At 45.3% G+C, this 115343-nt stretch carries 112 protein-coding genes and 1 pseudogene (2 of these 113 only partly in view); 42 read left to right on the top strand and 71 right to left on the bottom strand.

Annotated features, from left to right (window positions below; all coding sequences use genetic code 11):
- Window positions 1–114 carry the 3' end of a Rho-binding antiterminator gene (locus ITG12_RS25400; RefSeq protein WP_038880258.1) on the top strand. 132 nt of this gene lie to the left of the window's left edge, so only the last 114 of its 246 coding nucleotides appear in the window; its start codon lies off the left edge, out of view; its stop codon occupies window positions 112–114.
- Window positions 115–200: 86 nt separating this feature from the next.
- On the opposite strand, the gene ITG12_RS25395 is transcribed toward ITG12_RS25400, so the two are convergent.
- From ITG12_RS25395 to ompW, 5 genes are all read right to left on the bottom strand, one after another.
- On the bottom strand, window positions 201–1688 hold the full coding sequence (locus ITG12_RS25395) for an MDR family MFS transporter (RefSeq protein ID WP_038869705.1): 1488 nt from the start codon (window positions 1686–1688) through the stop codon (window positions 201–203).
- The gene (locus tag ITG12_RS25390) at window positions 1685–2710 is read right to left on the bottom strand and encodes an HlyD family secretion protein (protein ID WP_038869708.1); all 1026 of its coding nucleotides are present in this window, start codon (window positions 2708–2710) and stop codon (window positions 1685–1687) included. Before ITG12_RS25390 ends, ITG12_RS25395 begins: the two co-directional genes overlap by 4 nt.
- 304 nt (window positions 2711–3014) lie before the next feature.
- Complete coding sequence (locus ITG12_RS25385) at window positions 3015–5615, bottom strand: TRAP transporter permease (protein ID WP_248874426.1); 2601 nt, start codon at window positions 5613–5615, stop codon at window positions 3015–3017.
- Window positions 5616–5692: 77 nt separating this feature from the next.
- A complete protein-coding gene (locus ITG12_RS25380; RefSeq protein ID WP_020195112.1) occupies window positions 5693–6664 on the bottom strand; it encodes a TAXI family TRAP transporter solute-binding subunit in 972 nt (323 codons plus the stop codon).
- 430 nt (window positions 6665–7094) lie between these two features.
- On the bottom strand, window positions 7095–7739 hold the full coding sequence (ompW, locus tag ITG12_RS25375; RefSeq protein ID WP_005434835.1) for an outer membrane protein OmpW: 645 nt from the start codon (window positions 7737–7739) through the stop codon (window positions 7095–7097).
- Between the two features lie 507 nt (window positions 7740–8246).
- On the opposite strand from ompW, the gene ITG12_RS25370 reads away from it, so the two are divergent.
- Window positions 8247–8897 carry a Qnr family pentapeptide repeat protein gene (locus tag ITG12_RS25370; RefSeq protein WP_038869711.1) on the top strand — a complete coding sequence of 217 codons (651 nt, stop codon included), beginning with the start codon at window positions 8247–8249 and terminating at the stop codon, window positions 8895–8897.
- A gap of 11 nt (window positions 8898–8908) precedes the next feature.
- Window positions 8909–9220 carry a cupin domain-containing protein gene (locus ITG12_RS25365; protein WP_186176706.1) on the top strand — a complete coding sequence of 104 codons (312 nt, stop codon included), beginning with the start codon at window positions 8909–8911 and terminating at the stop codon, window positions 9218–9220.
- 111 nt (window positions 9221–9331) lie between these two features.
- On the opposite strand, the gene ITG12_RS25360 is transcribed toward ITG12_RS25365, so the two are convergent.
- Both ITG12_RS25360 and ITG12_RS25355 read right to left on the bottom strand, forming a co-directional pair.
- Window positions 9332–9562: a hypothetical protein gene (locus ITG12_RS25360; protein WP_038869716.1), complete on the bottom strand. Its 231-nt coding sequence runs from the start codon at window positions 9560–9562 to the stop codon at window positions 9332–9334.
- 5 nt (window positions 9563–9567) lie between these two features.
- Window positions 9568–10962, bottom strand: a complete 1395-nt coding sequence (locus ITG12_RS25355; RefSeq protein ID WP_248874424.1) for an MATE family efflux transporter — start codon at window positions 10960–10962, stop codon at window positions 9568–9570.
- A gap of 108 nt (window positions 10963–11070) precedes the next feature.
- Here ITG12_RS25355 and ITG12_RS25350 point away from each other — a divergent pair, with 108 nt between their 5' ends.
- A complete protein-coding gene (locus tag ITG12_RS25350) occupies window positions 11071–11961 on the top strand; it encodes a LysR family transcriptional regulator (protein WP_038869717.1) in 891 nt (296 codons plus the stop codon).
- Window positions 11962–12129: 168 nt separating this feature from the next.
- Here ITG12_RS25350 and ITG12_RS25345 read toward each other — a convergent pair whose 3' ends face one another.
- Entirely contained in the window at window positions 12130–12876 is a 747-nt protein-coding gene (locus ITG12_RS25345; RefSeq protein WP_038880240.1) for a hypothetical protein, read from the bottom strand.
- 187 nt (window positions 12877–13063) lie between these two features.
- Here ITG12_RS25345 and ITG12_RS25340 point away from each other — a divergent pair, with 187 nt between their 5' ends.
- Complete coding sequence (locus ITG12_RS25340) at window positions 13064–13393, top strand: multidrug efflux SMR transporter (RefSeq protein ID WP_005434828.1); 330 nt, start codon at window positions 13064–13066, stop codon at window positions 13391–13393.
- A gap of 16 nt (window positions 13394–13409) precedes the next feature.
- On the top strand, window positions 13410–14039 hold the full coding sequence (locus tag ITG12_RS25335; RefSeq protein ID WP_038880237.1) for an HAD family hydrolase: 630 nt from the start codon (window positions 13410–13412) through the stop codon (window positions 14037–14039).
- 55 nt (window positions 14040–14094) lie between these two features.
- On the opposite strand, the gene ITG12_RS25330 is transcribed toward ITG12_RS25335, so the two are convergent.
- Together ITG12_RS25330 and ITG12_RS25325 are read right to left on the bottom strand one after the other, a co-directional pair.
- Window positions 14095–15273 (bottom strand): lytic polysaccharide monooxygenase, encoded by a 1179-nt coding sequence (locus ITG12_RS25330; protein ID WP_038869723.1) that lies wholly within the window; start codon window positions 15271–15273, stop codon window positions 14095–14097.
- A 215-nt stretch (window positions 15274–15488) separates the two neighbouring features.
- Window positions 15489–15929: an Lrp/AsnC family transcriptional regulator gene (locus ITG12_RS25325; RefSeq protein ID WP_050568861.1), complete on the bottom strand. Its 441-nt coding sequence runs from the start codon at window positions 15927–15929 to the stop codon at window positions 15489–15491.
- A 149-nt stretch (window positions 15930–16078) separates the two neighbouring features.
- Here ITG12_RS25325 and ITG12_RS25320 point away from each other — a divergent pair, with 149 nt between their 5' ends.
- The 5 genes from ITG12_RS25320 (at window position 16079) to ITG12_RS25300 (ending at window position 22038) form a co-directional block, all read left to right on the top strand.
- Window positions 16079–16663 carry a LysE family translocator gene (locus ITG12_RS25320; RefSeq protein ID WP_038880231.1) on the top strand — a complete coding sequence of 195 codons (585 nt, stop codon included), beginning with the start codon at window positions 16079–16081 and terminating at the stop codon, window positions 16661–16663.
- Between the two features lie 281 nt (window positions 16664–16944).
- On the top strand, window positions 16945–18867 hold the full coding sequence (locus ITG12_RS25315; RefSeq protein WP_038880228.1) for a S9 family peptidase: 1923 nt from the start codon (window positions 16945–16947) through the stop codon (window positions 18865–18867).
- Window positions 18868–19100: 233 nt separating this feature from the next.
- Complete coding sequence (locus tag ITG12_RS25310; RefSeq protein WP_038880225.1) at window positions 19101–19874, top strand: siderophore-interacting protein; 774 nt, start codon at window positions 19101–19103, stop codon at window positions 19872–19874.
- 218 nt (window positions 19875–20092) lie between these two features.
- Entirely contained in the window at window positions 20093–20959 is an 867-nt protein-coding gene (locus tag ITG12_RS25305) for a LysR family transcriptional regulator (RefSeq protein ID WP_050568857.1), read from the top strand.
- A 242-nt stretch (window positions 20960–21201) separates the two neighbouring features.
- Window positions 21202–22038, top strand: a complete 837-nt coding sequence (locus ITG12_RS25300; RefSeq protein WP_038880222.1) for a hypothetical protein — start codon at window positions 21202–21204, stop codon at window positions 22036–22038.
- Between the two features lie 67 nt (window positions 22039–22105).
- Here ITG12_RS25300 and ITG12_RS25295 read toward each other — a convergent pair whose 3' ends face one another.
- The 4 genes from ITG12_RS25295 to ITG12_RS25280 form a co-directional block, all read right to left on the bottom strand.
- Window positions 22106–22975, bottom strand: a complete 870-nt coding sequence (locus ITG12_RS25295) for a LysR family transcriptional regulator (protein ID WP_038869734.1) — start codon at window positions 22973–22975, stop codon at window positions 22106–22108.
- A gap of 69 nt (window positions 22976–23044) precedes the next feature.
- On the bottom strand, window positions 23045–23557 hold the full coding sequence (locus ITG12_RS25290; RefSeq protein WP_104046535.1) for a GNAT family N-acetyltransferase: 513 nt from the start codon (window positions 23555–23557) through the stop codon (window positions 23045–23047).
- A gap of 122 nt (window positions 23558–23679) precedes the next feature.
- Entirely contained in the window at window positions 23680–25836 is a 2157-nt protein-coding gene (locus ITG12_RS25285; RefSeq protein WP_248874422.1) for a metallophosphoesterase, read from the bottom strand.
- Between the two features lie 240 nt (window positions 25837–26076).
- The gene (locus tag ITG12_RS25280) at window positions 26077–26883 is read right to left on the bottom strand and encodes an arylamine N-acetyltransferase (RefSeq protein ID WP_248874420.1); all 807 of its coding nucleotides are present in this window, start codon (window positions 26881–26883) and stop codon (window positions 26077–26079) included.
- A 287-nt stretch (window positions 26884–27170) separates the two neighbouring features.
- Here ITG12_RS25280 and ITG12_RS25275 point away from each other — a divergent pair, with 287 nt between their 5' ends.
- The 3 genes from ITG12_RS25275 to ITG12_RS25265 all read left to right on the top strand — a co-directional run bounded on the left by ITG12_RS25275 (window position 27171) and on the right by ITG12_RS25265 (window position 30732).
- The gene (locus ITG12_RS25275; protein ID WP_005428461.1) at window positions 27171–28319 is read left to right on the top strand and encodes an S-(hydroxymethyl)glutathione dehydrogenase/class III alcohol dehydrogenase; all 1149 of its coding nucleotides are present in this window, start codon (window positions 27171–27173) and stop codon (window positions 28317–28319) included.
- A gap of 186 nt (window positions 28320–28505) precedes the next feature.
- Window positions 28506–29345 carry an S-formylglutathione hydrolase gene (gene fghA, locus ITG12_RS25270; RefSeq protein WP_038880216.1) on the top strand — a complete coding sequence of 280 codons (840 nt, stop codon included), beginning with the start codon at window positions 28506–28508 and terminating at the stop codon, window positions 29343–29345.
- A gap of 196 nt (window positions 29346–29541) precedes the next feature.
- Window positions 29542–30732: a BamA/TamA family outer membrane protein gene (locus tag ITG12_RS25265; RefSeq protein ID WP_045422025.1), complete on the top strand. Its 1191-nt coding sequence runs from the start codon at window positions 29542–29544 to the stop codon at window positions 30730–30732.
- Window positions 30733–30751: 19 nt separating this feature from the next.
- On the opposite strand, the gene ITG12_RS25260 is transcribed toward ITG12_RS25265, so the two are convergent.
- Window positions 30752–31123: a DUF805 domain-containing protein gene (locus tag ITG12_RS25260; RefSeq protein ID WP_038869746.1), complete on the bottom strand. Its 372-nt coding sequence runs from the start codon at window positions 31121–31123 to the stop codon at window positions 30752–30754.
- Between the two features lie 275 nt (window positions 31124–31398).
- Here ITG12_RS25260 and ITG12_RS25255 point away from each other — a divergent pair, with 275 nt between their 5' ends.
- From ITG12_RS25255 to ITG12_RS25245, 3 genes are read left to right on the top strand one after another with little or no spacing between them, the layout of a single operon-like run.
- Window positions 31399–31860 (top strand): oxidoreductase, encoded by a 462-nt coding sequence (locus ITG12_RS25255; RefSeq protein ID WP_104026216.1) that lies wholly within the window; start codon window positions 31399–31401, stop codon window positions 31858–31860.
- 2 nt (window positions 31861–31862) lie between these two features.
- Window positions 31863–32954 (top strand): GGDEF domain-containing protein, encoded by a 1092-nt coding sequence (locus ITG12_RS25250; RefSeq protein ID WP_038869750.1) that lies wholly within the window; start codon window positions 31863–31865, stop codon window positions 32952–32954.
- Window positions 32955–32964: 10 nt separating this feature from the next.
- Window positions 32965–33369 (top strand): hypothetical protein, encoded by a 405-nt coding sequence (locus ITG12_RS25245; protein ID WP_038880213.1) that lies wholly within the window; start codon window positions 32965–32967, stop codon window positions 33367–33369.
- Window positions 33370–33483: 114 nt separating this feature from the next.
- On the opposite strand, the gene ITG12_RS25240 is transcribed toward ITG12_RS25245, so the two are convergent.
- The 3 genes from ITG12_RS25240 to yidD form a co-directional block, all read right to left on the bottom strand.
- Window positions 33484–34281, bottom strand: coding sequence for a Cof-type HAD-IIB family hydrolase (locus tag ITG12_RS25240; RefSeq protein ID WP_038880211.1), 798 nt, complete (start codon window positions 34279–34281; stop codon window positions 33484–33486).
- Window positions 34282–34430: 149 nt separating this feature from the next.
- Complete coding sequence (locus ITG12_RS25235) at window positions 34431–35405, bottom strand: DUF3137 domain-containing protein (protein WP_038880209.1); 975 nt, start codon at window positions 35403–35405, stop codon at window positions 34431–34433.
- Window positions 35406–35436: 31 nt separating this feature from the next.
- Window positions 35437–35787 carry a membrane protein insertion efficiency factor YidD gene (yidD, locus tag ITG12_RS25230; RefSeq protein WP_081635002.1) on the bottom strand — a complete coding sequence of 117 codons (351 nt, stop codon included), beginning with the start codon at window positions 35785–35787 and terminating at the stop codon, window positions 35437–35439.
- Between the two features lie 246 nt (window positions 35788–36033).
- Between yidD and ITG12_RS25225 the strand changes: the two genes are divergently transcribed.
- Window positions 36034–37713 (top strand): RluA family pseudouridine synthase, encoded by a 1680-nt coding sequence (locus ITG12_RS25225; RefSeq protein ID WP_038880204.1) that lies wholly within the window; start codon window positions 36034–36036, stop codon window positions 37711–37713.
- 78 nt (window positions 37714–37791) lie between these two features.
- On the opposite strand, the gene ITG12_RS25220 is transcribed toward ITG12_RS25225, so the two are convergent.
- From ITG12_RS25220 to ITG12_RS25180, 9 genes are all read right to left on the bottom strand, one after another.
- Window positions 37792–39132, bottom strand: coding sequence for an MATE family efflux transporter (locus ITG12_RS25220; protein WP_038880201.1), 1341 nt, complete (start codon window positions 39130–39132; stop codon window positions 37792–37794).
- A gap of 209 nt (window positions 39133–39341) precedes the next feature.
- Window positions 39342–40364, bottom strand: a complete 1023-nt coding sequence (locus ITG12_RS25215; RefSeq protein ID WP_038869764.1) for a substrate-binding domain-containing protein — start codon at window positions 40362–40364, stop codon at window positions 39342–39344.
- A 134-nt stretch (window positions 40365–40498) separates the two neighbouring features.
- Window positions 40499–41593 (bottom strand): sn-glycerol-3-phosphate ABC transporter ATP-binding protein UgpC, encoded by a 1095-nt coding sequence (gene ugpC, locus ITG12_RS25210; protein ID WP_038880199.1) that lies wholly within the window; start codon window positions 41591–41593, stop codon window positions 40499–40501.
- Window positions 41593–42942 (bottom strand): GH1 family beta-glucosidase, encoded by a 1350-nt coding sequence (locus ITG12_RS25205; RefSeq protein WP_038880196.1) that lies wholly within the window; start codon window positions 42940–42942, stop codon window positions 41593–41595. Before ITG12_RS25205 ends, ugpC begins: the two co-directional genes overlap by 1 nt.
- 23 nt (window positions 42943–42965) lie before the next feature.
- Window positions 42966–43850: a carbohydrate ABC transporter permease gene (locus ITG12_RS25200; RefSeq protein ID WP_038880193.1), complete on the bottom strand. Its 885-nt coding sequence runs from the start codon at window positions 43848–43850 to the stop codon at window positions 42966–42968.
- Window position 43851: 1 nt separating this feature from the next.
- Window positions 43852–44841, bottom strand: a complete 990-nt coding sequence (locus ITG12_RS25195) for a sugar ABC transporter permease (protein WP_038880192.1) — start codon at window positions 44839–44841, stop codon at window positions 43852–43854.
- Between the two features lie 60 nt (window positions 44842–44901).
- Window positions 44902–46149 (bottom strand): extracellular solute-binding protein, encoded by a 1248-nt coding sequence (locus tag ITG12_RS25190; RefSeq protein WP_038880189.1) that lies wholly within the window; start codon window positions 46147–46149, stop codon window positions 44902–44904.
- Between the two features lie 22 nt (window positions 46150–46171).
- Window positions 46172–47176 carry a LacI family DNA-binding transcriptional regulator gene (locus tag ITG12_RS25185; RefSeq protein ID WP_038880186.1) on the bottom strand — a complete coding sequence of 335 codons (1005 nt, stop codon included), beginning with the start codon at window positions 47174–47176 and terminating at the stop codon, window positions 46172–46174.
- 416 nt (window positions 47177–47592) lie between these two features.
- Window positions 47593–48924 carry a carbohydrate porin gene (locus tag ITG12_RS25180; protein WP_038880184.1) on the bottom strand — a complete coding sequence of 444 codons (1332 nt, stop codon included), beginning with the start codon at window positions 48922–48924 and terminating at the stop codon, window positions 47593–47595.
- A gap of 447 nt (window positions 48925–49371) precedes the next feature.
- Between ITG12_RS25180 and ITG12_RS25175 the strand changes: the two genes are divergently transcribed.
- A complete protein-coding gene (locus ITG12_RS25175) occupies window positions 49372–50556 on the top strand; it encodes a GGDEF domain-containing protein (protein WP_038869777.1) in 1185 nt (394 codons plus the stop codon).
- A gap of 20 nt (window positions 50557–50576) precedes the next feature.
- Here the strand turns inward: ITG12_RS25175 and ITG12_RS25170 are convergent, their stop codons facing one another.
- Window positions 50577–50858, bottom strand: coding sequence for a hypothetical protein (locus ITG12_RS25170; RefSeq protein WP_038880181.1), 282 nt, complete (start codon window positions 50856–50858; stop codon window positions 50577–50579).
- 163 nt (window positions 50859–51021) lie between these two features.
- Entirely contained in the window at window positions 51022–51306 is a 285-nt protein-coding gene (locus ITG12_RS25165; RefSeq protein ID WP_005448986.1) for a pyrimidine/purine nucleoside phosphorylase, read from the bottom strand.
- A gap of 221 nt (window positions 51307–51527) precedes the next feature.
- On the opposite strand from ITG12_RS25165, the gene ITG12_RS25160 reads away from it, so the two are divergent.
- Complete coding sequence (locus ITG12_RS25160) at window positions 51528–52031, top strand: DUF2850 domain-containing protein (RefSeq protein ID WP_038880178.1); 504 nt, start codon at window positions 51528–51530, stop codon at window positions 52029–52031.
- Window positions 52032–52425: 394 nt separating this feature from the next.
- Complete coding sequence (locus ITG12_RS25155; RefSeq protein WP_038880175.1) at window positions 52426–54966, top strand: glycosyl hydrolase family 18 protein; 2541 nt, start codon at window positions 52426–52428, stop codon at window positions 54964–54966.
- Between the two features lie 113 nt (window positions 54967–55079).
- On the opposite strand, the gene ITG12_RS25150 is transcribed toward ITG12_RS25155, so the two are convergent.
- Entirely contained in the window at window positions 55080–55934 is an 855-nt protein-coding gene (locus ITG12_RS25150; protein ID WP_038869784.1) for an alpha/beta hydrolase, read from the bottom strand.
- 122 nt (window positions 55935–56056) lie between these two features.
- The gene (locus tag ITG12_RS25145) at window positions 56057–56647 is read right to left on the bottom strand and encodes a TetR/AcrR family transcriptional regulator (protein ID WP_038880323.1); all 591 of its coding nucleotides are present in this window, start codon (window positions 56645–56647) and stop codon (window positions 56057–56059) included.
- Window positions 56648–56900: 253 nt separating this feature from the next.
- Here ITG12_RS25145 and ITG12_RS25140 point away from each other — a divergent pair, with 253 nt between their 5' ends.
- Together ITG12_RS25140 and nhaD are read left to right on the top strand one after the other, a co-directional pair.
- A complete protein-coding gene (locus ITG12_RS25140) occupies window positions 56901–57926 on the top strand; it encodes an acyltransferase family protein (RefSeq protein ID WP_038880172.1) in 1026 nt (341 codons plus the stop codon).
- 420 nt (window positions 57927–58346) lie between these two features.
- The gene (nhaD, locus tag ITG12_RS25135) at window positions 58347–59777 is read left to right on the top strand and encodes a sodium:proton antiporter NhaD (RefSeq protein WP_038869787.1); all 1431 of its coding nucleotides are present in this window, start codon (window positions 58347–58349) and stop codon (window positions 59775–59777) included.
- 26 nt (window positions 59778–59803) lie between these two features.
- Here nhaD and ITG12_RS25130 read toward each other — a convergent pair whose 3' ends face one another.
- The gene (locus tag ITG12_RS25130) at window positions 59804–60199 is read right to left on the bottom strand and encodes a GFA family protein (protein WP_038880166.1); all 396 of its coding nucleotides are present in this window, start codon (window positions 60197–60199) and stop codon (window positions 59804–59806) included.
- Window positions 60200–60417: 218 nt separating this feature from the next.
- Here ITG12_RS25130 and ITG12_RS25125 point away from each other — a divergent pair, with 218 nt between their 5' ends.
- Window positions 60418–61026 carry a YitT family protein gene (locus tag ITG12_RS25125; RefSeq protein WP_038880163.1) on the top strand — a complete coding sequence of 203 codons (609 nt, stop codon included), beginning with the start codon at window positions 60418–60420 and terminating at the stop codon, window positions 61024–61026.
- Between the two features lie 72 nt (window positions 61027–61098).
- Here ITG12_RS25125 and ITG12_RS25120 read toward each other — a convergent pair whose 3' ends face one another.
- Window positions 61099–61920 carry a hypothetical protein gene (locus ITG12_RS25120; protein ID WP_038880160.1) on the bottom strand — a complete coding sequence of 274 codons (822 nt, stop codon included), beginning with the start codon at window positions 61918–61920 and terminating at the stop codon, window positions 61099–61101.
- 140 nt (window positions 61921–62060) lie between these two features.
- Between ITG12_RS25120 and ITG12_RS25115 the strand changes: the two are divergent.
- Window positions 62061–63298: pseudogene (locus ITG12_RS25115) on the top strand (IS256-like element ISVa19 family transposase).
- Between the two features lie 105 nt (window positions 63299–63403).
- Here the strand turns inward: ITG12_RS25115 and ITG12_RS25110 are convergent.
- Window positions 63404–63886 carry a methylated-DNA--[protein]-cysteine S-methyltransferase gene (locus ITG12_RS25110; protein ID WP_005434707.1) on the bottom strand — a complete coding sequence of 161 codons (483 nt, stop codon included), beginning with the start codon at window positions 63884–63886 and terminating at the stop codon, window positions 63404–63406.
- Complete coding sequence (locus ITG12_RS25105; protein ID WP_038880157.1) at window positions 63883–65250, bottom strand: AlkA N-terminal domain-containing protein; 1368 nt, start codon at window positions 65248–65250, stop codon at window positions 63883–63885. The genes ITG12_RS25110 and ITG12_RS25105 overlap by 4 nt, the downstream gene beginning before the upstream one ends.
- Before the next feature lie 204 nt (window positions 65251–65454).
- On the opposite strand from ITG12_RS25105, the gene ITG12_RS25100 reads away from it, so the two are divergent.
- Together ITG12_RS25100 and ITG12_RS25095 are read left to right on the top strand one after the other, a co-directional pair.
- Entirely contained in the window at window positions 65455–65658 is a 204-nt protein-coding gene (locus tag ITG12_RS25100; protein ID WP_038869796.1) for a hypothetical protein, read from the top strand.
- Between the two features lie 348 nt (window positions 65659–66006).
- On the top strand, window positions 66007–66450 hold the full coding sequence (locus ITG12_RS25095; protein WP_248874418.1) for a DoxX family protein: 444 nt from the start codon (window positions 66007–66009) through the stop codon (window positions 66448–66450).
- Window positions 66451–66610: 160 nt separating this feature from the next.
- On the opposite strand, the gene ITG12_RS25090 is transcribed toward ITG12_RS25095, so the two are convergent.
- Window positions 66611–67504, bottom strand: coding sequence for a LysR family transcriptional regulator (locus ITG12_RS25090; protein WP_038869799.1), 894 nt, complete (start codon window positions 67502–67504; stop codon window positions 66611–66613).
- Between the two features lie 148 nt (window positions 67505–67652).
- On the opposite strand from ITG12_RS25090, the gene ITG12_RS25085 reads away from it, so the two are divergent.
- Window positions 67653–68006: a DUF413 domain-containing protein gene (locus tag ITG12_RS25085; protein WP_038869800.1), complete on the top strand. Its 354-nt coding sequence runs from the start codon at window positions 67653–67655 to the stop codon at window positions 68004–68006.
- Between the two features lie 143 nt (window positions 68007–68149).
- On the opposite strand, the gene ITG12_RS25080 is transcribed toward ITG12_RS25085, so the two are convergent.
- Window positions 68150–68401 carry a DUF3081 domain-containing protein gene (locus ITG12_RS25080; protein ID WP_038880154.1) on the bottom strand — a complete coding sequence of 84 codons (252 nt, stop codon included), beginning with the start codon at window positions 68399–68401 and terminating at the stop codon, window positions 68150–68152.
- A gap of 374 nt (window positions 68402–68775) precedes the next feature.
- Between ITG12_RS25080 and nagB the strand changes: the two genes are divergently transcribed.
- Complete coding sequence (gene nagB, locus ITG12_RS25075) at window positions 68776–69576, top strand: glucosamine-6-phosphate deaminase (RefSeq protein WP_038869802.1); 801 nt, start codon at window positions 68776–68778, stop codon at window positions 69574–69576.
- Window positions 69577–69702: 126 nt separating this feature from the next.
- On the opposite strand, the gene ITG12_RS25070 is transcribed toward nagB, so the two are convergent.
- The 8 genes from ITG12_RS25070 to ITG12_RS25035 all read right to left on the bottom strand — a co-directional run bounded on the left by ITG12_RS25070 (window position 69703) and on the right by ITG12_RS25035 (window position 76762).
- Window positions 69703–70569, bottom strand: a complete 867-nt coding sequence (locus tag ITG12_RS25070) for a glycerol kinase (RefSeq protein ID WP_038880151.1) — start codon at window positions 70567–70569, stop codon at window positions 69703–69705.
- A gap of 151 nt (window positions 70570–70720) precedes the next feature.
- Window positions 70721–71149 (bottom strand): hypothetical protein, encoded by a 429-nt coding sequence (locus ITG12_RS25065; protein ID WP_038880148.1) that lies wholly within the window; start codon window positions 71147–71149, stop codon window positions 70721–70723.
- Window positions 71150–71332: 183 nt separating this feature from the next.
- Window positions 71333–72214, bottom strand: coding sequence for an L-ribulose-5-phosphate 3-epimerase (locus ITG12_RS25060; protein WP_038880145.1), 882 nt, complete (start codon window positions 72212–72214; stop codon window positions 71333–71335).
- An 8-nt stretch (window positions 72215–72222) separates the two neighbouring features.
- A complete protein-coding gene (locus tag ITG12_RS25055) occupies window positions 72223–72870 on the bottom strand; it encodes a 3-keto-L-gulonate-6-phosphate decarboxylase UlaD (protein ID WP_038880142.1) in 648 nt (215 codons plus the stop codon).
- 5 nt (window positions 72871–72875) lie between these two features.
- The gene (locus ITG12_RS25050; protein WP_038880139.1) at window positions 72876–73697 is read right to left on the bottom strand and encodes a Cof-type HAD-IIB family hydrolase; all 822 of its coding nucleotides are present in this window, start codon (window positions 73695–73697) and stop codon (window positions 72876–72878) included.
- Between the two features lie 4 nt (window positions 73698–73701).
- Window positions 73702–74394: an L-ribulose-5-phosphate 4-epimerase gene (locus tag ITG12_RS25045; RefSeq protein ID WP_009696581.1), complete on the bottom strand. Its 693-nt coding sequence runs from the start codon at window positions 74392–74394 to the stop codon at window positions 73702–73704.
- A 9-nt stretch (window positions 74395–74403) separates the two neighbouring features.
- Window positions 74404–74880 carry a PTS sugar transporter subunit IIA gene (locus ITG12_RS25040; RefSeq protein ID WP_009696580.1) on the bottom strand — a complete coding sequence of 159 codons (477 nt, stop codon included), beginning with the start codon at window positions 74878–74880 and terminating at the stop codon, window positions 74404–74406.
- Between the two features lie 121 nt (window positions 74881–75001).
- The gene (locus tag ITG12_RS25035; RefSeq protein WP_005434683.1) at window positions 75002–76762 is read right to left on the bottom strand and encodes a PTS ascorbate-specific subunit IIBC; all 1761 of its coding nucleotides are present in this window, start codon (window positions 76760–76762) and stop codon (window positions 75002–75004) included.
- Between the two features lie 386 nt (window positions 76763–77148).
- On the opposite strand from ITG12_RS25035, the gene ulaR reads away from it, so the two are divergent.
- Both ulaR and ulaG read left to right on the top strand, forming a co-directional pair.
- Window positions 77149–77904, top strand: coding sequence for an HTH-type transcriptional regulator UlaR (gene ulaR / locus ITG12_RS25030; protein ID WP_038880136.1), 756 nt, complete (start codon window positions 77149–77151; stop codon window positions 77902–77904).
- A 124-nt stretch (window positions 77905–78028) separates the two neighbouring features.
- On the top strand, window positions 78029–79096 hold the full coding sequence (gene ulaG, locus ITG12_RS25025; RefSeq protein WP_005448892.1) for an L-ascorbate 6-phosphate lactonase: 1068 nt from the start codon (window positions 78029–78031) through the stop codon (window positions 79094–79096).
- A 564-nt stretch (window positions 79097–79660) separates the two neighbouring features.
- On the opposite strand, the gene ITG12_RS25020 is transcribed toward ulaG, so the two are convergent.
- Window positions 79661–80365 carry a carbonic anhydrase family protein gene (locus ITG12_RS25020; protein ID WP_038869811.1) on the bottom strand — a complete coding sequence of 235 codons (705 nt, stop codon included), beginning with the start codon at window positions 80363–80365 and terminating at the stop codon, window positions 79661–79663.
- A 359-nt stretch (window positions 80366–80724) separates the two neighbouring features.
- Here ITG12_RS25020 and ITG12_RS25015 point away from each other — a divergent pair, with 359 nt between their 5' ends.
- Entirely contained in the window at window positions 80725–80931 is a 207-nt protein-coding gene (locus tag ITG12_RS25015; RefSeq protein WP_038869812.1) for a hypothetical protein, read from the top strand.
- Window positions 80932–81231: 300 nt separating this feature from the next.
- On the opposite strand, the gene ureG (ITG12_RS25010) is transcribed toward ITG12_RS25015, so the two are convergent.
- On the bottom strand, window positions 81232–81855 hold the full coding sequence (ureG, locus tag ITG12_RS25010) for an urease accessory protein UreG (protein ID WP_038869813.1): 624 nt from the start codon (window positions 81853–81855) through the stop codon (window positions 81232–81234).
- Window positions 81856–82631: 776 nt separating this feature from the next.
- On the opposite strand from ureG (ITG12_RS25010), the gene ITG12_RS25005 reads away from it, so the two are divergent.
- Both ITG12_RS25005 and rnk read left to right on the top strand, forming a co-directional pair.
- A complete protein-coding gene (locus tag ITG12_RS25005; protein ID WP_248874416.1) occupies window positions 82632–83477 on the top strand; it encodes a helix-turn-helix domain-containing protein in 846 nt (281 codons plus the stop codon).
- Between the two features lie 214 nt (window positions 83478–83691).
- The gene (rnk, locus tag ITG12_RS25000; protein WP_248874414.1) at window positions 83692–84084 is read left to right on the top strand and encodes a nucleoside diphosphate kinase regulator; all 393 of its coding nucleotides are present in this window, start codon (window positions 83692–83694) and stop codon (window positions 84082–84084) included.
- 69 nt (window positions 84085–84153) lie between these two features.
- On the opposite strand, the gene ITG12_RS24995 is transcribed toward rnk, so the two are convergent.
- Window positions 84154–85419 carry a Rid family hydrolase gene (locus tag ITG12_RS24995; protein WP_248874412.1) on the bottom strand — a complete coding sequence of 422 codons (1266 nt, stop codon included), beginning with the start codon at window positions 85417–85419 and terminating at the stop codon, window positions 84154–84156.
- 116 nt (window positions 85420–85535) lie between these two features.
- Window positions 85536–85718 carry a hypothetical protein gene (locus ITG12_RS24990; RefSeq protein WP_038869821.1) on the bottom strand — a complete coding sequence of 61 codons (183 nt, stop codon included), beginning with the start codon at window positions 85716–85718 and terminating at the stop codon, window positions 85536–85538.
- A gap of 1166 nt (window positions 85719–86884) precedes the next feature.
- On the opposite strand from ITG12_RS24990, the gene ITG12_RS24985 reads away from it, so the two are divergent.
- A complete protein-coding gene (locus tag ITG12_RS24985; RefSeq protein WP_038869823.1) occupies window positions 86885–87112 on the top strand; it encodes a PAS factor family protein in 228 nt (75 codons plus the stop codon).
- A gap of 121 nt (window positions 87113–87233) precedes the next feature.
- On the opposite strand, the gene ITG12_RS24980 is transcribed toward ITG12_RS24985, so the two are convergent.
- From ITG12_RS24980 to ITG12_RS24970, 3 genes are read right to left on the bottom strand one after another with little or no spacing between them, the layout of a single operon-like run.
- Window positions 87234–88238 (bottom strand): iron ABC transporter permease, encoded by a 1005-nt coding sequence (locus tag ITG12_RS24980; protein WP_026000287.1) that lies wholly within the window; start codon window positions 88236–88238, stop codon window positions 87234–87236.
- Window positions 88231–89220, bottom strand: a complete 990-nt coding sequence (locus ITG12_RS24975) for an ABC transporter substrate-binding protein (RefSeq protein WP_248874410.1) — start codon at window positions 89218–89220, stop codon at window positions 88231–88233. The genes ITG12_RS24980 and ITG12_RS24975 overlap by 8 nt, the downstream gene beginning before the upstream one ends.
- A gap of 9 nt (window positions 89221–89229) precedes the next feature.
- Window positions 89230–89991, bottom strand: coding sequence for an ABC transporter ATP-binding protein (locus ITG12_RS24970; protein ID WP_038869828.1), 762 nt, complete (start codon window positions 89989–89991; stop codon window positions 89230–89232).
- A 273-nt stretch (window positions 89992–90264) separates the two neighbouring features.
- Between ITG12_RS24970 and ITG12_RS24965 the strand changes: the two genes are divergently transcribed.
- Window positions 90265–91041 (top strand): helix-turn-helix domain-containing protein, encoded by a 777-nt coding sequence (locus tag ITG12_RS24965; RefSeq protein ID WP_231570846.1) that lies wholly within the window; start codon window positions 90265–90267, stop codon window positions 91039–91041.
- 113 nt (window positions 91042–91154) lie between these two features.
- Here ITG12_RS24965 and ITG12_RS24960 read toward each other — a convergent pair whose 3' ends face one another.
- From ITG12_RS24960 to ITG12_RS24905, 12 genes are all read right to left on the bottom strand, one after another.
- Window positions 91155–92207 (bottom strand): DMT family transporter, encoded by a 1053-nt coding sequence (locus tag ITG12_RS24960; protein ID WP_038869830.1) that lies wholly within the window; start codon window positions 92205–92207, stop codon window positions 91155–91157.
- Window positions 92208–92405: 198 nt separating this feature from the next.
- The gene (ureG, locus tag ITG12_RS24955) at window positions 92406–93020 is read right to left on the bottom strand and encodes an urease accessory protein UreG (protein ID WP_038869832.1); all 615 of its coding nucleotides are present in this window, start codon (window positions 93018–93020) and stop codon (window positions 92406–92408) included.
- Between the two features lie 30 nt (window positions 93021–93050).
- The gene (locus tag ITG12_RS24950) at window positions 93051–93797 is read right to left on the bottom strand and encodes an urease accessory UreF family protein (protein WP_240538037.1); all 747 of its coding nucleotides are present in this window, start codon (window positions 93795–93797) and stop codon (window positions 93051–93053) included.
- On the bottom strand, window positions 93748–94257 hold the full coding sequence (ureE, locus tag ITG12_RS24945; protein ID WP_009696562.1) for an urease accessory protein UreE: 510 nt from the start codon (window positions 94255–94257) through the stop codon (window positions 93748–93750). The genes ITG12_RS24950 and ureE overlap by 50 nt, the downstream gene beginning before the upstream one ends.
- Window positions 94258–94276: 19 nt before the next feature.
- Window positions 94277–95980 carry an urease subunit alpha gene (ureC, locus tag ITG12_RS24940; RefSeq protein WP_010453624.1) on the bottom strand — a complete coding sequence of 568 codons (1704 nt, stop codon included), beginning with the start codon at window positions 95978–95980 and terminating at the stop codon, window positions 94277–94279.
- A gap of 11 nt (window positions 95981–95991) precedes the next feature.
- Window positions 95992–96312, bottom strand: a complete 321-nt coding sequence (locus ITG12_RS24935) for an urease subunit beta (RefSeq protein ID WP_009696560.1) — start codon at window positions 96310–96312, stop codon at window positions 95992–95994.
- 10 nt (window positions 96313–96322) lie between these two features.
- Window positions 96323–96625 carry an urease subunit gamma gene (ureA, locus tag ITG12_RS24930; RefSeq protein ID WP_009696559.1) on the bottom strand — a complete coding sequence of 101 codons (303 nt, stop codon included), beginning with the start codon at window positions 96623–96625 and terminating at the stop codon, window positions 96323–96325.
- A gap of 77 nt (window positions 96626–96702) precedes the next feature.
- A complete protein-coding gene (locus ITG12_RS24925; RefSeq protein ID WP_248874408.1) occupies window positions 96703–97611 on the bottom strand; it encodes an urease accessory protein UreD in 909 nt (302 codons plus the stop codon).
- 459 nt (window positions 97612–98070) lie between these two features.
- On the bottom strand, window positions 98071–98904 hold the full coding sequence (locus ITG12_RS24920) for an AraC family transcriptional regulator (RefSeq protein WP_248874407.1): 834 nt from the start codon (window positions 98902–98904) through the stop codon (window positions 98071–98073).
- 219 nt (window positions 98905–99123) lie between these two features.
- Window positions 99124–100224, bottom strand: a complete 1101-nt coding sequence (locus ITG12_RS24915; RefSeq protein ID WP_231570848.1) for a hypothetical protein — start codon at window positions 100222–100224, stop codon at window positions 99124–99126.
- 72 nt (window positions 100225–100296) lie between these two features.
- Window positions 100297–101742, bottom strand: coding sequence for a TrkH family potassium uptake protein (locus ITG12_RS24910; protein ID WP_017189782.1), 1446 nt, complete (start codon window positions 101740–101742; stop codon window positions 100297–100299).
- Window positions 101743–102346: 604 nt separating this feature from the next.
- Entirely contained in the window at window positions 102347–103156 is an 810-nt protein-coding gene (locus tag ITG12_RS24905; RefSeq protein ID WP_038880097.1) for an AraC family transcriptional regulator, read from the bottom strand.
- Window positions 103157–103699: 543 nt separating this feature from the next.
- Here ITG12_RS24905 and ITG12_RS24900 point away from each other — a divergent pair.
- Window positions 103700–104476: a hypothetical protein gene (locus ITG12_RS24900; RefSeq protein WP_038880092.1), complete on the top strand. Its 777-nt coding sequence runs from the start codon at window positions 103700–103702 to the stop codon at window positions 104474–104476.
- A 51-nt stretch (window positions 104477–104527) separates the two neighbouring features.
- Here ITG12_RS24900 and ITG12_RS24895 read toward each other — a convergent pair whose 3' ends face one another.
- Both ITG12_RS24895 and gltS (ITG12_RS24890) read right to left on the bottom strand, forming a co-directional pair.
- The gene (locus ITG12_RS24895) at window positions 104528–105283 is read right to left on the bottom strand and encodes a hypothetical protein (RefSeq protein ID WP_038880089.1); all 756 of its coding nucleotides are present in this window, start codon (window positions 105281–105283) and stop codon (window positions 104528–104530) included.
- A gap of 244 nt (window positions 105284–105527) precedes the next feature.
- The gene (gene gltS, locus ITG12_RS24890; RefSeq protein ID WP_005428834.1) at window positions 105528–106754 is read right to left on the bottom strand and encodes a sodium/glutamate symporter; all 1227 of its coding nucleotides are present in this window, start codon (window positions 106752–106754) and stop codon (window positions 105528–105530) included.
- A 447-nt stretch (window positions 106755–107201) separates the two neighbouring features.
- Between gltS (ITG12_RS24890) and ITG12_RS24885 the strand changes: the two genes are divergently transcribed.
- The 3 genes from ITG12_RS24885 to ITG12_RS24875 are packed head-to-tail and all read left to right on the top strand — an operon-like array spanning window position 107202 to window position 109257.
- Window positions 107202–107573 (top strand): GntR family transcriptional regulator, encoded by a 372-nt coding sequence (locus tag ITG12_RS24885; protein ID WP_248874405.1) that lies wholly within the window; start codon window positions 107202–107204, stop codon window positions 107571–107573.
- Window positions 107570–108430, top strand: a complete 861-nt coding sequence (locus tag ITG12_RS24880; protein ID WP_038880086.1) for an ABC transporter ATP-binding protein — start codon at window positions 107570–107572, stop codon at window positions 108428–108430. The genes ITG12_RS24885 and ITG12_RS24880 overlap by 4 nt, the downstream gene beginning before the upstream one ends.
- Window positions 108427–109257 carry a membrane protein gene (locus tag ITG12_RS24875; RefSeq protein ID WP_038880083.1) on the top strand — a complete coding sequence of 277 codons (831 nt, stop codon included), beginning with the start codon at window positions 108427–108429 and terminating at the stop codon, window positions 109255–109257. The genes ITG12_RS24880 and ITG12_RS24875 overlap by 4 nt, the downstream gene beginning before the upstream one ends.
- Window positions 109258–109353: 96 nt before the next feature.
- Here ITG12_RS24875 and ITG12_RS24870 read toward each other — a convergent pair whose 3' ends face one another.
- Both ITG12_RS24870 and ITG12_RS24865 read right to left on the bottom strand, forming a co-directional pair.
- Window positions 109354–110715, bottom strand: coding sequence for a tetratricopeptide repeat protein (locus tag ITG12_RS24870; RefSeq protein ID WP_038880080.1), 1362 nt, complete (start codon window positions 110713–110715; stop codon window positions 109354–109356).
- A gap of 75 nt (window positions 110716–110790) precedes the next feature.
- Window positions 110791–111360: a TetR/AcrR family transcriptional regulator gene (locus ITG12_RS24865; RefSeq protein ID WP_010644408.1), complete on the bottom strand. Its 570-nt coding sequence runs from the start codon at window positions 111358–111360 to the stop codon at window positions 110791–110793.
- Window positions 111361–111495: 135 nt separating this feature from the next.
- Here ITG12_RS24865 and ITG12_RS24860 point away from each other — a divergent pair, with 135 nt between their 5' ends.
- Together ITG12_RS24860 and ITG12_RS24855 are read left to right on the top strand one after the other, a co-directional pair.
- Window positions 111496–112593 (top strand): FAD-dependent oxidoreductase, encoded by a 1098-nt coding sequence (locus ITG12_RS24860; protein WP_038880077.1) that lies wholly within the window; start codon window positions 111496–111498, stop codon window positions 112591–112593.
- A gap of 195 nt (window positions 112594–112788) precedes the next feature.
- Window positions 112789–113316: an RNA methyltransferase gene (locus ITG12_RS24855; protein ID WP_038880074.1), complete on the top strand. Its 528-nt coding sequence runs from the start codon at window positions 112789–112791 to the stop codon at window positions 113314–113316.
- A 95-nt stretch (window positions 113317–113411) separates the two neighbouring features.
- Here ITG12_RS24855 and ITG12_RS24850 read toward each other — a convergent pair whose 3' ends face one another.
- The 3 genes from ITG12_RS24850 to gltS (ITG12_RS24840) form a co-directional block, all read right to left on the bottom strand.
- Window positions 113412–113957 (bottom strand): OsmC family protein, encoded by a 546-nt coding sequence (locus ITG12_RS24850; RefSeq protein ID WP_248874403.1) that lies wholly within the window; start codon window positions 113955–113957, stop codon window positions 113412–113414.
- A 101-nt stretch (window positions 113958–114058) separates the two neighbouring features.
- Complete coding sequence (locus ITG12_RS24845; protein ID WP_095760348.1) at window positions 114059–114829, bottom strand: SDR family oxidoreductase; 771 nt, start codon at window positions 114827–114829, stop codon at window positions 114059–114061.
- A gap of 285 nt (window positions 114830–115114) precedes the next feature.
- Window positions 115115–115343 carry the 3' end of a sodium/glutamate symporter gene (gene gltS / locus ITG12_RS24840; RefSeq protein WP_038869865.1) on the bottom strand. 1007 nt of this gene lie beyond the right edge of the window, so only the last 229 of its 1236 coding nucleotides appear in the window; the start codon falls outside the window, past its right edge; it ends in the stop codon at window positions 115115–115117.

The raw sequence follows: 115343 nt of genomic DNA, 5'->3' as shown, positions 1-115343 counted from the left end.
GAGTGCTTATTTTTGGATATCGATGGTGAGCACATTTCGTTCCCAACCGAACAATTGATTGCGATGAGAGCACTCAAAGACAATCCGCATTTCAGTGAAGTGACCTTCGGTTAATTGCTCGAAAACCGATAGAAAAGTCAGACATAAAAAAGCGCCCTTAACTGGCTGAGTTAAGGGCGCTTTTGTTTAGCTTTAGAGGTTTACCTTGAGCGGATAAATATCAGCATCGGCATCATGATAACGAACATCACCCCGACCAATTGGAAGGTGTGCACAAAGGCCACCATTTGCGATTGCTGATGGAGCATGTTCTGATATTGCTCCAGTGCCGCAGGATCAGTAATCGATAATCCCTGCTTCGCAGCCCAGTCATGCAGCACTGGGTTATAAGGGTTAAAGCCTTCTCCCAAAGCGTGCCATTGCTGTTGGCTGTCGCGGTATTGGTATGTAGTCGCAATCGAGATACCAAACGAACTACCAATGGTGCGGAACAGGTTAAAAATACTCGCCCCTGCCACCGACTGCTCTTTTGGCAATGTCATGTACGCCAGTGTCGATAAGGTCGAGAAGGTCAAACCTAAGCCCATACCTTGAATCATACTTGGCATCACGATCCAGAAAGTATCGATTTCCATGGAGTACAAGGTCATGAGGTAACTACCAATACCGATACAGGTTAGGCCAAAGACAATCTTCAACCTTGGGTCGAATTGCGGGTTAATCACAATCACCAATATCAGCATACAGGCAGATGCCAAACCCCGTGGGGCCATTAACATGCCTGTGGTGGACACTGGGTAGTTCAATAAGCTTTCGAGCAGCATCGGTTGTTGAGTGGTCAGGCCGAACATGGCCATCGACACCACCGCCATCATTAAGGACGAGACCATGAGGTTTTTGTCCTTGAGGAGCCACAGAGGCGCGATGGGGCTCTTGGTCTTCCAACTGCGGTAGATCCACATGATCAAACCCATGATCGCCAGCAGCACTGCGGTTTGGATCATGCGAGAGTTGAACCAATCTTCGTCGTTACCTTTGTCGAGCACGAACTGCAACGCACCGACCCCGAGCGCCATATAACCAATGATCCACCAGTCGAAGTTCGGTTTGGATTTGTTGCTGATGTGGATGTAGCGATAAATCAGCGCAGTACACACCAAGCCAAATGGCAAGTTGACGTAGAAGATCCAACGCCAGTTGATGTTGTCAGTAATCACACCGCCCACTACTGGGCCTAAAATCGGACCAAGCAAGATACCGATGGAGAAGATCGCCATCGCCTTGCCTTTTTGCTCGGAAGGGTAAATCTGAACCAATGTCGATTGCGCCAGTGGAATAACCGAAGCACCAAACGCACCTTGAATAATACGGAACACCACCATCTCTTCGAGTGAACCCGCTTGCCCACAGAAAGCACTGGCAATCACAAAGCCGATTACCGCCACCAGCATGACTTTGCGCTCACCAAATCGCGACACCCAGAAACTGGTCATCGGAATAAAGATCGCCTCAGCCATGCTGTAGCCAGTTAGCACCCAAGTGATTTGGTCTGCCGTTGCGCCCAACGCGCCCATCATGTGTGAAAGCGACACGTTAGCAACGGTCATGTCTATCAGCACCATGATGGCCGAAAGCATCACGGCGACGGTGGCTATTCCCCGTTTGTCGGCCGTAATCTCGTTACTCATTGTGCGTTACTTTTCAGATCAACAGTCACTTCAGAACTTGCACCCACACGTAATTGTGGTGCACCTTCAGGTACTTCAAGTGTCAAACGCACAGGGAAACGTTGTTTGATTTTCACCCAGTTACCGGTTGCGTTTTCTGGTGGCATCAAAGAGAAAGAGGTACCACTTGCTGGCGACAACTCTTCCACTTTCGCATCCCAAACCACATCTGGGTACATGTCGATCACGACTTCAGCATGCATGCCTGCTTTGATGTGCGTTAGGTCAGTTTCTTTAAAGTTTGCGCGTACCCAGTAGCTGTCTTTTACAATCACAGGGAACAGAGTTTGGCCAATACCGACAACAGAACCAGTATGTGTGTTGATTTCACCCGCGATACCATCGACAGGAGAAGTGATGTCGGTGTAGCTAAGGTTCAACTCAGCCTGTGCAAGTTGTGCTGCCGCTTGTTGAACAACCGCAGCTTCTGCGCCTTCTTCACCGCGGTTTGCGATTGCTTTTTCAACCGTTGCACGTGCTTGTTCTAAGCTTGCTTGAGCGTTCGCGAGTTTGTTCTTCGCAGTATCCAAATCTTGGTCAGACGCTAATTTGCGCTTCACTAGCGAGTTAGTACGTTTGTACTCCAACTGCGCTTCGGTCAGGTTCGAGCGTGCTGCATCTAAACCAGCGACCGCTTCTGTGACCTGTTTATCGGCCACATCATGCTGTTGAACCGCCAATTGGTAAGCCGCTTTCGCTTGTTTGACCGCGAGCAGATAAGGACGAGAATCAATCTTTAATAGCAGATCGCCTTTGTTCACCACTTGGAAGTCTTTGGCTTCTACTGAGATGACTTGGCCTTGAACCTGAGGAGCGACAGACAGGATTTTTGCTCTTACGTATGCATCTTCGGTACTTGGGTGACCATCAGAATATTGCCAAGACCAGTACATCGCACCGAAGCCGATAGCACAAACGAGAAGGAAAAGGATTTTGGTCAGTTTGGATTTCGAAGAGGATTTCTTCGCGATATCGTCGCTCATTTATATTGTCCAAGTGTTCAATTATGTGATCAGTGTAGGATTTTTCCGCTTTCGAACAACAAGATGATCTGAAAGGTTAAGATCCGATTTTGAGCGTTGATAATTTGTTCAAATGATGCGCAAAGATATTCACACTCTTTGGTACCCAAGTAACCTCGAGATGCTTGGGTATAAATGTGCATAAAGTATAGAAGACGCTAATCATTCCGCGACTTAGACAATCACATTGGCGAATATTCCAGACAGAAAAAAGCCCCGTTAGTCTTAACTCCAACAGGGCTTTATGGTTATTTATCTTTAATTATCAATGTGCTGTAGCAAGCTGCGCGGTTACTCTTCGGCGTTGGAGCCAGATAACAACACCAAACAGCAACATTGCCGGAATCCACATCCACTCTTTGCGATAACGCTCAACAGGCACACGCACATCGACAATTTGTTGGTCGAACTGCAATCCTGCCGCCTCTGCTGGACTAGCAAAGCTGACGATATCAATCAGGGTTTGTTCACCTTGCTGATAAGTAGCGATACCCAATGCGTCCAGTTTATCTTGTCCGGTTTCCCCTTCAGGAACCGACAACAGCACCGAGAACTCTCGTATCTTACCTACTGCATCTTCACCGCTGATACGCATTCTGAGCACACCGCCCTCTTCTAGCGGCTCAAGCGTTTGTGCCAACTGGGCAGGATTGCTCGATTGATAAGGGTCCACCACCATGTCTATCCAGAATCCCGGACGGAACAGAGTAAAGGCCACTAGCAATAACAGAACGCCTTCGTACCAACGGTTACGAGTCAGGAACCAACCTTGCGTCGCCGCTGCGAATATCAACATCGCAATGGTAGAGATAACAAAGATGGCGATACCGTGCGCCCAATCGACATCAATCAACAACAAATCCGTATTGAAGATAAACAAGAATGGCAAAGCAGCGGTTCTTAGACTGTAGTAAAACGCGGTTAAGCCCGTCTTGATTGGATCGCCTTTCGACACCGCTGCTGCAGCAAACGAAGCCAGACCCACTGGCGGCGTTACATCCGCCATGATGCCGAAGTAAAACACAAACAAGTGCACCGCAACTAACGGTACGATCAAACCGTGTTGTTGACCCAGCGTGACGATAACAGGTGCTAGCAAGCTCGATACCACGATGTAGTTAGCCGTAGTTGGCAAGCCCATGCCTAGAATCAAGCTCAATACTGCGGTGAGCATTAGCATGAGTAGCAAGTTGCCCATCGACAACATCTCAACCAAATCTGCCAATACTAAGCCAACACCCGTTTGCGATACCGCACCAACAATTACGCCTGCGGTGGCGGTCGCGATACCAATGCCGATCATATTACGCGCACCAGCAATCAAGCCTTCACGCAAATCAATACAACCGTCTTTAAAGTTGCCATAATCGTGTTTGCCGTCTTTACGCATCCAAGTCAGCAGAGGACGTTGAGTCAGAACGATCACCACCAGAATCACGCTGCCCCAAAAAGCAGACAACCCCGGAGACAAACGCTCGACCATCAAACACCACACCAAGACCACCACAGGCAGTAGGTAGTGCAAGCCAGATAGCAAGACCGCGCGCGTATTTGGTAACTGTTCTAGCGGAGCATCTGGGTCCTCTTCTGGTAACGGCTCATTGCTTGCCGCCACTTTTAGCAGCGCCAAGTACACCACCGCAAGAATCAATGCCATTCCCGGTAGGACAAAGTCACCCAATACTGGCTTCAGCCATCCTAAGCCATAGTAGACCGCCATCGACAATCCAGAAATCAACGCCGCACCAAATGCAAAACCCGTGAGTCTTGCTAGCCAAGGTTTTGAACGTGCAGCATCAATTGGCTGCATGCCCAATTTGAGCGCTTCTAAATGAACAATATAAAGCAGTGCGATGTAAGAAATAGCAGCAGGTAAGAAGGCGTGCTTAATGATTTCAACGTAAGGAATGCCGACATATTCCACCATCAAAAACGCCGCAGCGCCCATAACAGGTGGCATGATTTGCCCATTCACCGATGACGCCACTTCCACTGCACCGGCTTTCTCTGGAGAGAAACCAACTTTACGCATCATAGGAATAGTGAACGTGCCCGTGGTCACAACGTTGGCGATAGACGAGCCAGAAATCAAACCCGTTAAGCCCGAGGCAACGACGGCCGCTTTTGCAGGGCCACCACGCAAGTGCCCCAACATGCTAAATGCCAATTGAATGAAGTAGTGCCCTGCTCCAGCGCGTTCCAACAACGCACCAAACAGAACAAACAAGAATACAAAGCTGGTCGACACGCCAAGTGCAATACCAAACACACCTTCCGTAGTGATCCACTGGTGGTTAGCTAACGCATCCAACTGCACGCCGCGGTGGGACAATAAACCGGGCATGTATGGGCCCGCCAAGCTGTAGCCGATAAACACCAACGCAATCACAGGCAATGCTGGGCCCAATACTCGACGCGCCGCTTCTAAAAGCAGAGGCAAACCAATCAACGCGGTAACAAAGTCTTCAGTGGTTAAGCTGCCCGGACGTTGTGCTAATGCTTCGTACATAACAAACAAGTACAGCGAAGACGCACAAGCAATCAAACCCAACATGATGTCGAAGGCAGGAACACGGTCGCGCGGGGAGCGCTTAAAAGCGGGGAAGACAAGGAAGGCAAGCAACAAGGCAAAGCCAAGGTGAATGGCGCGCGTTTCGGTGTCGTTCATTACACCGAAGCCAACAATAAAGGACAGCGGAGACGCTATCCAAAGTTGAAACAGAGACCAAAGTAACGCCAAACCCGCAATCAGTTTTTCCATGATTCCGGTTGGCAGGCGAGCACCCACATCTTGGGCAATCAGTTCTTCTGCCGACAGCTCACTCGGATGCGTATCAGCATGGGACGTGGAGATCGTCTTATCCATAATTTTCTCACAAACAACAGAGAAGCAAGCGCTGCGAACCCATCACAGCGCTTGCTAAAAATTGAAGGTTCTAAGAATTACAACCAGCCGCGCTCTTTGTAGTAGCGCACCGCACCTTCATGCAATGGTGCAGACAGACCCACTTCAATCATTTCTGATTCTTTCAGGTCTTTAAATGCTGGGTGCAGACGCTTGAAGCGGTCTAGGTTGTCGAACACAGATTTCGTCAGTTGGTACACCAACTCAGGATCCGTCTCTGCTGTGGTTGAGAGCACCGCTTTGCCGCCAATAGATTGCGTATCGTTCGGGTTGCCACGGTACATTCCGCCTGGAATGGTTGCTTTGGTGAAGTAAGCACGCTCGGCAAGTAGCTTGTCGATTTCAGGACCAGTCACTGGTACTAGCACCGCATCCGTTGTGGTTGAGGCTTCTTGAATCGCGCCGTTTGGGTGGCCGACGAAGTAACTCATTGCATCGATGTTGTTGTCACTCATTGCGGAAGCTTGTTCTGCAGGTTTTAGATCCGATACCAAGCTGAACACATCTTGTGACCAGCCTTTTGCTTGCATCACTTGCTCAAACGTGTCGCGTTGACCAGAACCAGGGTTACCAATGTTGACGCGCTTGCCTTTCAAATCGTCGAAATTAGTGATGCCCGCGTCTTTACGCGCAAGAATTGTGAACACTTCACTTTGTAGTGAGAAAACGGCACGAATGTCCGTCATTGGTTGGTTATTTTGGAAAGGAGCCACACCTTCTAGGGCTTTGTATTGGTGATCTGACTGCATGATGCCGAAATTGTATTCGCCACTGCGCAAACCATTGACGTTTGCCACGCCACCACCGCTGGCTGGTGCATTACATTTAATGCTGTGGTCTGCCGCACCACGGTTTACAAAACGACAAATCGATTGGCCTGCCACGTAATAAACACCCGTTTGACCACCCGTGCCGATAGTAATAAATTTCTCTGCCGCACTTATTTTCTCACTGTATGAGAACAATGATACTGCCGAAGCAAATACTGCAATGAGTGTGGTTCCTTTCATTTTAAGTTCTTCCTGTCTATCGATTGAAAAATAAAGACATTTTTCTCAGCTAACGACAGCAAAACTGAAAAATACTCGCGTAAAAATTCCACGCTTTACGAGTAATTTTCCTTAGTCAGCCAATCCTTAGCTTCATTTTGTAATATTTATTTTGACGTTCGATTAATAATTAACCGAATGCTTGTCATCGAATTTATCAGAACAATTTCAAAACCTAGCTATTGTAATTTTTCGCTTTTCTCAGCAATCGAGAATTAACAGAAAATTCATTTTTTAATCGATGCGTTTACAAATAGAAAAATCCTAGAAATAGGAAGAGAAAGGAGAGATTAGTAGAAGAAGAAAATGAAATAAAAAAGAGGGGCAATCCCCGCAACTGCCCCTAAAAGTCATGCCAATAATATTGTTGTTCTTTTGCTACTGCTTTTTCTTAGAACTTGTAACCGCCGCTGATCATGAATACCCAAGGGTTGATTTCAACGTCAGTTTTTTGTTTCGCGCCACCTGCTTTGTAGGTCGCTTCTGTTTCAATGTTTGCGTACCACGCTGATGCGTTTAGGAACCATTTATCGTTGATCATGTAGTCCACACCAACGTTTGCAGCTAGACCGAATGAATCATCCAATTTCAGATCAGAAAGGCCAGCGCCTTTACCCGTACCGTTAAAGCCTTCATCAAAGAAGATGGTGTAGTTTAGACCCGCACCCACGTATGGGCGGAATTTGCTTTGTGAGTCACCAAAGTAGTACTGAACCATAACCGTTGGTGGTAGGTGTTTGGTCTCGCCGATGTCACCAAGGCCAAGTAGATCTGTTGAAATATCATGGCTAAACGGTGTTGCAGCAAGCACTTCTAAGCTGATGTTGTCGGTAAACATGTAACCGAACGTCAAGCCCAGCTGCGTGTTGGAATCAACTTTAAGCTCTTCTTGAGAACCTAGGATTTTGTCACTGCTATCATTGGGTACAACCGATGCCGCACCAACACGTAGAATGAAGTCACCTTCACTGTGAGCGAAAACACTTGGAGACACTAACGCAGCAACCACTGCTAAACTGCAGATTGTTTTTTTCATTGTTATTTCCTTTTGTAGGGCTTTGTTTCTTTTTGTACTCAGCTGCACTCTTCCCTTTCAGGCAGTTCCTTAATGAATCCAAAACCTTGAAGCACGCGAGTATCACTATTTTCTTGAGCTGCGCGCAATCTAGCATATAGAAACCCTACTATTTTGATGGAAATCAATTTGTGAAAAATATAGCTTTTACGTATACAAAAACGCCAAATTGATCAACAAATTATGCAAATAGGACACAATCCTGTAATGCAAACTGTGCGTGTGAGAAGCGTGCGTCGCAGTTCTCATTCCGCCTCTTCTGAGAGCCTCTGTGCTCAACAAAACTTTTTTCTCGATATGCTCGGGTTATTTTCAAAAAACACCCACTTCAAATCGCCAATTTGACCGCTTAAATTGGCGATTTTCGGCCTTTGTAAGCCACTGAAATACAACAAGTTATATTTCTGGAAAATCAGCCACTTAGGGTGTTAGTCTGCTTCCAACCGAACAAGGAAAAGATAAAAAGCCATGATTAAGAACGATCTCACTTTCGAACAAGAAGACTTTTCTCATCACGATTTGCAAAACACCACCTTTGAAAACTGTCGTTTTTATCAGTGCAATTTCGACCACGCCGATCTGAGTGATGCAAAGTTTATTGATTGCCGTTTTATCCAACCGAGCGACATAGAAGGCTGCAGTTTCCGTTATGCCAAACTGAAAGATGCCAGCTTTAGCAACTGCATGTTGGCCATGTCTCAGTTCAATGGCGCGGATTGCGTCGGCATCGAACTGCGCAAATGCGATTTGAAGGGCGCAAACTTTCAAAGTGCCAACTTCGCTAATCGCGTCAGCAATACTGTGTTCTTTTGTATCGCCTACATCACGGGCTGCAACTTGGCTTACACCAACTTTGAGCGCGCACTGCTAGAGAAATGCGACCTGTTTGAAAACCGATGGAACGGTGCCAATTTGATGGGCGCGAGCTTTAAAGGTTCTGACTTATCGAGAGGAGAATTCAGTCGAGAACAATGGGGCAGCTTTAATATAGAAGAGAGCGATCTTACCCACGTCGACTTAGAAGGCTTGGACATTCGCCGCGTCTCTTTATACGGTGTTAAGATCTGTGACTGGCAGCAAGAACAACTGCTCGCACCATTTGGATTGATCGTTATTTAGGAAGAGGCATTATGAATCTGTTTAAAGACCTACCCAGTGATCTGAGTAAAGAAGTGTTCGAAGATTTACTCACACATAAACAACTGCGCATCGAGCGTATTGTCTCAAAGGGACAAACCACGCCAGAGGGCAAATGGTACGATCAAGAAGAACATGAGTGGGTGTTGGTGCTGCAAGGCGCAGGTGAACTGACTTATGAAGATGGATCGGTAAAACGTTTAGAAACCGGTGACCATATCAACATTCCGGCGCATACAAAACATCGCGTCAGTTGGACAGATCCAGAACAAGAGACAATTTGGTTGGCAGTTTTTTATCAATAACCATCTATCATTTTAGAAATAAAAAAGGGGAAGGTATGCTCACCATTCCCCAAAAAGATACAAGTTGAATCGCTCTAGACTTGTATCAAAGCAGCCCCGATAAGAGCCTTCCTAGCTATTTTTTTCTTTTGACGTTGTTGTTTCCTTTTCATGCTTGTAACCCATGGTGCGGATGTGCTCTCCGTGAATGGTGTTCTTCATCAACTCCCAAAGCGCCGCAAGAAAGCGCTTGTGCATCGCATGGTGGCGAATGTATTTCACGTGAATAAATAAATAGATCATTACGAACACAAGCACGGCGATGGTCACACCATAAGCTTCATAAACACTGAGTAAGTTCATTACTATTACCCTTCTTTAACCAAACAATTCATCCACTTGCGACTACGAAAGCGGTACAAACACGCTACCCACTTAAATAAGGTTTCTAAGAAGAACATCGCAAATACCACTGGGGCGGTAAAACCAAACACCATCGCTCCCAATGCAGCCAAGGGAATGCCAAATAACCATTGCGTCGATAAGTCTTGATAGAGACAAAACTTAACGTCTCCACCCGCACGTAGAACTCCCACGACCATTAACGTAGGCAAAGAACGCAGCAAAATACCAACACACAAAATCATGTAAAACTGCTCTGCCATTCGTCTTGTTTCTGCAGATAACGCCGTAAACAGATCTAACACCGAGGATTGCAGGAACCACAAAGAAATCGACACAACCAGAGTCACACCAATGGCAATAACAGTAAATCCTTTCGCTTGGGCATAGGCTAGTTCAGGCTTATTCGCTCCAAGTTGATTCCCAACGATGACGGCAGAAGCATTCGCAATACCCGTCAAAAAACTGAGAGAAAAAGCCTCTATCGGTGTAATCACAGAAAGCACCACCAAGCCTGCCTCTCCGGTTTGCCCCATAATGGCGGTATAAGCAAACAAACCACCTGACCACGCTAAGAAATTAAGTGTTGTCGGGGTTGATAGAGCGAAAAACGATCGAACATAGCGCCACTGAACGGCATCTTTGAGTGCTTGAGTGCCAAATCTTAGAGGATGCGCCTTAACCTTTAAGAACACATAAATCACAGCCACTTCCAGCATGGAGCTCAGGACCGTTGCTATCGCAGCACCTTTTAAGCCAAGCTGAGGAAACCCTAGGTGACCAAAAATCAGCACCCAGTTAAACAACACATTTAACGCAATGCCGAGACCACTAAACCAGGTACTTAACGCAGCTTGGTGCATGGCTCGTAAACCAGCAGCAACACTACCGACAAAGGCGACAGCGAGTAGGCTCCAACTCGATACCTGCAAGTACTGATGGCCCAACGCGATGATTTCCGGCGATTTAGTCGACAGCCCTATGATGTCATCACCATAAAAGTGAAAAGCAAACAATGGGATGAACGACGCCAATGTCGCCATTATCCAAGTCAATGCAGTACTTCGTATCACTCCCTTCTGGTCTTTGGCTCCAAAATATTGCGCGGTCAGCATCGCTCCACCAGCGGTGACACCAGCTAAAAATATTGTTGCCACAAATAGTGCGCGGCTCGCCACACCAATTGCTGCGATATTTTGTTCAGTAAGCTGCCCGATCATGACGAGATCAATCAACCCTTTGCTTGAGAACAAAATGGTTTGCAGTGTGACTGGGATTGCTACGGTCACAATAACTTTGAATAGATCAGCGCTAAATATTGGTGGCTGCACTTTGGCGTAAGATGTGGAGTTAAAGGACATCTCTCTCGCAAATTTAATAACAGAATTTGCACCAATTATGGATGGATAATTACTATCTTAAAAACCACTTATGTGGGGATATTACGTTCATAATGTAAGGAAATTCATTTGCACTCTCTCGATCAACTTTACGCTTTTGTCTCCGTTTATGAACACCATTCATATAGCGCCGCTGGACGTCACCTAGGAAAAGACCGAACGACGGTTCGTGAACTGGTAAAAGCTTATGAAGATGACTTAGGGTTCGAGTTATTCATTATTGAAGGGCGTAAAGCCCTTGCGACTCCAAGAGCTGAGCACCTATACCCACAAACCCGTCTAGTGCTTCGTCAAAATCAAAAGCTGCAAGAATTTAGTCAAGCCATGTTTGATGAGCCGAAAATGGAAATGAAGTTGGGGTACGACATGGACTTTCCAATTGAGCTTATCGCAGAGCTGGAACGGCGAAGCCTAGAGCAATTCCCTCAAATGCGTATACATTGGCTAGAGACAAATAGAGAACAAGCAATAAAAGCGGTTTCAGAGCATAAATTAGATTTCGCGATACTTCCTGCAAAAGGAAGCATTGAACCCGAGTATCCATGCGCTTATAAACATCTTGGTTATGTTGCCTATGGTCTGTTCGTCAATCCAAATAGCGACCTAGCATACAAAACTGATTTTGGCCTCGAAGATGCACAGCTTGAGGTGCAGTACCTTATGCATAACCATGTCAACGGAGAGGGGATGATTCAAGCTTTCTCGACACATACTCGAGTCGTAAGCAGCCACGCTTTATTAGTCAGATTACTAGAAAATGGTGGATGGACTCTTCTTCCACTGTCCGTTGGTCAACGCTATGCCCACAAAAAAAAGTTAAAAAAGATTAATACTTCACTTCTCGCGAATAACATAAAGGTGCCGTTTAGCCTATTTCACCCTATCGGAATGGAGCATCAAATCACGACAAAAGCGCTCGTAACATGGTGTTCAGAATTGGCAACATCTTATTTTCGCTAAAGAAAAACGGGGAAAGAAACCCTAACTTTCCCCATGTGCGCATAAAGGGTCTAGGTGAAGCGCAAAAGAAATTGAAGCCATGACTCCGAGTCAGTCTCCCAACCGTTGCTCAGAAATGAACCTAACCATCACTTCAATATTCGAGAAGATAATATGTTCAATAAATGATTATTGAATGGAGAGTGTGTTTTGCTTGCGGTTGTATTCGAATCGATGGCTTTGCTCAATGCTGTCTTTGACTTCCAATCCTTCCATCGTCGTTGTGCCTTTCTCCAGTCGAACTTGATCACTGTTCAAGTCCACTATCAGCTCATCATATTGGCTTTTTTCACCATTATCGTCGTACTGCAAACGCACCTTGTACGTGCCTTTGCTTGCATCATATTCAGCTTGATAACCTTGGTTGAATGCCTCAATCGCGATGCCTTCTGGATACACCACCATGTCAACACGCGTTGGTGCTTCGGTGAATTTATAGGTTGAGATACCAAAACGGGTTTCAATGATCTCCGCTTCATAAAAGAAGTGTTCAATCTCGTTCGATGAGCTGACCATCACCATTTCAGGTGTTAACCGCATCAAGTGAAACTCAAAAATCAGAGAGGTTTTGTTGTCACCAACATTCGGGACTAATGCTTCTAACTCCGCGAGGGTACTCACATTAAAGTCACGCAAAATGTTTAATGAGAGTCGATCGAGCGTGTAAGTCACTTTGCGAGACAAGTTCTCGGCCTCAAAGCCCAGTAAGTCATCGCTGATGGTGTCGGTAATCGAACGATGCAGCAGATCGATACCGTCCACCTCATAGTTCGCTCTGTGATCTTTAAACTTAGGCACAGAGTCTGTCGTTATTCCTTCGCCACCACAGCCACTCAGTGCAAACATCACCGCAATACTCGCTATTGCTTTATGCATCTATACACGCTCCTTTTCCAAGACGGCGGCAGTGTAACGATTGCGGCAACGAGTTGATGTAAGCGTATGTAAGACAGGCTTATTATTACAACTAAGTAAAAGTCATTTGAATTTTTATGGGATTATCATTTTATTCGACATCAATATACTAGCCCTATTCCAAATTAACCGATGACGAACGATAACAATGAGCTGGTTTTTCTTACTTTTAGGCGTGGGCGCAGAAGCCCTTTCACACGTTGCACTTAAAGCCACTGATGGCTTTAGCAAACCGCTGCCTGCAACCCTTGTACTAGTTGGCCACTTAGCTGCCTTTGTCTGTTTGGCGCAGGCGATGAAAGGCGGCATGCCAGTTGGCATTGTTCACGCCCTTTGGGCAGGTTTGGCGATTGTATCGGTGACTTTGATCTCGCAATTGGTTTACCGCCAGCACATGGATACTAGCCTTTGGATTGGCATGGCACTTATCGCAGCGGGCGTGATGGTGATAAACTTCTCTCACGGACACGCACACTAAACCATAAGGCAGCGGATTGTCAGATAGCCAAAAGCCCTCTCTCGCACTGTTTGATTTTGATGGCACCATCACCAATGAGGATATGTTTAGCGCCTTCCTCCACTATTCTGTTTTTGGCCTGCGCAAGTGGGTCGGAAACGTTGTGATTCTGCCGTTTTATGCGCTCTACAAGGCAGGCGCCCTTCCTGCTAAGCGAATGCGCCCTATCGCCAGTTTCATCGCCTTTGCAGGAAGGGGAACGCAAGAAGTTGAAGCGCTAGGAACCCAATTTGCAAAAGAGGTGATTGAGAAACACATTCGCCCAGAAGCGCAAGCGAAACTGGAATGGCACCAAGCGCGAGGCGACACCATTGTCGTGGTCTCAGCATCACTTAACGCCTACTTAAAACCATGGAGCCAAACACACGGCTACCAATTACTATGTAGTGAATTACTCAGCGAAAGCGAACACATTAGTGGTCGTTACCAAAGTGGTGATTGCAGTTTGGAAAGAAAGGTCGAGCGTGTGCAACGTGCTTTCGACTTGAACCAATACGAAAAAATTTATGCTTACGGCGATACCCACGAAGACATTCCGATGCTCAAATTGGCCGATCATGCGATGATGAACTGGCAACCTTGGCAAGGCGAAAACGGCCTGAATTAAAACAAGAAACCCTTCTCAACTGAGAAGGGTTTTGCGTATTTGGAAAGAATGAAGCTTAACGCCAAACACCCCACTCACCTGTAGTTCCAGGCTCCTCACCACGCGTCCACCACTGCGCTGTCCATTCACGGCCGTTGTGTGTCACGACGTCACCTTGGTTGTACACCGCATCTTTACTCCAAAGGTTGGTCGGCTCAACCGGCGGTGTAGTATCACCTTTAATTAATGACAACGCGTAGCTAAAGTTAGCGTTCGGAGCCAACACTTGGTTTGCGTAGATGTTGTTGGTATCGAACATATAGTGGTTCATTGCTTCGTGCCAAATACCCACGTACCAATCGCCCGTTTGCTGCGAGTTAAATTGGTCAGCTAACTCCGCAGCCCACGTAGTGGTGTTGTTTGCACTGATTGGTAGTGACAGATCGACGATCTCGCTGCCCGTTGCATTAAACGTGCGGAATCGTACCGTGTCGCCTGACTCTACCGGACCAAACCCTTGTGGGACAAAGTAACCCAGAGCAGTCAGGTTGTTTGCCGGATCGGTTGGGTCTACTGGATCGGTTGGAGGCGTTGTACCATTGCCGTTCAAGGTAATGTCACTACAGTTGTAGAAGCCCTCACCTGCCACATCAATACGTTGCCAACGAGTATAGAGAATCGCATCACCTGAACGATCGGCTGGGAAGGTTACCTGCATACGGTAGCGTTTTTCTGCATCCACATACACATCGCCAGCAGTATCAATCAGCTCTAAATCATCCCAAGTCAGTGGTTGCGCATCATCATATGTTGGCTTAGAAAGATAGAACTCCCAGTAAGACGGGTTATGCGGTGCTTTGCCGAAGAACACCAATTCGATTTGATTGTTTGCATCTGGCGTCACGTTAGTACGTTGCCAATTTGGAGATGGGATATTCAAACCTTTCTTAGCAGCATCACCCGCTGAACAAAGTTCACCGTCACGAACAATCGCTTTCACATGCGCCATATCGCGGTAGTTCGGCACGTTTGCAGCAATCTCGCTACGCTGTACGAAGGGATATGCGCCCGACTCGTCATAAGCGGCCTGACAAGCTTGGTTTGGGATTTCATTGGTCCAAAAGCCGCCATCTAAATAACAAGTGTTTTGGCGAGCGCTCGGAAACTCGACCCAGCCGTGGGCACTGACATTAAAAGAGCTTAAAGCTGCAAGTGCGCCCAAGCTTGCAAGAGGAAGGGTTACGTATGATTTCATCATTCATCCTTAAATTTTCAGATCCACTGCACGCGAACCGGGCAGCGACGTAGAAAAACTAGCAGGATGAGATTATTTAGAAGGTGAGAATAAATACTGGAATTGTCAGATTGCAGACTGCTTTCCAGCATTTTATGTGGACTTTACTCATACTCGACTGACTCTTTCGAGTCACTTCAAATTGATGTGCCACAAAACAATGTTCTCTATACGAGCTATCGCTCATCTTTTGGCGTGTCCATCACCACCATGGTTGTAATGGCTTTTACGTGTTCGCATTCCCCAAGAACATCGGCATGAAACGCTTTGTACGCCGCTAGGTCTTGAGTTTCGACTCTTAATAGATACTCGTTAGAACCCGTAATGTTGTGGCACTCGACAACTTGGTCGACAAATCGAACGTGCTCTTCAAAGCCTAGTTGCGCGTGTTTAGAATGCGATGCCAAGCCTATTGACACATACGCGACAAAACCGACGCCCATTTGTTGATTATCCAGCACCGCTCTATAGCCTTTAATCACGCCCTTTCGCTCCAAATCTTGCACTCGGCGCAAGGTCGCGGATGGCGATAATCCAACTCGTTCAGACAGGTCCACATTGGAGATTCTTCCGTCTGATTTCAGCGCTTGCAATATTCTTTCGTCAAATCTATCCATGATGCTCTTTTGTTGTTTAGCGAGTGAGTATTCGTCAAATAAAAGCACAAAATTGATGGCGCTTCTACCTATCATTGTTCTCGACCGGTCAGAAAACGTAATCCCTTGCCTGCTGATTCGCAGGCAAAACAGAAATGCAGGAACACATTATGGAATACCATCAACTTGGTGCGTTGGCACTGTTTGCGTTTGTCTCGACCTTCACTCCAGGACCGAACAACATCATGCTTATGACGTCTGGCGCTAACGTCGGCTTTAAGCGCACTATCCCACACATGTTAGGCATCACACTGGGTTTCGCCGCGATGCTGATTTTGGTTGGCATTGGTCTTATGGGCTTGTTTCATGCGTATCCGATCACGCATAGCGTCCTCAAGGTAATGAGCCTGACTTACTTGTTGTACCTCACGTACAAAATAGCAACCAGCAGCAAGACTGAAGTCAAAGATGATTACCGACCAATGAGCTTTTTGGGTGCAGTGGCGTTTCAATGGGTGAATCCCAAAGGCTGGTCCATGGCACTCACTGCCATCACCGTATACAGCAGCGGCGGATCTTGGCTAGAACTGGCTTTTATTGCCGGCATCTTCTGCTTAGCAAACCTGCCTTCTGTGACTTTTTGGACGGCGGCAGGCATGCAACTTCAACGTTGGTTGACCACGTCTAAACGCGTAAAAGGCTTCAACTATGGCATGGCAGCGCTTTTGCTTTTGTCGACTATCCCAATGATATAAATAACAAAACAATGAAAGATAAGTGTGACTTATACCAAGTTTTAGCTAGTCCTTTGTTCGGTAAGTACAAATAATCGCCACTTCCACGAATGGATTGGGTCATAGTAGCAACAGCAGTGACTAAAACATGAAAACTTAATAAGCACTCGCCTGAGCTGAGTTAGCGATTGGGCGCACTTCGTCACTGCTTTGTCACGCCGCTGTATTTTGCCGCGACAATCGATTCACTCTGACCGACAAGCACGATGCTGACAGGTCTGTCACACAAGGAGCGTTACACAATGCGTACTCGCAAGCTCATTCTTGCTACCGCTTTTGGCTTACTCGTTTCGGGTTGTAGCCAAACCTCGACCACCACGACCGCAGAGGTCATTCCGCCAGAATATCCGGTGGAATATTTCTTCCGTAATTCAGAAGTATCGAGCTACCAAATCTCCCCTGCTGGCGATTACATTTCGATGATGAAACCGTGGCAAGATCGTAAAAACGTCTTTGTTCATCCCGTGGGCAAAGCCGATCAAGTCAAGCGCATCACATCCATAGTCGATCGCGACATCGCTTACTACTACTGGGTTGGCGATGACACCGTCATCTACTCTCGCGACACGGGTGGTGATGAAAACTTCTACCTCGTTACGGTAAACGTAAAAACGGGCGAAGAGAAAACCATCACACCAACGTCCGATGTCGTGGCTTATGTTATCGACACCTTAGAAAGTCAGCCTGACGACATTCTTATCACGACTAACGAACGTAACCCGCAAGTGTTTGATGTTTATCGTCATAACTTGAAAACCGGTGAAAACACGCTGGTTGCTCAAAACCCAGGCAACGTGCGTTACTGGGGTACGGACCACGATGGTAACATTCGCGTGATTTCGACGTCAGACGGCGTAAACACCGCAGTCCTCTATCGTGACACCGTGGATGAAGAGTTCCGTCCATTGAAGAACCTCACCTTCAAAGAAGACTTCTCTCCAATCTCATTTACACCAGATAACAAGAACCTGTACGTTGCTTCACGTATCACTCGCGATAAATCAGCGATCATCGAATATGATGTGAAGGCTAACAAAGAAGTGCGCGAGATCTTCTCTCACCCAGAAGTGGACGTCACCAGTGCAAGTTACTCAAACGCACTCAACAAGCTCACAACGATCTCTTATGTGACGGACAAGCGTCAGTACCATTACCTTGATAAAGGTTATGAAGAGACTTTTGAGCGTCTGCAAGAAAAGCTTCCGGGCGTTGAAATCTCGGTGAACAACACGACTCGCGACGAGAGAAAAATGATTGTCGTGACCTACAGCGACACCGACCGTCCAAATTACTACTACTACGATCGCGATTCAGACCAACTTGAAAAGTTAGCTGCAAACGCACCTTGGCATAAGCCAGAAGACATGGCGAAGATGAAGCCAATCACTTATACCGCTCGTGATGGTGAAACCATCCATGGCTACTTAACGTTACCAAAAGGTCGTGAAGCGAAAGACTTGCCACTGCTTGTTCTTCCGCACGGCGGTCCTTGGGCTCGCGATCACTGGGGCTTCCAACCAGAAGTTCAGTTGTTTGCCAACCGTGGTATCGCAGTACTGCAAATGAACTTCCGTGGCTCAACGGGTTATGGCCGTGAATTTTGGGAGAAGTCGTTCAAGCAATGGGGTCAGTCGATGCAAGACGACATTACGGACGGCGTAAAATGGGCGATTGACCAAGGTTACGCACAAGATGGCGAAGTGTGTATCTATGGCGCATCTTACGGTGGTTACGCGACATTGGCTGGTGTGACGTTTACACCAGACCTGTACAAATGTGGCATCGACTACGTTGGCGTGTCTAACCTATTCACCTTCATGGATTCTATCCCACCATACTGGGCACCTTTCCTAGCTATGCTGCATGAGCAAGTGGGCAATCCGGAAGATCCAGAAGACGCGAAGATGATGAAAGCCTACTCACCGGTGTTCCACGTAGACCAAATCAAAGCACCACTGTTGGTTCTGCAAGGCGCGAAAGACCCACGAGTGGTGAAGAGTGAATCTGACCAAATCGTTAATGCTCTGCGCGACCGCGGCGTTGAAGTGGAGTACATCGTTAAGGAGAACGAAGGTCACGGCTTCCGTTCACTAGAAAACCGTCTCGATGGTTACCAAGCGATGGATCGATTCCTGAAGACGCATTTGTTAGAACAAACGCAGTAAACAAGCTCCATTCTTCTCTCAAGGGCACTTCGGTGCCCTTTTTTATTGTCCAGTGACTATCTTATAAAGCGAGACGACGAAGTGTTCATTTGAGCGAGGCGTACCGAAATTAAATCGCCGATTCTCAGATCAGAGTGTAAATTTAGATAAAGACACTATCTGCCTTATTGAGATGCTGTTAATCTTAGATGAGAAAGAGAATAGTTATCAAACGTAGTGAAATGTGAATTAAAATGAAAAAGAAACCACAACCAAAAAGCCTCGTTGTCATCAACACACAAGCCGTAACACCGAACATGCAGCGCATTACCCTTCAAGGTGACGCGCTAGGCAACTTCCCACAAGATTGCGAAGGCAGCTATATCAAGCTGTTGTTCAACGAAACCGGCGGCACCGATATTCAAGGCTTCTCAGAAGACAGCCGCCCAGTCATGCGTACTTACACCATTCGTCGCTTCGACCCGCAAGCATGCACGATTGAAGTCGACTTCGTACGTCACATCACCAAGGACCTACAATGTGGCTTTGCGGCGCGTTGGGCGATGTCTGCAAAAGAAGGCGCTACCATCAACATCGCAGGCCCGGGCAGCATCTCAAACCTAAATACAGAAGCTGATTGGTTCTTTATGGCGGCGGACATGACTGCACTGCCAGCACTGTCTGCAAAGATTCGCACTCTGCCAGAAGACGCAACAGGCTATGCCGTGATCAGTGTGATCTCGGAAGCGGATATCCAAGCTCTCGAAGCACCAGCAGGTATGGAAATCCATTGGATCACCGAGCAATCACTCGAAGATAAAGTTCGCTCGCTGGAATGGAAAACAGGTGAAGCAGCAGTGTGGTGTGCTTGTGAGTTCGACTCAATGCGCGCGCTACGCCAATACTTCCGTAACGAAAAAGAAGTGGAGCGTGAAAACCTTTACCTCAGCAGTTACTGGAAACAAGGCGTATCAGAAGACGGCCACAAGGTCATCAAGCGCGAAGATGCAGAATTAAACGAACAGTAAATGTAACTTTATATTACTTTTACTATAGATAACGCTGAGTTTGTTGGTCAAAAGCTCAGCGTTTATTTCTTATACCCTATAAATATCAATAAATTACAACCAAACTCATTTCTTCTCTCTAAAAAACCACTTCAATCACTATAACAAATCCATATAGAGTCTATCTTTTAACCTCGTTAAGCTGTCGATAATCTACCCACCATAACGACGAGGCAAGCATGAACACCGATAAAGTAAAAGCCTTTGTAAATGCCGCTGAGCTTGGTTCCTTTTCCGCCGCAGCGCGAAAGCAGGGTAAAGCGCAGTCTTGGATTAGCAATGCCATCAGTGATTTAGAGATCGATTTATCGGTCGAGTTATTCTCACGTGACGGCTATAAACCAAAGCTCACCGCAGAAGGCGATAATTTGCTCGGTTACGCCAAAAGCGTGCTCGCAGCAGAGAGAAAATTTTTGCGCCATGCGGAACACTTGGCTCAAGGTGTTGAGGATAAAGTCGTGGTCGCCATTGATGACTGGTTACTGGATGACAAGATGCGACAAATCATCATTGGGTTTCAGCAACAGTTTCCTCAAGTGGAATTAGTGCTCCATAAACGCCCAACCCAAGATGTGGTTGCCATGCTCGAAGAGGATGAAGTAGACCTAGCATTGATTGTTGGAAGGCATTTTTTCGATAGTACGATCCAGTATCAAACTATTGACCACGTGAAGACCTGTTTAATTTGCGCGCCGGGTAACCCTCTGAAAAATAAAGTTGTCGTACCAAGTGATTTGGTAGGCACCACTCAAATAACGCGAAGTAGTGTATTCAATTTGGACAATCGCTTCCTCGACCTCGAAGAAGTCAACAAGATCAGAATTGACGATATTGAAACAAGCATAGAGCTTGTAAGCCAAGATATAGGTTGGGCTATCATCCCACTGGCGTTAGCGAACCGAAACTCACACAAAGTAGCTATTGTTCAAACGAGCCTTGGGGAAAAAGGGCATTTGTTTCGAGTGGACATGATTACATCAGAAATTCGAGCCAACGGTATTGCCACCGATTGGCTGAAAAAGACATTAATCACTGAATACGCATAAAGGCAGTTTAGAAAAAGAGGAGGTAATATACGAATATAGTTCTATCGTAAATCTGAAGTTTACTTTTTTATTCTGTTTATATCTAAACGTCAGTTGGCTTAAATAATATTAGGAAAGGCATTAACCGTAATGTCAGGAATCACTCTTCTCTTTAAATTAAAAAATAATAAAGAGGATAATGGAATAGTAATTGAGTGTTCTTATTTTTCATCAAAACGAATTTATAATGACTAGGTAAAAATATGAAAAAAACTCTTTTGCTTGCGAGTATATTGCCATTCTTGGTTGCGTGTAATTCCTCAGACACAAGCGGTGATAATGACATTGATACTGGAATAAAGCCGATTCAACCAATCGAACCCGCTCCTCCAGTTCACTCTATAGAACCGGGTGAGCCTGTTCATCCGATTGAACCGAGCGAACCTGTTCACCCGATTGAGCCAGAAAGACCAGAAGAGCCAGTCCACCCTATTGAACCTGGAATATCAATGTATCAAACTGTCGCCAATCATTTTAATAAAACTTATGATGAGATTTATGATTTCTGTGAATCGGATTACTCTTTAGATAATAAACCTAATGATAAATACAATATTTATTGTAAATGGAATAACCTTCATAAAAAGTTTACTGTCACTTTTGACTCTGAGTCATATAAATCAGAAAGTAAAATACCATATTCAGCTAAAATAGAGTTCGATATAACGGACCACTTCCAGTCTATTGGTTATTTTGGGTATAGAATGAATGTGAGTTTTCCTAACAACGACAGTTACCTTAATGTCTCTGAATTTGTTATTCGTCAATACTACTCTTCATCCGGCGTAGAAGAAGTAGTAGCGGAGCAATTATTTGATCCTTTGATTTTTCAAAGTAGTGCTCTGCTATCCATTGAGAATGATTTAAGCAATGACGAGCAAAATACTATGATTCCAAAGCAACGTTTCCAAGGCTTGCCTGAAAACTATTTCCAAATAGAAACAACTTTAGAAACAAATCCGAATGGTTCAGTGACTCAGATACATAAATTCCACCAATCGCAGCCGTTCCACAAGCTAGTTACTATTTTCGGAATGTAGCATCCTGCAAGTCCCCGCCTTTGCGAATCAATAACCCCTGATAAGCAAAGTGCTGGGGACACCTTTCCTAGTTCATATTTTCAGCCAAGAAATCAATCAGTAAGCGCACTTTTGGCGACAGATTTCGGTTTTGTGGGTACAGCGCCCAAATACCTTCACGATCGTCGCGGTAATCGGTTAACACTTCCACCAGCTCGCCATTATCTAACGCCTCTTGCACGTAGTAGTCCGGCAGTTGCACCAAACCTAGACCACGTTTTGCCGCATCGACCAAAGCAAAGCCACTGTTGCATTTGATTCGGCCAGAAACACGTAAAGACTTTTCACGTTTTTGCTCTTTAAAGTGCCAGTAATCAGCAGTACCGACCAAACATTGGTGGTGACTCAGCTCAGACAAGGTATGCGGTTCACCCGAGCGATCTAGATATGCTGGACTGGCACACACGTAAAGCTGTCGAGATGACAAACGCTTGGCAATCAAACTGGAGTCTTGCAAACGTCCGAGACGAATCGCCACATCGACACCTTGCTCAATCAAATCTAACTTTTGGTTGGTCAGATTCAAATCCAGATTCACCTGCGGATATTTCTCAATAAACTGGTGTAGCAACGGCGCTAAGTTCATCTCACCATACGTCACAGGAGCGGTTACTTTGAGCAAACCTTTCGGTTCTGCTTGCATTTGCGTTACCGCCAATTCTGCCAACTCCAAGCCTTCAACAAGGTGTTTACATTGCTGATAATAGAGCTGCCCCGCTTCGGTCAGTGAGACTTTTCGCGTAGTGCGGTGCAGCAATTTAACGGCTAGACGTTCTTCAAGCGCAGAGACACGACGGCTGATTTGCGCCACCGATGTTTTCAACTTGTTGGCTGCGCCAGTGAAGCTGTTGGTTTCTGCGACAGCAACGAACTCGCTCACGCCTTCCCAATTCGCCATGGTTGTGGTTCCTATGGAATTCTATTTATTGCTTATTCTCACACAAAGTTAAATGCAGAGAAAACCTGTTTAAAAAGGATAGCCGACTAAATGCACCGCTTGTTGTGGCCAAATGATATTTAGGGACAGCACCATGGTGTCTTCTGTGCTCATCCATTCGCGAGGTTTTACTTCCATCTTTAGATTGTCGGTAGGTTGGTATCCGCTCGACTGGTAAACCTGTGTTCGCCCAAACAACACAGAAAAAGCATCACCTCTCTCTAGTGCATCTTGATGAATCACTTTGAGCAACATTTTCACTAACCCTTTGCCGCGATACTCCGGTTGGACGCAAACTTCGGCAATGCCGCTGATCGGAAAAGATTGATCGTCAATCATCACCTGCTTTTCATGTACTGCAATATGAGCCGCAAGTTGAGTGTTATCCCAAATAAGGTAACGATGGCGAGGCATCTCTTGAAAATAGCGCTGAGTTCGGAAGATTTTATCTTGTTCTTTGGTGAAACAAGTAGCGAGTAACGTTCTTAGCTTGGCATCGAGTGCGGGGGTGACGTCATCATCTAATAAGTATTCGAACCGCATGATTTACCTCATCTATTCTTCATAATTAAAGGTAAACTTTTGGCAAATAACTTACTGAGATATAGCGCAAATAAAGAAAGCGCAGACTGAGCTGCGCTTTCCATTTATTGCATATAGGCAAATCAGTGTTTGAGAATATCTCGCTTCACTTCGCCTTTTAAATCCGTCAATGTTTGCTGCTCAGTATCAATCAAGAAGTGGTCACTGGCTTGTCCCGTTGCAAACTTCTCTAGGATCACAAATAGGCTACCAAAACGGGATCGGAAGACTTCACCAACCGAGTATTCACCTAAGTCACCAAGTTCAGAATCGACCGTTCCCGCGAACTCCGCCAGCTCTCGACTTAACAACTCGTATTGCAATAGCTGTGCTTCTTCAATATCGCGGAAAGCCAGTTCATCGGCATTACGCAGGCGGTAGAAATCTGTTGCTAGCTCTTCACCATTCCATGCAGCAAAGTCATCAAGATTAAAGCCTCCCTGTTGAGCAATCGCTTGAGCTTGTTGCGTCGCCGCCTGCCAATCTTTCTGGAATTGCTCATAATCTACGACCGCGTTTTCATCACAATTAACGATGTCGTACCCTAGCTCTTTCGCTAACTGACACACGGTAAATTGAGTAGAAAGCTGAGACATGATCAACATATCATCACCATCCATGTGCAAAAGCATTTCACGCATTTCCAGTGGCCAATCACTTGGTAGGAAGCGCAGACGCGTCAGTTCTCGGATGTGCCAATCAGTCAGAGCATAATAGCTTTCAGCTTCAAGAATCTCTTTATTCCAAATGCTCGCCTTTGCAGTTTCATCATCACCTGCTTGTTCAGTCAGGTGTTCATGCTCACGTGCATAGTGCTCAAACAACTCGTTGTAGCCTTCAACTTTGTCGATCACGACAGTTTCCACTTCGATTTGATGATCAGGACGAATATTCAATAGCTTATAAGCTGGAATGTAGCCCGCCAGAGAAGGGGCTTGAATGTTGAAAAGCGTGTGTTGAACGCCATCGATCATGTAACTCTTTTTACCCGTATCGTTAAAGTGCATGTGGCCACCAACGTGAATGCTCAACCCCGTCGCTGCAAGTGCTTTACTGGTATCGTCATTTGGCTCACGAGATAACTGATGGCTTCCTTCTCCGAACAAGTCTTCAATGTCTTCGGATGCACCATTATAGAAATCCGTCATTGGAAAATGGCTGAACGACACAAGTGTTTTGTTCTGCTCTTTTGCCGCTTTAACGACCTCACTGATCCACTCAATCACGTGCTGCTTGTGGGTCAGCATCATGTTGTAGCCTGCACTGCTGGAGCCATCGAAGTCATCGCCGCTGATGGAATCTTCTACCAAGGTGTCTTTTGGCTTGTAGACGTTCGCATCTATCGCCAACAACCATAAGCCTTTTACTGGCTCTACCAAGTAGCTGGTATCTGGCACCACCGCACAGTTGGTGTAACCGTCTTGTTTGTATTCACCGCCCGTCCCTTGGTGGCAAATCTCAAACATGCGCTTATCATAAGCGGCTTCTTCGGCGGCAAGTTCATATGAATAGTTGTTACGAGCTTCTTCACTGCTGTAGGGCGTTTCGAAATACAAATAATCTTCTTGAGGATAGAAACCGTGCGTACCAAGGATATCCATGATCTCTTTGTAGCCCCACTCTTGTACCTCTTCCGTACAGATGGTGTCTAAATTGTCGCCTTCACCGGGAATGATCCCCCACTCGCCTTCGTAATCAACACACTCATCCTTACCTCGGCTAAAGATGCGTTGTTTCTTGCCGCCCTCACCAAGGTAATCAGATTTGCCCGCTGCCACGGTAAAAGGTTTGTTGGGATCATGGTTGCCCGGTGCAGCAAAAAACTCAAGACCATAAGTCTCACGATAATGGTCAAAGATTTTCACTAACCCACGCATGTGCACAGGTTGGCCGTCATCACTGAAATCCCCTGGTAGCGCAACATATTTAATTCCGCGCTCTACCACGTCATCCAGTGCAGCGATCATCGCGAAATAGTTTTCGTTAAACAACCGCGTCGATTCCATCTGCGACTGCATGGTACGAATCGTCGCATATTTACCGCTGGCATTGGTGTAGAGACCTTGGAAAGAGCCGTCTTGGAAGTCACCATATACATCGTGGAAGTGGATGTCTGGCATAAACGCCACTTGAACTGGCGCTTCGAGCTCTGGTGTATCACTGCTTGAAGAGTCTGAATTACAACCAACTAGAGTAGCTGCAATCAGACCGGAGAGTACGGTCAATGTACTGCGTTTCATTTTTCCCATCCCGATAAAGAGTAATAATTTGAAATCGGGCGAGGAGCTTAGGTGGAAAAAATGACAATTAAGTTGCGACTTTCTTACAACTTATCGTAACTAAATAGAATTTGTGACTCTCGTTCACACTCTTTTTAATCAATAACTTAAACCAATAATCGACGTATCATAGACTGATTTAAACCATTGATGTTCACTATACTTCCAACTAAACATCAATGGCTCAGTCATTCAGAATCGTTATAGCTGAGGTAACGGTTTTAAGTCTTGGTACTCGGCATCTAGCTCAATACCAAAATGCGCTTTTAATGCCGATAGATACTCAGGGCCTCCGTTAAGCTCTACCTCGACCACTTTGTCATTTTCTCGATACTTTAACGTATGATTTGCCAGTGTGATGATCCCCGATTCCGTAGGCAGCGTGGCTACGCGACTAGACGTAAAGCGCGACGTGGGTGACGTAGAAGCAAAGTGATTACCGCAAACAATGTCGCCATCAAACACATGTTCAAAATCCAAGCTATACATATCAAGCCACTGGTTTTCATTGTCATATGATTGAACTTGCAACATATAGCCAACGCGCTCGTCTTCAATAAAGCGGAATGTTTGAATATCGGTATGAATAGCTTGGTTAAGTACGAATGGCAATGGTGCTCTCGGCGTATTCGAGCCAAAGCCAGCATCGACAATCCATTTTTCATCGCCCATTGTGACCAAAGTAAACTGATGCGTTCTACCTGAGGGCGTACCGGATAAGTGCACGCGACCTAAAAGCGGTCTAGCATCAAATCCCACCTTTTGCAGTACTCTTAAAAGCAATCCATTCAATTCAAAGCAATATCCCCCACGGTTGTGATAGACCAGCTTGTCGATAATGTCTCGCTCAGAGATAGATACGCCTCTCCCCAATGCAATATCAAAGTTTTCAAATGGAAATTTTCGCTGTTGATTGATATGCAACCTGAACAATAAATTAATGCTGATGTCTAAGGCTTGTGCAACACCTATTTTATCTAAGTAAGCCTGTAAATCTGTATTGTTCATTGTGATCCTAACTCGCTGTTTCTTCGCAATGGGCGACACAATAAAACCTCAACCGTAGTTGAGGTCAAACGACAATGCGATTTTTCTGCTACTTATTTGCTTGCATAAATAACGGTTCCAATCGCCCATTATTACATTTACGTAAAAATCATTTTCAATTTAACCGGATTATCATTTTTCGTGAAACACCTAAAATGGGCACCAACAAAACGACGCAGCGTAGAGAGAAACTCTCAACTACGCTTATGACGTCACTCTACATACTGAGAATATAAAGGAAACATCCAATGGCACTTGAAATCAAACCAGGTCAAACTCACATTAAATCAAAAGCAATGGTTGCATGGGCTGCAGGTGAGCCACTTAAAATGGAAGAAGTTGATGTACAACTTCCAAAAGCGGGCGAAGTTCTTGTTCGTATCGTAGCAACTGGTGTTTGTCACACTGACGCATTCACACTATCAGGTGACGATCCAGAAGGTATCTTCCCTTCAATCCTTGGTCACGAAGGTGGCGGTATCGTTGAGATGGTTGGCGAAGGCGTAACAAGCGTTGAAGTTGGCGACCACGTTATCCCACTTTACACAGCTGAATGTGGTGAGTGTAAGTTCTGTAAATCTGGCAAAACTAACCTATGTCAGGCAGTACGTGAAACACAAGGTAAAGGCCTAATGCCAGATGGCACAAGCCGCTTCTCTGTAAATGGTGAGACAATCTTCCACTACATGGGTTGTTCTACTTTCTCTGAGTACACTGTACTTCCAGAAATCTCACTAGCGAAAGTAAACAAAGAAGCGCCACTTGAAGAAGTTTGTCTTCTAGGTTGTGGCGTAACCACTGGTATGGGTGCGGTACTTAACACAGCTAAAGTTGAAAAAGGCGACACAGTTGCTGTATTCGGTCTTGGCGGTATCGGTCTTTCTGCAATCATCGGTGCACGTATGGCTGGTGCAAGCAAAATCATCGGTGTCGACATCAACGAAAGCAAGTTCGAGCTAGCAAAACAACTTGGCGCAACTGATTGCATCAACCCAATGAAATTCGACAAACCAATCCAAGACGTTATCGTTGAGATGACAGACGGTGGTGTTGACTACTCATTCGAATGTATCGGTAACGTAAACGTGATGCGTCAAGCTCTTGAGTGTTGTCACAAAGGTTGGGGTGAGTCGGTAATCATCGGCGTTGCGGGCGCAGGTCAAGAGATCTCAACTCGTCCATTCCAACTAGTAACTGGTCGTGTATGGCGTGGCTCTGCTTTCGGTGGTGTTAAAGGCCGCTCTGAGCTTCCAGAAATCGTAAACCGTTACATGGCTGGCGAATTCGGTCTCCAAGAATTCATCACGCACACTATGGGTCTACAAGACGTGAACGAAGCATTCGAATTGATGCACAAAGGTGAATCTATCCGTACTGTTCTTCACATGGATAAATAATCCAAGATACAACTCACGTAATGTGATTGATATTTGAAAATTTGAAATAAGCTCTCTTCTCTCTGGACACGTTTTCCTCGGGAAGAGAGCCATCCGCTGTCTTAACGGTCTTGTCCGCCGTTAGAAAATCATTGTTTTAAATACTCACTGTTTTTAAATAAACATTGTTTTATCGAGAGATTATCCATGACCATTGAAAGCCTAAGCCAAGCCAAAGTATTCGGTGGTTGGCATAAACAGTACACGCACGAATCTCGCACACTCAATTGCAACATGCGCTTTGCGATTTTCTTGCCACCTAATGCAACAAAATCAAACCCAGTTCCAGTGGTTTACTGGTTATCTGGCCTGACTTGTACCGACGAGAATTTCATGCAGAAAGCCGGTGCATTTCAAATGGCAGCAGAGTTGGGTATCGCGATTGTGGCGCCAGATACAAGCCCTCGCGGTGACGACGTGGCAGACGACGAAAATTACGACCTAGGTAAAGGCGCAGGTTTCTACCTAAACGCGACGCAAGAACCGTGGTCACGTCATTACCATATGTACGATTACATCACCAAAGAGCTGCCTGCGATCATAGAAAGCAACTTCCCGGTTTCAGATGTGAAGTCGATTTCCGGTCACAGCATGGGTGGTCACGGTGCAATCACGATTGGTTTGAAAAACGCGAGCCAATACCGCTCAATTTCAGCGTTCAGCCCAATCAGTAACCCAATGCAATGTCCTTGGGGCCAAAAAGCGTTTACCGCTTACCTAGGCACAGATATTGAGAGTTGGAAACAATACGATGCGAGCGAATTACTTAAGCAAAACAAATCCCCATTGCCGATTTTAGTCGACCAAGGTGATGCAGATAACTTCCTTGCTGAGCAATTGAAACCAGATGCGTTACTGGCGGCAGCAAAAGCTCATGATTCTGAAGTTGAATTGCGAATGCAATCAGGTTACGACCACAGCTACTTCTTTATTTCGAGCTTTATTGCTGAGCACTTAAACTTCCATGCGAAGCACTTATTTGCGTAGTACTTGCTGGTGATAAAACAAAAAGCGATGAAAAACCAAACGGTTTAATATCTTGTCCTATACAAAGCCACTCATTCATTGGGTGGCTTTTTGTGTTCTAAAAACACTCACCTCCCCTTTACACAGCCCCCATTGCAATTTGCCGAAATGACGTCTAACTTGTAATTGAACATCATTCAATTATCGCTAACACTGTATGAAAAAACCAACGTCAGCCCTGTTAACCTCGACTTGCTTCGGGTTGTTAGCAACCTCTCCTATTGCCGAGGCGATAAGCTTCTTCGATCCCATCGATGGGCAATTAGATATGGGCGAATACCTTGCTGAAAACGCCTATGGCTTTCTACCTGTTCCGATTGTGATTACTGAGCCTGCCGTCGGCTACGGTTTGGGCTTTACTGGCGTGTTCTTGCATGAATCCGATGAGCAACGAGAGAAAAGACGTGAGTTAGCCGAAACGTCTCTCGATGGAGGCGCCCAACTGTTAACACCTGCAATCACCGCAGTAGGTGGTTTCGCGACTGAAAACGGCACTTGGATGGGCTTTCTTGGTCACCGCCGGACCTGGGCGCAAGACACGGTTCGTTACCTTGGTGGCGTCGGATATGGCGACTTTAATATGACCTTCTATCCACAATCCTCCTTACCTGGGCTAGATAACGTATTTAATGGTAAGGGGTTAGATTTCGAGATTACTGGCGGCGGCATGCTCAACCATCTTCAATACCGCATTATTGATGCCCCGTTGTTTATCGGGGTGAAACAACTCTATTTCGTCACCGATCAGAAAATCACTAACTCCCCTGTTGCAGATAAGCTGCTGCAAACCTTGACCAATACCTCACCCACCACCTCTGGATTGGGCTTAACAGTGGAATGGGACAGCCGAAACAACTTCTTTAGTCCAACCGAGGGCTACAACTACAAAGCGGAGTATCTTTGGTACAACGACGCCATTGGCAGTGATTACGAATACGAGCAGTTGGATGTAGAGGGGATTAGTTATTGGGAACTGGCAGACGACTGGTCGTTGGCACTGCGTGGACAATACAAGGCACTCTACACTGACGAACGCTTTTTACCACCAGCGTCTTACCCAGACATTGAACTGCGTGGCGTGGCGAGAAATCGCTATCAAGGTGACGAAACCTTATCAGTAGAATCTCAACTGACTTACCAATGGAATACCCGCTGGTCGACCAATATCTTTGGCGGTTTTGGTTACGCATCAACAAATGAGTCGTTATTCGAAAATGACGCCGAATACGCTTATGGCGTCGGCTTTCGTTACCTCATCGCTCGTCGTTATGGGTTACAAGCAGGTATGGACTTTGCCTTCAGCGATGAGGACAGTGCGGTTTATTTCCAAGTGGGCTCAGGCATGTAAACCCACTCGGTTCTCATCATCATGATTGATATTTAGGGTTCGCACCGTATTGGTTCGAGCCTTCTTCACTGTCTTGAATCAAGAAGTACAACAGCACCAAAATACCTATAATTGGAACAAAGGCGATAAGGGCCCACCAACCTGAGCGTCCTGAATCATGTAAGCGACGCACGGTGACCGCTATCGACGGTATCATAATAAACAGCGCATAAATCACACCGAAAAAACCAAAATTATCCATTTGCATCAGGCTACCAATCACCCTATCGATGATAGCCATGACTAAATTGACCAACACATTCACCAACGTAAAGTACCAATACTCTTGGCGTCTTGCTCTACCACTAAAGTTGGTGTAATTGAGGATAACCTTGTAATACCAATCAAACATATCGCATCTCCGATTGAGTTGAATGTGTCGCGAAAGTTAGACAACGTGGTGCAAGTTGCACATAAAATGAACGAAATTATATATTCATCCAATAGTTCTATTTTTAACTCTCTCATTAACCTTGACGTATATTCCACCAACGGTTACTTTTCACCCATAACGTATTATATAAAACCATCAGGTTGGCTCTATTATTAATAAATATATGACCGAGATTTTAACTGGCGATGTTCGCTCTAGTTGCAATGCCGGCAATAAAAATCAAAGGGCACAAGATGAGAAAAACACTAGCACTCGCTTTGCTTTTGTTTGCACCAATACTTTTTGCAAACACAATACAGTTTAGCAGTCCTGAGAAACCCAATGTCGTTGTGGCACTAAAAGACTTAGAGTCCTTGCCTCAAACCACTTACACCACACAACTTCCTTGGCTAGACAGCCCAGCAGAATTTGACGGTGTAAAACTTAGCACCCTCCTACAACATGCCTTTGGCAAAGTACCTGAGCGTGTCGAAGTTCGTGCACTTAATGACTACCATTCAAACCTCTCGCGCGAAGACATCCTGCGCTATCAACCGATCGTGGCGTATAAGCAAAACCATCATTACATTAAAGTAAGAAATAAAGGCCCATACTGGCTGATCTACTCAATGGATGAATATCCGGAAATTGATATCGCCCTATACCATTCACAAATGGTGTGGCAAATAAACAGGATCAGCGCGAAAGAAGAATAACAATGAAAGCAAAGCCCAATCCCCCTCATCAGGGGCCATTTTCAACCAAGAGCAAGTTACTCTTACTGATATTTGCATCCACACTGCTGTTCGCAAACGTACTCCTACTGCAAGAAACTCGAGCGCTCACTAAAACCTATTCGGATCAACAAAACCAAGCCACTTGGTTCTTGTTCCATCTTTCGAAAGAATTATCTGAACTGGTAGGGGAAGCTCGACGCTTGAACGAAAGCGTGATGAACATTGATTCCGCTGAGCTGCAATACGAGCTAGCGTGGAGCCGTTTTGATTTGCTGATTAACAATAAAGAAGCCGATTCTTTTCTCTCACGAGAAGAGGTTCGAGTTTATTTTCTTTCTCTGTTTGACCAATTCCAACAACTCGAACCAATATTAGTAGAAGCGAAAACGGGCAGTAGCGTCGCCGCGAGTCAGTTTTATCGTGAAACTCAAAACCTCTACATGCAAATGATCGATTACGTCACTCTGCATTTTCGTGTTGCCAGTCCCCTCTACAAACATCAACAAGAGAAAGCGTATAACTTGCTGCAAGCGCAATACGTATTGCTCGGTATCTTTGTCCTAACCGTTGCACTGTTGACGTATTTTTATAAACGTGAGTCCAAGTTCCACAAAAAAATGGCATTGAGCGATCCGCTCACCAAGCTTGCTAACCGAAGCGCGCTGTTTATTGATTTACACCGAAAGGAAGAAACCAACTCGCCTTTCTCACTAATGCTGCTCGATTTAAACGGCTTTAAGGACATCAATGACACCTTAGGCCATCAAGCTGGCGATATTGCGCTCATAGAAATCGCAACTCGTCTAAGCCAAATGGCGCTGGATGACTTTGCCGTGTATCGCATGGGCGGCGACGAATTTGCCGTGATCGTCGACTCTATTGATCAAACGAAAATCGATGAAGTCACGCACCATATCAATGTGGTGTTTGAAAAGCCGATTCTCTCCTCTGAGCAAGCCAATGGCCTATCGACAAGTTTGGGGGTCGCTAGCTACCCGCAAGACGCAGACAACATTGACTTCCTGATCAATTTAGCGGATAAGCGCATGTACAAAATGAAATTCCAACGTTAAACGGATAACCATGATGAAAAACTTCATGCGAGCAGTACTATTACTGCTAGTGATCGCGATAGGTGTACTGGCTTGGGTATTTATCCCTTCTCACGAAACCGTAGGTGCACAAACCCTCGAAGAAGCGCTCAACGACAACTACACACTGGTTGGCCATCGCATTCATTCGACAGACCCAGATGCCGGCAATATGTTTGGTTACTTCGTGGTGTACAAAGGCGCAAGCACGGATGATTTGGAGCCGTTTTTGGTAACTTCTGATCAGTTTATTCGCATGGAGCAAACCGGTGATAACACGCTAACCCTCACCGTGAATGGTCGCATCTACCGCTACCATAACGACCTGTGGGTAGAGAACCCAGATGGCAAGTTGCAACATTGGTTTGTCAGCGCGACAGCGAAATACGTCCGCTAAGCAGACGCATACTTAGCTTCAGCTACTTAGCTGCAGATACTTAACTTGAGATAAACAAAAGCCCCGTTCATTACGTTGCGGGGCTTTTTATGTTCGAAACTGGCGAGGCAGAGATTAAAGCACTTTCTCTTTGATCACTTTCATTACGCCCGAGTCACGATTGCTTGGTGCGGAGAAACGTGCGATTTTCTTCACCGCTTCGTGCGCGTTTTCCATCGCGTAGGAATGCTCGCTCACTTGCAGCATCTCTAGGTCATTCAGGTAATCACCAAACGTCATGGTCTCTTCTGGACCAAACCCCATGGTATCTTGAAGGTGTTTGATCGCCGCGCCTTTTGATGCTTCTGCATTCATCACGTCTAGCCAAATCTTCGCGCTCACCACAACTTGATGGCTGTAACCAAACTTCGCACTCATGGTTGGGAAAACCAACTCTTCAGAACCACCAAAGTGACAAATCGCTACCTTGATAAACTCATCGTCAACGGCCAGTAGATCTGGCACGTATTCACAGCGATGGTAGTACTTCTGGAACTCTTCCAACGCTTTAGGATCTTTAGTTTCAATGTAAGCCGAACGCTTACCACACAGCACTAGGTGCGTACCTTCAATCTCACGAGCCGCTTGGATGATCGCATCAATTTCTGTTTTTGGAATGGTGCAGCTGTATAGCTCTTTATCTTGGTACATCACCAAGGTGCCGTTTTCCGCCACATAAATCATACGGTCTTGAATCGGTGCAAACGTATCGCGCAAACTGTAGTACTGACGCCCCGATGCCGCCGAGAATAGAATTCCCTTCTCTTCTAGCTGCAAAAACAGATCAAAGAACTCAGGGTCTAAACGACCGTATTGGTCAAGTAAGGTGCCATCCATATCGGTGGCAATAAATTTGATGCTAGCTTGTGACATGAACTTAAACTCAAATAAAGCAGCGCAGGTCACTCATCGAATGAAAGCAGGCTGCAAAAAATAGTCTTGGTAAGGTACAGGATATTGGGTGAATCTCAAGCTGAAATGATAGGGTATCATTCAGGAATCAACTTGAGATAATGAGGAAATTAGGCGGTAGCCAAGGTACTAGATTCCGCCATGGGCTGAACCATTGGTTTGGCCAACTCCAGACTGTGAATAGTGCCAATCAAGAAATCGAGTTCGCGATAAATCTCAGCAACGGCTTCAAACTCCCCCGCTGGCTCATCCAATTTTGGCTCAAACAGTTCTTTCCAATGCGAAATGGCAATATAGAGCTTTCCGTTCACTTGAGAAAACGACAAGCGAGAAAACTCGCTCTCACGATGAAAAGTCAGCACACGCTCGATCAATTCATCCGTCAGCAGTTGCTTTGCGGTGTCTAAATCGTCGCTGTACACCTCATACTGTTGGTCAAACTCTGGGTGACCCATTCGCACTCTTTTACCTATCTGAATCTTGAAGAAACGGTCCCACAGCTTTTCACGAAGCGTTGGCCCATCATCGCGGTCACTCAAAACAAAGGTGCAAACGTCGTCATTCATCGGAACGTCTATTTCACAAAACAACCCCGCAAAAAACACGTGATGCTTACTCGAACTATCGCTTCCTGAACTGATGAGCTTTGACGCTTCTATCTCAGACATCACCACCTTCGCTTCTCCAATGGTGCCTGAAATAAAATCATCACTCTCGAAACCATCACAACGGTCTAAATACAAACCACTGTGCTCGAAGGCTTCTTTGGAAAGTTTACGATTTGGGTCCCAACTGAGTGAGGGCTCAATGTGCGCTAACAAGCTCTGCATGATGTGCTGCTTGTAGGTCGTGCGAAACTGATTGTGCTTTTGATTGAAGTACGCCCAACCGCCGAGCATCAATGCCAAAAGAACAAACATCATGGCGGAGGTAGTGAGGTCAAACACGACTGTGCCAAAGAAACCCAGAACCGCCAAACCTAGAAACTTGCGTCGACGCAGTGCTTCTAAACGTAAAGCTTCAAGCGGTTCGAGTTTGTGCCTTAAGTCATTTTCAAACAGTGTTTTGAGCTGATCTGTCGTCATCACTTTCCTTTCATTTTTAGAGTTGAGTCCATTACCAACAACTACAAGATGAATCATTACCACCGCTACACGCATCACTAGGAAGACAGTCCAAAGAGTTGCACCCCATATCTGTCACACAAGATGAGTCTTTGTTCTTACGCCTTTTTCGGTTATGGGAAGAATCCCCATTTTGCAGACGTTGATGCGCATGTCGACAGCGTTCGAATTGGTTTTGAACGCTGCTATAGCTAGAGATCACTCCCTTGCGTTGAATCATTTTGCTGATGGCAGCAGAACAAGAATCCGTGCCGTAATACACCGCATGAGCGCAGCGGAAGCCTTTGTGTGGGGAAAGATAGCGTTGATAAAATCGTATCAATGCCAACACCAGTTTAGACATGCTTTTCCTTTTGCATCTAATGAGTCATTTGAGAACTACGCCTTTACTAATCAATCAAGACAGTACATCACTCAAATTAATCATTTCAAACGCAATCCTGATTTCTGCGCTCTAAGCGATGAAAATCATTGAGATAGAAAGTAAAGGCAAGCCGACACAGCTAGCTCAGGAGCGCCTTCGAATAGCAATCACTGCCAAAACAGGTACAATCCGTGCTCGATTTTTATTTCGCGCGGACTCACTCTCATGCACTCGCCTGAACAATGCTTTACTCGATTTACTGCGGACATTTCTGGCTACGACTTGCCGGCGCAGTTTACGTTTCCGTTCTACTACACGCCTCACCCATTATGTGTGTTGGCTGCCGAGCAATTACAGCAGCACCTCACAACACAAACTGACTTCGAACACGATTTTGGTCTTGAGGATGAGCAAAATGGACGTGGCAAGATGTTCGGTGTTTTGCTAGTGCGTAACCTGCAAGGTGTGCTTGGTTATTTCAGTGCATTCTCAGGCAAGATTGCCGATCAAAACTTGCTTCCAGGTTTTGTTCCACCCGTATTCGACATGCTGACAGAAGAAGGTTTCTTCCGGGGTGAGACAGATGCCATTAATGCTGCGAACGCGGAATACAAAGCCTTTGCTGCCAACCCTGAACTGGCACAACTTAAAGCAGAAATCAAAGCAGACCGTGAAGCGTATCAGCAAGAAGAGAATGCCCATCGCCAAGTGATGATTGCTGGTCGTGCGGAGCGAAAACAGCAACGCAAACAAGGTGAACAAACTCTGAGTCCAGAAGATCTGACAGTGCTACTGGATGATTTGGGTAAACAAAGTGTGGCCGAGAAGAATGTCCTCAAGTACCTCAAACAGGCTTGGGACGAAAAGCTAGCAATCAAAGAAGCGCGCTTAACTGAGCTAGAACAAAAACTGGCAGAACTTAAAGAGCAGCGCAAAGATTTGTCTAATGCGCTGCAGCACAAACTGCATAAGCAATACCGCTTCTTGGACAACCACAGTGCCGAGCGCGATTTGGTGGACATTTTTGCTCCTACCACCAACCCAGTACCACCAGCAGGTGCAGGTGAATGTGCAGCGCCGAAACTGCTTCAGTTCGCATACAAACATGGCTACCAACCGCTTGCGTTGGCTGAATTTTGGTGGGGCGTCTCACCGAAGTCGGAAGTGCGCCAGCACAAGAAGTTCTACCCATCTTGCAACAGCAAATGCCAACCGATTTTGGGGCACATGCTGCAAGGCTTGGATGTGGAACCAAACCCATTAGCAGAAAACTGGGCAGAAGATAAAGAGCTGGAAATTCTCTTCCAAGACGAAGCCATGGTGATCGTCAACAAGCCTTCAGGTCTGCTTTCCGTTCCGGGCAAAACCATCAAGGATTCAGCGTACACACGCCTGCAAGCCATGTTCCCTGATGTCGAAGGGCCGTTCGTGATTCATCGCTTGGATATGGCAACTTCGGGGATTTTGGTGTTTGCTTTAACCAAACGCGCCAACAAGAGCCTGCAAAAGCAATTCATCACACGTGGCGTACAAAAGCGTTATATGGCGCTGTTAGAAGGCGTGTTAACCGAACCTGAAGGTGAAATCTCGCTGCCGATGCGTGGCGATCCAGATGACCGTCCACGTCAACTGGTGTGCTTTGAACACGGTAAGACCGCTGAAACTTACTGGCAACTGATTGAAGTGAAAGACGGACGCAGCAAGGTATACATGTACCCGAAAACAGGGCGAACCCACCAGCTTCGTGTACACAGCGCCCACCACATGGGATTGAACATGGCAATGGTTGGTGACGGCTTGTATGGCGAAAAAGCCAACCGCCTGCATTTGCACGCTGAGATGTTGGAGTTAGACCATCCATACAGCAAAGAGCGTATGTGTTTCCAAGCAGAGTGTGAGTTTTAAAACGACTTATCAATGCAGAATAGATAGCAAAAAGGCACTGAATTTCAGTGCCTTTTTTACGTTTAGAGCGAGATAAGGTTAACTCACCTTAAACTTCGTCCACACTTGAGAGCGCCAGCGTCTTGCCATGATGATACCGCGTACCCATTCATCCAGCGCAATCGCCATCCAAGCACCAATCACGCCGTAACCCAAATGAATACCGAAGAGGTAAGAAAACACCACACCCAAGCCCCACATGCTCAGAATACCCATCTGTACTGGGAACTTGATATCTCCAGCGCCTTTCAGTGCCGAGATGAAGATAAGGTTAAACACGCGGCCCGCTTCTAGCACGATTGAGCCCATCACCAATGCGCCTGCCAATGCCAAGATTTCAGGCTGATCGGTAAATACACTCAAAATCTCTTCGTGGAACAGGTAGATCAAACACGTTGCCGCCGTTGATGCAGCAAAGCCAACTAAGAAATAAATCTGCACGCGTTTCAGAATACTGGTTACCCAACCTTTACCTATGTAATAGCCAGTCTGAATTTGAGCCGCCTGTCCAATGGCCAACGCAAAGGCGAACGAGAAACGCGCGATGTTTTGCGCATAAGTAAACGCCGCAAGTGATGACGTCCCCATTTGCACTACAAAATACACGATACAGATCTGCGCCATGTTGTAAGACAGCACCTCACCCGCGTTCATTCCACCGATTTTTAAGATCTTCTTGAACACGTCTTTCGGCACTTGTTTTACCTTGGACATAGGCAGTTCAATGCTGCTGCGTTTCAAAATCACGCCCAACAATAACGTACCAATGACTTGGCTAACTACCGTTGCAACCGCTACGCCCTCTACTCCATAAACAGGCACGCCAAATGGCTGATAAAGTGCAATGTAGTTACCGATGATGTTGAACACACCAGAGATCAGGTTCACTACCATTGGTGAGCGTGAATAACCGTGGCTACGCAGAATCGTGGTAAAGACGATACCGATGGTGACGTTGAACGTCATCGCACCGCTGATCAGCAGGTACTCGCGCGCATATTGCTCAACCTGAGCTTCTAAGCCGTAATACGGTAAGAAGAAAACCGCGCCAATCACGGCGAGTACACTTAAGAACGCACCAACAATGACCGATAACGCAACACTGGCGACACCGACATCGACCGACTCTCTTTCACGCCCTGCACCGTTATATTGCGCAATCAAAATGCCCGTGCCACTACTGACAAAGGTGGATACGATGATCAGGAAAAACGTTAATTGAGTGATAACGCCGACCGCAGACACGGCTTTGTCTGAGTAACCACTCAACATGAATACGTCACTGGTTCCTAAAGCCGTCCGTAGCAAAATTTCGACAAGTATCGGCCAAGCCAATGCCACGATGGACATACGTTGGTTGATATTCTGGCTTTTAGGCATGTGTTTGGGACCTTTCCTACAACTAAAACTGCCCCACAGAAAACTGTGAGGCAGTTCAAAAAATTAGATTTCTTAGAATTTGGCTATGTTTGTTGATTGTGTATTTAATCAACAAAATGCAGGCGCGAATTCTAGACGGACTTTGGTCACAAATACAGCGATATTTCGCCTGTTTCGCAAAATATTTTCTAATGGATTAGAGACGCACTTTAACTCGGAGAACGAAACTTAGACACAGTCGATTGACGGACAATCAGATCAATCGGTGGTAGACGAACTTCGTGCCTATCTCCGCTCAACAAATTGAGAATGGACTCAGCACAAACTGCACCAACTTCTTCAATCGGTTGACGCATTGTGGTAAGCGCAGGTGTGAAATATTGCGAAGTTGGCAAGTCATCAAAACCAATCACAGAGACATCTTGAGGCACACGAATACCATGATCATGCAATGCCTTTATCGCCCCATAGGCCGTTTGGTCATTGGCAGCAAACAGTGCTGAAAAGTGCACTTTCGATTCAATCAACTCAACGGTTTTTTCATAACCGGTTTCACTGCTGAAATCGCCTTGCTTGACCAATTTTGGCAACACTTTAATACCTGCTTCTTGCAGGGCATTTTTGTATCCCACAAAACGAGCCACCGCATCCGGTTGATTCAACAACCCTTTGATATGGGCGATATTCACATGGCCCTGTTGCATTAGATGCAGCGTCGCCATGTATCCGCCCAATACATTATCTATATTTATCGATCGAACCTTGTCACCTATCACGTCATATCCAACAGCAACGACGGGAATTCGCTGGGCATAATCGAGAATCTGCTCTTCCGTTAAACTGCCCGTCACGATGATTACACCGTCTACATTACTCTTTGCCAAATACTCCAAAGCATGAGATTCCAGTGAACGCTGCCAATGCCCTGTAGCAATCACAAGTGAATACCCCTGAGCATTGAGCCCCTTTTCCATGTCATTCAAGATACGACTGGAGTGTGGACTTTCAGGATGCTGGATCAGCACACCTATCGTCATTGAACGCGTATTGGTGCCCTGTCCCATTTGATAGTTCGGTTTGTAACCGAGTGATTTGATCGCCTTTTCAATATTCTGACTTTTCTCGTCAGAGACATACGTCGTGCGATTGAGGAAACGTGAAACGGTACTCGGGGAAACCCCCGCCAACTTTGCCACATCATAAATGGATGCCGCTTTTTTATTTTTTTTCATTGTAGGAATTTTCCCAGCAAGCTAATAATAAAAATATAAGTTGCGACGGGGAGCGCGACAACGTTTTGATAAGGGAAATGAGAACTAGATAAGTCGCCAGTACGCAAACGCGCACTGGCTTTCATATCGGGGATTTAGAATGTTGCGAGCGAGTTTTCACTCAGCGCATCAAATAGATGAATAGCATCCAAATCTAAGTAAAGTGTGAGTGTGTCCACATCCACTTCTGCGGCTTGAGTTTCCACCATCAAAGGCTGGCCCGCGATTTCAGTCTTCAATAGAATGCTGGCGCCTAGTAGCTCCTTGTCTTTAATTTTGACAGGGAATGGCAGTACGCGATCGTGATCGACCTGTTCTGCACGCAGATGGATATCCGTTGGACGAACACCAAAGTGCAAAGCTAAGTTCTTAGACGCATGCGCTTTAAAACGTTCTGGCAACGGAATACGAACCTCGCCCAATTCCACTTCCCAGTTGCCTTCCTCACCCACTAGCTTCGCATCCAGCATGTTCATTGATGGGTTACCAATAAACTGAGCCACAAATTTGTTTGCCGGGCGTTGGAACACTTCTGTTGGTGTACCGACCTGAGCCACATAACCATCTTTTAGAATCACGATGCGATCCGCCAATGTCATGGCTTCAATCTGATCATGTGTCACGTAAATGGTAGTGGTCTTCAGTTCACGGTGAAGGTGTTTGATCTCTTCACGCATGACGCCACGTAACTTGGCATCTAGGTTCGACAAAGGCTCATCAAACAGGAATACTTTTGGCGTACGTACCATTGCACGACCCATTGCCACGCGTTGACGTTGACCACCAGACAACTCTTTTGGCTTACGTTCTAATAACGCGTCAAGCTCAAGCATTTTCGCAGCTTTGCGTACTTCGACATCGATTTGATCTTTTGACATCCCTTTTAGCTTAAGGGCAAAAGCGATGTTCTCGTAAACCGTCATATGTGGGTACAGTGCATAACTTTGGAACACCATCGCAAGGTCACGGTCTTTGGCATCGACTTTGTTCATCAACTTGTCACCGACGTAAATCTCACCACCAGTGATGCTTTCCAACCCCGCAAGCATACGTAGTGTAGTCGACTTACCACAGCCCGAAGGACCGAGAAAAACCACAAACTCGCCATCTTGAACCGTAAAGTCGAAGTGTTTCACAACCTCAACATCATCGTAGGATTTCTTGATGTTTTTGAATTCGACTTTTGCCATTACTGGTTCTCCTCTGCTCGATCTAGCAGCATGTTGCGATAAGCAATTGCGCTCGCTTTTAAGGTGCGTTTTTGCGTTTGGTAATCCACGTGAACAATGCCAAAGCGCTGCTTATAACCATAAGCCCACTCAAAGTTATCCATTAGGCTCCAAGCGAAGTAACCATCGACCTTCACACCAGCCTTAATAGCAGCATCTAGCGCTTCTAGGTGCTGCTGGAAGTAACGCACACGTTGCTCATCATTCACTTCGCCGTCAATGCAATGGTCATCACCAGCCGCGCCGTTTTCAGTGATGTAAAGTGGTGGTAGGTTCGGGTAACGGTCATTCAAACGCAGGAGTAAATCCGTTAGCGCTTGTGGGTGAATTTCCCAACCAATGAATGTGTGCTCTTGCTCCGGTTGAGGTACTGTTTCAATATCGCCATGTTCGTTGTAGCGCACCACACAACGGGTGTAGAAGTTAATGCCAATAAAGTCCAAGTCAGTTTGAATAATATCGAGGTCACCTTCCAGAATCATAGGTAGGTTATGCGCCTGACGATCCAACACAATTTGAGGGTATTCCCCCTTCAGTACTGGGTCCATAAACCAATGGTAGCCTTCTGCATCACTGTATTCTGCCGCACCAATGTCTGCGTCACTGTATGGGTAAGCTGGCGTCGCATTGAAGACACAACCGTGCATCGCATTGGGTGCATTCTTACGCATGTGTGGAATCGCAAGACCATGGGCCAACATCAAGTGGTGCGCAGACAAGAAACCTTCACGTTCCCCCTTAAGACCCGGAGCATGTTCACCCCAGCGGTAACCTAAATAAGCAGAGCAGAACGGTTCGTTTAATGTTGCGTATGAATCTATCTTATCACCGAAGTAAGCACTAACTACCTTCGCGTATTCCTCAAACTTGTAAGCTGTTTCTCGGTTTAGCCAACCGCCTTTGTCTTCTAAGTATTGAGGTAGGTCCCAGTGGTATAGAGTCACGAAAACCTTCAAACCGCGAGCGTGGCACTCATCGATGATTTGCTCATAGAACTTCAAGCCTTCTTCATTCACCTTACCATCTTCAGGAATGATGCGAGGCCACGCCATCGATAGACGGTAAGCGCCCACACCCAAACCTTGGATCATCTCGATGTCTTGTTTCCACAAATGGAAGTGATCACATGCAACGTCGCCATTGTCTGCGTTATCAACTGCGCCTGGCTTATTGCAAAACGTGTCCCAAATCGAAGGTGTACGACCACCTAGCTGCGCACCGCCTTCAATCTGATAAGAAGAGGTTGCGACACCAAATAAGAACTCTGGGCTACGTAATTTTGAATCTTGTGGTAGTTGGAATTTATTCATTGTTATAAAACCTTTTATTTCGCTTAGCCCTTGACGGCACCAGAGGTCAAGCCGCTGATCATCTGTTTTGAGGCAAATAAGTAAGTAATCACTAACGGTAAAATGGAGATGGTGGTTCCGAGCATCACCGCTCCCCACGGCGTATTCGGAATGCCCTGCACACTTCGCAGTGCCTGCGTAATCACGTAGTTTTCTGGCGTTGTCAGAACCACAAGTGGCTGCATAAACATGTTCCAGAAGAAGACAAACTGCACGATTGCTAGGGTTGCGAGCGCCGGTTTCATCAGTGGCAATACCACGCTCCAGTAAGTACGGAATTCACCTGCGCCATCTAACTTCGCCGCTTCTAACAGCTCTTTAGGAATCGATGCCACGACGTGTTGGCGCATCAAGAAAATACCAAATGGTGTGGTCGTGAACGGCAACCAAACCGCTAAGTGGTTATCGAGTAAGCCAAGAAACTTCACGATCATGAAGTACGGGATCAAGCTCAATACAGGTGGAATCATCATCGAACCAACCAGCATGCCAAACAGCAGGTTTTTTCCCTTGAACTTGTACACCGCAAAGGCGTAACCACCCATGCTACAAAACAACAATGAAATCGTGGTACCTAGGAACGCGATGTATATAGAGTTAAACATCGCCTGCCAAAAAGGCATGATTTCCAGTAACTTGGCGTAGTTCACCGCGAGGCTGTCGCCAATCGCAAAGCTGATGCCTGTGCCGAAGATTTCAGTGCGGTCACGCGTCGATAGCAACGCCGACCAAATGAATGGGAATACAGTCATGATGGCAGACACCACCAACACAGTGCCGAGCATCACCATTAATATCTTGGTAAAGATCTCGATGCTGCGATCGCTTGGACGCCAACGCTGCGCCGCAGGTAAGGTAGTTGTAGTCATCTTATTGCTCCCCTAGACCTTTCTTACCGAAGAAGAAGAATTGAATCGCCGTACAGCCTGCAATCAAGGTAAACAGTAACCATGAAATCGCTGACGCAGTCCCCATCTCTAACCACTCCCAGCCCACTTTGTAGAGGTACATAGAGATGGTTAAACCAGACTGACCTGTACCACCCGTACCGCGCGTTAGGACGAAAGGTTCTTCGAACAGCTGCAAGTTACCGATGATGGTCATGGTGACCGCAAAGAAGATGAATGGACGAATCATTGGCAGCGAAATGCTCCAGAAACGACGCCATGCGTTTGCACCGTCCATGCGTGCCGCTTCTAGGATGTCTTTAGGAATCGTCATCAAGCCCGTGGTGTAAAGCACGATGTTGAAACCGGTGTATTTCCAGAACACCATGATGGCGATAGAAGGCTTCACCATAGTTGCATCATCTAACCAACGGATTGGTTGGAAATCGTTAACCCAAGAGAATGCCCAGCCGAACAGCGTGCTATCTGCCAACGCCATCAAGCTTTGGTTGATAATCCCTGAGTTTGGCGAATACATGTTGAAGAAGATGAGCGATGCAGCCACCGTTGAAGTGATGAACGGTAGGAAGTAAGCCGACGTTAACCAATGGCGGAAACGGTCACCCAAAGACACCAAAATGTACGCCACAGGTAGAGCAACCAAGTGCTGCGCCGCGCCCGATGTAATCGCTAGCCAGAGTGTGTTCTTTAATGAACGCCAAAGCCATGGGTCGGTCAGTGCAATGTGGTAATTCTCAAAACCCACATAATCCATCGCCCCCAAACCTTCAACAGGGTTCCACTCATGGAAGGAAAGAAAAATAGAAAACAGTAACGGGAAAATCCCAAACACGGAAAAAATAATCAAAAACGGCAGTAGGAATCCATACGGTGTAAGCGCTTTCAAATTTAGACGAGAAAAAATACTCTCACGCTCTGATGTTTCCATTACCTTGCTCGCTGCCTGATTCATAGTAACGACCTCTCATCAGGAGGGCGTGGTGCCCTCCTTGCTTACCAAATAGCAAATTGCTTACATGTTGCGAGTACGGCGCTTGATCATGCGCTCTGCATCTTTCAATGCCGTTTCAATGTCTTTGCCTTCATCCAACACTTCCATCAGTGCATTTTCTAAGATGATAGAGCGAGCAACGTGGTCGCCTTTCGCTGGTGCCACTGGTTTGATGTTTTGTGCCACTTCTGCAAACAGTAAGCGCGCCTGCTGACCACCTAAGAATTCAATTTTCTCTTCAAACATTGGGTCGTCGTAAGTTGTGGTGTTTGCAGGGAACGCTGCAATAGTGTCGAAGTGTTTAAGTTGAATCTCACGCTTAGTTGTCATGTATTCGATCAGCTTCCAAGCGTCATCTTGGTGCTTAGATTGCGTAGGAATCGATAGGAATGAGCCGCCCCAGCTTCCGTAAATACCATCAGGAAGGTTAGATACGCCCCAACTGCCTGCTGTTTCTGGCGCAATCCAGTTGTTTAGGTGACCAAGTAACCAAGCACCAGAAAGCTGTGTTGCAAATGTGCCGTTACGGAAGCCTTCATACCATTCGTTTGACCACGCAAGAATGCGACCGTCCAAGCCTTTATCACGGATCTCTTTTGCTACTTCAAAAGCGTGAACAAAGCGCTCTGACGTCACTACTGGGTTGCCGTCTTTATCAAAGTAAAGACCTTCCCCCTCGGGTACTGTGGTGAAGATGATCGCTTGCGCCACATCTGCTGCAGAGGCAATCAATTGAACATTCTGTTGTTTAAGTTTTTCACCTGCTGCAATGTAAGAATCCCAATCTTTGATTGCCTCATTGATATCAATACCCGCTTTTTCAAAAATGTCAGTGCGGTAATACATCACACCCGGACCAAGGTCGACAGGCATACCGTACACATCACCGTCTGCGCCTTTACCTTGCGCCCATGCATAAGGTGCGAAGCTCTCTGCATATTTATCAGCGCCGTATTTTTCAGACAGGTTAACCAAACCACCCGATGCCACAAATGGGCCTATTTTCTCTACATCAACAACAATCACATCACCCGCACCAGAGCCCGTTGCTAGGTTGGTTGTTAGCTTTGTATGGTGATCACCGTGGTTATTCATCAGGTAATCAACCTTAATCCCTGTTTCTTTCTCGAAATCCGGTAGCAGCACTTTCAAACTGCTGTCGAAATCTGGGAAGCCATCAAAGCGAATTTTGGATTCATCAGCTGCGTTTACCGTCGCAGCCACACCCAATGCAGCGGTCATCGCAAGCGTCAAAGTTTTCAGTTTCATGTTGTTGTCCTTAATTATCGTTTTATAGGGTATGCAGTTCCTTGACCGAACTTCTTGGCACTAAGGCCGGTGATAATTTGAAGTTCACATCTCGTTTGTTTTTATTGAGGATTTGAATCACGAGCTGGACAGCTTCAGCACTCATTTGCTCAATAGGGAAGTTAACTGTGGTAAGGGCTGGCGTGAGGTAGCGCGCAAACAAAATGTCATCAAATCCAACCAGAGATACTTGCTCAGGAACATCAACGCCATGGGCTTTAAGCACTTCATAAGCACCAAAGGCCATGTGATCATTACAAGCAAATACGGCAGTAAAATGACAATCGCGCTTCAACAACTTGCGCATTGCGCTTTCCCCAGACTCTTCGGTAAAACCGGCCTCTGAGACCAATGCTTCGTCATACTCAATTCCCGCTTCTTCAAGAGCCTTGCGGTAACCTTGTAGACGCCCCCGTGCATCGGACTTGTCCAGAGGGCCGGTGATACACGCTATGTTGCGATGCCCCATACGCAACAAGTATTCGGTCGCCAACTGGCCACCAAATTCGTTGTCGATCTCAATACAGCTTTGTGCCATTTCAGGGATGAAGCGGTTAACTAACACCACCGGCATACCCTTTTCTTTAAGATCGATTAAATAATCATCTGTTAGGTTTTGTGCGTGCAAAATCATGGCATCAACGCGTCGACCAAGCAGGAACTCCACCGATTCACGCTGACTTTGTTCTGAGTTAGAACCCGCTGTAACAATCACGTGGTAGCCAAAACGACGAAGACGCTCTTCCATGCTGTGTAAGATGCCAGAGTAAAATGGACCACCAAGCTCCGGCACTATGATGCCAATGCTGCCCGTACGGCTTGATGCCAATGCCTGCGCAATAGAATTAGGACGATAGCCAAGTGTTTGAATCGCTTTTTCGACTTTCAGCTTTTTATCATGACTCACTCGGCTGGTGCCGTTGATCACACGAGAAACCGTAGCCTGAGAAACACCAGCGTATTCAGATACATCTTTAATCGTCGCCACAAGAAACCTCTTCCACTTGAACCTCAAGATTCAATCTTGCTTCGAGATAAGCTCCTCGAAACCGCTTTCATGGCAGTTAGTATTTCGGATTCACTGAGGTGTTATCGTGAGAGAAATCACACCGAAATCCCTTTAAATTCGGGCAATGTTTGAAAGAATGAGGCGCGTGGCAGTTTGCTTTCATTTCATGAAACCGTTTCATGAAATGGTTATTTCACGCTCAAATGAAACCAAGCAAAGGCATTGATTTCACAACTCTTTAATATTGACTCTTGAATCAAAAACGGCGAGTAAGAAAAAAAAAGAGCCGCAAATGCGGCTCAAAATAGGGTTAAGAATGGACAGTTTGGCACTCAACTGGCTGCAATGAGCGCCATGACAAAATAGAGAGAGTTAAGAGTGTAGTTTGAGATGGCTTACCACCAAGCTTCCCACATCGCACCTAGGCTAACCGTATCTTGCTTAGGATCGTTGATGCCAGTCGCTTTGTTGTCCACCTCACCGACTGTTGCGTAGAAGCGCAGCATTGGTCGAGCACCAGCGCCCCAATCAAACGAGATGTTTTGTGATAGGGTGACTTTCCAACCTGTGTTGTCATCGTCAGCACGTGCGTAGTCGACCATCTGGTAGCCTGCTTCTAACCACGTAGAGTGTGCATCGTTCCAAAAGTACATCGGACGTACGATAGCACTGTAGTTGGTGCGCTCATCTTCCACCGCACTTGAAGCATCAACGGAATAATCGTGGTAAGCCAATAGGTATTCAATCGCGGCTTTTTCACCGAGATCGGCATTACCTTCGAAACTTGCATAAATCGTAGTGAGGTCTTCTGTTTTCCAGAATACGCCGTTATCGGCATTGTCTGAATAACGCAATACTAAACGGTTTGAACCACTATCGTGTGCACGAGAAATCACCGCACCCAATTGGTACGCGTCTATGTGCTCAGAGCTATCAATCGCTTCGGAATCAAAGCCGTAGTTTGCGTACAACTCTAGATCTGCAAAACCCATGTCGATACCATGCAATTTAGAAGTGAAAGCGTATGCGCCGCTGTCACCCGTTCCTGCACCACCCGTACATGAGATAGAAGGGTTTGAACCTGGATCGACAATTTCTGGGCTACAATTTTCTACCGCTGCAACCACACCGAAATCCAGCTTCACAGAGCCAAGCTCAAGGTTATTGATACCACCACCTTGACCATCATGCATCATCCAAAAGTAGTCATTGATGCCTTGTTGTGGACGTTGATGGAAATCACGACCCGCCCAAATGTAAGCATTCGGCTGGCTTTCGAAAACATTCGTTACCCCTGCGTAAGCCTTTTTCAGGTTTACTTCATCGCCCCAGTGATCGAACATCACAACCACATCCCAGATCGCACCGCTGTCATTCTTGAACGCTTTCGCTAACTGGAATTCACCGCCGTTGCCTTCGTTACCTAATCGACCAATTGCTGATGACCCATTAAATGAACCATCAACCATCACATATTTCTGGTCGCCAGCTTGATAATGTGCGCCGTAGCGAGCATAGCCGGAGAAGACAACACCATAAGGAATCTCAATATCCGGAGTCAGTACAGCCGGTTGTTGATCATCAACATAATTAGGATCGATGCGATTCTCCAGTTCTTGAATGCGTTTTTCCAGAGCTTCTACATCAGAATCGGCAGCAAAAGTAGAGAGAGAAGCAAGCGAAGCGGCCACTGCAAGCGCGAGAGGTAAAACCTTTAAGTTTTTCATGTGATTTCCCTAAGTTTTTAGTAGGTGTAATTATTTCAATAGGGATCTTAAGGAATGAAACGTTTGAAAAGCCGCTACAGCTTCACATGGCCATCGTGTTCAAAATGACATGAAACAACGCGTGAAACTCAAAATATTTATTAGCGCGTAAAATCAGACAGTTAAAATAGTGCTTGTTAGATTTTACATTTTGAAATCGCTTTCATTTCACAGGATTGTTTAATTTCTATCACGTTAATTTGTGCAAAATAAGAGCAATCCACTCATGATGACATGAAACATTTCATAATCATGAAACATTTCATACTTCGTAAATTTCTTACAAATTCAACAAGTCACGTAAATAACAAACATGCTTCATATCACAATTAAGGGCTTTGCTATTCCATGTACTACTTAATTACGACCTAGAATAGGCATTAAGTAAGTCTAAAGTAGGGATACACAATGTCGAAATTGGCCGGAGCACGCCTAGAAGAAATGGCGGATATCCGATCGACAAGAAAAAAGAAGATAGTTTTTCTCTGTTCTAGCATCGCCACTGCATTTCTAACCTATGGCTCTGTCCTACACTACCTTGAAGGAAATTGGGGGCTCAGTTTACTCATTGGTTTATGTGCTTTGGCATGCTTAACCATCAGCTATCTGATCAAAGTCCGTGGTCACCACCAATACGCCGATCTTCTACTCACAGGCGTATTGATGTTTGATGGACTGTTGCTGCTGCTTTATAACGACGCCCCTTCAGGTCGACTGCTTTGGCTCTACCCGATAGTGGCCGCCATTATCTTGATCAACGAATTCAAAGTTGGTCTGCTGTTTAGCGTGACGTACTCCCTCATCATCTTTTTCGGTTTAACCTTTTTAGAGAGTGTACCCACCGCCAGTGACATGACCGAGCGCCGATTTATGTTTACGCTGGTGGCGATCTGCTTTGTTTGTCATACCTTTTCTTACTATTACTCTAAAGTCGTGAACTACATTCAAACCCTGTATCGCGAAGGCATCGAAGAACTGGCTTACCTTGACCAGTTAACAGGATTAGCCAACCGTTGGAGTTTTGAAACTTGGGCACGTGCCAAGTTAGAAGAGTTGGAACAAGTTGAGACCAAAAGTGTCACGGCTTTAGTCTTTTTAGATATCGATAACTTCAAGCACATTAACGACAACTACGGACACGATGTCGGCGACCGTGTGTTAAAACACTTTGCGACTCGCTTAAAAAACAACATTCGTAATAAAGACAGAAAAACGGACAAGCATGACTACTCGATTGCTCGCTTTGCTGGTGACGAGTTTGTCTTAATGCTTTACGACGTGCGCGGTAAGAAAGACCTAGACAATATTTTGGAGCGTATCGTCAACCTGTTCCAAAAAGGCTATCAAACGGACGACAACATCAATGAGTTAACCATGAGTGTGGGAGCGGCCATTTACGGCCAAGATGCAACAGATTTATCTGAACTGACTCGTTGCGCAGACAAAGCTATGTACGCTGCGAAGCACACTGGCAAAAACCAGTATGCATATTACGAGCATTGCTCACATGCAGAAGAGTTGCGTCATCAAAGACACTCGTTGGTTGGCGCAATGGGAAATGTGACTTCATTGCAGCGTGACGCCAGTTTATAAACCAAACCGCAGAGCCTAAGTTAGGCGTACATATACATGGCCCATAAGCCAACAAGTAAAAATGTGACAAGCCAGATCACTTGGCCGATTTTGCTTGGTTTATCATCTCGTGGGACAAGAACAGGCTTGAGCGCTCGCTCTTTCATTTTGCCGACAAGGCTTTTCTCAATCGCTCGCTTATAGAAAGCACGTCGTTTTTGAGCCGCGTTGGCCACCTTAGTAAAGCGGTGACGTTGCTCATTAGTAAAATCCGTTGCCTCATAGCGAGGAGGAAGATCGGTATGTTTAGGTTGTACTGCCATCTCATCCTCCTTGGTCGATGGGTGCACCTGTTTTAAGTATATACATAATTAACGCTTTATTGCCAAAAACCGTTGCATCTGAATAACATGCATAAAAAAAGCCACCCGCAGGTAGCTTCTATATAAATCAGTCTTCAATCACTTGTCAGAGATGGCGCTGTGCTTATAAGTACTCACATAGGTAAGCCGTTGCGTCTTTAACTTGAAGCTCAAATGATGAGTTACCTTCGACTTCAAAAAACTCACCGCTGTTGTAAGTCACCCAATCAACCTCTCCAGCTTTCTTTACGATCAGTGCACCTTTGACGACACTCATACGTTCAGGAGCTTGTGTACCAAACGTGTATTCACCTGGCAACATCACACCGACACTGACATCCTGTCCTTGTTGGCTAAAACCCAGTGACTTTACGCCACCAGCAAAATAACTGTTTTCCTTAATACTCATTCTTTGGTTTCCTTATCAAAAATCAGCTCTTTTTTACCCTGTTTCGGTTTACGACTCAAGTCTCTAAATTGACCTTTTTTGAGCTATCGAATACTCAATAACTGTGTTTCGGAATGTAAAAGTGGACATCAGATCATAGTTTAGGTGTCGCAAAGGCGAGATTGTTTGTTTTTGCAGCGTAAGCTTCTCACCATATTAAAAAAGGAAAACAAGCAGGGATCATGACGACCACACCGCGCCGAAAACGCCAGAAGAAACCAGAACCGCAACCTTCATTTTGGGCTCGTCATCAGTTCAGAATCATCAAAGGAGGATTTGTGACGTTTGGCTGCGCGCTGTTGAGCTTTCTCGGCTACCAACTTTACGCTTCTTATCTCGACTATATCGATCCAGATAAAGTGTATGGCGAATGGATTGAAATTGGTGCGCCGCCTTATCAGACCGAACAACTTTCCTTTACGCCCGACGGGGTCTTTCGCAACCATCGCCTCGTCGCTACCCAGTTTGAGTTCGATGGCAAAGTTGTCACCCTAAACACCGGACTAGGTAAAACAGCCTACCAATTGTCTGGTTCTCACCTCTCTCCCCAAATACGTCGCGTAGAACCAAAGCTACCTGACCAACGCTTTGTGCTTAAAGGATTCGAGCACACCGTACAAGGTTCAGAAATTGGTGCCGCGTCCAAACGCCGAGCCGCATTGAGCGAGCACTTCAATCGCAAGTAATCTTGTTATCGACCCCATCAATCATACGTATCTTTCCCCAGATTCAACAGGGCCGTTACTGGCAATTTCTAACGTAACTTGCTCTGTTACATAATAAAAATTTAATTTCACTCGCAAAATAACACCGCCAGACTGAGTAGATAATTAATTAAACGCATGCAAAATATTTATAAATTATTGGCTCAATATTGTATTTTCTATGCAAAACAATGTTTCTTGTAGTGAGATTTGTGTAACAGAGTCGAATCTTGATTTATTTTTTTTTGAAAAAAAAAAAGCTTCTGAAATGCTGAATGTGATGCTTTTGCACAGTGTGTGAATCGGTTGTCTTTTCTGTCGCAAGAGCAGCTTGTGTTCGTGAATGAACATAAAATCAAGGATTGAGAGAGAAGTTATGATTCGATTTAACCTATGTGCAGCTGGGGTTGCCCTGGCTCTTTCTGGCGCTGCAAATGCGGCTCCAACAGCACCAAGTATCGACATGTATGGTTCTAATAACCTGCAATTTTCTAAAATTGAACTGGCAATGGAAACCACATCTGGCTACAACGACATGGTTAAGTACCATGAGCTAGCTAAGATCAACGTGAAATTTAACCAGTGGAGTGGTACTTCTGGTGACACTTACAACATCTACTTTGATGGAGTTCAAGTCGCTACAGGCCCTATCACTGGTAGCCAAACTACTGCGTCGTTTGAATACGGCCAAGGTGGTTTGTACCAAATGGAAATCGAAGCGTGTGACGCAACAGGTTGTGCGAAAAGCGCACCAGTAGAGATTACGATTGCGGATACAGACGGTTCTCATTTACCGCCGCTAACTATGAACGTTGACCCGAACAACAAAACCTACAACACCGACCCAAGTGTTGTCATGGGTACTTACTTTGTTGAGTGGGGCATCTATGGCCGTGACTACACGGTTGATAATATGCCGGTCGACAACCTGACTCACATCCTTTACGGCTTCATCCCAATTTGTGGTCCAAATGAATCAGTGAAATCGGTTGGTGGCAATAGCTTCAACGCACTGCAAACCGCTTGTCGTGGTGTGAACGACTACGAAGTGGTTATCCATGACCCATGGGCGGCTTATCAAAAGAGTTTCGCGCAAGCTGGTCACGAATACAGCACGCCGATCAAGGGTAACTACGCGATGTTAATGGCATTGAAGCAACGTAACCCTGATCTAAAAATTATCCCATCGATCGGTGGTTGGACACTGTCTGACCCATTCTTCGATTTCGTTGACAAGACCAACCGTGACACGTTTGTCGCATCTGTGAAGAAATTCCTAAAAACATGGAAATTCTACGACGGTGTTGATATCGACTGGGAATTCCCTGGTGGTGGCGGTGCCGCAGCAGATAAAGGTGACCCAGTAAACGATGGCCCGGCTTACATCGCATTGATGCGTGAACTACGTGCAATGTTGGATGAGCTAGAAGCAGAAACAGGCCGTACTTACGAGCTAACGTCTGCAATCGGTGTAGGTTACGACAAAATTGAAGATGTTGATTACGCAGACGCTGTTCAGTACATGGACTACATCTTCGCAATGACTTACGACTTCTACGGCGGTTGGAACAACGTACCTGGTCACCAAACGGCACTTTACTGTGGTTCATTTATGCGCCCAGGTCAGTGTGACGGCAGCGGTGTAGATGAGAACGGTGAAGCGTACAAAGGTCCTGCATATACAGCCGACAACGGTATCCAACTTCTTCTAGCTCAAGGTGTTCCTGCGAACAAACTTGTACTAGGTACAGCAATGTATGGCCGTGGCTGGGAAGGCGTAACACCTGATACGCTAACCGATCCAAATGACCCAATGACAGGTACTGCAACAGGCAAACTGAAAGGCAGCACGACTCAAGGCGTCTGGGAAGATGGCGTGATTGACTACAAAGGCATTAAGTCATTCATGCTTGGTGCAAACAATACTGGTATCAACGGCTTTGAATACGGTTACGATGCACAAGCAGAAGCTCCATGGGTGTGGAACCGTTCAACAGGTGAGCTGATCACATTTGATGACCACCGCTCTATTCTTGCGAAAGGTAACTACGCGAAGTCGCTAGGTCTTGCAGGTCTGTTCTCTTGGGAAATTGACGCAGATAACGGCGACATCCTGAATGCAATGCACGAAGGTATGGCGGGTGGTGTCGTTGTTCCACCAAACCGTAAACCAACGGCAGCAGCAGGTGCGGACCAAGCAGTAACAGGCCCTGCAAGTGTTGTGCTTGATGGCAGCAACTCAACAGACTCTGATGGCACAATCGCAAGCTACGCTTGGGAGCAAGTATCAGGTACAGCAGTGGCTCTATCTGGCGCAAACACTGCGACAGCAAGCTTTGATGCAGCAGAAGTGACTGCAGAAGAACAGCTAACGTTCAAGCTAACCGTGACAGACAATGACGGCGCAAGCGCTTCTGATCTTGTTGTGGTAACGGTTAAGCCTGCTGGCGTGATTGATCCACCAAATACAGCACCTGTTGCGCAGGTCTCTGCACCTGCAAGTGCGAAAGCTGGTGACATGGTTGTAATTGACGCTTCCGCTTCTAGCGATGCTGACAACGACACACTCACGTTCGATTGGACGCTACCTCAAGGTCTAAACGCAACAGTTAACGGTGCGAAAGTGACGTTCACAGCAGCAGAATACCCGCAAAACACTAGCCTAAGCTTCACAGTAAGCGTAAGCGATGGCCAAGCAGCATCTTCAGCAAGTGCAACCGTTGTTGTATCTAAGCACAGCACAGGTGGTGGCACTTGTACTAACGCATGGGATGCAACAGCTGTTTACACTGGCGGTGACCAAGTGACTTACGCAGGTAAAACTTGGGAAGCGAAGTGGTGGACACAAGGACAAGATCCTAGTAAGTCTGGCGAATGGGGTGTTTGGAAAGAAGTGGGCCCAGCTAACTGTAACTAAACACAGCTAAAGTGTTGTGATTCAACACTAATCGCTCTGAATATTGTAATAAAAAGGACAGCTTCGGCTGTCCTTTGTTGTTCTAACAGAATCTATTAAGTGCTTTTCAATAATCAGCTAGCTTCAATTAAACGGTCGAAACTCTGGAACACCTCTTCACACTTCATCACACGACCGTGACCTTGGCCTTGAGTCGTCACTAATTCAACCCGTGCCATCTCACTCGCTGCTTGCGCAGAGACACTGTGCTTAGTGAACTTGTCTTGCTCATCATGAACAATGATGGTTTTTGCTTCGCGCTCTGCAAGACGCTTTTCTGGGTCAATCGACTGCAGTGGATAGCCAAACTGGTCCTCAACCTCAGACACCACCGCTTTGAATAACTTCATGGAGTATCCTGAGCGTGCAATGCTACCAAACAGGTTTTCTACATAATTCAGAACCGGAGCTATCAACAAAAGAGGTTTGTTCTCTAGTTTACTGTGGCGACATTCCAGCGCCGACGCAGTGCCCATGCTGTGCCCAACTAAACCTGCTACGTCTTCCACCGAATCCAATACATCCTCTAGGCCACGAACAAACGCAGGGATGTGTCCGTACTGACCATCACTCTCACCATGTGCAGGATGGTCGTATGCTAATGCGGTGTAACCAGATGCCGCAATGTGCTCCATCAACGGATAGAACTGACTGGCAGTTCCAGACCAACCGTGAGTAAGAATCCATACCGGACCGCTTCCAAGCTGATAGATTTTAATTGCCCCGGCATGACCTTGGATTTCACTTTTGATCAGTCCCTGTGGCTCAGCGTTTTTTGGCTGAGTACGCGCAGGAGTAAGCAGCAATTTACGCGCGGTATTTTTTGCGTGTGAGGGCGCTAGCGTGTGATGTAAACGCGTACTGATGTTGATCAGACTGCGCTTAACACTGAACTTCTGCGAAGTATTGAAGTAAATTTTCTCACTCATGATCGTTTCCTTAGCTACCAGCTTTGCACAAAATAGAACGGTCGTGCTTTTTAAGCTGATAAGAAAGAGCGCTCTGTGTCGCCCTTTGTTATGAATCTCTTACTATGCCCGTTACCGCGGGGCTAGCGCTTCCATCGACTAAACAAGTTATCGATGCCTTGCCAGAACAATCTCTGGCTCTCTTCTTCCCCTTTGATCGAGTAAAATACGTGTGCACTTAAGTACTGCCCGTATAGATCAAAGGTCGCTTGTCGCGTGTCTAAGTCCGCCACAAACTCTTGGTTTTCTTTGCCTTTCTTGATCTGAATTTCTAGGTAATTCAACCAAGTATCAATTGATTTACGCAATGCTGCTTGCAACGCACAACCTTCTTCTGCGGTGTCGTTCCAAGCATCGAGGAACATGCAACTGCCTTGAAAAGAGTGGTTCCACGTCATCCAAGTGTCTAGTAAGCCACGTACTTTACGTTCAATATTGCTATCACCTAACTCACGTGCAGGCGCAATCACACGCTCAGCAAATACTAGATTGGCGTGTTCCAATACTGACAGCTGAAGATTTAACTTCGAGTTAAAGTGAGCAAATAAACCACTTTTCGACATCCCGCACTGCTTCGCTAACTCACCAATGGTAAGACTTTCCAATCCATTTTCGCTCGCCAGTTGGAATGCACGTTGCAGAATAAGTTCTTTGGTTACTTTTCCTTTTTTCATAACTGCATTTTTAGCACGACCGTACTTTTTTGCAATGTTAAGTTTACTGGTCAAACCAACCATCATGATCAGACACAGCCTCGATCTCAATACATTGAAAGAAGTAATGAATCTTGATTTTAGAAATTAGAGATGGGTCTGAATTTCGCAAACTGGTTGCCGTCAATTGCACATGAGTTGATTTTTTACCGCGAGAACTGAATCGTTAACTGCTAATTTCGCAGCGATTTTTCACTTTTTTAGGTAAGCACTTATGGCAACAACAAAGAAAATTGCCAGTTTAGAATTTGCCCGCATCATCGCAATGTTTGCGATCATTGGGCTTCACTGTCAGATGGCTCTCACGTATTGGCAATGGGATGAAGTACCTTGGGTTGGGTACATGCTTAACCAATTGGCTCGCTTTGCTGTACCACTGTTTTTTCTCATCTCCGGATATCTACTCCAGCCTAAACTCAGCACAAATCCCGTTGAGACACTGAAAAACTACGCCAAGCCTCTGCTCAAAATATGGCTGATTTGGAGTCTGATTTGTCTGTTAATGCCGTTTCGCTGGCAAGTAGTTGCAGAAGCAGGTTACCTCGTCGAGCGACAGGGTTATTGGGGTTACCTGATGTCGAACCCAGTGAACTCGCTCTTAGAAGGTGGCTTGGTGCATTTGTGGTTCATTCCTGCACTTGTCATCGCCGTGGCTATTATTGCGTTGCTGGTTCGCATTAACATGGTACAACTGTTGCTTCCTGCGGCGGTATTACTTTACGTCTACGGTGTGTTTGCAGGCAGCTACGTCACACTCACTGAACTACCAACGCCCTTCTTTACACGTAATGGTCCGTTCTTCAGTACTTTATTGGTGGTGCTTGGTTACTTAGCAAGACAACATCAGTGGCAATGGTCGCGCAATAACACCATTCGCTTAATACTGATCGGTATGGCACTGCATTTTGGCGAAGCCTATTACCTTATGAATTATGAAATCGCATTTAACTCACACGACTTCTTGTTTGGTACCGTAATTTGGTCGTTGGGTGCATTCATGTGGCTTCTTGCTCACCCAAACTTCGGCAATATGCCATGGGTATTTAAATGGTCACCGAGTATTCTAGGCATCTACGTGAGCCACCTATTGGTGATCATCATCATGATGAACATCGCAGGTATGTTGGGGCTAGAAAACCTAGCTAAAGACGCCTTTATTTACCCAGCAACGATTGTGGTCACTCTGCTCCTTGTGAAAGGCATCGAAGCCACTCCACTGAAAAAACTATTGCTGCGCTAAATCCATTCAGCACTATGTATGGCTTGCTCTAACACTTTGGGGTTAAAGCAAGCCTCTCAAAAATGAGAGCTCTCTCTCACTCGCCAACATTATCACTTCTAATGCTACGTAATTTGCTTTCACTCACAAAAAACATTGTTCATTTACTTTAGATTTATTCGACATCAACAAAATGCTCATTAAACGGAGGCGGTATGTGGGCAGGTCAAGGACTCGTTCCTTTTTTAGAAATTAGCCATTGGCTAACTTACGGTTTATACGCTGCAGTATTCCTATTTGGCGCTGCAAGTATTGCGTCACTCAGAAAGTAGTGGCGCAAGCTACATCAATTCAAAACTCCTACCGTTAATTCGAGCTTTCTCACACTTAACTTATTAATTTGTGGCTAAAATTTCTCCAGTCAGACAAGGAGAAATGTCTATGTCAATCTATCCAATTGTCGCTTTCTGCTGCTTACTCTTTTCAAGCCCCAGTTTTGCAGCGTCCACCAGTGACCTCAACCTCGTCAATTCTGCCGTCGGCTATGCCGCACTGATTCTCTTCACCATTGCTTACATTCTGGTGATGCTGGAAGAATACCTGCATATGCGAAAATCCAAACCAGTACTGCTCGCCGCGGGATTAATCTGGATTTTGATTGGGTACACCTTTGCCCAACACAACCAAGCTGACGTCGCTAAAGCCGCACTGGAACACAACCTTCTGGAATACGCCGAACTTTTATTGTTCCTACTAGTAGCGATGACTTACATCAATGCAATGGAAGAGCGGAGGCTGTTTGATGCTCTGCAAGCATGGATGGTCGGTAAAGGTTTCGATTTCAAACAGCTATTTTGGCTTACAGGCGGCTTGGCATTTGTCATTTCACCTATCGCGGATAACTTAACCACGGCCCTGTTAATGTGTGCGGTGGTGATGAAAGTTTCTGGCGATAATCCAAGGTTTGTGAACCTTGCCTGTATTAACATCGTCATTGCGGCGAACGCTGGCGGCGCATTCAGTCCATTTGGTGATATAACGACCCTGATGGTTTGGCAGGCAGGACACGTCAGTTTTGCTGAATTTATGCCGTTGTTTGTTCCGTCATTGATCAACTACGTCATTCCTGCGTTCATCATGTCGTTGTTTGTACCAAACACTAAGCCAGATACGGTCCATGAACATATTGAATTGAAACGTGGAGCAAGACGAATTGTAGGCTTGTTTATCCTCACTATCGCGACGGCGGTATCTTTCCACGCAGTACTTCACTTCCCGCCAGTAATCGGAATGATGATGGGCTTGGCGTACCTGCAGTTTTTCGGTTATTTCCTGCGTCGAACACTAAAACATTCACTTGCTAAAAAAGCGGCCGAAGCGATTGCCAATGGCGATGATTATGCCTTAAAGCGTTTAGGTTCAGTGGTGCCGTTTGATGTATTCCACCGTGTATCACGTGCAGAGTGGGATACTTTACTGTTCTTCTATGGTGTCGTCATGTGTGTCGGCGGTTTGAGTTTGCTCGGTTATCTTGGGTTAGTTTCCAACGTGATGTACACCGAATGGAGCCCAATCTGGGCTAACGTCATGGTGGGGATTCTCTCTGCTATCGTGGATAACATTCCAGTGATGTTTGCTGTATTAACGATGGAGCCAACCATGTCGATGGGGAACTGGCTGTTAGTCACGCTGACTGCAGGCGTGGGTGGTAGCTTGCTTTCGATTGGTTCAGCGGCTGGCGTGGCATTAATGGGGGCAGCAAGGGGACAATACACCTTCTTTGGCCATTTAAAATGGGCACCGGTGATTGCGCTAGGTTATGCCGCAAGTATTGCGGCGCACCTTTGGATGAATGGCAGTTTGTTCACTTAACCTACCTTGATCAATATTGAATATTCTTACCGGTCTGATGGGTGGTTCACGCCATCCATCACCTCAATACCTCCCAGCTCATAAGGATTTACATCCTCTAAGCAACCAACGTTATAACCGTATTCACTCGGGTCAGAACGGCGCTGATGATGCGTGTAGATACCGCATTCACCACAGAAAAAATGCTTAGCCGTGCTGGTATTAAACTGATACAGCTTGAGTGCCTCCTCACCTTGGATGATGCGAATCCCATTCAAAGGTACTGATGCCACAATCGCGCCACGACGTCGGCACATAGAACAATCACAACGTCTAGGCTTCTCGATTCCATTTGGTAATGACAGTTCGATTTGTACTTTTCCGCAATGACAAGAGAGCTTATGCAAAGGCTGAATTGTGGTACTACCCACTTGTTTAATCATGACTTTTCCTTGTTGCTTCAGTGTTCATCTAGCTTAATGTGTAAAGTCTGTTAAACAGTTAACATCCGCGCAATCTAGGTCAAAAACTCGACATCAATCACTTTTCACGACATTTTATTCATCGATTTATCACTATTTGGTTGGCGTTTTGCCAACCGCATCCGTTTTGGTTGTGCGCTTGCAGTTAAAACGGTTTTAAAACCAAGGAAAATACTTTTATGGATAAAGATCATAGCCTTAGAGAGAACCTCTTGGCTCTGACGCTCGGTAGTGCGTTGGTGTCACTTGGAGTTATCTTTTTTAGCAAAGTGGGACTGCTGACAGGTGGCACTGCTGGTCTTGCTATCTTCCTCACTAAAGTGAGTGATTTTAGCTTTGGTCAGATCTTCTTTGCACTGAACCTACCTTTCTACATTTTGTCTGTGATGCGCATGGGTTGGCGTTTTACCATCAACACTTTTATTGCGGTTTCGATCGTGTCCTTTGCGGTAGACCACCTGCACCATGTGATTGAAATTTCTCGTATTGAACCCGTTTACGCCGCCCTCCTCGGTGGAGGCCTGATTGGTATGGGAATGCTGGTAATTTTCCGCCACAAGATGAGCTTGGGCGGTTTCAACATACTGGCACTTTACCTTCAGGAACGCTTTGGCATTCGTGCAGGCAAAGTTCAAATGGCGCTCGACTGCACCATCGTGGTGATGTCTCTATTTATCGTCGATATTCACTTGATCGCCCTATCTATACTTGGCGCGGTGGCGACCAACTTAATCTTGGCAATGAACCACAAACCAGGGCGATATCAGCCAACGCCACAATCGGCATAATCTTCTAACACATGACAAAAACCAAAGCCCCGAGATAAATTCTCGGGGCTTTTCCTTGTCAATAACATAAGACTACACTAGAGGCGAATTCTCACAGTATTGTTGGTCCCCTTCAGCCAGCTTGAGCTTGTTTTGTTGGCTTAAGTGATAATGCACCAGCATCAATAAATCATTCGCGTAGAAGAGCTCAAAAGCATCTTCTCCATTTTGTCGACAGATTGCCTCACAGCGATCAGCGTGCACTTTGGCTTGGAGTGGGTTTCCTGCTTTAAGTAGGCTCATGGCTAAACGATATTCTGCTCGCTCTTCTTGCATCCAACCACCAGCAACCTTCCAATTCTCAAGCGCCAATGTTGCAGCCTCTAGCATTCGCTCTACCTGCGCTTCAGAGCGCGTTTCAAGCTCTTCATATTGGCAGGCAAGGTTGTTGCCCGTAATGGCAATTGAACGTGCCAACGGCTCGGCAGTTTGGTCTGAATCTATCCCGTTGGCTGCTTTTGCTAACCATGTGCTAGCTTGCTCTAGCTCGTTCATCGCAGATAGCTCGTTGGCAATCTGAGCAAAAACGCGGCGCTGATCGACATCTTCCAAGTCAACGATATGGTCCGTCGTTTGATCCACAAAGTACTGCGCGACAATTTTGGCTCTCTGACGCACCATACACTGACTCGCTACGCCATTTTCGAGCTTATCTAAACTGGTGAGAAACTGCTTCGGGTCGTGCAGATGACCGATGGAAGTGTGCAGCATCAAGGGTAAGATGCGCTCAGCATGGTTAGTGTCTTCCACCTCACTAAGCGCTTGTTCTAATTGAGTGTATGTTTGTTGTGGCTGCGCTTCATGCTGCTGCCAACTTTGGTTTATGAATGCATCAAAATCCGTTTTGAAAGACATATCCTTATTTTCCTTTTTCATTGCTCTGGATTGCTCTTTAGCGAGCTATGCTGATTTCTGGTGTATGGAAGAGAAAGGAAGTTGCGGTGTAATCTGTTGATGCAGTTCTCCCCAGAACGATTAACAGAAAGGTACACCGCATGACTGATAATACTGTTGTTTCACTGAATACACCACAAGACCCACTTACTGAACTGATACGTCAAGGGGCTAGAGATTTGATTGCACAAGCTGTTGAAGCTGAGCTTCAACAGTTACTTGCACAACACCAGAATGTTATGGTTGACGGCAAGCAAGCTATCGTTCGCAACGGTTTCTTACCTGAGCGAACCTTGCAAACCGGTGTCGGTGATGTCGAAGTGCAAATTCCTAAGGTAAGAGATCGCTCAGGGCATGGCGTCAAATTTAATAGCAACTTGATACCACCGTATCTCAAGCGAACAAAGAGCGTTGCAACACTGCTCCCGTTACTCTATCTCAAGGGAATATCTACGGGCGATATGCTGCCTGCTCTGGAGTCTCTGCTTGGTAAGGATGCGAAAGGCCTGTCAGCCAACAGCATCTGTCGCCTCAAAGAGCGCTGGTATGCGGAGTACGAACAGTGGCGTAAGCGTGACCTCGGTAGGCGCCGCTATGTTTACATTTGGGCTGACGGTGTTTACTGTCACGTTAGGATGGACGATAAGCTCTGCTTACTCGTCATCATTGGTGTCGATGACACTGGACGCAAAGAAGTCCTTGGCGTTCTGGATGGTCATAGAGAGTCAGAAGCAAGTTGGACGGAACTCATTGAGCAGCTACGAGCGCAGGGATTACAGTTAGCACCGAAGCTCGCCATCGGAGATGGCGCGCTGGCTTCTGGAAAGCGGTTGCTAAGTGCTGGCCTCAAACGACTCAGCAACGATGCTGGGTACATAAGACGGCGAATGTGCTTAACAAGGTGCCCAAAAGCGTACAACCACGAATGAAGGAAGCACTGCAAGATATCTGGATGGCAGAGACTAGAGATGATGCTTATCACGCCTTCTCAACCTTCCAGAAGCGCTTCGAAGCCAAGTATCCAAAGGCAACCGACTGCTTGGTGAAAGATAAAGCTGAAATGCTGGCGTTCTACGATTACCCAGCAGAGCACTGGGTTCATATCAGGACAACCAACCCAATAGAATCGATGTTCGCCACAGTACGTTTACGCACGAACAAGACGAAGAACTGTGGAAACAGAAAGACTACGTTGATGATGGCCTACAAGTTAATGCGCAGTGCAGAGACGAAGTGGCGTCGTCTACGAGGTTTTGCACTCCTAGCGGATGTTGTGAAAGATGTTCGCTTCATCAATGGAGTGAAAGAAATGGAGACTCATCAACAAGCTACTGCATGATCTTCCATACACCACATTTGACAATAGCTCCTCTTTAGCTCAACAACCCTACACAAAATCGAAGCAAATAAGGTAAACCTTGCCGGATTCTGAGAATGGCCTCACTTAAAGTGGCGAGCCCTTCTCCAAAGCCAATAATCGCTGTTTGCGCTCTACCCCGCCCGCATAACCAGTGAGCTTGCCACTTTTTCCAATCACACGATGGCACGGCACCACAATCGAAATAGGATTCTTACCGTTCGCCAGTCCCACCGCTCGTACCGCCTTCGGATTGCCGATGGCATTCGCCAAGTCTTGGTAGCTCCATGTTTCACCATAAGGAATGGTCGTTAGCGCATGCCAAACTTGAGTTTGGAAATCCGTACCTGTCGCTGCAAGGGGCAAGTCAAATTCGTTACGCAGCCCCGCAAAGTATTCTTCCAATTGAGTAACAGTCTGACTGAGCACTGCATGTTGATCATCACGCTCACCCAAATCATCTGGTTTGGTGGTACACGTTTCAAACCAAATTCCGAGCAAACCTTGATCGTTAGCTTGAATGGTCACAGCGCCTAACGGACTTGGCATTACCGTATAAAGTGATTTCATGATTGATTCCATAAGTGAAAAGTCGCGTAACTGCCCCAAGGCGATGCAGTATGAGCATTCAATGACGGATAGTTTGGCATGGCTTTCTTCACCACCAAGTCTTTATCTAAAAAACAATCGGGCTGAGATTGGCCACGCAATTGCGCATAGCTCACCGTCCACGGACCAATGCCTTTTAATTCCAGCCATTGCTGCGGATCGGCTTCTGGGTTTTGCTGCATGTACTGAGCAAATCGCACGAGCGTGTCTTTACGGCTTTGCGGCATACGCAAGAAGCTAACATCGGCATTAGCAATCACTTCTGGCGTTGGAAAGTGGCGCGTATGCTGATCGCTGCTGAGTGTTTCCACTAACAAGTTAAGTTGCCCAATTGCGGCTTTGACCGACACTTGTTGACCCAACACGGCACGTACACCAGCTTCCCACGCACTCCAGACGCCCGGAATCCGAATCCCGTGGGTTTTCACCAATCCGGGCGCAATGTATTCCAGGTGCTGCTCGACGGTGCAAATATCCGCATCGAGATCGAACATTCGACGCACGCCAGACACAAGGTTTTGCAGCTTAGTAACATCTTCAATATCAAACTCTACCTCAAGGTAGCCCTCCCCTTGAGTAGCCTTGAATCGTGCATGGCAATCATCCAGCACAACATTGCGCTGGTAGGTGTTTTGCGTAACTTGCTCCATCCCCTCAATCGCACGCAGACGATAAAAATCGAGCATGTGTTGCCAGTTCAACGCGCCCCGATAAGGGAGCACGATTCGATTCGTCCCTACGCCATCAAATTCCTTTCTGCGCACTTGAGAAGGTGTCAGTTGGAGGAACTTTTGAAACGCATCGTTGAATCGTCGAGTGCTGTTAAATCCTGCGGCAAAGCCAACTTCAGTGACTGACATCGAACTCGAATGCAAGAGCTGCTTAGCAAACATCAACTGCTGATACTGCGCATATTGCTTAGGTGACATCCCCAAATATTGCTCGAACAGCATGCGCAAATAACGATCTGAGATCCCGAGACGATCGGAGAGATCCGCGAGGGACCTATGGTGCAACTCACCACGATCGATCATTTTGATCGCACGTTGAAATGTGGTTTCAACCCCCTTCCAAGCCCATGATCCTGGCGCACTGTCTGGGCGGCAACGTAAGCAAGGGCGGTATCCGGCCTTCAGTGCCTGCGTCTTGTCAGTGAAGTACTCAACGTTTTCCTCTTTGGGCAGATTGGCTGGACAAATTGGTCGACAAAAAATCCCAGTGGTTTTGACTGCAACGTAGAAACGACCGTCAAAACGGCTGTCACGTGCCATGCGCGCTTTTTGGCACTGCTCGAACGTCAACAATGTATGGGGATGGATAAGCATGATGCTGTCCTTGCTTTCGCATTGGGTGCTCTATAGAGCCGCATGTTAGGTTACAACTCAAACGGTATAACTTCATTGTAGAACGAAGGGTTACTGTAAATTAGCCATTTTCGGAACTCAATATTGAGAATTTTTGGCATTAGTAAATTTGTGCACTAAAGTTAAATCAGAACAACACAACAACGTCGGCTAAAGGGAATTGGCATGGACTTACACACGTGCGTGATTGTACTTAGAAATCACAAGGTTATTACCAGTAAATCAGTCGAGCACTCTATAGGGATTATTGAGCGCGACTCTGATAACGAGATTTCAGAAATTCAAATCAATGCGTCGGATGGTGTGAGTATACGCACCTACCACTACCATAGCGTAGAGGACTCGCTTGAAAGCTTAATGAACCTTTAAACACTCCTTTCTCCCTTGTTAATCGTAAAAACAAAAGAGCACAGAAATGTGCTCTTTTTTTGCTCAGCATTTACGACATTCTTATTTCAAAATACAAAACACGCTCGGAAAGTTATTCGAAAATTTGCGACTTCCATAAACAAAAACACCATAGTACCGAACAATAAACAGATCCTAAAAACAGCCTAAAACTCTGTATTTGTTACGTTAAAAATGTTCCATCAAATTTCTCGAACGAGAGCATCAAATTGTCCCGATTTTTTCTTCTGAACCCACGACCTAAACTTGCTCCAACAACAAAGGGGCGATCACCCCAAATAAGTAGAGTTTCCGAGGAAGGATAAAATCATGAAAGCACTGCTACACAAAATCACGACTTCAAATGCAGGTTACAGCGCACTCACCCTTCGCATTCCGGTTGGCATTATCTTTATGGCGCACGGTGCACAAAAACTTTTCGGCTGGTTTGGCCGATACGGCCTTGAAGCAACAGGTCAGTGGATGGCATCGGTCGGTTTAGGCCCAGGCATGTTGATGGCACTCCTTGCGGGCAGCGCAGAATTCTTTGGCGGCTTATTCATCTTGCTTGGTCTTCTAACTCGACCAGCGGCTGTGGCTCTAGCATTCACCATGGTGATTGCGATTTTCTCGGTTCATTTCGAGAATGGTTTGTTCATGTCGAACAACGGTTACGAATTTGGTCTCGCATTACTGGCAGCTTGTGTTTCTCTCGCATTTTCTGGCGCAGGCAAAGCGGCACTGGATGGCACACTTCATCAAAAACTGGCGTAAAGCAGGTTCTTCATGAGCCTAAATTCTGCCATGACTCTCGCTTCAAGCATCACGCTGAATTTATAAACATCTGTAAATTTACGCAAACCAATACAGAAAGCCCCTTGGTTTATACCAAAGGGCTTTCGTTTAAATTTGCACTGGATCGCAAAAGCAGAAATTACTCGTCTGCCGGAATGTCCGCAATTTGCTGCAAGCTGTACGCCGTTAACGGGTCAATCTCTTTCACGATTTCTTCAACCTGCTTAATCGCTTCTACAGACGTGCTGGCTTTGCGATAGCTCAAATAGATAGGACGGTACCAATCTTCTACGCCAGATACCTTGTGAAGCTGCCCGCTTGCAATGAACGGCTCAACCAGAGACACCGGTAGGTAAGCACTGCCGCCCTTCTCCAAAACGAAGTCTAACGCAATACGCGCGGTAGAAGTGCGAAGGTAAGGCGCAGGGATTTTAGGGTGGCGCTCTGCATGCTCAGACGCAAAGCGTGTGCCCCAATCTACGTAAACGTATTTCTGCTCAAATACGGTTTCTAAACAATCTGGCTTAGTTGAAACCAACACAAGCACCACATCAGCGACTTTTTTACAGTTCAGCTCATCCGCTTTGATTTGGTCGAAAGCAAACGCCATATCTAGCGTGCGCTCAAGTAGGCTGCGGCTTAGCATCTCACGGCCCATGACTTCCGCCATAAAGCCATAACCGCCGAAAGAGTCAGTAACAACACTTAGACAGTTTTGTAAGTAAGCATCCCAAATGTTTGGCGTTCCCCCCATGGTCAGCTGTAACGCTTTACCATCTTCGAGGGATAATTCGAGCTTGGCTTGCTGCAAAGTGGTAACCATCACCTCTGCATAGCCTATTAAACGCTCACCTGCGGAGGTCAACTTTATGTTATTTCGATCACGAATAAACAACTGCGTATCGAAATAACTTTCCAATTGTTTGATGCGTGCGCTCACCGCAGCTTGTGTAATATACAAGTTCTCAGCAGCTCGTCCGAAGTGACGAACCTTTGCCAGCTCTAAAAATGTTCGAAAGACCTTTACATCCATAAACCATCTCCTGGTCAATATAAAACCAGATTAACAACTAATTAAAATTTTGACGACAAAAAAGTTTTGTTTTTCTTTTGTTAGCTTTGCGCCTAATTTTCGCCGTAATTCATCACATTCATCAATAACGGTTACAGAGGCTGTTGATATGTCTGACACTGAATTTCGTCATGGCAAAAAACGTTTTTACGACAACGTAAAATTCCCACGCGGCTTTGCAAAGTCTGGCGATTTTACTCTTTCAGAAGAGGAAATCCTAACAATTTATGGGGATACTATGCTTGGCTTAGAGTCAGGCGAGTTGACACCTGAGAACAGCGAAGAAAAACACTTCGTAAAAGTTCTCGAAAACCCAGGCAAAGCGAAAACTAAGATCGAGCGCACTTGGCTAAAATACGTACAGCTAGCTCGTGGTCGCAAGCGCTTCCACACGCTAAATGGACGTAACAAACAAGAAGCGACAGATGATTATGCGGAAGAGAGCCTAGCAGAAGACGATTAATCGAATAGCCGAGTTATAATGCTTGGCTAAGCCGCCAAAAAATACAACTTGGTGGTGTTGCAAAACCATTTCTTTTCCAAAAGCCCGAAGGTGACCATTCCTAAGGGCTTTTCATTTTTTCCGAACAACTATTTGGCGAGCGATTATTTCGCCAACATGGCTACCTTCTTCAAGAAGCTGTCTTTCAGATGCTCTTGGTCATATTCCAAATGATAGGTGTTGTGGAACCCCACCGTAAGCTCCACACCATTGCCTCTCAGAAACACGTTATAGCCATCGTAATCAGAATAGGCCTCTATCCCTTCATACATCTTGCCAAACTCAGTAGGCGTGCCGTTGTTCATCACACATTCGTATGCTTGGAGCACTTTGGTTGCGTCTAATTCGTTTTTCATTGCGATTCCCTCAGCAATAAACACACTTAAAGTATGGATAAGGAAGAAACGCCGTGCCACACCATAGATTGCGTGAGATCATAACTTCGGCATTTTTCTTCCCTTTCTCCTACGTAACTCCATTCAATTCGGCTCGCTCGTTCAGCCAAAAAACTTAATTTCAGTCATAAATTTTACATGCTAATCAACTAGGCTTGCTTCACGGCTTTGCATAGATTCAACTCGAAGCAAACGTAAAAATCGCCCAGAAAAGCAACATTGGTTAAAGAAAAAGCAAATTTTTGACCTAAAACAATAGCAGTTCAACATTACTTATTTTATAATGCGAATTAATGTTTCAGAACATCTTAAATTCCAATAACTAGGGGCACAAAATGAGACTTATCCCGTTAGCTCAAGCAGCACAAGTAGGCAAGTGGGCAGCAGCACACATCGCTAAGCGCATCAACGACTTCAAACCAACTGCTGAGCGTCCGTTCGTTCTGGGTCTACCTACAGGTGGCACTCCTCTAGCAACTTACAAAGCATTGATCGAACTTTACCAAGCTGGTGAAGTGAGCTTCGAACACGTTGTGACTTTCAACATGGACGAATACATCGGTATCCCTGCGGATCACCCAGAATCATACCGTTCATTCATGTACACCAACTTCTTCAACCACGTAAACATCCAAGAAGCGAACATCAACCTTCTTAACGGTAACGCGGAAGATCACGAAGCGGAATGCCAACGCTACGAAGACAAAATCAAGTCTTACGGCAAGATCAACCTGTTCATGGGCGGCGTAGGTAACGACGGTCACATCGCATTCAACGAGCCAGCATCTTCTCTGTCTTCTCGCACTCGCATCAAGACACTAACTGAAGACACTCGTATCGCGAACTCTCGTTTCTTCGATGGCGACATCAACCAAGTTCCTAAGTACGCACTAACTATCGGTGTTGGCACACTACTAGACGCTCAAGAAGTGATGATCCTAGTAACAGGTCACAACAAAGCACTTGCTCTACAAGCAGCGGTAGAAGGCAGCGTGAACCATCTATGGACGGTTTCTGCACTTCAACTACACCCTAAAGCAGTGATCGTTTGTGATGAGCCTTCACAACAAGAGCTTAAAGTGAAGACAGTTAAGTACTTCTCTGAGCTAGAAGCGGAAAACATCAAAGGTTTCTAATCCTTCGGATAACAACCAAAGATAAACGCTGAATACACAAAACCCGTGAGTCATCACGGGTTTTTTCGTTTTTAAAGACTGGCAGGTTTGAAGGTGTAGGAATTTAAACAACCGTTAGCGAGGCGTTTAATAAGCTTGAATACCAAACTGGCGCAGACGTTTCGGCAATACCTCATCGAGCTTATCTAACTCACTCGGTTCGACCTCAATGAGGTTGAAGTTATGCTGCTCGTAAACTGCACGAATCTTCTCTCGCTCCGCTTCTAACATCTCGCCAGAATCGCTGCCCCAAAACTGCAAATAGACTTTGCCGCCTGGTAGGTAGAAATCGCTTGTCACGTCTTGGTCGATCGGCAGTTGGCGCTCGTAAGCGTGCACTACTCCTGCCAAGTACAGCCAGTTATCGATCAGAAGCTCCCCTTTAGAACGAACGTAGTGTCCGTCCAATGTGCGGTGCTTGGCTTCAAACTTCTGGCGAAAACTAGAAAACGACTTATCTGTGGAATGGGACTCGGCATCTTGACCTAAAAACTCAATCACAGACTGCTTGAGACGCTTGTTACGCAGCACTACGTCGTGCCACACCACAAAGGTGTTCTGAGACTCTTTATCGGCTCTCTGTTGACCACCAGCGCGAATTCCGGCTTCGGTTAAACTCCAACCTTCTTCGGATTTGCTGATCCAGCCTAATTCACTTAACAGCTGGTTCATGCGCTTGGCATTGAGCTTCAGCTTCTCGCCCAACTGGGTTGCGCTGTAAGTTTTTCCAGACGTTGCGGCAAGCTCGATGTGCAAGTTGGTCGGCCAAACAATGAACTGCCCGAATTTAGGGTGATCGACATACTCACCGCCAAACTTGGCGCCCTCTTCGGTCAAAATCCATTTCTCGTCTTGGCGAACGATGTAACCAGCGCGTTTGAGATCCGCAAACAGCAGCTTAGCTTCCATCTGACGCATTTTTGCCAGCGCCGACGTCGATATTTTTTCAGACACGATTCATGCCTCCTGCTACTGTTTGAAATAAGATGATGACTTGGATATTAACGCATTGATTTCATTGCTTGAAGTAAGAATAGTTGGGATTTTCTATCCACAACAAAAAAGGAGCACTTTGGCTCCTTTCTCTACATCGAATTGAATCGGCTTAATTATTCGCGAGTTTGGCAAATTTGCTGTAGGTGCTGATTTTGCCATTGATGTACTCGATACCACTGTGCACATTGTTTTCTGTATGACCAACAATTTGGTATTCGACGATGAATTCACCGCTGATGACTTTGATGAACAAGAAGCCGTCGCTGACCTTCCATAAGCCCTGTAAACCACGCTCACTGAACAAGTCTTTTTCCATCAGCGTACCATTTGGTTTGAGCTCTAAAATCGATGAGAAACCGTCGACGTTCACTTTTACCCAAGGCTGTTGATGCACTTCGTAGCTGAGGATTTTGCGGCGTGTTTTCGCCCACTCACGCAGTTCTTGCTCTTGCGCTGGGGTAAGAATTGGCAGGTCTTCCATCTCCAATAGGGTGTGATGTTTTTCGTACCAGAAAAGTTGCAGATGGAGTAATTTCATTCAGATTAACAGGGTTTCATAACGACAAAGCGCAACTTTGCGCCAACCCTGATGGTAAGTCAACCAATGAAACGAAAGAGTGCAGTTTTCACGAGGGTCAAAAACTGCACGTTCCCACGATGGGAAAACGGTGCCCAATAACGAGCACCGGAGCATGTAAGTGTCTATACGACCCAGAAAGAATTATGCGGCAAACAACCTTGGTAATTCCGCATGATCACACGCTTGATTTAAGCGCTGTTGGGCGGTTTGAATGTGCGCACGCCAATGTTCATCTTGCGCCCACATCTCAATCACCAGTGGCACGACGCAGTCTGTCTCTTTGAGTGTGCGGAAGATGGCATCGAAGTTCACTTCACCATCACCAATCACCAGATCGCGGAACTGACCTTTGTATTCCGGCGTCACGCGATACGTGTCTTTAAGGTGGATTTGGGTAATGTGTGGCTTACTCAATTTCAGCTCAGTACACACGTCATAGTTCCAACCAGAGATATTGCCCACGTCTGGATAAGCAGTGAAATACGGCGAATTCACTTCGCGATTGAGCACTTCGAACTTACTCAATGAGTTGAGGTAATCGGTGTCCATGATTTCAACAGCAAGCATCACACCTGCGCGCTCTGCCAGTTTCGCCGCTTCCTTCATACCTTCAATAAAACGCAAATGCGTGGCACGGTTTGCTGGCTCGTAATACACATCGTAGCCAGCTAATTGAATGGTACGGATGCCAAGTTTGTACGCCAATGCGATCGCCTTTTCCATGTGCAGCACGGCTTGCTCGCGTATCTTCGGATCAGCCGAGCCAAACGGGAACTTGCGGTGCGCGCTCAAACACATCGACTGCAATGGCATGCCATAACGTTCGCACTGGTGACGCAGGGCGTAGATCGTCTCGTCGTCCCAATCTAAGCGGCTGCGGCGCTCGTCTGATTCATCCACCGAGATCTCAAGAAAGTCGAAGCCTAATTCTTTGGTCACGCTGAGCTTTTCTTCCCAGCTCAACTCGTTCGGCAACGCTTTCTCATACAAGCCAACACGATGACGTTGTAGGTTCTGATACATGTCGCCCCCTAGTTCCAGTAACGGTCGATTTGCGCTTTTAATGCTTCTGCGGTTTCTTGCCCTTTGTCGCCCGCCAATGCACGACCTGCGATAAAGGTTTTCGCTTTGATGCCTTCGAACAGGTAGATGTCTTCTGGCACGATACCGCCCGTGATAGAGAGCTCGATACCTAGCTCAGAGAGTTGACGCATCTTGTTGATGTCAGCATCTGTCCAGCCAATCCCTGCCAACTCTGCATCGCGAGAACGGTGGTAAATCGCTTGAGTGATACCGAGATCCACCCACGCTTGCGCATCTTCCATCGTCCAGTTGCCGTAGATTTCGATTTGGATTTCGCCACTAAATTCATCCGCCACTTTCTTACACGCTTCGATGGTCGCAATGTGCGCTGCGGCTGAGACCGTAATCCAGTCAGCGCCAGCTTCAAACGCCATGCGAGACAAAATAGCGCCGCCATCAGTGGTCTTCATATCGCACACTAGAATATGGTCTGGGTGGTTCTTACGCAGTGTTGAGACCGCATTCATCCCTTCTGCGAACGCGAGAATGGTGCCCACTTCAATCACATCAACATAGCTGTGTACATTGCTTGCAACCGCCACGGCGTCAGTTAGGTTAGTTTGGTCTAGAGCGATTTGAATCATTGGTTTGGTCATGATGCTTATCCTTGAATTTTTTCACGTATCAGACGAGCTAAGCCGTCGTTATTGTTATCGGTTTCGCACACCAAACGGGCGCTTGAGCGTACCGTCTCGTCTGCGTTATTCATGGCAACACCTAATCCGGCGTAACGGAGCATGGAAATATCATTGTGGTTATCGCCCACGGCAATGACATGATTCGGGTGATAACCCAGCTCAGAAACGTATTCCGCCAGTCTTAAGCCTTTGCTGTTGCCTTTTGCTGCGAAGTCGATGCGATTCGACCACGAGCGTTCGCCGTTGAATTTCTCTTTCACCCATGGGTTTTCAATTAAGCGTTCTACCGAGCTTGGTAAGCCTTCCACCACGAATTTCCACACGAACTCGGTATTACGCACTTCTTCACTGAACGAGTCGATTTTGTAGATCTTCGGTTGAAGGTGCTCAGGCGCGGTTTTCGCCCACTTTTCCAACGCTTCCATGTAGTGAATTGGGTTGTAGTTTGAGTACGTCATGGCATCGGTTACGTACATCACCATCTTGACCTGAAACTCCTTCGCCAAGGCGATGAACGTCAGCGCGTCTTCCTTATCGATGGAGTTGTGCTTGAGCACTCGGTCATTGTGGTAGTCATAAACATAAGTGCCGTTACAGCAGACGATAGGCGTGGTAAGACCCAACTCATCGTAATACGGACGTGCCGCAGTGTGATGGCGTCCGGTGACAATCACCACGTGACACTTCTGCTGCGCTTCTTGAATCGCTTTTTTCACCTCTGGGTGAATGCTGTGTTCATCGGTGAGGACAGTTCCGTCTAAATCTAAAGCAAGCACTTTGTACATGTCGTTACCTCTGCCCGTAGTAGGCGTTTTCACCGTGCTTACGCAGGTAGTGTTTGTCTGAAAGCTCAGGCTGGATCTTGATGCCACTGTTGAGTGAACGTGTTGCTAATGCCATGGCAGAAATCTCTTCCAATACCACTGCGTTGTGCACGGCATCATCGGCGTTAGTGCCCCAAGAGAAAGGCGCATGCCCTGCTACAATCACGCTTGGCACTGCCATTGGATCGATGCGGCGTTGACGAAACTCTTCCACTATCACTAAGCCAGTGTTCTTCTCGTACTCTTCGGCAATTTCGCGTTGTGAGAGCTTGCGAGTACATGGAATGTCGCCGTAGAAGTAGTCGGCATGAGTCGTGCCCAGCGCAGGAATATCAATCCCTGCTTGCGCCCAAATCGTTGCGCTGCGTGAGTGGGTGTGCACCACGCCGCCCACTTGTGGGAACGCTTTGTAGATCTCAATGTGGGTCGCGGTATCGCTGGATGGATTCATGTTGCCTTCCACCACATTGCCGTCTAAATCGACCACCACAATGTGCTCAGCGCGCATGCCATCGTATTCCACCCCCGACGGTTTAATCGCAATCACGCCGCGCTCGCGGTCAATCTCAGACACGTTGCCCCAGGTGAAGGTCACCAAGCCGTATTTCGGTAGTTTGAGGTTGGCTTCGAGCACACGTTGTTTCAGTTCGCTGTACATGAGTTCTCCTTAGGCAGTAACAGCCAGAGCTTCATCAATCACGTTGAATACATCGGTTTTGCTGCGGCAACGGCGAAGCTTGTCTAAATCCACGCCCGTTTCACTGTCTTCATCATCCAACACTTGGGTCACTTCCATCAGACCTTCCATGTGCTCATCGGAAGAGCTGCCCGCTAGCGTGATTAGCACATCAACTGGCTCGTCTTCGCCTTCAAAGTAGATTGGCTCTTCTAGCGTAACCAGTGCGAAAGCAGTACGAATTACGCCGTTTTCTGGGCGTGCGTGTGGCAGTGCCAAGTTAGGCGCGATGCAGATGTAAGGACCTAACTCTTCCACGCTGCTGATGATGGCGTCGTGGTAAGAAGGCTGAATCGCACCAGAGGCAATCAACATGTCCGTACCAATCTTGATGGCTTCACGCCAATTCGACGCCTGCGCTTGCAGTTTGATTGAGTTGTTGTCGATCAGTGATTGTTTTAATCCCATTGTTCTATCTCCAGTTTGGGTGCCGTGACTTTGGCTTTCCGAAGCCCGGCACCACTGTTGTCATCCGCTGTTTGTTATTGGTTTCTTATCTCTTCATTGAGAGATATTTGGTCATGCTGTTTTATTTTGCTGGTACAAAGTTTTTATTGATGATGTCGAGTAGCTCGTCACCGAAGGAGTTAGGGTTAAGCATGTTTTGCACCCCGAGTACAAACTTGCCTTCACCTGGCTCCATCTCTGCAGACAGGTGCTTCGACGATACGATGATGTCCGTGCTCGCAAGCTTCGACTTGTAGTCCGACACTGCGCATGAGTCCATCACGTGAGGAATGCCTTTCTTCTCTAGGTATTTGCCGATCTTCATTTTCATCATCATCGATGAGCCTTGACCGTTACCACATACTGCTAGGATGCTGACTGGGCGCAGACCGTCGCTCGCTTTGATTGCTTGCTCTACCGCTTCAATCACTTCTGGCTCTTCACTGATTTCTACTGTGCCTTGCGCGTCTTCTTCAGCACGTAGCTTGCGAGAGGCGAAGAACATGTAAACCAGAGACAGACCAACAAGAACGAAGAAGAACATTTTCGATGCAGACAGACCTTGCATGATTGGTGGGAATACAAGCGCCCAGTCCGCCATGCCCATCCAGCCGTTGAATTCTGTGCCGTGTTGGCTAAATAGGTGGATAGCCCAAGCAGAACCTAGCACCTCGATGATGCCCATCACGAAACAGATCTTCATCACCGCTTTCCAGCCACCGAAGTGGTTAGCAAATACGCCGATGGTCGCGTTAGAGAAGAACATTGGAATGAAGCCAGGGATGATCATGATTGGCGCATCGAATGCCAGCATCGCCAGTACTGCAGCGAATTGACCAAGCGCACCCCACATGAAACCAAATACCATTGCGTTTGGAGAGAATGCGTAGATAGCCGCACAGTCAATCGCCAATACCGCGTTTGGAATCACGCGCTCAGAGATGCCTTTGAACGCTTCAGACAGCTCAGCAACGAACATACGTACACCGGCAACAATCACCTGAATCGCAACAGCGAATTTCAGACCCGTTTCTAAGATGTAGATAGTCCAGTGTGTGGTGCCCGCCATTTCTTGAAGGTTATCAAGACCGAATGAAAGCAAAATAATGCCGAAGAACACCGTCATCACGATCGCCGTTGCTGCGATGCTGTCGTGGAAGATATGTAGCCATTTAGGCAGTTCTAGGTGGTCAACGCTGTCGTTCTTATCACCAAGTTTTGGCGCGACTTTTGTTGCAATCCAAGACGCGACCTGTTGTTGGTGACCAATAGAGAAACCCGCCCCGCCGGTGACTTCTTCAGTTGGCTTGAACATGATGTTGGAGGAGATACCCCAGTACAGCGCCATTAACACCGCAGAGTAAATGATGGTTTCCCACATGCTTGCGCCAAGCACAAAGTAGAACACGGCAATCAGACCTGCTTGCTGGAACATGATGTGACCAGTCAGCATGATGGTGCGGATACCCGTGTAGCGGCGGAACAGTACCAAGAGGATGTTGATACCTAATGCTAATAGAACTGCGTAACCCACCCAAGAGTAGTTGTCGCCCATCGCTTCCATGGTAGACATCATGGAGGTGTAAGGGTCAATGACCGAGCCGGTTAGCCCGTGGTATTCGGAAAGTTTGGAGATCACAGGTTTGAAGCCAGCAACTAGGGTGCCCGCACCCACTTGAACCAGCATGAAACCCACGATCGTTTTGATGGAACCTTTAATGATGGTGGTGGCGTCTCTTCTCAGCAACCAATAGCCAATGCATGTTACCAAACCCAGCAGTAGTGGGGCTTTGGTCATAACTTGGCTGTAAAAAATATAGAAGATGTCGTACAAGAACTCCATATCTTTACCCCTAGAGTGTTTTTTATTTGTAATCGTATGTAGGTCAGAGTGATTCCATCTGATGTCGTAGAATCTACTCAGTTTTTGCTCACGAAATAAACTCTAACAATCAAAAGTAATCACGCAATGCTCATTTGTGATTATTTTGATATTTATCAATTTTGCCCTCCAAAAAACCCTACAAATGGTAAGCGGATCACACACAAAAATTAAATTATCAATAAATACAATTACTTATAATTTATTGTGATGAAGTTCAGATTTTCATCAGTCTTGAATTTGACAATCAAGAGCGTGATTAATAGAATCAAAACAAATCACAAGTAATCACCAAATAATCACTAGATACACATTTCGGTGAATTTGAATCAAATAGGGTGATGGGTATGAATGAAGTACAAAGACACAATGGCATTCTGTCTTTATTAGAAGAAAATCAGACGATTAACGTCTCACACATTATTAAGAGCTTTAACGTCTCTCCAGCTACGGCTCGCCGTGATATCTCTAAGCTGGATGAACTAGGCAAACTGCGCAAAGTACGCAACGGCGCAGAACGCGTCGAAGCAGAAAAGAAAAAATGGTCACCGCTGAACATCAACAGCACTGAGCATTACGAAGAAAAATCCTTGATTGCGATGCAAGCCGCTGAGCTTTGTCAGCCTGGCGACAGCGTGGTCATCAACTGCGGTTCGACCGCTTTCCTACTTGGGCAGAAGCTATGTGGGCAAGACGTGCAGATCGTCACCAACTACTTCCCATTGGCAAGCTACCTGATCAATGAAGACCATGACGATGTGATCATCATTGGCGGTCAATACAACCGTTCACAAAAACTGTTCTTAAATCCGGCGCCCAACTCGCTTGGCAGTTACGCAGGCAATTGGATGTTCACTTCGGGCAAAGGGTTAACCGAAGCCGGACTCTACAAAGCCGACATGTTAACCGCGGTGGCAGAGCAGCAAATGCTTGAGCAAATCGACAAGCTCGTCGTCGTGGTAGACAGCTCCAAAGTGGGTCACAGAACGGGCATGTTGTTCTGTCCTACCGAGAAAATCGACATTCTGATCACTGGCAAAAACGCCAACCCAGAGGTCATCAAAGCGATAGAAGCAAAAGGGACACAGGTCATACTGGTCTAACGCGCCCTAGCCTCTTTCTCAAATAAATAAAAATAATTCAGCTCAGTGCCTTAACTACAAATTAAGGCGCTCGGCTCCCTACATCCCAAATTTAATAAAAATTGTGAAACAAAAAGGTGTTGCTATGAGTAAAGTAAATGAAATCACTCGTGAATCTTGGATCCTAAATACATTCCCTGAGTGGGGTACCTGGCTGAACGAAGAGATCGAAAATACGGTGGTAGAACCAAATACATTCTCGATGTGGTGGCTAGGTTGTACAGGTATCTGGTTGAAGAGTGAGGGCAACACCAACATCTCTATCGACTTCTGGTGTGGTACGGGTAAAAAGACGCAAAAGAATGCCTTCATGAAGAACCAGCACCAAATGATGCGTATGGGCGGTGTCGAAGCGCTGCAACCAAATCTACGTACTGCTATCTTCCCGCTTGACCCATTTGCTATCAAAGAGATCGATGCTGTGATGGCTTCCCATGATCATGCTGACCATATCGACGTGAACGTCGCGGCGGCGGTACTGCAAAACTGTGGTGACCACGTGAAGTTCATCGGTCCACAAGCGTGTGTCGATTTATGGATGGGCTGGGGCGTGCCAGAAGAGCGTTGTGTGGTCGCGAAAGTGGGCGATGTACTTGAAGTCGGCGACATGAAGATCCGCGTACTGGATTCATTCGACCGCACTGCACTTGTCACGCTACCAGAGGGCACTTCTTCTTACGATAAAGAAATCCTCGACGGCATGGACAAACGCGCGGTGAACTACCTGATTGAAACCTCAGGCGGCTCGGTTTACCACTCTGGTGACTCACACTACTCGAACTACTACGCCGCACACGGCAACGAATACCAAATCGACGTGGCACTGTTGTCATTCGGTGAAAACCCACGTGGCGTGACTGACAAGATGACGTCTTCTGACATCCTACGCGCAGCAGAATCGTTGAATTGTGATGTCGTGATGCCATTCCACCACGATATTTGGGCTAACTTCCAAAACGACCCACGCGAAATCGAAGTGTTGTGGAACATGAAGAAAGACCGTCTGCAATACAAGTTCGCACCGTTCTTTTGGCAAGTTGGGGGCAAATACACCTTCCCAACCGATAAAGGTCGCATGCACTACCAACACTTCCGTGGCTTTAGCGACATCTTCAAAAACGAACCAGAATTGCCATACAAAGCGTTCTTGTAATTCCGTCGCAACGTCAGACAGCGAAAACCAAAAGGGCTCTCAATTGAGTCCTTTTTTATTGCAGAAACTTCAGATTATACAGAGCGCATTTTATGCGACGATTAACATTCGCTATCTATAAGTAGGAGAGCTTTCAGAGAGACTAACGCTCTCAAAAACCCCAGACGCTAGCGTACATCTACAAGCATTCTAATAAATGCCAACTTCGCTCTAACTTACGCTCAATATCCACAATATCCATCTAAAACCTCGAAGATAAACCACTTAAAATTTAGCTACTTAGACATCTTTAATCGACAAAAATCATTTGATGTACTGCTTACAAGTCCAATGTTAAATTGGTTTCGGTTAGTACATCCGAGTGCAATGTGTGACTGCGTTCGATGTCGCTTAAGTGTCAAATCTCCAAGGATGGAGTACCCATCAGACACTTGAGTTCCACTTGATGTATGCTCTTATTTTTAATATCAAAAAGGACTCACTAAGAGTCCTTTTTTCGTTTAGACAACCGTTAATCTCAGATAGCACGCAAACCGCGTCAAACTTCGGTTCGTCATTAATGGGTTAGTTGATAATGAGTCGAGCGTTAATCGGCTGGATAGGGCGATTGTTCTTGCCCATGATGTCCATAAACGCTTTCACTTGCGCTGCAGATACCGTTTGAACCTCTTTTAGTACCAACCAACGAACACCTTCAGAACACGGAGGTGTCGTTAACGAACCATTGAATCGGTAGTAGCTGTGCTTAGAAGGAACAAGAGACTTGATGCTCACAGGTTCAAAGCTGGTTGTTTTGCCTTTTTTAAAGTCATGGTTTAGCAACTTCTCCAGTGTTGGGTTTTCATCTCCTAGCTTATAGAAGACTGCCACAACCGCTAGATTGCCATCCTTATCGGCATGAACAAAGTGCGCCTCTAGCGGGTACTCTTCTCCGTTGATGTGGTTTTCAGATGGCGTATGGAAGTGAAATTGAGAAAGCGTGTACTTTTTATCGTCAACCAGTAGCGTATTATTGCCCTCAACACTGGCTTGCAGAGTATGACCATTATCAATAGCTGAAACGGCATGACCTAAATAGTTGATGTGTATTTCATCCATAATACCCAACACGGTTGATTGGATATTAACAGGACTTTGGTTCTTACCTTGCTGACAATCTTCAGAGAATTTACCCCAAAACTCAGGCCCATTCTCGCCTTCGTATCCCCAATGCTCAGCATGTGCTGCAGAACTTAATAAAAGGCCAATCGCTAACAGTGATTTCTTCATCTTATCCTCATTTAATAAATTATTAAAAATCAGATAATTAGTAAAACCTCAAAGTCATTGCAGTGTCAGATAAATGCAAGCACACCCATATTCAACATTTATAAAAACAAATTAAACAAATATTTAAATCACTTTGGGACAGAACTAATAGTGAGATTTGTATTTCACCATCAGACTAGATTATTTCAACATACAAGAATCACAGCAAAACTGCTTGAAGCCTTATTCTTATACCTTAATAATCCAAACGCAAAACGAACATCGTCTAAAACGACATCAATTTACCTCGTCATAAAAAACCAAACTCTAATTCAGGGTTTATTGCCAACTAAAACTATCATTTAAAAGGACATACGATTATGAGTGAATATATCTACGTTTATGATGAAAAAATCTTGGATGAATACCTAGATAAAGTGAATGCTCGTAAAGATATGGTTAATCGATCGACATTAAGATTACTTGCCAATGAGCTTAAAATTGAACTTTCAGTCGGTAGGCTTAAAGCAAAAGAGTTTTATGACTATATAAGAAGGCCCAAGAACATCATTAGGCTATTGAAGTAGGGACTATTTAATAATCTGCTCCAGATATTTAGATTCAGCTTCAACCACAGCTGAACACATTGAAACAGAACGTGAGTCATATACTATAGTTTTCATCAAACGTTACTACACAATTGTTTGGTTTCACTTTGTTTCCGTAGATGTAATCATCTACTTTTCCTGCTATTGATTCTTTGCAGCTTTAATCATTTAAAGCTGCTTTTTTCAGTATCGACTTATTGTGAGTATTAGGCATAGAAACGACTGCGAATAAACATAATTCTTCATGATACGCAGCAGTTTCTTTGGCATACTTCGATGCTATCTCTTTTCAAGCATACCTTTATCGACAATGAAGTCTATGATTTCCTGCAGCCCCTTACCTTCTTTTAGGTTGGTAAACACATAAGGTTTCTCTGGACGCATTCGAGCGGTATCCGCTTCCATGACCTCTAATGATGCTCCAACATAAGGCGCAAGGTCTATTTTGTTGATAACAAGCAAATCAGAGCGTGTAATGCCAGGTCCGCCTTTGCGTGGAATTTTCTCCCCTTCCGATACATCAATCACATAGATCATCAAGTCAGCCAGTTCAGGGCTAAACGTGGCACTGAGATTGTCACCACCACTTTCGATAAATACCACGTCTAGGTTTTTGTGCCGCATAGAGAGTTCCTCCACCGCAGCGAGGTTCATCGAGGCGTCTTCTCTAATCGCGGTATGCGGGCAACCACCAGTCTCGACCCCAATAATACGCTCTGCATCTAAGGCTTCTGCCTGAGTGAGTATCTTTGCATCTTCTTGCGTATAGATATCGTTAGTGACGACAGCGATCTGATAAAGATCTCGGAGAGTTTTGCACAGAACCTCTAGCAATGCCGTTTTACCAGACCCAACAGGTCCACCAACGCCAATTCGCAAAGGTTGTTTGTAGTTTTCTTGCATAAGAGTTGTCCAAATTATGGATGGAGTTAAAATTCGATGTGTAATTATTTAATGGCTAATAATGAAAAAGCCGAACGTTATTGAAAGTCACCAATTAAGAGGATGATTTTGAATGGCAGTCATCAAGGAACAGATGATGTTTTTTTAGTGAGTATTGGAGTATTAAATAAGGCACTGAGTTGTGAATGGTTTGAGAGTGATTAGGCAAACTCATTGGCGAAGTTTTTGACTAACTAACCCGTAAATATTGATAACGAAGGTTTGCAATTTTTATCATCAACAATGTCTACATGATTCGACTGGTAGGTTATGTCTCCTAACCACTCTCGAAGCAAAATATACAATAAAAGCCTCACCATTCCATTCCGATATCAGCCCATAAAATTTAGAATTAGAATTCAGGCTAAATTATCTGAACATTGTGACTTCATATCTACATCCTAAGATGTTCAAAATACTTCAAGCACCATCTCTGCATAAAGAACACTATTACTAGGTGTGCTATTGATCCTCAATTCAGCTATCTGACTCGTAATCTTAATTTTCATGATTGATAAAAACAAAAACATTATTCATTACTTTCAATAAGTTAAATAAAAAATCAATAGCGCCTATTTAGATTTGAGCTCAAATTACTGAGATAAGACACTTTCTTTGATGAATTTATGAAAAGAACAAAGGAGTAGCGTTATACTGTGCGTTGTACTGTCGCATGGATGCTTTTCTTTTAGCCCAACTTACTGCCTGTAGTAAGCCCAATTATGAGATAAGCAATAGTGGAATATAGATATATTGAAATGTTCAAACCAGTGAAGCTTGAGGAGTTTTACGTAGAGTATCACTACATTGTCAACATCGCCTTCGCAAAAGGCACCGTTTACATCAATGAACAACAAATCACCATCGATGGCCCGTCAACCTTAATCATCCCTCAATTTACCTGTTTGTCGTGTAATTTGACTCAGAAATCGTCGTTCTCACCATTACAGATTCAATTGTTAATCGTGACCGATGACATGTTAGAAGGCTTGCTACTTCAACTTCCTCAAAAGCGTAGGTTCATCAAAAATACGGTAGCTCATCAACTCCCAACACCAGTGGATGTGGACAATAACTTTCAACTACTCAAAGAAGTGTATGACTCATTAAGTAGAGATGCTTTGAAAATCATCCTTTTAGAACAAACGCTATATTTCATACTGCTCTCTCTTTGCGAATCTGGTATCGATGTTTTCAATGTCTTTCAGTTCAATTACGAAGAAAGCAAACGTGAAGTCATCGCACGAATGATCACAAAGGAACCACAAAGAAAGTGGCAAATTCAAGATGTCGCCAAGCAGCTGTTTACCTCTACCTCAACATTAAGAAGGCATTTGCAGAAAGAGAACCTGTCGTTTAGCCAGCTATTGGTAGATGTAAGAATGGGGCTTGCATTGAACATGCTAACGTTCACTTCCTACAACGTTTCACAGATCAGCAACCGCTGTGGATTTGGTAGCGCCGCTTATTTTTGTGATGCCTTCAAGAGAAAATATCACTTAACGCCATCACAGTTCCGAGCTCAGTCTAAGAAGACCAGTGATGCGTCACTTGTCTCCACAAGAAGTGACGATGTGAGCTAACAACGCTCTAGTGGATGACGGATCGAGCGTAAAGCCTTGCGCTTTCTGCTCACTCTATTTTGCTTTTCATTTAAATCACCAATCATTGCGTCCAGGTAACGTTTTCTCTCGTCCTTCAGGAGTATGGTGTTTCGCTTTATGCACTAGAAAACTTCACGATATACCCAAGCCATCTCAAAGGCTGGGTCATAAAAATTAGATTTAGGGAAATATTATGTCTAATTCGATCACCGTTACATCTGATGACTACAACAACATCTGTCGATTACTGGATAACATTCCGAATTTCACCGACGAGCTGCTTAAATTAGAAGATGAAATTGACCGCGCATTGATTGTCGATGCACACGAGATCGACAACAATATTGTCACGATGAACTCTAAGGTGACGTTCAAATTCCTTGGTGAGGAAGAGCATATTCAGAAAGTGCTCGTTTACCCAAACCAAGTGAGAGATAACTCTCACATCTCCATACTCGCGCCGATTGGCATGGCACTTATCGGGCTGTCTGTCGGTCAACGCATCGATTGGATACTGCCAAATGGCAACAAGAAAACCATTGAGATCTTGGATGTCGTTTTTCAACCAGAAAGAAATATAGAGTAGAGATAATCCAACGAATAAACTCAATCATCAGCCATCACTCTTAACCAGAGTGATGGCTTTATGTTTTGATTACACTTGTAGCGGTGTGCCTTCTGCGTTTGACAGAACACAATCCATTTGAACTTTGGCACCTAGCGCGATGTTAGACACAGCAATCACGGTTCTTGCTGGCAAATCGCCATCAAAGAAAGTGGCGTACACCTCGTTGATTGCATCAATATCAGCGATGTCAGTCACTTGAATATTGACCTTAACCGCGTCATTCATCACGTGACCGATGCTCTCAACGATCGCTTTAATGTTTTTCAAACATTGCTCAGCTTGCTCTTTAGCTCCACCTTGAACCAGTTCATAACTCAGAGCATCCATCGGTAGTTGCGCAGAAATGTGGTTATAGTGAGAAAACGCCACAGTTTGCGTTGCAAGCGCATCAAGAGGTGCATTCAGCGTGTTGTTTGCCTTAATCACAATGCCATGGCGATCTTCAACTTCTTGAGGCGGCGTGCCATCACCATGAGAAATCACGGCATCAATTTGTACTGCAGCGCCCATTGGCAGCGCTGAAGCTTGAATAACCGAGCGAGCAGGCATGTAAGCCACGGCTCTTGCGATCGCCGAATCTGGGAAGAAAGTACGGTACACTTCGTTCACTGATTCAATATCTGCTAGATCTTGCAGGTAAACGGTCGTTTTTACGATGTCATCTAGCGGAACATCAATGCTCTCTAGAATGTTCTTGATGTTTTGCAGACATTGATGAGTTTGTTCTTTTACGTCACCTTCGACCAAGTCTCCTGTCGCTGCATCTACCGGCAACTGTGCGGAGATGTTGTTGTAGTGCGAGAATGCGACCGTTTGTGTAGAAATCGGATTGGTCGGTGCTAGATCAGTATCACGCGACACCTTGATCAAGTCACATGGCTTTTGGGGTGTTGTCCCCTCTCCATTAGAAATAAGCGCATCCATTTGTAGTAACGCTCCTTCAAAAGGCACCGCCTCAATCGCCAGCACTGTGCGTGTTGGTAGAAGGTTAGTAAAGAAAGTCGCATACACCTTGTTTACTTCTTCAACGTCATGAATGTTGGTCAAGTAGACATTTATCTTAACGACATCATCCATTACATGATCAATGCTCTCTACAATTCTTTTAATGTTCAAAAGACATTGTTTGGCTTGCTCCTGAATACCACCGTCAACAAGCTGGTTGGTTTGAGGATCAATCGGAAGTTGAGCGGAGATATTGTTGTAGTGAGAAAACGCAACACTTTGCGTTGAATGGCTGTTAAGTGGTGCAGTTTCTGTGTTTCTAGAGCATTTAATAATGGTGCCAGTCATTTAATGTTACCTTTAATTAATGATAAAAGTATTTAACTTACGTGAACATCATTGAGGCTAGAAAGGAGAGCTATCAGCTATATTTCATTGCAATTTAATATAGAATAATAATAGAGTTAACCGCTTCTGTTATATCCATCTTTTAAACCATAGATAAATAGAGCTAAGATCAACAAAGAAGCGGTGATAATCAGAATCGTTCCTAATATATCGATTTTATTTAAAGAGAAAGTAATCATTCCGGATAGGACCCCAACAAGGATGACTAAATCAATTAATATGCCTCTAAATATTTTCATACCTCTCCTTTCACAAACAATCACATCGTAAGTAAAACTATAAGATTATGCTGATTATTTAGACGCAATTCATTACAACATGCGCGCATTATGTTTAATTTTTACACGCTTTACATTTCAAGTTTCCCATTGCCTTGATGCAGCTTTTCCTACTCAAAATTTCATCTCTAATATCATTAATAAAATGAAACCAAGAAGAACAGAAAAAGGCTTGCATTTGATTTTATAAATTAAACAATTAAGTCATAATGTTTTGAAATAATAAGAAATATTTCACACCCACTTGTCGATATAAACTCCTATTTGATAGAGTCCACTCGCTCATATGAATTGAGTAACCTACTCACAAATAACTTTATTCCGCTCTTGTACAACTTAGCCCTATCCAATTTTGGTTAGGGCTTTTTTTGAGGTAGAAAATGAACTTAGAAAGGATTGACTATTCATCGATTGAGGACTTTGAGATTAGGTTAAAGCCCTTCAATGCCACATACTGGAACAAGATATTAAGTTTTCTCAATTCTATTGATGATGTCACCTCCTTTTCTTGCGATTCAGAAGACAACGTCTTTGTCGAATTAGACTCAAGCTTACTCTTCTACAACTGTGAAAATTCAAATAAATACAAGTTTAATTTCGATAACGTTTTTATTTGTCAGTTTAAGTCTATCGCCAGTGATGGGTATAACATCCGCTTATATTCGAATGGTGTTAATTTTTTATCTATTTAACGGATAGTAAGCCAAAAAAAATATGTACGAGAAAACAGATAAGTTATGTCCAAATTGCTTTCGTTGGCTACTAAGAAATACAGCCAAAGGTGAGATATATTGCCCCGACACTATCTCATGCAGAGTGAAGGGGTCACTGAACGTCCCTCCATTAGAAGTCACTAAAGCGAGGCTAAGGAAAACCTTAGTTAACGAAATTAGAAAAGACAGACAGCACCAGAACCTAACGGTGATCAACCGAATTAATAAGCTCTTGAGCTAGAAAATAACAAAAGAAGTGCTTTCACTTTGAAGCACTCACTAAAACTTGGATAAAGCGAGCAATCTCGCCCAAACCAATATAGATGCACACGACCACCACCGAGTATGCACATGCTCGGTGGTGCTACTTTATTTAAGCCCTAACAACGTAGAAAACAAAAGGACAAACAACAGATGAAAACTGTTATTCATGAAACCCTACTACGCTTATCTTCAGCCCCACAAGAGTCTCATGTTCAAATTAGGCAGGAGCTTTACAACACTCTAAAACTGCCATTCGAGAAGCAGTTAGCACTATATACCCATGTTCTTGGTCCAGTAAGTTCCGGTCAACTGTCCAGCAACCAAAGCTTAACCAGAGCGGTAGGCGATGCGGAAAGAATCATCCTAAGCAACAAATAATCGATAACGAGGAATAAGCTTTCTCACGCCCTTAACCAAAAAAGTCGGCCTCACCACTTTAAACGGTGAGGCCGACTTATATAGCAGAGTTATCTCCATGACCTTGGGATTCTATCTCGCCTTATTTCTTTCTAAGTACGAAAAACAGAATAAACATAGAGCCAATTGCTGAAGTCATCAGACCTATGGGTAACTCCTGACCGGGGATCAGCACTCGGCTCATTAAGTCACTGGCTGAGAGCAGCATCGCGCCAATAAAAGCACATAAAGGCAATAGATAACGATGACTCGGTCCGGAAAATGGTTTCGCGAGATGCGGCACGATGAGCCCAACAAAGCCAATCACGCCACTTAAAGAGACAAAGATGGCTGTAGAGAGTGCCGATAAAATAAACACGGTCACACGGAGGAATTTGACGCTTACACCCAGTGAGTTACTGGTGTCCTCATCCACCAACATGGCATCGAGCGAACGCCAGCGCAGCATGGTAAACAGTGCGAGCACAATAACCCCAACAGAAGCAAACGGCAGATTTTCCCATTTTGCCAGCCCTAAGCCCCCCATCGACCAAAAGAGAATATTACTCGCCGAACGTTGATCGCCGGTATAAATCAAATATCCAGTAATGGCACTGAACAGGAACGAAACCGCCAATCCAGACAAAATCAGGCGCTCAACTCCTTGAGACTTTTGTAGAAAGAACACCAGGATGACCGAAGCTGCGGATAAGGTTGCCCCAGCAAATGCTGCCACCGGTAAAGACCATTGACCTAACGCCAAATCGAAATGGCTGATAACCGCAACAACGCCAGCCGATGCACCCGCAGATAACCCGAATAAGAATGGATCAGCCAAGTCGTTCTTAGTCACGGTCTGCAATAGCGCCCCCACCATAGCAAGCCCAGCACCAACTAAAATCGCAAGCAGAAATCTAGGAATTCGAATCTCACTCAAAATAACGTTGGTCATTGCAGGTAGCGAGGCGTGGTCAAAGGTAAAAAACTGATAAACCGAGGAAAAGGGTATGTTTATTGTTCCGTAAGAGAGCGAAAGGAACAGTATGACCGATAGCAGCATCAGGCTTGCCACAATAGCAAGCCAAAACTTTACATTCGAATTACTCATTAATCACGATACCAGCCTCGGGGTGGAGCTTGGCTGCAATCTTCTTGATGGCAACCACATTGTTGGGACCTGGCGTCAGCTCACTGTACTTCAACCGCAAAAATTGACCATTTTTCACCGCATTCGTTTGGCGCATTAGAGGGTTGTCACTCAGAGCTTTTATCGAGCTATTGATCGCTGCATCATCTGAGCTGCCATAATCCACCAAAATAATCATATCGGGATTATGAATGGCGACTTTTTCCCATGGAGCGGTGCCCCAACTAAAGTTTTCGTTGACCATCACATTGGCACCACCAGCCGCTTTGATCAGCGCATGAGGCATGGCAAAGCGACCACTGGTAAAGGGCTGATCAATACCTGAATCGTAAAGGAACACTTTCTTGGTTGGATAAGCGGCTACCTTTGCCTCTATTTCGTTGAGGTCTTTTTTCCAGCTCTCGACTAAGCTCTGTGCTTTATCACTCTTATCGAAGACTTTGCCTAGCTTAAGAACATCGCCGTAAAGCAACTCCATGGAAGCTTCTTGCTTCTTCTTAGTGATATGAGCGCAGCTTTCGCTGAGTACCAGCGTCTTTACTCCAAAGTGCGCCAAGTTTTGTGGCGTCAGATCCGAGCCAAATTTAAGACCGTAGTTCCAACCAGCAAACAGGAAGTCTGGATTCTTTTCTAGTAAAGGTTCTAGCGTTAAGTAACGCCCAGAGATTTCGGGAATATCACCTAAGTCTGCCTTGAACTGATCGGATACTTGATACCAACCTGTAATACCATTTACCGCCACCATGTTAGGTTGTAGCCCCAATGCGAACGCCATTTCCGTCATATTGAGGTCTTGGAATACCGCGCGTTTTGGTGCTTGTTCAAACGTCAACACGTCCCCGCAGCTTTCAACACTGACTGGGTAATGTGGTTCCGTCGGTGCATTGGTGTTTGCGTAAACAGAGACAGATAAAAACAACGGCATCAAGCATATTTTTTTCACGGTAACTCCTTAATCTATTTCAAAAAAACGGATCGCTTTTCCTGTTGTAGGATGTAAGAAATGAAGAGTATTCAAATCAAAAGTATCTTTTATCCAGTGAGCGTTGAGCGTGTTTTCGACCGTATCGCACACCTGCATTTTGCCTCGATTAATGATCATCACTTGGTCGGCAAAGTATTCGGCAAGGTTTAAATCATGTAACACGGCAATCGTTGTAATCTGCTTATCCTTAACGATTTTGAGGAGCTCTATTCTCGCTTTAGGGTCTAAGTGATTCGTCGGCTCATCTAAAAGCAGCAACTTGGGCTCTTGCACCAACACTCGCGCTAAGTTGACGCGCTGAAACTCTCCACCAGAAAGCTGCCCAACTTTTTGCTCTCTTAACGTCTCCAGTCCAAGCTCAGCGATCACACGGGTAATGCATTCGTTGTCGTATTGGCGCGTGGAATAGTGAAAATGAGGAAATCGCCCCAGAGAAATATAATCAAGCACTCTCATTTGTGGGTCGACGGTATTATTCTGCCCCATAAATGCAATATATCTTGAACGCATTTTATGGTTATAACTCGAAAGTGGTTTTCCCAGAAAAATCAATTCACCAGAGAATATATTCACCGTTCCCATAATGGTGCGAATAAAGGTCGATTTTCCGCACCCATTAGGACCAACAACCGCTAAGAACTCTTTCTCTTTTAGACTAAAGCTAATATCCCTAACTAACTCCGTTTTAATGCCCAGTGACAATCCCTTAATGGTTAACACTTCTTTCACATTAATAAGCCTTGCTAGTTAATATTTAGCCATTATCAAATAAAAAAAACCTTAGTCAATAAAAACAGAAAATAAAAAATATGTTTTTAATTATGATTTAGAAATATATTCATTTTACTTAGAAATAGAGCCCTATCCTTTATTCATGTGAAACGAATAGCAAAGTTAATTGAAAAACTACTATATCAAATAGCTAAATTTTCAATCGTGATAATAGATATGAAGTATAGAAAAGTAATTGACTGTAAAACGATAACGCTCAGAGAGTTTTATGTGGAACATCATTACATAATATATCTCTCTGAAGCCAAAGGACTTGTGTCCATCAATGACAGTAAGATCGCCATTACCTCCCCAACTATCTTGATGATTCCTCAATACAGCCGAGTTTGGTGTGACTTACGCAGCGAGAGCCCGACACAGTGCATTGAGGTTCAAATACTGACTGTATCAAACCATACGATCGACTCTCTGATTGCTAAAGTTCCACAGCGGGCATTTGGTGCCAATAATATCTCTTACACTATCAGTGACAACTTCGAGATAAAGGACAGATTCAAAATATTAAAAGAGGGGCATGACACCTTAAGTAACCACGTTTTAAAGACGTTACTGGTTGAGGAGACTCTGTTTTTTATATTCTTAACAATGAGTTACTATGAAATGGATATTGTTCGAATGTTCAAATCCGATCATTACCAATCAAAGCGAGAAGTCATCACTCGGATGATAAGCCAAGATCCGACTCATAAGTGGCAAATTGAGGAAGTCGCCAGCAAGCTGTTCATCTCCTCTTCCACGCTAAGAAGACACTTGAATAAAGAAGACGTCTCTTTCAGCCAATTGCTGTTAGACGTAAGAATGGGCATTGCACTCAATATGCTGACGTTCACTTCCTACAATGTCAGTGAGATCAGCCATCGTTGCGGCTTTGGTAGCTCGGCTTATTTCTGTGATGCATTCAAACGAAAGTACAATCTTACGCCCTCAAAGTTCAGACAATATTCTAGAGAAAACAACGGTTCATCACTGCTGACACTCAAGTACTAATCACTCCCTCATAGCCAAACAAACACAATCGAAGCTCATAATCCACAAAACCTAAAAAAGCCCAATATTGGCGTTAATATTGGGCTTTCTATTATGTTTATAAGAACTGAAGCTTAGCCTTCCACTTTCGCTGGCTCGCCTTTGAACTTGTTTAGCACGGCAGTATGCAGACCATTCTGATATGCCACCGCAACGAGTACAATCACCACACCGATTGACTGCAATAGCGTCACCGACTCACCGCTTGTAAATGGTGCAACAAGAACGGTAGTAATTGGGCTTAATAGCAATAGACCTGCAACAACGGTTGGGTCCAAGTTTACCGAACCAATTTGTACAAATACCCAAGCAACCGCATGACCAACAACACCTAAGATCACAATCCAGATCCAGTTGCTCATATTAATCGCATCACCCGCAATCGAACCATCAGCCGCTGATAGTGGCAGTTTGCCGTCGACAAGAACACCCGTGGTAATGTTGAAACCGTGCGTCGTCGCCATAACAATCGCAGCAGGGATAAGCTGAGCAAGGAATACCCACATCAGTGGCTGGAAGTAGCGACCTGCGTTCAGTGTGCCCGACTTACGGCTAGTGTAGAGGTATAGCGCGTAACAAATACCCGATTTAATACCCAGAATCGTACCCACTAGCGCAATTGGATAGCCCCACATGGTGCTTGGACCTTCGGATGGACCGCCTTCTAGAACACCACCCGCTAGAACAATACCGAACAACATAATCGGTACTAGGAACCAGAAGCTTTTCTCCGGCTTAAACTTATCAAACGTCATGGCAAGCAATGGCATGATGATGATCTGTAGGTTAAGCAAGATAGATGAGATGCCCGCACCAATAAAGAAGATCGCAAAGTTCCAAGAGGTCATATCAAGACCAAGGAAAATACCAGCGACGATAGCGAGTGCAAAACCTGATTTGTTAATTAAGCCTTTCTTTTTAATTTCAGAGACAGCAAAAGGAATTAAAACTAAGAAACCTACTAAACAACGTAAAAACGCGTTGGTTGCTGGTTCAAAGTTGGCCTCTTTTACCATGATGGCAGAAAATGCTAACGCAATAATACCAATCATAATAAACATATAAGCAAGTGGTTTGCTCATTTTATTTTCTGGTCCAGATGTGGACGCGGTTCTAACTTCAGACATAAATAGCCCCAGAATGTAAATAAAAGTAATATTGGATTTTTTAATTAACGCACATTGTTATTTAGCAAAATAAAAATATGCATTAATAAGCCATACCAGTACTCAATGACTGGTATGGCTTAATTAATACAGAGTTAAATAATTTTCGTAGGGAGACGCTAGGGTAAATATCGTTTTTATATTAAAAGAAGATTGATGCTATCTACGGTCAGGCAGCATGCCTTCTTTCAAAATAAAGCGAATAATATCTTCTAAACCAACACCGTCATGTAAGTTCGCGAAAATAAATGGACGATCGCCACGCATCTTCTTCGCATCACGGTCCATAATATCGAGAGACGCGTGTACATATTCAGCAATGTCGATTTTATTAATGATCAATAGATCTGACTTAGTGATACCCGGACCACCTTTACGTGGGATCTTGTCGCCTGCAGACACATCAATAACGTAAATCGTTAGGTCAGACAGCTCTGGGCTGAATGTCGCAGCCAAGTTATCACCACCAGATTCGATCATCACTAGCTCAAGGTCTGGATGACGCGATTGTAAGTCGTTCACCGCCGCTAGGTTCATCGAAGCGTCTTCACGGATAGCAGTATGTGGACAGCCGCCTGTTTCTACGCCAAGAATACGATCTGATGGCAGCGCGTCATGCTTGAGCAAAAAGTCCGCATCTTCACGGGTGTAAATATCGTTCGTTACAACCGCGATGTTGTAATGATCTTTAAGTGCTTTACACAATTTACGTAGCAGCGCTGTTTTACCAGAACCAACAGGACCGCCTACACCAACACGTAAACACTGTGTCATATTAATTTTCCTTTTGTTCTTTAAAGCAAATTAGCTTCGAAATAGTCTTGAATATTGCGTTTCATGTTTTGCACTTCCTAGCGCTAAGCCAGGAAGCGTTGGACCTAGCTCCCAATCCTCTAAACTGAGGGCAGATTCGACCGCTTCAACAAGCTTAGGTTGCAGTCGAATGCACAGACGCTGCGCTGCAGTATGCCCCAGCGGTAGTGCTTTACATGCCACCGCCAATTGGTTTTCTAACCATCCCCATGCAAAGCCAAGCAGGCTCTGCCGAACAGGAATATGGTTAAGCTGCGTAACCCAAGCAAACATGGTCACGTATCCAGGTTCTTGAAGCTGTTTTGCCCCTTCAACATGCAGCTGAGGGTGCATTTCAAGATTGGTCAGTAAGTCTATTAATGCTTGACCAAGACGAATGTCTTCTTCACATAACTCAGAGGTTTCGCGATTCGCTAACAGCCAATCGTTCCAAAACGTCACTTCTTGGCAATCACGATTCGCCCACGAGTGATACAAGCGCGCTAGCACAGGTAATTCGCAACGCGCTAAACCGTCATCAAGCACGCCTTCTAGCCACGCACCAAGCTCTTCTTCGTTTTTCACCCAACCAAGCTCAAAAGCGCTTTCTAGCCCTTGCGACCAAGCAAACGCACCAATAGGAAGTGCTGGGCTAATAAATTGCATCAAACCAAGTAGTGCTAGATCACCGACTTCACGATCAGAAGTATTAGTGTTCATGCTGATGCCCGTGGTGATGGTGACCATGAGAATGATCATGAGATTGCTCACGACCAACATGTGCGTACGCACCGGATTCTGGGTCAAAAGGCGCTTGATGGTGCGTCAATGTTGCGCCAAGCAGCAGTGCCAATTCTTCAAGCACATGGTCCGGCGTCATTCGTACCCAACAACGTCCGTCTTCATCCTGACCAACCGCGAGCAATGTGTGGCGGTTGCCTAGGTGATAACAAAGGCGAGCGAGAGGAAGCGTACCGTTGATGTAAGCCGTCGTGACAGGTTCGTTCGCAGCATGGACACGAATCACTTCACCCGTTTTCGCTTCTAGCAGGTCGCCATCACGTAATACTGGTCCACGATCGAGAAACAAACCGACATCATGTCCCTTTTCCGTCACTCCTTTCAGGCGTCCTCGGATACGCAGCTCATAAGGAAGAATAAGACTATCGAATACCTCACATTCCGTATTGGCATCTAATCGTTTTGTTAGTTCAAGCATTGCAAGCCCTTACTGTTAATTAGAACAAATGGTAGCGTTGAGCCAACGGAACTTCTGTTGCTGGTTCACACGTCAATAGAACGCCGTCTGCACTTACTTCATAAGTTTGTGGATCAACGGTCAGTTCAGGACACACATCGTTGTGCTTCATGTCTTGTTTGGTCTTGTTACGAACGTCTTTACACGCAACAAGCGGGCTGTTCAGACCCAGCTTTTCTTCTAGACCTGTGTTCATCGCAGCTTGGCTAACAAACGTCATGCGCGTCGCTGACACTGCGCGACCTAGTGAGCCAAACATGTTGCGGTAGTGAACTGGCTGAGGCGTTGAGATCGCCGCGTTTGGATCGCCCATCGCAGCGCCTGCGATCATGCCACCTTTCAAGATGATGGATGGCTTAACGCCGAAGAATGCTGGTTTCCAAAGCACCAAGTCAGCGAATTTACCTACTTCAATCGAGCCCACTTCGTGTGCGATACCGTGAGTGATGGCTGGGTTAATGGTGTATTTCGCGATGTAGCGCTTCGCACGGAAGTTATCTGCGCCAAGATCTTGGTCTTCAGGAAGTAGACCGCGCTGGACTCGCATCTTGTTTGCCGTCTGCCAAGTACGACATACCACTTCACCCACACGTCCCATTGCTTGTGAGTCTGATGACATCATCGAGATCACGCCCATATCGTGAAGAATGTCTTCTGCGGCGATACTTTCACGACGAATACGAGAGTCTGCAAACGCAACATCTTCAGGGATGTTTGGATCTAGGTGGTGACACTCCATCAACATATCCAAGTGCTCATCAACGGTGTTGATGGTGTAAGGGCGCGTTGGGTTTGTTGAAGAAGGCAGTACATTTGGCAGTGCACACGCTGCAATGATGTCCGGAGCGTGACCACCACCCGCACCTTCAGTGTGGTAGGTATGGATACAACGATCTTTGAATGCAGCCAGCGTATCTTGTAGGAAGCCAGATTCGTTCAAGCTATCTGAGTGAAGCGCAACCTGAACATCGTAGCGATCTGCAACATTCAAGGCGTTGTGAATACATGCAGCAGTCGCACCAAAGTCTTCGTGAATCTTCAGACTCATTGCGCCCGCTTTTACTTGCAGCTCAAGCGCTTCAGGCGTACTTGCACTGCCTTTGCCCAGTAGACCAATGTTCATTGGTAGATCATCGACCGCTTGCATCATCTTGCCAATGTGCCAAGGACCCGATGTGCTGGTTGTCGCTAGACTGCCTGTTGCAGGACCAGTACCGCCGCCAATCATGGTCGTTACACCGCTCATCAGCGCTTCATCAATCTGTTGCGGACAGATAAAGTGGATGTGTGTATCGATACCACCTGCAGTTAGAATTTGGTTCTCACCTGCGATGATTTCAGTACCAGGACCAATGATGATATCAACATTAGGCTGTACATCTGGGTTACCCGCTTTACCGATGGCTGCGATACGGCCTTGCTTAAGACCAACGTCAGCTTTAACGATGCCCCAGTAATCCATGATGATAACGTTAGTAATAACCGTATCCATTACTGCGTCATCACAACGCTGGCTCTGACCCATACCGTCACGGATGACTTTACCGCCACCAAATACGACTTCTTCACCGTAGTGCGTGTGGTCTTTTTCAATCTCAATCCATAGCTCTGTATCACCCAGACGGACTTTGTCGCCCGTGGTAGGACCGTACATGTCTACATACGCTTGTCTAGAAATCTTCATTACTGTTACCTTTACTTAGAATTGTTATCTAGTGAGCCCATCACGTCGCCACGGAAGCCGTAGACTTGACGTAAGCCAGCGAACGGAATCAGCTCCACTTCACGGGTTTGACCTGGTTCGAATCGGATTGACATGCCAGCGGCGATCGCTAGGCGGTGACCGTAAGCAAGCTCTCGGTCAAAAGACAAAGCACGATTCGCTTCAGCAAAGTGGTAGTGCGAGCCAACCTGAACAGGGCGGTCACCCGTATTAGAAACTTTCACTGGAATCGTTGTGCGGTCAGTACACAGCTCAATGTCATCTGCTTTTAGTTGGTATTCACCTGCAAACATGGAGGTCTCCTTAAATAATCGGGTTATGCACAGTCACTAGCTTTGTGCCGTCAGGGAAAGTTGCTTCTACTTGTACTGTTTCAATCATTTCAGCAATGCCAGGCTGAACATCAGCACGAGTTAAGATTTCACGACCTGCACTCATCATTTCTGCAACGGTGCGCCCTTCACGTGCACCTTCCATGATTGCGCAGCTGATCAGCGCAACAGATTCTGGGTAATTCAGCTTGATGCCTTTTTCTTTGCGTCTTTCAGCAAGCAGACCTGCAGTGAACAAAAGTAATTTGTCTTTATCTCTAGGTGTTAATTCCATCGTTTACTCCGTTTCATGATTATCAATACAAAATCGCGTTATTAGATGTTTAATAAGGCGTTATAATTCGAGTTTGATTAAGTCAGCCAGATTCTTGGTATCACCGGTTCCATGCCAATGAGCATCGGGCGCAATACTTCTCTCGCTTGTTGGAATAAGTCCCAAACTTCGTTTCTTTCGGTACCGAGATAGCGGATGACCAACACGCCGCGTCGCTCACTCACCGCCCAGCGATCGGATGCTGGCATGTGCTCTCGAAGTGCTAAGATGGCTTGTTTTGGGTCGTTTAGACCCACCGCCCACATATTGGCGTGAACCGTTGAACCACCTTGTCCCCACTTACCGGTAAAACGCGGATGAGTCGGGTCAACCGTTTGTCTTTCAAGCCACAGCGGTTTGCCATTTTGGTAGAGGTTAAATTGTTGAGTGATGCACCCACTTTCGAATGGCAGCTCACTGGCAGGTCGCCCAAGAACGGTAATTTCCCAGCCAAGACACTTGGCATTTGTACCCAAGTTGATCGTGCAGGTTTGGTCACCAATAGAACCATCAAAAGCAATCGACTCTTGAGGAAGCCACTCTAGAATGGCGTTATCCTCAACATCCAAGTTGGTGTGTTGTTTCCACGGCACCAAGTTTCGGTCGGCTTTGTACAGCTTGTTTGCGGCGGGGGTTGTCACTAAAGCGTGAGCGTCACTTTGGACACCGATGTTGAAGTTCAGCTCGTCACCACTCACCAAACCACCAGGCGGGTGCAGAATGTAGACATGGCAACAGCCATCTTTGCCCTCAGGATAGAAAGGTCTTTGGACAATCAGGGGACCAAAGTGTCGTAGGGTATTTAATCGCGTGATACTGGAATTACCTTCAGCATGCACACCAAATTTTAATGTCAAAGACGCTAACCACTGACGATTGAGACCAAAACCTTGTTCAACACGAGGTGTATGGGTTTTGTCAGTCGTTGTCGTTTGGAAATCTGTCATATGAACATACCTTTCTACCTACCTTTAAATAAAAATTTAGGATTAAAATGCTTATTACCGTTTCATTGGTAACGAGTGAAATAGGTCAAACTTCAACGAATAACGCTGAATAGGAATAGAAATCACGAGTAATAAATAACGCCTAGTAAAAAAAAGAGGCTTAATAATTCTCTTCTTTAATTTCACCCATAGCGTCACTATTAATAAACTTACACAATCACATGGATTTCTATATCGATGCTGTAACGAATGGACACAATATACAGGAATCAAGCGGAGTCTAAATTAGACATTTTGCCCAAAAGATTACAATATAAATGTCAGCATCAATTCATTATTAATGGAATGTTTAAAACTATTTCTGAGTTACTAAATAAAAAATATAAACAGTGAATTTACTCACAATTTCTATCATTGCTAAACGATGAGATAAGAGTGAATTACCGGAAACCGATAAACTTAAACAATGGATTTTCTGAAGCGGCTTCTGAACTGCTGAGGTGTGGTAAGTTTATTTTTTTTAAACACAGTGCAGAAATAGGCGGAGCTCTTAAATCCACTCAGGTTGCTTATCTTCAATATGCTGAAGTTACTAAACTTCAGATACCGAATCGCGACATTGAGCCTCACCTCGTTGAGGATGCAAGAGAAAGACTTCTGCTCTGCTGATAATCCTCTCCTCAAGGTAGAAATGCTGGTCGCCATAGACAAAGCCGCCGCCTCAAGCGTCCAATGCTTCCTCGGTTCACGCATAAGCAGATTGGACAATCTCTCAGAAACCGACAGATCAGTTTTCATGTTTAAGACGATATTGATGTCTTTGTTTTCCAGATGTAGGTGAATCAGAAGGTCAACCACACTCTGTCTAAGCAGCGCTTTGTTCAACCGCCCCATACAACGGTGCCCATCAACGACCCGATTCATTAAAAAGACATCACAAAAATCTTTGTTATGAGCTTTTAAGAAATTTCCGCCATCACTCGAACGACACAATTTTCGATTTCTCTTATCAAAGATAAACTTGTTTAACTCGTAAAGGTCGCGCTTAATAAAGCCAGTATCAAAATCATTTAAGCTAATGAAGTCTAATTCAGACTGCTCAGTTAACTTTGATATATTAACGTGAATAAACGAGTTTTTTGGAATGATAATTAACCTATTGTTAAACTCCTGAATGGGAGAACCATTAATAGTAATGTCTCCTTGATAACCTGAGACTCTGACAAATATGGTCTTTTTAGTTCTGTAATTGTGTAGTCTAAAATTGCTGGCATTAATATTATGAAAAAACATTGCTATCAAATAATTAACATCTATATACTGTCAAGCATACTAGCAAGATAGTCGATTCTTTGTGTGACATGTATAGATAATCAATCCATAAATGAAGTTATATGACTTCAAATCTAAATCACTCCCCTACCCTTATAGAAAACTGGTCGCAGTGCCATCGTGAAGATGGCGTGATTTGATAGGAAAAGATGACCGCTCCGCTAAAAGCACGAAACTCAACTAGCATAGCAAGTACTTCTTGGTGTTAGCCTCAGTTAGGCTTTTGACCACCCCTTCTTCTTCAAGCAGAGTGAGCGCTTTTTCAATAGGCAGTCTTAACAACCCTAGCTTTATCATTAACGTATCGACCGATACCGAAGTGTCGCCGATGGATGACAAGCACTGAACAATGCAATTTCTGGTCTTACGCTTTGACTCGTAGTTGCTGATAAATCGCCTTTTGACGGCAACCTCCTCTTGCTTGCTCTTACATTGATTACCCAAATCCATACGAAACCAATTTAAGTCTTCCAATAACACGTTATATGGGTCGCCCAAGTTATCAATGACAACGAACTGATCATCCGTTGAGTTGATCACGGTGTAATCCACACCTTCCGATATTCTTGTCTCGCTCGGTGTTTTAATACTCGAGTAAAAGCGAATGGTGTCACCAAGCAAGCTATCACTCTCTTTCTCCAACTTTCCCGTAGCGACAGCCAAGCCAGCATCAATCAACTTATAGAACTCACGCACGATTTTGTGTTTTGGCTGATAGGCACAGTCCAAGTTCAGCTCGCAGGTTGCACAGTGATAATGACATTTACATTGGACGTAGGATTGGTTGGAACCATCATAGACCCAGTTATTGCGATAATTAATGTAATACATACTGCCCAGAGCCGTGTGGATCACATTCACCTTGTTATTTTTTACCAACCGACTCATGGTGGTAACGAGCATCTCTTGGTCATAAACACCCTTGATATAGAGGTTTTGAGAAAGCTCTTTTAGGCTCACCTTCTGTTCAGAGTTAAATAAATAACCAATAACTTGGTTCTCTAAAGCATCAAAGGCATCGTTTTCTTTTTCCTCGAATTCTTTTTTGAACTTTCGGACTAAGATTTTCAGTTTATCTTTAGCAAGACGTATCACTTGAGCCTTGGAGATATCATGTGTTGGTTCTAACAAGGAATAGAGCTCAAACCCCGCGCCTTCAAACTGTAGGGTGCGACATAAGCCTTGCCTTAACGTTCTAATTTCTTTCTTTTTTCTCCCATCCACAGCATGAATACGCAAGATAAAGTGATGAATCTCTTTCGCAAAAAATACCAATTTCATAATCATAATTTAAAAATAAAGACCTGAAGAGCTCACTAGCATTTAAAGTGAGTGTTAGAAAAATCGGCGAGGTTAAATACGCCAGAAACAAGGAGACAAAACGACCACAATGGTTAGGATCTCCAAGCGTCCCATCAGCATTCCGAGGCTCAAAATCCACTTTGCTGCATCTGGTAGTGTCGAGAAATTGCCAGTAGGACCAATAATGGAACCTAGACCAGGACCGACATTCGCCACCGAAGTAATGGCACCGGACAAGCTCGTGACAGGGTCTAAGCCTATGATTGCCAATAACATTGCGATAAAAATAATGGTTAATGCATAAACAAAAGCGAATGCCGTTACACCTTGCACAATACTGTCTGACAAACGTGCTTTGTTGTAACGCAAGGTAAAGACACCAGAAGGGTGTACCAGTTGGAAAACCTGCTTTTTAAGGAGTGAGGTCGCTATCTGAATTCGGAAGATTTTGAAGCCCCCTGACGTTGAGCCAGAGCACGCACCCATCAACAGAACGAAGCAAAACAAAATGGTTGGTAAACTCCCCCAACTGGAGAAATCGTCTAATGCAAAACCCGTGGTGGTCATCACCGTAACGATATTAAAGGTCGCAATACGAATCGCGTCGATAAACGGGTAATCGAGCTTCAATGCCAACCAGCAAGCAACAACCAAACTCAACGCAACCACCAACTTAAAATAGGCTCTGATTTGCGCGTCTTTCACTAAACACGACAGACTCTTTTGGTTGATTGCTGCCACAAACTGAATGAATGGCATACCACCCGCAAACATAAAGATGATCGCCACCCAATGAGCCATTGGCGAGAAGCCGTTCATGGAGGCATCGGTCGTTGAATACCCTCCGGTAGATACAGTGGTCAGTGCGTGGTTTATCGCATCAAATACAGTCATGCCAGATAGCAAGTAGCTCATCACACAAAGAAAAGTCAGCAGCAGATAAACAGACAGAATACTCTTGGCAACACTCTTCATTCGAGGTGCACTTTTTGTTGACCAATCAGAGGATTCGGTTTGGAAGAGTCGCATCCCACCAACATTGATCATGGGTAGAATAGCGATAGCCATCACGATGAACCCTACGCCACCAAACCACTGAAGCAGCGAACGCCAAAGCAATATGCTGGGAGCCATGTTATCAAGACCAGCAAGAACCGTAGACCCAGTCGTGGTGATACCAGACATGGTTTCAAAATAAGCGTTGGTGAAGCTGATTTCATTGATGAACACAAAGGGAAGTGACGCAAACGCGCTGCCTAGAACCCAGACTAGCGTGGTGATCAAAAATGCATCTTTTACCTTGAGAGCGATTGATGTTTTCCCGCCAATCGCCACGCACACTAATCCACCGATATGGGTAATGATTGCTGATAAACCAAAATCTAACGCCCCTTGAGTCCCTGTCACTACAGCCATCAAAAATGGGATATACATAAACAATGCGAGTTTAGATAACAGGAATCCCAAAACGAGAAACACTGGTTTATAGCTAATCATTAAAAATCAGTTCATTTATTCTTACCAACAACTTTATTATTTATTCAATTTTCCCAATTAAATTCAATTGATATATAAGGTTAAATCAATGACCGATATAATATGAGCAAAAATATAAATAATGCTATTTATTAGGGAGAAACATCAAAACACAATAGGCAGATCGCGCAATGACTTATTCTTATCGTTTCGTTACATTGAGATAAACAACTGACTAAAAACAATCTGACTTAATATTTATAACTTTATGTTTCTGCCTAAAAAGATCCCTCTATTACCGAGTTATTCGATGTCGAGTAACTGCTATATAAACACAGACTTTTCATCCCCCTTGAGCAATTGCAGTGAAAAAATTAAAATTACATCATGTTTAACAACGGTTTATGTCAAGTTATACAAAACCACCACTGATTTATATCTCTCGAAGTTTTGTTTGCCATTAAGCTCCATCATGAGCAATGGACTCATCAATTCACTCGACATTCTGCTCAAGAAAAATGACGATACTCTATCTTCCATGGATAAAGATTTACTAACCCATGCCATCTACTTTTTTAGGTCTCAGTTCTCAAACTAACGCTGAGCTACCATATAACCATCATCTTTAGACATTGTTTTCTTTGGAGTTTTTTCTGAACTCCTGAGGCGTTACACCATACTTCTTCTTAAAGATCGTACAAAAGTACGCCGAGCTATTGAAACCACTGAGTTCACTGATTTTTAAAACGTTGTATGAAGTGAACGTTAAGTAGTTGATGGAGATACCTAACCTTACATCATTGAGAATGTGCGAGAAGGCTCCTCCTTCCTTAGAGAGGTTTCTACGTAACGTAGAAGGGCTGGTAAACATACAACTCGCCGCCAAGTCTAACGTCCACTTCTTCGTTGGTTCAGACATAAACAGCTTGGCTAAACGAGAAGACAACGATATGTGATAATCACTGTTAAACAATATGCTGACATCCACACCTTTTTTATACAGCAGTAATACCAAGTGAAAGATACTCTGCTTCAATGCGATATTTTTAATGCTTTTCAGCTTTTGGCAATTATTAAGTTGTCTATTTGAGTAAAAAATTTCGCACAGTTCTTTACTCTTATACAGAATAAATGACTCATTCTTGTTTTTGTTTAAGATGAGGTCATTAAGCTTTTCGAGCTTCACCTTCATCTTTTTGATGTCAGTCTTGTTGAGAGTCACGACCTCAAATGAGTTCTCATCCCCCTGCCTAAGCAGATCGCACTCCACCATCGCCCCTTCTGGGATAACCAGTAAGCTATTGTTAAACAATGGCACTTCGTTTCCGTTGATGGCGATGAACCCTTGGTAATTGGAGATCCGAACGAGTAAGCTCCTTTTCGAACGGTAGGGCTTCAATGTGACTTTCTTTGATTGAACTTGATGGAAAAACATATGCGAATAACCTGATGCTTTTTTCTGAGAGTATCACTCCTCCTACTGAAAACATCGTGAGCCATAATCAATGAGATATTTTCAAAATAATATGATGGTATTTCTACATTTCGTATTTATTGGTGTATTTTCTGGTAAAAAAATGCAGTTAACATGATAAGCGGCTGTTTATTATAGAAAACAGACAGAAAATCCTGCCCTTGTTATTTAATAACTTATAATAACAACCACTTAGTTATTCGCTTATTCGATATAACACAGCTAGGTTGGTACACTATCTGGGTTTCTGTTTATATTTTTTAAATCATCTGATGACATACCACATTTATCGAAGGAATTATGGAGCGAATTATTCGATTTTTTACTTTCGGACTTTGGGGAACGAAGGAAGAGCGACACCTTTCAAGAAAGATCAATCATTCTTACACATCATTAAAAGTCGTTGGCAGGGGGACCGTGTTTATATCTGCCAAAGAGGTTCATCAAGACCTAATGACGAACAATACTTATGAAAGAGCTCGGTTACTCGTTGAGGAGAAATAGTTGTTTTTGTTGCTAATCTTACCAATCTTGGTAAGTGGTTTTTTGGTTTGTCATATCCATCCGTTCTATCGATACAAGGTACACCGTTATGAAGGGCAGTACCTGTATTTAAAAAGCGCAAACTTAGGCATGATGTGTTTGTTTATCGCCTTAGGCTTAGTCTTGATCGTTAATCGCCACGCGTATTTTTTCACAGCCATCACACATGTCGCTCCGATAAAATGGTTGCCTGACGCATTATTTGCACAGACGCCTTATGAGTTCACATCGAACCTACTCTATGAACTGGATGCCTTTACCAATCAAGAGGTAATCAATCTCACCTGGGTAACCATGATTACGTTTTCGATGTTGCTTGTGCCTGTGTTCTGGTCTCTACTCGCCTACATCAAATATTGCGTTCGCTACATGACGTTAAGCCCAAAAGAACGGCTTAATGCGAGAGTCTTTTCCGACAGCTCACTGGATGACTTTCTCTTTAAGTCTGCGTTAGAAAAAGGGGACAAAATGGTCATGCTGACACTGTCGGATAGAAGGTTATATGTGGGGAAAGTACTCAGCTTAGGCGAGCCCAACGAAGCGGAAGGACTCAACCAAGAGATATCGATAAAGCCGGTAATGAGTGGGTATCGAGACAAGGGTACGCTAGAAGTCCATTTTACTAAGCACTACGCCAACACTGATGCCAATGCCGTCACCATCATAAAGCAAGATCTGATCTCCTCAGCTTGCGCTTTTAGCTTTGCAACCTATGAGAAATTGCATCGAAAAGGCTAAAACTTGTGAAAGCGTATCACCACACCTTTGGTTGATACGCTTATCATGCATCTACGCCAGCTTTACGTTTAAAAGAAATTGCTCTAGTGAACCGATTCCCGCCAGCTCAAAAATCTGATTAAGCACGTTCTGATGGTAATTGTGCATATCAAGGATTTCCTCAATCACCTCTCGATCCAAACTCCCCAGAAAAATGCCCGCTAATATCGTGTCAAACCAGCGGAAAGTACACCGAGCGACGACGTTTTTTACGTTAAGTTCATTTGCCCTAATCGTAATGTCTAGCAGCAGTTGGTACTTATAAAAATACAGCTCACTGCCATATTCCTCCGTAATAGGGAACGCCTCCGCTTCCTCGCCAAATATCAACAAGCAATCTTCTATCATTTCTTGATGCTTGGTTTGCACATTGCGTTTGAAATTACTGACTTCCACACCCAACCATGAACCGACCAGCAAGATGTAGCTGTCCATACCTTGGAGGCTCTCAAGTGCTTCCTGCTGCTTTTCACAGATGGCCTTTCTCACCGCTGGCACTTTAGCCTTCGGGCATAAACCACGCCAAGCAAGGTCCAATAAAGTCACAAGCTCATTGGGATCTTCCTGATCCGAGTAATAAAAAGTAGAACGGTTGATGAAGCGATCTGCCAAACGTTGATGTTTATCCCTGTAGAGGTGAATCAGACAAGCATCCGTCGTTTTACAATAAGCTTCACAAGGTATAGAAACATAGTGTGATTGGACACGGTTGACTTGGTAATGCGTGTTCTCGCACGAGTGTCCAAAAATACGTTTTAAGAGGCCCATAAATCTCCTAAAGACCTACAAGAGGTTGATATCCTTAACAAACAAACTTAATGGTGACTCTGCACCCTAGCACGTTCGTTTTTTATTTGGGTCTCATACCGGAAGTTGACGGTTTTTCACTGTAACTTGCTTGAGAATCTAAAGGAGAGAAGCCTTGCGCCACAACTCATTCAAGAGAAGAAGTACGTCAGATCAAAAAAGCCAGTCTCTCGGGACTGGCTTTTGTTTTGTAGAGCAAGGCTTGTTACTTAATAAAAGAAATACAGCCTTGCAGAATCACTAGGTTGACGATGTCGATAAAGAACGCGCCAACGATAGGCACCACCATAAAGGCTTGTGGTGATGGACCGAAGCGGTTAACGATAGAGCCCATGTTCATTACTGCCGTTGGGGTTGCGCCCAGACCAAAACCACAGTGACCGCTTGCGATGACTGCTGCATCGTAGTTGCTGCCCATCACGCGGAACGTCACGTAGTACGCGAAGACTGCCAGAATCACCGATTGTACCGCCAAAATAATGAGGAACGGGATTGCTAAGTCGAAGATGTTCCATAGTTTTAAGCTCATTAGTGCCATCGCGAGGAACAAAGACAGCGAAACCGTACCAAGAATATCGACCGTCTCGACATCCACTTTGCGTACTTTGGTCACTTCCATGATGTTGGTGATCACCACACCGATAAACAGCGCGTAAACGAAGTCTGGAATCATCAGCCATTTGATACCAAAGCTGCTCACCCAACCTTCTAAGTAATCGGCACCAGTAACACACAATAGAATGATCGATAAACTCTCGACCACTTTCTTCGCCGTCACGCGGTCTTCTTCGTGCTCGTTATAGGTCACCAATTCAGGGAAACGTTCGTGAGTCTGGTTGGTGCGTCCATATTCAGATTCAAGGTTACGTTTATCGATCAAGCGTTGTGCTACTGGGCTGCCAATGATGCCACCAATGACCAAACCAAAGGTAGCGGATGCCATTGCCACTTCTAGTACGTTGTGCAAGCCGTACATGTCTTGGAAGGTTTGTGACCATGCTGCGCCCGTACCGTGACCACCAGACAGCGTAATCGAACCTGCAATCAAGCCCATTAGCGGGTCTAAGCCGAGCGCCGTTGCCAAGGAGACACCGACCGCGTTTTGGATAAGAATGTACACCGATGCCACGGCTAAGAAGATAAACACCTTAGCGCCGCCTTTAATCAACTGGGTGTAATTTGCAGCCAAGCCAACGGTGGCGAAGAACATCAACATGAAAGTGTTTTGCAGCGGTAAATCGAAAACTAAATCCACGCCATTGAAATGCATCGCGGTGATCGCACATGCGACAATCAAACCACCCACGATTGGCTCGGGAATATTAAATTTCTTTAAGATCGGTAATTTAGCGTTAACGAATTGTCCCAAGAACAACACACAAATAGCGACGAGAAACGACTCTTGTGGACCGACAGAAATGACCTGATTCATAAAACCTCTTTGCCTCCTTTTTCTCATCCTTTGAGTAACAACTCGCAGGTTGAGCGGTATTTAGGCAGGTCAGAGTGCCTACTGAACGTGTGGTTTTCTAGGGTCCAAACCCACCAAATTCTCATTAAATAAGAAAGCAATAGCTCGGATATTTACCTAATTCTCATTCAATGAAAAAACATACTTTTTCACCAAGTTTTTTGGCGCAATTTTCTCGTTTTTTTGGATCTTCTCAACTTATGAGAAGTGAACAATTTTTTACCAGTTTTTGAAGGCAAAAACGTATGCGATTGCGTGCAAATTTTGCGTGAAAGTCTGGTGCAAACTTTGTCGAATTTTCATCGACAAAAGTGATTGAGAAAACAGCGCAAGAAGATTGGCGCTTTCTATCCCATCGCCAAGGTGTTATACATATATATAACACCAATTCAGCCAAGGAAACCAATCATGACGCATTGGCATGATCGCCAACCGATTTTCCGTCAGTTGGCTGACCAGATCACCCAGCAAATTTTGCAAGGCATCTGGCAAGAGGCCGAAGCTTTGCCTTCGGTACGCAGTGTCTCTGCGGATATGAAGATTAATCACCTGACGGTCATGAAGGGCTATCAGTTATTGGTTGATGAAGGATTGATTGAGAAGAAACGTGGGCAAGGCATGTTTGTCGCCCAAGGTGCAAAAAAACAGCTGCTTGCTGATGAAAAAGCCCGTTTCCTTGAACAACAAATTCCGCAGATCGCCGACACACTACAACGTCTGGATATGTCTCTTGATGAATTTATCCAACAAATCCAAACACATATTGAAGGTGACCAATGAGCGCATTAGTCAGTGTAAAACACGTCTCCAAGCAATATCGTCAGCAGGGTGAAGCGCTGCATGACGTGAGCTTTGATCTACAAGCGGGTCAGGTGCTTGGTTTGCTAGGTCATAACGGTGCGGGTAAATCGACTCTCATTAACGCCCTACTTGGTGCACACGAATATCAGGGCACCATTCGCATCAACGGCTTTGAGCCAATCATGCAACGCAACAAAATCATGCAGAGCTTGTCTTACATCTCGGATGTGAACGTGTTGCCAAACTGGATGACGGTTGCTCAGCTGCTCGATTACACCGAGGGCGTACACCCAGGTTTTAATCGCAGCAAAGCCGATAGCATGCTTCGTCAAACCGACATCAAGCCGCGTGCACGCATCAAATCCCTATCGAAGGGCATGAAGGTACAATTGCACTTGGCAGTCGTCATCGCGACCAATACGCAGATTCTGATTCTAGACGAGCCAACGCTTGGTTTGGATTTGGTTTATCGCGATACCTTCTACCGTCATCTGCTGGAATGGTTCCACGATGGCGAGCGTGTGCTGATCATAGCGAGCCATGAAGTATCGGAAATTGAACACCTACTGACGGACGTGCTGATCCTTAAACACGGTCGACCTGTTCTGCAAACCTCAATGGACAGCATCAGCGAAGATTACTTCATTCTCGATGCCAGTGATGAGCATCGTGCACAAATCGAAGCGCTGAAACCACTGTCATCGCAAAAGGGCTTAGGTACAACTAAATGGTTGCTGTCTTCCCAATACGCAGAGCAAGTTGCAGGTCTGGGTAATGTGTATGGCGTCAAGCTTGCGGATCTGTTCTTGGCATTGCAGAAGGAGGCAACACAATGAAATCGATTGTCGCGATGTTGCGTAAAGAATGGCTAGAGAACCCATTGGCTACGCGCGTGCCATTATTTATGTTTGCCTGTGGCGTGCTGCTGTTTGTCAGCTTGATGAGTAGCTCGACACTGCAACACAATATGTTCTTCCAAATGAGCTTTGGCGGTGATGTCAGTGACATCCACAAAGAACTCGGCGATGACGTCAACATGCTGATCACCGGTGGCATTGGTTTGTTGTCTATACTGCTTGGCACTCAATACTTCCCAAGAACGCTGCGTAAAGAGCGCTCAGAGGGCAGTATCATGTTTTGGCGCAGTATGCCTGTCAGTGACGTAAAAACCCATCTGGTGAAGCTGGCGTTTGGTTTATTGGTTATTCCATTGGTGTGCTCGGTATTGGTTTTCGCTGCCGACTTTATGCTGTGGATGTTGAATGTTTCAACCGACCACCAGCTGGCGTTATTGTATCGCCAGGCATCATTGGGCTTCGTGCTGCTGAACTGGATTGAATTCTTGCTTCGAATGGTGGTAGCTGGCGTGTTGTTATTACCGCTCGCACTAACCGCAATGGCAATCTCACAGAAAGTGAACTCACCACTGTTGGTGATCTTGATTGGTATTTACGCGCTACGTTGGATGCCAATTGCGATGTTCAACTACTATGGTCTGGATGACTTCTTCTCAGCAATTTTCTATCTACCACTGCACGCGATTCTTGCGCCAAACCCGTTCAGCGCGATTCCAGATGCAGGTTGGATGAACGTTGGGATTTACGCTTTCATCGGTGTGCTTGCTTGGACGGCTAGCATCAAGTTCAGCCGCACCGTGAACTAGCAAACACGGGCAAAACAAACCCATCAAAAGCGAGGTACTGTCCTCGCTTTTTTATTTCCGCGCCCATTTTATTTCCGCGCCCAAGCAGCATTTGTGCTAAACCACTTTGACTAAACTAGGCAGCAGAGCGTCGATGTTTTTCACTTCATCGAACTGAGCCAACTTTCGCTTTATCTGTTCTGCTGGCAGCGCTTGTGCTCTTGCGATATAGCGATTTTTCAACAGACACGCCACTTGGTCCCACTGTTGTATATGCGCATGGGCCATCAGCAGGTATTGTGAAATGACGTCTTGCTGCGCGTGACTTCCCCCCAGCTTGCTGTGCACATCTCTCACCTGGTTAATCAACTCAATGCAATGACGGTAGTTCGAACTGTGGTACGCCTTGATGGCCTGCATCAACTTGCTGCCTGTCATAAACTCCACTTCCTGAGTTTGTAGTGGCGAACTGATAATTTGCGTTATATTGGCATCTAACTGGTCATGATGATCGGTTTTCGCTAACACCATGGCATTGTGAATTTCAGTAAACATGATAGTGCTGTCGGCAGAAATCTCTAGTGCTCCGGCACTCAATCGATGCCAACGTTCTCCAACATCAGCTCCCATGAACTCCAAGCGAGCCAATAACGAAGCTGCGTTTTGGATATCAAGGTATATCGAAGACTCTGCAGGGTAGATGTACTGATCAAACAAAACCAAGGCGCCATCAATATTGCCTTGCTCAAGATGGAACAACGCTAGGTGCCACCAAAGATGGCCGCGAAACGCATTGTGATTTGAAAACGTATTCGCATGACCTTGTAAGAACTCGATGCCCTCTTTCGCCTCGCCTTGCATCTCAAAAATATGAGCCATCGTATGCTTGGCAATTAGGTCTTGATGGTTCAACACTAACGTCTGGCGCGCAAACGCTTCTGCCAATTCATATTCCCCCGCCTCTTCGAGTGCAAAGGCATGAGCGGCGGCAAACATCCAATATCCTGACGTCAGCTCATCCCAATAAGGTAAGACTTGCAAAGAAACGTGCAGTGCCCGTTGCTTTTGGCCAAACCAAAATGTTTGCCCCGTAAATTGGCGATAGGCAATGATATCCAAAGGCCAAAGACTCAGAATATGTTGCCATGTATCCAGAGCCCCCTTCAGATTGCTTTGGCTCCATTGTTTCAACGCATGCATGTGCAGCGCTTCACGCTTGGTGGCCGATTGCGCTAACTGATCCAACTGCGTAACCATTTTAGCCACGATGGGTAAAGTAGAACGACGCCCATCACTCGCATGGCTGTACGCCTTAAAAATCCATCCCATCATAAAGTCCGGATAGAGCAGTAGCAGTTGATCGAGATCGCTCATTGCACTGGGAAGAAAGGTCAACGTATCTTCGAGAATCCGTTCAAATTGTTCTGCGCCTGCAGCATCAATGCCGTTCATCTCTAGCGTTCTTTTGTCTTTAACCATCACATACCTACTAGTAGATAGCCATTAAATTTAAAATAATACCCGCACTTATCGCGGGCAGTATTATGAATAATATTAGCGTTTAAGGAGTGCGAGACAACTCGCCTTCACGCTGCGAATGTAATCGGCATCTTTAAACTGAGAAAGTAACATACTGCCTTCCAGCGCAACAAAGATTAGCCTTGCAACTTGGGCTGATTCCACTCGTAAGTCGAACTCTCCGTTCTCTACACCCTGATCAATGATTTTTTGTAGCCATTGCTCATTCGTTTGCACAAAACGCGACAGCAGCCCTTCTAGGCCATCTGCCAAAGAGTAAAAGTCAGAAGCGTACATACCACACAAACACAACTTATCTTGCTCGCGTACGCCAATAAAAATATCAGCCAGCGCTTCAATTTTTTCCTCAGCACTGCTTGGTTGGCTCTCGATCTGAATTAACGCCGCTTCGTAGTTTGCGAGATAGCGTTCAAACACCGCTTCAGCCAAGTCTTGCTTGGTTTTAAAATGGTAATGAATACTCGCGGTCTTAATACCCAGCTCATTTTGGATGTCGCGAAAGCTAAAACCATTAAAACCTCGGCTTTGTATGTAGCTTTCAGCAAGGTCGGCAATCTTTGCAGCCGTCGGGCTAAGTTCTTTCATGTGGCTTCCACCTTAAACATTTTTGCAAAAGATAGCATGCCCTCACAAACCTGTCTACCTACTGGTAGGTATTGTTTCTTTTTCAAAAAAGACTTAACCTACCTACCAGTAGATAATTAACATTAAAGGCAAACAATGAAATACGATTTTATTATTATCGGAGGCGGTTTGAGCGGTCTCTACACCGCAGCGTACCTAGAAAAAGTGGGGCATAACTACTTGCTACTTGAGGCGAGAAGCAGACTCGGCGGTCGAATTCTTTCTTCTGCGAGCTTGGCAGCAAACAGTCAACACGACCAATTTGACCTCGGCCCATCTTGGTTTTGGCCCAAGATGAATCATCGCGTCATGAGGCTTGTCGACAACTTATCGCTTCCGATCGTAGAACAGTATGAAACTGGCGATATGTTAATCGAACAAGCCGGGCAGGCTGGTATTCGTCAAGTATCGAATCAATTCTTTTCTTCTCCTCAATCCATGAGAGTATCGGGTGGCATGGCGCAATTGGTAGCAGGAGTAGCAAAGTTACTCAACCCAGAAAACATCAAATATGAGCATCAAGTGCACGCAGTAAGCCATAATGAAGCTCAAGGTTATAGCGTCGATGTCATCCACCAAGCAGAGCTGCTGACTTTAGAGAGTGAGAACATCATCTTTGCGCTCCCTCATCGTTTGATTGCTAATAACATCCGCTTTACGCCAACCCTTCCAGAAACGGCGTTAAATGCGCTGGACAAAACGCCCACATGGATGGCCGCTCACGCGAAATTCTTCGCCATTTATGACCGACCTTTCTGGCGTGAAAACGGATTGTCTGGTTACGCAAACAGCCAAGTTGGTCCATTGGTGGAAATTCATGACGCCAGTGCTGAAAATGGCCATGCCGCCCTGTTCGGTTTTATCGGTTACGATGCTCAAGCTCGCGCACAGCTAGGCGCCACCGAATTGAAAACCATGGCAGTTGAGCAACTAGCGAGACTCTTTGGCCCCGAGGCGTATAACGTCACTGAAGTAAAGCTGCTCGACTGGTCGAAAGAGGCATACACGGCGGTTGAAAAGGATCACACCATGCCAACTCATCACCCGCGTTATGGGCTCAACGCATCACTGGAGCAATTAAGCCAACAGGGCATGTACTTTGCGGGAACGGAATCAGCACAAGAGTTCGGTGGATTTATTGAGGGCGCGTTAGAAGCAGCAGAGAGTGTTATTGAAAAGCTTGCCGCTCGTTAAATTGCTCTATCCATTCATTTATGGGGAGGTTGTTGCTCCCCGTAACCCACTCGTCCCTTAGTTCTGCTTCTACTTCTACTTCTACTTCTACTTCTAAAAAATATTGTGATAGTACTTCTGGCGGGTTAAGTCCATAATCCCACGATCAACGAGCATCAAGCTCTTATCTTGAAACCATTAAGTAGAACAACAGCAATGACAGCACAGTCAACGGTCATTCTTGGACTGTATAACCCGAAAGATCCAACCAATGTGGGAGCGGTAATGCGCGCAGCAGGTTGTTATGACGCCACACAAGTTCGTTATAACGGTACTCGCTATAATCGTGCGGTAAAATTCCGAACCGACACGAAGAACATGCACGAACGTATCAATTTGATCGAAATGGACGATCTCACCGCTCACCTTGCTGAAGACGTGAAAGTGGTGTGTGTTGAGTTGGCAGTTGGCGCTACGGCGTTGCCTCTTTTTACTCACCCAGAAAACGCGGTGTATATTTTTGGCCCAGAAGATGGCTCACTGCCGCAAGAGGTTGTCGATAAGGCTGACCACGTAGTGTATGTTCCCACCAATGGCTGCATGAACTTGGCGGCAACGGTCAATGTTGTCTTGTATGATCGTTTGGCTAAAAATCTGGGCACGATTGACGACCATCAACAAGTGATTACCAACCGAGACAACAAAAATCGATTGAAGGTCAAAGACTGCGTATCAGCGCAATAATTTGTACTCGGTACTGCTTAATAAAAAAAGAGCCTATATCGAAATATAGGCTCAAAGCAGTGAAAAAGTGTGCGTGATTTTGATTAATATTTTAGTTATGCAACGATGGCTGAAACTTTGACCGCATCGCTAATGGTGCGATAGTTTGGAGAGAACTGCTGTACGCTCGCAATGACTTCGTCATAATCAGCCTGAGTCCCCTCACCTTTTACTTCAAATTGAAATTGGATTTCATCAAAGCCAACTGGCGCTTCTTCACTCACATTTAGGAAGCCACGTAAATCCAGAGCGCCCTTGATGGTTAACTTCACAGCATCTAGCTTGATACCACGAGCACTTACGCCCGCAACAAAACCCACCATCATGCAACCAGCCATGCCGCCCAATAGGTAATCTTGAGGTGTTGGGTATGCATTGTTGCCCAATAGCTCTTCTGGCTCACCAACTTCAAAGCTGAAGTCTTTTACGATTTCTTTTCCGCCAACCTTTTGATTCAAAGTACGGATTTCACTGTGAACGCCGCCTTTCCATTCAGCAACAATGCCGTATTCAGAGATCGCCTGCGTTGCGTCTTCAGTGATCACTTGAGTGTAAACCGCTAGGTCATCGAGTTTAATGCCGTTTAGTGGTGAGTTATCCATGATATGTCCTTGTTATTATTTGATGTCGTGTTTACTACTGAATTTTTAATTGGGGCCTTTAGGGATCGAGTGAAAGGCCCCAATTCGCACGTTTAGTGAGGTTAATTACGGCCAGCCATTACGCCGCCGTCGACGTTAAGCACAGTGCCAGTCACCCAAGATGATTTGTCTGACAGTAAGTACTCAATCGCGTCCGCCACATCTTCTGTTGAACCGATACGGCCAATCGGGTGGAAATCATTGAAGCCTTGTAGTGCTGATTCGATTTCTTCTTCCGCGATAAATGACTTGTAAATCGTCGACATCACAACAGCTGGTGCTACAGCATTTACGCGTACGCCGTGATCACCAAGTTCAATTGCTAGGTTTTTCGTCAGAGCATGAAGACCCGCTTTTTGCATTGAGTACGCTGATGATGGCGTTGCTTTAATTGCTTGGTGAGCCCACATAGAACCGATATTTACGATCGCACCGCCACCGTGCTCTTTCATGTTTTTCGCCACAGCCTGAGTGATGAAGAAAAACGCGCGGTTCATGTCTAGTTGTAGGTCGTAATCACGCTCTGAGTGGTCAAGGAAATCAACCGGTTTGAAGAAGCCAGCAGCATTAACCAAGTAACCAATATGACGTTTTTCAGCATTCAATTGTTCGATGAAGCTTTTCACTGCACTTGGGTCATACAGATCAACTTGAGCGGTTTCTACTAGGCCTTTGGTCACACTTTCTAAATCCTGCTTTGCTTCAGCAAGATTGTTTTTATCGTGCGAAAGAATCATGACGGGTACACCAGCTTTAAGAAGTCGCTCCGCTGTCGCTTTACCCATACCTGATGAGCCGCCTACGATAAGTGCAATTGAAGATGTGTTGAACATAATACGTTTCCTGTCCTTTATTAGACTACCTACTAGTAAGTAGGCAGTGTTTTTATTAAAAAAGGAGGTGGTTTGGGAACCAGCTCCTCGTCAGTGGTTGTTACTCTAAGATCATATTATTTTCACGTCAACAACTTTATCTACCTACCAATAGGTATATTTGGTTATTTCCTTATTATTCATACATTTATTTAGAATATTTTTTATTCTACCCGTTCACATCATCAATAAATACAAAAAAAGGCCACAGATAAACTGTGGCCTCTATAAGTATTTTTTATCAATCTAGCCAAGGAACGAAATGTAGCCTTGCAGAATGATCAAGTTAACGATGTCGATGAAGAAGGCACCAACAATCGGTACAACCATGAAAGCTTGTGGCGACGGACCAAAGCGGTTAACGATAGAACCCATGTTCATTACCGCTGTTGGGGTTGCCCCCAAACCAAAACCACAGTGACCACCAGAGATAACCGCTGCATCATAGTTACTACCCATCACCTTGAACGTTACG

Origin of the sequence: Vibrio sp. ED002, assembly GCF_023277445.1 — a bacterium.
Classification (GTDB): Bacteria; Pseudomonadota; Gammaproteobacteria; order Enterobacterales; family Vibrionaceae; genus Vibrio; species Vibrio jasicida.
The sequence above is the reverse complement of the archived record's forward strand: the minus strand, read 5'-3'. Positions and strand labels throughout refer to the sequence as shown.

What these genes read in the sequence shown, in the direction of transcription:
- ITG12_RS25395 (WP_038869705.1), bottom strand. Translation starts at nt 1,688, where the DNA reads ATGAGTAACGAGATTACGGCCGACAAACGGGGAATAGCCACCGTCGCC.
- ITG12_RS25390 (WP_038869708.1), bottom strand. Translation starts at nt 2,710, where the DNA reads ATGAGCGACGATATCGCGAAGAAATCCTCTTCGAAATCCAAACTGACC.
- ITG12_RS25385 (WP_248874426.1), bottom strand. Translation starts at nt 5,615, where the DNA reads ATGGATAAGACGATCTCCACGTCCCATGCTGATACGCATCCGAGTGAG.
- ITG12_RS25380 (WP_020195112.1), bottom strand. Translation starts at nt 6,664, where the DNA reads ATGAAAGGAACCACACTCATTGCAGTATTTGCTTCGGCAGTATCATTG.
- ompW (WP_005434835.1), bottom strand. Translation starts at nt 7,739, where the DNA reads ATGAAAAAAACAATCTGCAGTTTAGCAGTGGTTGCTGCGTTAGTGTCT.
- ITG12_RS25370 (WP_038869711.1), top strand. Translation starts at nt 8,247, where the DNA reads ATGATTAAGAACGATCTCACTTTCGAACAAGAAGACTTTTCTCATCAC.
- ITG12_RS25365 (WP_186176706.1), top strand. Translation starts at nt 8,909, where the DNA reads ATGAATCTGTTTAAAGACCTACCCAGTGATCTGAGTAAAGAAGTGTTC.
- ITG12_RS25360 (WP_038869716.1), bottom strand. Translation starts at nt 9,562, where the DNA reads ATGAACTTACTCAGTGTTTATGAAGCTTATGGTGTGACCATCGCCGTG.
- ITG12_RS25355 (WP_248874424.1), bottom strand. Translation starts at nt 10,962, where the DNA reads ATGTCCTTTAACTCCACATCTTACGCCAAAGTGCAGCCACCAATATTT.
- ITG12_RS25345 (WP_038880240.1), bottom strand. Translation starts at nt 12,876, where the DNA reads ATGCATAAAGCAATAGCGAGTATTGCGGTGATGTTTGCACTGAGTGGC.
- ITG12_RS25340 (WP_005434828.1), top strand. Translation starts at nt 13,064, where the DNA reads ATGAGCTGGTTTTTCTTACTTTTAGGCGTGGGCGCAGAAGCCCTTTCA.
- ITG12_RS25330 (WP_038869723.1), bottom strand. Translation starts at nt 15,273, where the DNA reads ATGAAATCATACGTAACCCTTCCTCTTGCAAGCTTGGGCGCACTTGCA.
- ITG12_RS25325 (WP_050568861.1), bottom strand. Translation starts at nt 15,929, where the DNA reads ATGGATAGATTTGACGAAAGAATATTGCAAGCGCTGAAATCAGACGGA.
- ITG12_RS25320 (WP_038880231.1), top strand. Translation starts at nt 16,079, where the DNA reads ATGGAATACCATCAACTTGGTGCGTTGGCACTGTTTGCGTTTGTCTCG.
- ITG12_RS25315 (WP_038880228.1), top strand. Translation starts at nt 16,945, where the DNA reads ATGCGTACTCGCAAGCTCATTCTTGCTACCGCTTTTGGCTTACTCGTT.
- ITG12_RS25310 (WP_038880225.1), top strand. Translation starts at nt 19,101, where the DNA reads ATGAAAAAGAAACCACAACCAAAAAGCCTCGTTGTCATCAACACACAA.
- ITG12_RS25305 (WP_050568857.1), top strand. Translation starts at nt 20,093, where the DNA reads ATGAACACCGATAAAGTAAAAGCCTTTGTAAATGCCGCTGAGCTTGGT.
- ITG12_RS25300 (WP_038880222.1), top strand. Translation starts at nt 21,202, where the DNA reads ATGAAAAAAACTCTTTTGCTTGCGAGTATATTGCCATTCTTGGTTGCG.
- ITG12_RS25295 (WP_038869734.1), bottom strand. Translation starts at nt 22,975, where the DNA reads ATGGCGAATTGGGAAGGCGTGAGCGAGTTCGTTGCTGTCGCAGAAACC.
- ITG12_RS25290 (WP_104046535.1), bottom strand. Translation starts at nt 23,557, where the DNA reads ATGCGGTTCGAATACTTATTAGATGATGACGTCACCCCCGCACTCGAT.
- ITG12_RS25285 (WP_248874422.1), bottom strand. Translation starts at nt 25,836, where the DNA reads ATGAAACGCAGTACATTGACCGTACTCTCCGGTCTGATTGCAGCTACT.
- ITG12_RS25280 (WP_248874420.1), bottom strand. Translation starts at nt 26,883, where the DNA reads ATGAACAATACAGATTTACAGGCTTACTTAGATAAAATAGGTGTTGCA.
- ITG12_RS25275 (WP_005428461.1), top strand. Translation starts at nt 27,171, where the DNA reads ATGGCACTTGAAATCAAACCAGGTCAAACTCACATTAAATCAAAAGCA.
- fghA (WP_038880216.1), top strand. Translation starts at nt 28,506, where the DNA reads ATGACCATTGAAAGCCTAAGCCAAGCCAAAGTATTCGGTGGTTGGCAT.
- ITG12_RS25265 (WP_045422025.1), top strand. Translation starts at nt 29,542, where the DNA reads ATGAAAAAACCAACGTCAGCCCTGTTAACCTCGACTTGCTTCGGGTTG.
- ITG12_RS25260 (WP_038869746.1), bottom strand. Translation starts at nt 31,123, where the DNA reads ATGTTTGATTGGTATTACAAGGTTATCCTCAATTACACCAACTTTAGT.
- ITG12_RS25255 (WP_104026216.1), top strand. Translation starts at nt 31,399, where the DNA reads ATGAGAAAAACACTAGCACTCGCTTTGCTTTTGTTTGCACCAATACTT.
- ITG12_RS25250 (WP_038869750.1), top strand. Translation starts at nt 31,863, where the DNA reads ATGAAAGCAAAGCCCAATCCCCCTCATCAGGGGCCATTTTCAACCAAG.
- ITG12_RS25245 (WP_038880213.1), top strand. Translation starts at nt 32,965, where the DNA reads ATGATGAAAAACTTCATGCGAGCAGTACTATTACTGCTAGTGATCGCG.
- ITG12_RS25240 (WP_038880211.1), bottom strand. Translation starts at nt 34,281, where the DNA reads ATGTCACAAGCTAGCATCAAATTTATTGCCACCGATATGGATGGCACC.
- ITG12_RS25235 (WP_038880209.1), bottom strand. Translation starts at nt 35,405, where the DNA reads ATGACGACAGATCAGCTCAAAACACTGTTTGAAAATGACTTAAGGCAC.
- yidD (WP_081635002.1), bottom strand. Translation starts at nt 35,787, where the DNA reads ATGTCTAAACTGGTGTTGGCATTGATACGATTTTATCAACGCTATCTT.
- ITG12_RS25225 (WP_038880204.1), top strand. Translation starts at nt 36,034, where the DNA reads ATGCACTCGCCTGAACAATGCTTTACTCGATTTACTGCGGACATTTCT.
- ITG12_RS25220 (WP_038880201.1), bottom strand. Translation starts at nt 39,132, where the DNA reads ATGCCTAAAAGCCAGAATATCAACCAACGTATGTCCATCGTGGCATTG.
- ITG12_RS25215 (WP_038869764.1), bottom strand. Translation starts at nt 40,364, where the DNA reads ATGAAAAAAAATAAAAAAGCGGCATCCATTTATGATGTGGCAAAGTTG.
- ugpC (WP_038880199.1), bottom strand. Translation starts at nt 41,593, where the DNA reads ATGGCAAAAGTCGAATTCAAAAACATCAAGAAATCCTACGATGATGTT.
- ITG12_RS25205 (WP_038880196.1), bottom strand. Translation starts at nt 42,942, where the DNA reads ATGAATAAATTCCAACTACCACAAGATTCAAAATTACGTAGCCCAGAG.
- ITG12_RS25200 (WP_038880193.1), bottom strand. Translation starts at nt 43,850, where the DNA reads ATGACTACAACTACCTTACCTGCGGCGCAGCGTTGGCGTCCAAGCGAT.
- ITG12_RS25195 (WP_038880192.1), bottom strand. Translation starts at nt 44,841, where the DNA reads ATGAATCAGGCAGCGAGCAAGGTAATGGAAACATCAGAGCGTGAGAGT.
- ITG12_RS25190 (WP_038880189.1), bottom strand. Translation starts at nt 46,149, where the DNA reads ATGAAACTGAAAACTTTGACGCTTGCGATGACCGCTGCATTGGGTGTG.
- ITG12_RS25180 (WP_038880184.1), bottom strand. Translation starts at nt 48,924, where the DNA reads ATGAAAAACTTAAAGGTTTTACCTCTCGCGCTTGCAGTGGCCGCTTCG.
- ITG12_RS25175 (WP_038869777.1), top strand. Translation starts at nt 49,372, where the DNA reads ATGTCGAAATTGGCCGGAGCACGCCTAGAAGAAATGGCGGATATCCGA.
- ITG12_RS25170 (WP_038880181.1), bottom strand. Translation starts at nt 50,858, where the DNA reads ATGGCAGTACAACCTAAACATACCGATCTTCCTCCTCGCTATGAGGCA.
- ITG12_RS25165 (WP_005448986.1), bottom strand. Translation starts at nt 51,306, where the DNA reads ATGAGTATTAAGGAAAACAGTTATTTTGCTGGTGGCGTAAAGTCACTG.
- ITG12_RS25160 (WP_038880178.1), top strand. Translation starts at nt 51,528, where the DNA reads ATGACGACCACACCGCGCCGAAAACGCCAGAAGAAACCAGAACCGCAA.
- ITG12_RS25155 (WP_038880175.1), top strand. Translation starts at nt 52,426, where the DNA reads ATGATTCGATTTAACCTATGTGCAGCTGGGGTTGCCCTGGCTCTTTCT.
- ITG12_RS25150 (WP_038869784.1), bottom strand. Translation starts at nt 55,934, where the DNA reads ATGAGTGAGAAAATTTACTTCAATACTTCGCAGAAGTTCAGTGTTAAG.
- ITG12_RS25145 (WP_038880323.1), bottom strand. Translation starts at nt 56,647, where the DNA reads ATGAAAAAAGGAAAAGTAACCAAAGAACTTATTCTGCAACGTGCATTC.
- ITG12_RS25140 (WP_038880172.1), top strand. Translation starts at nt 56,901, where the DNA reads ATGGCAACAACAAAGAAAATTGCCAGTTTAGAATTTGCCCGCATCATC.
- nhaD (WP_038869787.1), top strand. Translation starts at nt 58,347, where the DNA reads ATGTCAATCTATCCAATTGTCGCTTTCTGCTGCTTACTCTTTTCAAGC.
- ITG12_RS25130 (WP_038880166.1), bottom strand. Translation starts at nt 60,199, where the DNA reads ATGATTAAACAAGTGGGTAGTACCACAATTCAGCCTTTGCATAAGCTC.
- ITG12_RS25125 (WP_038880163.1), top strand. Translation starts at nt 60,418, where the DNA reads ATGGATAAAGATCATAGCCTTAGAGAGAACCTCTTGGCTCTGACGCTC.
- ITG12_RS25120 (WP_038880160.1), bottom strand. Translation starts at nt 61,920, where the DNA reads ATGTCTTTCAAAACGGATTTTGATGCATTCATAAACCAAAGTTGGCAG.
- ITG12_RS25110 (WP_005434707.1), bottom strand. Translation starts at nt 63,886, where the DNA reads ATGAAATCACTTTATACGGTAATGCCAAGTCCGTTAGGCGCTGTGACC.
- ITG12_RS25105 (WP_038880157.1), bottom strand. Translation starts at nt 65,250, where the DNA reads ATGCTTATCCATCCCCATACATTGTTGACGTTCGAGCAGTGCCAAAAA.
- ITG12_RS25100 (WP_038869796.1), top strand. Translation starts at nt 65,455, where the DNA reads ATGGACTTACACACGTGCGTGATTGTACTTAGAAATCACAAGGTTATT.
- ITG12_RS25095 (WP_248874418.1), top strand. Translation starts at nt 66,007, where the DNA reads ATGAAAGCACTGCTACACAAAATCACGACTTCAAATGCAGGTTACAGC.
- ITG12_RS25090 (WP_038869799.1), bottom strand. Translation starts at nt 67,504, where the DNA reads ATGGATGTAAAGGTCTTTCGAACATTTTTAGAGCTGGCAAAGGTTCGT.
- ITG12_RS25085 (WP_038869800.1), top strand. Translation starts at nt 67,653, where the DNA reads ATGTCTGACACTGAATTTCGTCATGGCAAAAAACGTTTTTACGACAAC.
- ITG12_RS25080 (WP_038880154.1), bottom strand. Translation starts at nt 68,401, where the DNA reads ATGAAAAACGAATTAGACGCAACCAAAGTGCTCCAAGCATACGAATGT.
- nagB (WP_038869802.1), top strand. Translation starts at nt 68,776, where the DNA reads ATGAGACTTATCCCGTTAGCTCAAGCAGCACAAGTAGGCAAGTGGGCA.
- ITG12_RS25065 (WP_038880148.1), bottom strand. Translation starts at nt 71,149, where the DNA reads ATGAAATTACTCCATCTGCAACTTTTCTGGTACGAAAAACATCACACC.
- ITG12_RS25060 (WP_038880145.1), bottom strand. Translation starts at nt 72,214, where the DNA reads ATGTATCAGAACCTACAACGTCATCGTGTTGGCTTGTATGAGAAAGCG.
- ITG12_RS25055 (WP_038880142.1), bottom strand. Translation starts at nt 72,870, where the DNA reads ATGACCAAACCAATGATTCAAATCGCTCTAGACCAAACTAACCTAACT.
- ITG12_RS25050 (WP_038880139.1), bottom strand. Translation starts at nt 73,697, where the DNA reads ATGTACAAAGTGCTTGCTTTAGATTTAGACGGAACTGTCCTCACCGAT.
- ITG12_RS25045 (WP_009696581.1), bottom strand. Translation starts at nt 74,394, where the DNA reads ATGTACAGCGAACTGAAACAACGTGTGCTCGAAGCCAACCTCAAACTA.
- ITG12_RS25040 (WP_009696580.1), bottom strand. Translation starts at nt 74,880, where the DNA reads ATGGGATTAAAACAATCACTGATCGACAACAACTCAATCAAACTGCAA.
- ITG12_RS25035 (WP_005434683.1), bottom strand. Translation starts at nt 76,762, where the DNA reads ATGGAGTTCTTGTACGACATCTTCTATATTTTTTACAGCCAAGTTATG.
- ulaR (WP_038880136.1), top strand. Translation starts at nt 77,149, where the DNA reads ATGAATGAAGTACAAAGACACAATGGCATTCTGTCTTTATTAGAAGAA.
- ulaG (WP_005448892.1), top strand. Translation starts at nt 78,029, where the DNA reads ATGAGTAAAGTAAATGAAATCACTCGTGAATCTTGGATCCTAAATACA.
- ITG12_RS25020 (WP_038869811.1), bottom strand. Translation starts at nt 80,365, where the DNA reads ATGAAGAAATCACTGTTAGCGATTGGCCTTTTATTAAGTTCTGCAGCA.
- ITG12_RS25015 (WP_038869812.1), top strand. Translation starts at nt 80,725, where the DNA reads ATGAGTGAATATATCTACGTTTATGATGAAAAAATCTTGGATGAATAC.
- ureG (WP_038869813.1), bottom strand. Translation starts at nt 81,855, where the DNA reads ATGCAAGAAAACTACAAACAACCTTTGCGAATTGGCGTTGGTGGACCT.
- rnk (WP_248874414.1), top strand. Translation starts at nt 83,692, where the DNA reads ATGTCTAATTCGATCACCGTTACATCTGATGACTACAACAACATCTGT.
- ITG12_RS24995 (WP_248874412.1), bottom strand. Translation starts at nt 85,419, where the DNA reads ATGACTGGCACCATTATTAAATGCTCTAGAAACACAGAAACTGCACCA.
- ITG12_RS24990 (WP_038869821.1), bottom strand. Translation starts at nt 85,718, where the DNA reads ATGAAAATATTTAGAGGCATATTAATTGATTTAGTCATCCTTGTTGGG.
- ITG12_RS24985 (WP_038869823.1), top strand. Translation starts at nt 86,885, where the DNA reads ATGAAAACTGTTATTCATGAAACCCTACTACGCTTATCTTCAGCCCCA.
- ITG12_RS24980 (WP_026000287.1), bottom strand. Translation starts at nt 88,238, where the DNA reads ATGAGTAATTCGAATGTAAAGTTTTGGCTTGCTATTGTGGCAAGCCTG.
- ITG12_RS24960 (WP_038869830.1), bottom strand. Translation starts at nt 92,207, where the DNA reads ATGTCTGAAGTTAGAACCGCGTCCACATCTGGACCAGAAAATAAAATG.
- ureG (WP_038869832.1), bottom strand. Translation starts at nt 93,020, where the DNA reads ATGACACAGTGTTTACGTGTTGGTGTAGGCGGTCCTGTTGGTTCTGGT.
- ITG12_RS24950 (WP_240538037.1), bottom strand. Translation starts at nt 93,797, where the DNA reads ATGATCATTCTCATGGTCACCATCACCACGGGCATCAGCATGAACACT.
- ureE (WP_009696562.1), bottom strand. Translation starts at nt 94,257, where the DNA reads ATGCTTGAACTAACAAAACGATTAGATGCCAATACGGAATGTGAGGTA.
- ureC (WP_010453624.1), bottom strand. Translation starts at nt 95,980, where the DNA reads ATGAAGATTTCTAGACAAGCGTATGTAGACATGTACGGTCCTACCACG.
- ITG12_RS24935 (WP_009696560.1), bottom strand. Translation starts at nt 96,312, where the DNA reads ATGTTTGCAGGTGAATACCAACTAAAAGCAGATGACATTGAGCTGTGT.
- ureA (WP_009696559.1), bottom strand. Translation starts at nt 96,625, where the DNA reads ATGGAATTAACACCTAGAGATAAAGACAAATTACTTTTGTTCACTGCA.
- ITG12_RS24925 (WP_248874408.1), bottom strand. Translation starts at nt 97,611, where the DNA reads ATGACAGATTTCCAAACGACAACGACTGACAAAACCCATACACCTCGT.
- ITG12_RS24920 (WP_248874407.1), bottom strand. Translation starts at nt 98,904, where the DNA reads ATGTTTTTTCATAATATTAATGCCAGCAATTTTAGACTACACAATTAC.
- ITG12_RS24915 (WP_231570848.1), bottom strand. Translation starts at nt 100,224, where the DNA reads ATGAAATTGGTATTTTTTGCGAAAGAGATTCATCACTTTATCTTGCGT.
- ITG12_RS24910 (WP_017189782.1), bottom strand. Translation starts at nt 101,742, where the DNA reads ATGATTAGCTATAAACCAGTGTTTCTCGTTTTGGGATTCCTGTTATCT.
- ITG12_RS24905 (WP_038880097.1), bottom strand. Translation starts at nt 103,156, where the DNA reads ATGTTTTTCCATCAAGTTCAATCAAAGAAAGTCACATTGAAGCCCTAC.
- ITG12_RS24895 (WP_038880089.1), bottom strand. Translation starts at nt 105,283, where the DNA reads ATGGGCCTCTTAAAACGTATTTTTGGACACTCGTGCGAGAACACGCAT.
- gltS (WP_005428834.1), bottom strand. Translation starts at nt 106,754, where the DNA reads ATGAATCAGGTCATTTCTGTCGGTCCACAAGAGTCGTTTCTCGTCGCT.
- ITG12_RS24885 (WP_248874405.1), top strand. Translation starts at nt 107,202, where the DNA reads ATGACGCATTGGCATGATCGCCAACCGATTTTCCGTCAGTTGGCTGAC.
- ITG12_RS24880 (WP_038880086.1), top strand. Translation starts at nt 107,570, where the DNA reads ATGAGCGCATTAGTCAGTGTAAAACACGTCTCCAAGCAATATCGTCAG.
- ITG12_RS24875 (WP_038880083.1), top strand. Translation starts at nt 108,427, where the DNA reads ATGAAATCGATTGTCGCGATGTTGCGTAAAGAATGGCTAGAGAACCCA.
- ITG12_RS24870 (WP_038880080.1), bottom strand. Translation starts at nt 110,715, where the DNA reads ATGGTTAAAGACAAAAGAACGCTAGAGATGAACGGCATTGATGCTGCA.
- ITG12_RS24865 (WP_010644408.1), bottom strand. Translation starts at nt 111,360, where the DNA reads ATGAAAGAACTTAGCCCGACGGCTGCAAAGATTGCCGACCTTGCTGAA.
- ITG12_RS24860 (WP_038880077.1), top strand. Translation starts at nt 111,496, where the DNA reads ATGAAATACGATTTTATTATTATCGGAGGCGGTTTGAGCGGTCTCTAC.
- ITG12_RS24855 (WP_038880074.1), top strand. Translation starts at nt 112,789, where the DNA reads ATGACAGCACAGTCAACGGTCATTCTTGGACTGTATAACCCGAAAGAT.
- ITG12_RS24850 (WP_248874403.1), bottom strand. Translation starts at nt 113,957, where the DNA reads ATGGATAACTCACCACTAAACGGCATTAAACTCGATGACCTAGCGGTT.
- ITG12_RS24845 (WP_095760348.1), bottom strand. Translation starts at nt 114,829, where the DNA reads ATGTTCAACACATCTTCAATTGCACTTATCGTAGGCGGCTCATCAGGT.